Source organism: Brachybacterium phenoliresistens (assembly GCF_000576425.1).
Lineage (GTDB): Bacteria > Actinomycetota > Actinomycetes > Actinomycetales > Dermabacteraceae > Brachybacterium > Brachybacterium phenoliresistens.
Map to the genome: position 1 here is coordinate 279687 of NZ_KK069989.1, position 115343 is coordinate 395029.

94 protein-coding genes (1 of these 94 only partly in view) are annotated in these 115343 nt (G+C 71.9%); 58 read left to right on the forward strand and 36 right to left on the reverse strand.

Translation table 11 applies throughout. The features are described from left to right. Together BF93_RS04380 and BF93_RS04385 are read right to left on the reverse strand one after the other, a co-directional pair. Window positions 1-529 carry the beginning of a catalase gene (locus tag BF93_RS04380; RefSeq protein ID WP_051486507.1) on the reverse strand. 1703 nt of this gene lie to the left of the window's left edge, so the window shows 529 of its 2232 coding nt (coding positions 1-529); its start codon is at window positions 527-529; the stop codon falls past the left edge of the window. 79 nt (window positions 530-608) lie between these two features. Then, on the reverse strand, window positions 609-1520 hold the full coding sequence (locus tag BF93_RS04385; RefSeq protein ID WP_038370829.1) for an SDR family oxidoreductase: 912 nt from the start codon (window positions 1518-1520) through the stop codon (window positions 609-611). A gap of 517 nt (window positions 1521-2037) precedes the next feature. Between BF93_RS04385 and BF93_RS04390 the strand changes: the two genes are divergently transcribed. Beyond that, window positions 2038-2370: a GlsB/YeaQ/YmgE family stress response membrane protein gene (locus BF93_RS04390; protein ID WP_198025341.1), complete on the forward strand. Its 333-nt coding sequence runs from the start codon at window positions 2038-2040 to the stop codon at window positions 2368-2370. 47 nt (window positions 2371-2417) lie between these two features. Here the strand turns inward: BF93_RS04390 and BF93_RS04395 are convergent, their stop codons facing one another. Beyond that, on the reverse strand, window positions 2418-3545 hold the full coding sequence (locus BF93_RS04395) for a hypothetical protein (protein WP_051486508.1): 1128 nt from the start codon (window positions 3543-3545) through the stop codon (window positions 2418-2420). Between the two features lie 128 nt (window positions 3546-3673). Between BF93_RS04395 and BF93_RS04400 the strand changes: the two genes are divergently transcribed. The 3 genes from BF93_RS04400 to BF93_RS04410 are packed head-to-tail and all read left to right on the forward strand — an operon-like array spanning window position 3674 to window position 7724. Further along, complete coding sequence (locus BF93_RS04400) at window positions 3674-4864, forward strand: alcohol dehydrogenase catalytic domain-containing protein (RefSeq protein WP_038370830.1); 1191 nt, start codon at window positions 3674-3676, stop codon at window positions 4862-4864. Then, complete coding sequence (locus BF93_RS04405) at window positions 4861-6021, forward strand: TIGR03885 family FMN-dependent LLM class oxidoreductase (protein ID WP_156954034.1); 1161 nt, start codon at window positions 4861-4863, stop codon at window positions 6019-6021. The genes BF93_RS04400 and BF93_RS04405 overlap by 4 nt, the downstream gene beginning before the upstream one ends. Next, window positions 6018-7724 carry an alpha-amylase family glycosyl hydrolase gene (locus BF93_RS04410; RefSeq protein WP_084148251.1) on the forward strand — a complete coding sequence of 569 codons (1707 nt, stop codon included), beginning with the start codon at window positions 6018-6020 and terminating at the stop codon, window positions 7722-7724. Before BF93_RS04405 ends, BF93_RS04410 begins: the two co-directional genes overlap by 4 nt. Before the next feature lie 6 nt (window positions 7725-7730). Here BF93_RS04410 and BF93_RS04415 read toward each other — a convergent pair whose 3' ends face one another. The 4 genes from BF93_RS04415 to recQ all read right to left on the reverse strand — a co-directional run bounded on the left by BF93_RS04415 (window position 7731) and on the right by recQ (window position 12126). Beyond that, the gene (locus BF93_RS04415; RefSeq protein ID WP_051486509.1) at window positions 7731-8690 is read right to left on the reverse strand and encodes a diacylglycerol/lipid kinase family protein; all 960 of its coding nucleotides are present in this window, start codon (window positions 8688-8690) and stop codon (window positions 7731-7733) included. A gap of 41 nt (window positions 8691-8731) precedes the next feature. Beyond that, the gene (locus BF93_RS04420; RefSeq protein WP_038370833.1) at window positions 8732-9007 is read right to left on the reverse strand and encodes a GlsB/YeaQ/YmgE family stress response membrane protein; all 276 of its coding nucleotides are present in this window, start codon (window positions 9005-9007) and stop codon (window positions 8732-8734) included. 238 nt (window positions 9008-9245) lie between these two features. Then, window positions 9246-10193: a diacylglycerol/lipid kinase family protein gene (locus BF93_RS04425; RefSeq protein ID WP_038370834.1), complete on the reverse strand. Its 948-nt coding sequence runs from the start codon at window positions 10191-10193 to the stop codon at window positions 9246-9248. Between the two features lie 4 nt (window positions 10194-10197). Next, window positions 10198-12126, reverse strand: a complete 1929-nt coding sequence (recQ, locus tag BF93_RS04430) for a DNA helicase RecQ (RefSeq protein WP_084148252.1) — start codon at window positions 12124-12126, stop codon at window positions 10198-10200. A 161-nt stretch (window positions 12127-12287) separates the two neighbouring features. On the opposite strand from recQ, the gene BF93_RS04435 reads away from it, so the two are divergent. The 4 genes from BF93_RS04435 to BF93_RS04450 all read left to right on the forward strand — a co-directional run bounded on the left by BF93_RS04435 (window position 12288) and on the right by BF93_RS04450 (window position 17146). Next, window positions 12288-13223, forward strand: coding sequence for a hypothetical protein (locus BF93_RS04435; RefSeq protein ID WP_156954035.1), 936 nt, complete (start codon window positions 12288-12290; stop codon window positions 13221-13223). 385 nt (window positions 13224-13608) lie between these two features. Next, on the forward strand, window positions 13609-14583 hold the full coding sequence (locus BF93_RS04440) for an ABC transporter permease (RefSeq protein WP_038370838.1): 975 nt from the start codon (window positions 13609-13611) through the stop codon (window positions 14581-14583). Next, on the forward strand, window positions 14583-15557 hold the full coding sequence (locus BF93_RS04445) for a carbohydrate ABC transporter permease (protein WP_051486510.1): 975 nt from the start codon (window positions 14583-14585) through the stop codon (window positions 15555-15557). Before BF93_RS04440 ends, BF93_RS04445 begins: the two co-directional genes overlap by 1 nt. A 74-nt stretch (window positions 15558-15631) precedes the next feature. Next, a complete protein-coding gene (locus tag BF93_RS04450; RefSeq protein ID WP_198025342.1) occupies window positions 15632-17146 on the forward strand; it encodes an ABC transporter substrate-binding protein in 1515 nt (504 codons plus the stop codon). A 120-nt stretch (window positions 17147-17266) separates the two neighbouring features. Here the strand turns inward: BF93_RS04450 and BF93_RS04455 are convergent, their stop codons facing one another. From BF93_RS04455 to BF93_RS04500, 10 genes are all read right to left on the reverse strand, one after another. Next, a complete protein-coding gene (locus BF93_RS04455) occupies window positions 17267-18307 on the reverse strand; it encodes a LacI family DNA-binding transcriptional regulator (RefSeq protein ID WP_038370842.1) in 1041 nt (346 codons plus the stop codon). A gap of 26 nt (window positions 18308-18333) precedes the next feature. Continuing rightward, entirely contained in the window at window positions 18334-19422 is a 1089-nt protein-coding gene (locus BF93_RS04460; RefSeq protein ID WP_084148253.1) for a hydroxyacid dehydrogenase, read from the reverse strand. 320 nt (window positions 19423-19742) lie between these two features. Further along, on the reverse strand, window positions 19743-20306 hold the full coding sequence (locus tag BF93_RS04465; RefSeq protein ID WP_038370843.1) for a hypothetical protein: 564 nt from the start codon (window positions 20304-20306) through the stop codon (window positions 19743-19745). Window positions 20307-20630: 324 nt separating this feature from the next. Further along, window positions 20631-22061, reverse strand: coding sequence for an ABC transporter substrate-binding protein (locus tag BF93_RS04470; RefSeq protein ID WP_038370844.1), 1431 nt, complete (start codon window positions 22059-22061; stop codon window positions 20631-20633). A 179-nt stretch (window positions 22062-22240) separates the two neighbouring features. Continuing rightward, window positions 22241-23122 (reverse strand): carbohydrate ABC transporter permease, encoded by an 882-nt coding sequence (locus BF93_RS04475; protein WP_051486511.1) that lies wholly within the window; start codon window positions 23120-23122, stop codon window positions 22241-22243. Next, complete coding sequence (locus BF93_RS04480) at window positions 23119-24108, reverse strand: carbohydrate ABC transporter permease (RefSeq protein WP_084148254.1); 990 nt, start codon at window positions 24106-24108, stop codon at window positions 23119-23121. Before BF93_RS04480 ends, BF93_RS04475 begins: the two co-directional genes overlap by 4 nt. A gap of 50 nt (window positions 24109-24158) precedes the next feature. After that, entirely contained in the window at window positions 24159-25016 is an 858-nt protein-coding gene (locus BF93_RS04485; RefSeq protein WP_084148255.1) for an aldo/keto reductase, read from the reverse strand. After that, on the reverse strand, window positions 25013-26743 hold the full coding sequence (locus BF93_RS04490; protein WP_051486512.1) for a GH39 family glycosyl hydrolase: 1731 nt from the start codon (window positions 26741-26743) through the stop codon (window positions 25013-25015). Before BF93_RS04490 ends, BF93_RS04485 begins: the two co-directional genes overlap by 4 nt. A 529-nt stretch (window positions 26744-27272) precedes the next feature. Further along, complete coding sequence (locus BF93_RS04495) at window positions 27273-28007, reverse strand: GntR family transcriptional regulator (RefSeq protein ID WP_051486513.1); 735 nt, start codon at window positions 28005-28007, stop codon at window positions 27273-27275. Between the two features lie 308 nt (window positions 28008-28315). Continuing rightward, on the reverse strand, window positions 28316-29563 hold the full coding sequence (locus BF93_RS04500) for an MFS transporter (protein WP_038370847.1): 1248 nt from the start codon (window positions 29561-29563) through the stop codon (window positions 28316-28318). Between the two features lie 233 nt (window positions 29564-29796). Between BF93_RS04500 and BF93_RS04505 the strand changes: the two genes are divergently transcribed. Both BF93_RS04505 and BF93_RS04510 read left to right on the forward strand, forming a co-directional pair. Continuing rightward, window positions 29797-30117 (forward strand): hypothetical protein, encoded by a 321-nt coding sequence (locus BF93_RS04505; RefSeq protein ID WP_038370848.1) that lies wholly within the window; start codon window positions 29797-29799, stop codon window positions 30115-30117. Window positions 30118-30163: 46 nt separating this feature from the next. Continuing rightward, window positions 30164-30610, forward strand: a complete 447-nt coding sequence (locus BF93_RS04510) for a hypothetical protein (protein ID WP_038370849.1) — start codon at window positions 30164-30166, stop codon at window positions 30608-30610. 43 nt (window positions 30611-30653) lie between these two features. On the opposite strand, the gene BF93_RS04515 is transcribed toward BF93_RS04510, so the two are convergent. Continuing rightward, window positions 30654-31592, reverse strand: a complete 939-nt coding sequence (locus BF93_RS04515) for an AraC family transcriptional regulator (RefSeq protein WP_232226189.1) — start codon at window positions 31590-31592, stop codon at window positions 30654-30656. 118 nt (window positions 31593-31710) lie between these two features. Between BF93_RS04515 and BF93_RS04520 the strand changes: the two genes are divergently transcribed. The 6 genes from BF93_RS04520 to BF93_RS04545 all read left to right on the forward strand — a co-directional run bounded on the left by BF93_RS04520 (window position 31711) and on the right by BF93_RS04545 (window position 42587). Then, window positions 31711-35106 carry a DUF5107 domain-containing protein gene (locus tag BF93_RS04520; protein WP_084148286.1) on the forward strand — a complete coding sequence of 1132 codons (3396 nt, stop codon included), beginning with the start codon at window positions 31711-31713 and terminating at the stop codon, window positions 35104-35106. Window positions 35107-35262: 156 nt separating this feature from the next. Then, a complete protein-coding gene (locus BF93_RS04525; protein ID WP_232226190.1) occupies window positions 35263-36546 on the forward strand; it encodes an ABC transporter substrate-binding protein in 1284 nt (427 codons plus the stop codon). After that, window positions 36546-37436 (forward strand): carbohydrate ABC transporter permease, encoded by an 891-nt coding sequence (locus tag BF93_RS04530; protein ID WP_038370852.1) that lies wholly within the window; start codon window positions 36546-36548, stop codon window positions 37434-37436. Before BF93_RS04525 ends, BF93_RS04530 begins: the two co-directional genes overlap by 1 nt. After that, window positions 37433-38302, forward strand: coding sequence for a carbohydrate ABC transporter permease (locus BF93_RS04535; RefSeq protein WP_038370854.1), 870 nt, complete (start codon window positions 37433-37435; stop codon window positions 38300-38302). Before BF93_RS04530 ends, BF93_RS04535 begins: the two co-directional genes overlap by 4 nt. A gap of 14 nt (window positions 38303-38316) precedes the next feature. Then, window positions 38317-41160, forward strand: a complete 2844-nt coding sequence (locus tag BF93_RS04540; protein ID WP_038370856.1) for a glycoside hydrolase family 2 protein — start codon at window positions 38317-38319, stop codon at window positions 41158-41160. Between the two features lie 26 nt (window positions 41161-41186). Further along, window positions 41187-42587: a hypothetical protein gene (locus BF93_RS04545; RefSeq protein ID WP_156954036.1), complete on the forward strand. Its 1401-nt coding sequence runs from the start codon at window positions 41187-41189 to the stop codon at window positions 42585-42587. 257 nt (window positions 42588-42844) lie between these two features. Here BF93_RS04545 and BF93_RS19255 read toward each other — a convergent pair whose 3' ends face one another. Further along, window positions 42845-44605, reverse strand: coding sequence for a GmrSD restriction endonuclease domain-containing protein (locus BF93_RS19255; protein WP_084148257.1), 1761 nt, complete (start codon window positions 44603-44605; stop codon window positions 42845-42847). A gap of 218 nt (window positions 44606-44823) precedes the next feature. After that, window positions 44824-46194 carry a DNA cytosine methyltransferase gene (locus BF93_RS04555; protein WP_198025343.1) on the reverse strand — a complete coding sequence of 457 codons (1371 nt, stop codon included), beginning with the start codon at window positions 46192-46194 and terminating at the stop codon, window positions 44824-44826. 232 nt (window positions 46195-46426) lie between these two features. Between BF93_RS04555 and BF93_RS04560 the strand changes: the two genes are divergently transcribed. The 7 genes from BF93_RS04560 (at window position 46427) to BF93_RS19260 (ending at window position 56194) form a co-directional block, all read left to right on the forward strand. Then, window positions 46427-46846: a very short patch repair endonuclease gene (locus BF93_RS04560; RefSeq protein ID WP_038370860.1), complete on the forward strand. Its 420-nt coding sequence runs from the start codon at window positions 46427-46429 to the stop codon at window positions 46844-46846. An 81-nt stretch (window positions 46847-46927) separates the two neighbouring features. Beyond that, entirely contained in the window at window positions 46928-49660 is a 2733-nt protein-coding gene (locus tag BF93_RS18825; protein ID WP_051486516.1) for a Z1 domain-containing protein, read from the forward strand. Window positions 49661-49797: 137 nt separating this feature from the next. Beyond that, window positions 49798-50634, forward strand: a complete 837-nt coding sequence (locus BF93_RS18830) for a PD-(D/E)XK motif protein (RefSeq protein WP_232226204.1) — start codon at window positions 49798-49800, stop codon at window positions 50632-50634. 131 nt (window positions 50635-50765) lie between these two features. Continuing rightward, a complete protein-coding gene (locus BF93_RS04575) occupies window positions 50766-52562 on the forward strand; it encodes a hypothetical protein (RefSeq protein WP_198025344.1) in 1797 nt (598 codons plus the stop codon). Continuing rightward, a complete protein-coding gene (locus tag BF93_RS04580; protein ID WP_038370863.1) occupies window positions 52549-53454 on the forward strand; it encodes a hypothetical protein in 906 nt (301 codons plus the stop codon). Before BF93_RS04575 ends, BF93_RS04580 begins: the two co-directional genes overlap by 14 nt. Continuing rightward, the gene (locus BF93_RS04585) at window positions 53451-54200 is read left to right on the forward strand and encodes a DUF6339 family protein (protein WP_038370864.1); all 750 of its coding nucleotides are present in this window, start codon (window positions 53451-53453) and stop codon (window positions 54198-54200) included. Before BF93_RS04580 ends, BF93_RS04585 begins: the two co-directional genes overlap by 4 nt. 176 nt (window positions 54201-54376) lie before the next feature. Next, complete coding sequence (locus tag BF93_RS19260; RefSeq protein ID WP_084148260.1) at window positions 54377-56194, forward strand: GmrSD restriction endonuclease domain-containing protein; 1818 nt, start codon at window positions 54377-54379, stop codon at window positions 56192-56194. 40 nt (window positions 56195-56234) lie between these two features. On the opposite strand, the gene BF93_RS04595 is transcribed toward BF93_RS19260, so the two are convergent. After that, a complete protein-coding gene (locus BF93_RS04595) occupies window positions 56235-57284 on the reverse strand; it encodes a restriction endonuclease (protein ID WP_038370868.1) in 1050 nt (349 codons plus the stop codon). A gap of 162 nt (window positions 57285-57446) precedes the next feature. On the opposite strand from BF93_RS04595, the gene BF93_RS04600 reads away from it, so the two are divergent. Together BF93_RS04600 and BF93_RS04605 are read left to right on the forward strand one after the other, a co-directional pair. Beyond that, window positions 57447-59198 carry an HSP90 family protein gene (locus BF93_RS04600; RefSeq protein ID WP_038370869.1) on the forward strand — a complete coding sequence of 584 codons (1752 nt, stop codon included), beginning with the start codon at window positions 57447-57449 and terminating at the stop codon, window positions 59196-59198. 40 nt (window positions 59199-59238) lie between these two features. Then, a complete protein-coding gene (locus tag BF93_RS04605; RefSeq protein WP_156954038.1) occupies window positions 59239-61464 on the forward strand; it encodes a hypothetical protein in 2226 nt (741 codons plus the stop codon). A gap of 202 nt (window positions 61465-61666) precedes the next feature. Here the strand turns inward: BF93_RS04605 and BF93_RS04610 are convergent, their stop codons facing one another. Further along, a complete protein-coding gene (locus BF93_RS04610) occupies window positions 61667-62341 on the reverse strand; it encodes a GntR family transcriptional regulator (RefSeq protein WP_038370871.1) in 675 nt (224 codons plus the stop codon). Window positions 62342-62464: 123 nt separating this feature from the next. On the opposite strand from BF93_RS04610, the gene BF93_RS04615 reads away from it, so the two are divergent. The 13 genes from BF93_RS04615 (at window position 62465) to BF93_RS04675 (ending at window position 79191) form a co-directional block, all read left to right on the forward strand. Next, the gene (locus tag BF93_RS04615; protein ID WP_038370872.1) at window positions 62465-63067 is read left to right on the forward strand and encodes a TRAP transporter small permease; all 603 of its coding nucleotides are present in this window, start codon (window positions 62465-62467) and stop codon (window positions 63065-63067) included. A 14-nt stretch (window positions 63068-63081) separates the two neighbouring features. Beyond that, a complete protein-coding gene (locus BF93_RS04620; protein ID WP_038370873.1) occupies window positions 63082-64395 on the forward strand; it encodes a TRAP transporter large permease in 1314 nt (437 codons plus the stop codon). 54 nt (window positions 64396-64449) lie between these two features. Then, entirely contained in the window at window positions 64450-65472 is a 1023-nt protein-coding gene (locus BF93_RS04625; protein ID WP_038370875.1) for a TRAP transporter substrate-binding protein, read from the forward strand. Between the two features lie 98 nt (window positions 65473-65570). Then, window positions 65571-66947, forward strand: coding sequence for an NAD(P)H-dependent oxidoreductase (locus BF93_RS04630; RefSeq protein ID WP_038370876.1), 1377 nt, complete (start codon window positions 65571-65573; stop codon window positions 66945-66947). Between the two features lie 2 nt (window positions 66948-66949). Next, window positions 66950-67924 (forward strand): NAD(P)-dependent oxidoreductase, encoded by a 975-nt coding sequence (locus BF93_RS04635; RefSeq protein ID WP_051486518.1) that lies wholly within the window; start codon window positions 66950-66952, stop codon window positions 67922-67924. 614 nt (window positions 67925-68538) lie between these two features. Beyond that, window positions 68539-69771 carry an ROK family transcriptional regulator gene (locus tag BF93_RS04640; protein WP_051486519.1) on the forward strand — a complete coding sequence of 411 codons (1233 nt, stop codon included), beginning with the start codon at window positions 68539-68541 and terminating at the stop codon, window positions 69769-69771. Continuing rightward, window positions 69768-71255: a sulfatase family protein gene (locus BF93_RS04645; RefSeq protein ID WP_232226191.1), complete on the forward strand. Its 1488-nt coding sequence runs from the start codon at window positions 69768-69770 to the stop codon at window positions 71253-71255. The genes BF93_RS04640 and BF93_RS04645 overlap by 4 nt, the downstream gene beginning before the upstream one ends. Continuing rightward, complete coding sequence (locus BF93_RS04650; protein ID WP_051486520.1) at window positions 71252-72643, forward strand: extracellular solute-binding protein; 1392 nt, start codon at window positions 71252-71254, stop codon at window positions 72641-72643. The genes BF93_RS04645 and BF93_RS04650 overlap by 4 nt, the downstream gene beginning before the upstream one ends. 58 nt (window positions 72644-72701) lie before the next feature. Further along, on the forward strand, window positions 72702-73664 hold the full coding sequence (locus BF93_RS04655; RefSeq protein ID WP_084148264.1) for a carbohydrate ABC transporter permease: 963 nt from the start codon (window positions 72702-72704) through the stop codon (window positions 73662-73664). Between the two features lie 3 nt (window positions 73665-73667). After that, a complete protein-coding gene (locus tag BF93_RS04660; RefSeq protein ID WP_051486521.1) occupies window positions 73668-74519 on the forward strand; it encodes a carbohydrate ABC transporter permease in 852 nt (283 codons plus the stop codon). Window positions 74520-74600: 81 nt separating this feature from the next. Beyond that, on the forward strand, window positions 74601-76268 hold the full coding sequence (locus BF93_RS04665; RefSeq protein ID WP_051486522.1) for an alpha-L-arabinofuranosidase C-terminal domain-containing protein: 1668 nt from the start codon (window positions 74601-74603) through the stop codon (window positions 76266-76268). Window positions 76269-76316: 48 nt separating this feature from the next. Further along, window positions 76317-77783, forward strand: coding sequence for a sulfatase-like hydrolase/transferase (locus tag BF93_RS04670; RefSeq protein ID WP_038370877.1), 1467 nt, complete (start codon window positions 76317-76319; stop codon window positions 77781-77783). A gap of 61 nt (window positions 77784-77844) precedes the next feature. Continuing rightward, window positions 77845-79191 (forward strand): ABC transporter substrate-binding protein, encoded by a 1347-nt coding sequence (locus BF93_RS04675; RefSeq protein WP_198025345.1) that lies wholly within the window; start codon window positions 77845-77847, stop codon window positions 79189-79191. Window positions 79192-79267: 76 nt separating this feature from the next. Here the strand turns inward: BF93_RS04675 and BF93_RS04680 are convergent, their stop codons facing one another. Further along, complete coding sequence (locus tag BF93_RS04680; protein WP_038371135.1) at window positions 79268-80098, reverse strand: GNAT family N-acetyltransferase; 831 nt, start codon at window positions 80096-80098, stop codon at window positions 79268-79270. A 237-nt stretch (window positions 80099-80335) separates the two neighbouring features. Between BF93_RS04680 and BF93_RS04685 the strand changes: the two genes are divergently transcribed. The 6 genes from BF93_RS04685 (at window position 80336) to BF93_RS04710 (ending at window position 85238) form a co-directional block, all read left to right on the forward strand. Further along, a complete protein-coding gene (locus tag BF93_RS04685) occupies window positions 80336-80830 on the forward strand; it encodes a flavodoxin domain-containing protein (protein ID WP_038370879.1) in 495 nt (164 codons plus the stop codon). 313 nt (window positions 80831-81143) lie between these two features. Beyond that, window positions 81144-82472 (forward strand): MFS transporter, encoded by a 1329-nt coding sequence (locus BF93_RS04690; RefSeq protein WP_038370880.1) that lies wholly within the window; start codon window positions 81144-81146, stop codon window positions 82470-82472. Window positions 82473-82516: 44 nt separating this feature from the next. Then, window positions 82517-83281 (forward strand): SDR family NAD(P)-dependent oxidoreductase, encoded by a 765-nt coding sequence (locus BF93_RS04695; RefSeq protein WP_198025346.1) that lies wholly within the window; start codon window positions 82517-82519, stop codon window positions 83279-83281. Next, a complete protein-coding gene (locus BF93_RS04700; RefSeq protein WP_051486523.1) occupies window positions 83278-83715 on the forward strand; it encodes an RbsD/FucU domain-containing protein in 438 nt (145 codons plus the stop codon). Before BF93_RS04695 ends, BF93_RS04700 begins: the two co-directional genes overlap by 4 nt. Window positions 83716-83756: 41 nt before the next feature. Next, the gene (locus BF93_RS04705) at window positions 83757-84542 is read left to right on the forward strand and encodes an IclR family transcriptional regulator (RefSeq protein WP_038370881.1); all 786 of its coding nucleotides are present in this window, start codon (window positions 83757-83759) and stop codon (window positions 84540-84542) included. A 15-nt stretch (window positions 84543-84557) separates the two neighbouring features. Continuing rightward, a complete protein-coding gene (locus BF93_RS04710) occupies window positions 84558-85238 on the forward strand; it encodes a hypothetical protein (RefSeq protein WP_038370883.1) in 681 nt (226 codons plus the stop codon). 254 nt (window positions 85239-85492) lie between these two features. Here BF93_RS04710 and BF93_RS04715 read toward each other — a convergent pair whose 3' ends face one another. After that, window positions 85493-87376, reverse strand: coding sequence for a carbohydrate-binding module family 20 domain-containing protein (locus tag BF93_RS04715; protein WP_232226192.1), 1884 nt, complete (start codon window positions 87374-87376; stop codon window positions 85493-85495). Between the two features lie 248 nt (window positions 87377-87624). Then, window positions 87625-88545 (reverse strand): NAD(P)-dependent oxidoreductase, encoded by a 921-nt coding sequence (locus BF93_RS04720; protein ID WP_038371139.1) that lies wholly within the window; start codon window positions 88543-88545, stop codon window positions 87625-87627. 85 nt (window positions 88546-88630) lie between these two features. Between BF93_RS04720 and BF93_RS04725 the strand changes: the two genes are divergently transcribed. Beyond that, window positions 88631-89011 (forward strand): winged helix-turn-helix transcriptional regulator, encoded by a 381-nt coding sequence (locus tag BF93_RS04725; protein ID WP_038370884.1) that lies wholly within the window; start codon window positions 88631-88633, stop codon window positions 89009-89011. Window positions 89012-89126: 115 nt separating this feature from the next. Here BF93_RS04725 and BF93_RS04730 read toward each other — a convergent pair whose 3' ends face one another. Further along, complete coding sequence (locus tag BF93_RS04730; protein ID WP_038370885.1) at window positions 89127-89927, reverse strand: alpha/beta hydrolase; 801 nt, start codon at window positions 89925-89927, stop codon at window positions 89127-89129. Window positions 89928-89931: 4 nt separating this feature from the next. Next, entirely contained in the window at window positions 89932-90870 is a 939-nt protein-coding gene (locus tag BF93_RS04735) for a sigma-70 family RNA polymerase sigma factor (protein WP_051486524.1), read from the reverse strand. Between the two features lie 80 nt (window positions 90871-90950). On the opposite strand from BF93_RS04735, the gene BF93_RS04740 reads away from it, so the two are divergent. Both BF93_RS04740 and BF93_RS04745 read left to right on the forward strand, forming a co-directional pair. Then, window positions 90951-91259, forward strand: a complete 309-nt coding sequence (locus BF93_RS04740) for a hypothetical protein (protein WP_038370887.1) — start codon at window positions 90951-90953, stop codon at window positions 91257-91259. Further along, the gene (locus tag BF93_RS04745; RefSeq protein ID WP_038370889.1) at window positions 91256-91603 is read left to right on the forward strand and encodes a DoxX family protein; all 348 of its coding nucleotides are present in this window, start codon (window positions 91256-91258) and stop codon (window positions 91601-91603) included. Before BF93_RS04740 ends, BF93_RS04745 begins: the two co-directional genes overlap by 4 nt. 113 nt (window positions 91604-91716) lie before the next feature. Here the strand turns inward: BF93_RS04745 and BF93_RS04750 are convergent, their stop codons facing one another. From BF93_RS04750 to BF93_RS04760, 3 genes are all read right to left on the reverse strand, one after another. Next, on the reverse strand, window positions 91717-93177 hold the full coding sequence (locus tag BF93_RS04750) for a DHA2 family efflux MFS transporter permease subunit (RefSeq protein ID WP_232226206.1): 1461 nt from the start codon (window positions 93175-93177) through the stop codon (window positions 91717-91719). Window positions 93178-93504: 327 nt separating this feature from the next. Continuing rightward, a complete protein-coding gene (locus BF93_RS04755; protein ID WP_038370890.1) occupies window positions 93505-94206 on the reverse strand; it encodes a hypothetical protein in 702 nt (233 codons plus the stop codon). Beyond that, entirely contained in the window at window positions 94203-96680 is a 2478-nt protein-coding gene (locus BF93_RS04760; RefSeq protein WP_038370892.1) for a glycoside hydrolase family 3 protein, read from the reverse strand. Before BF93_RS04760 ends, BF93_RS04755 begins: the two co-directional genes overlap by 4 nt. Before the next feature lie 69 nt (window positions 96681-96749). On the opposite strand from BF93_RS04760, the gene BF93_RS04765 reads away from it, so the two are divergent. After that, window positions 96750-98030, forward strand: a complete 1281-nt coding sequence (locus BF93_RS04765; protein ID WP_038370893.1) for a hypothetical protein — start codon at window positions 96750-96752, stop codon at window positions 98028-98030. 27 nt (window positions 98031-98057) lie between these two features. Here BF93_RS04765 and BF93_RS04770 read toward each other — a convergent pair whose 3' ends face one another. Further along, a complete protein-coding gene (locus BF93_RS04770) occupies window positions 98058-99233 on the reverse strand; it encodes a mandelate racemase/muconate lactonizing enzyme family protein (protein ID WP_038370895.1) in 1176 nt (391 codons plus the stop codon). A gap of 255 nt (window positions 99234-99488) precedes the next feature. Here BF93_RS04770 and BF93_RS04775 point away from each other — a divergent pair, with 255 nt between their 5' ends. The 4 genes from BF93_RS04775 (at window position 99489) to BF93_RS04790 (ending at window position 105115) form a co-directional block, all read left to right on the forward strand. Further along, complete coding sequence (locus BF93_RS04775; protein ID WP_038370898.1) at window positions 99489-101126, forward strand: ABC transporter substrate-binding protein; 1638 nt, start codon at window positions 99489-99491, stop codon at window positions 101124-101126. Between the two features lie 116 nt (window positions 101127-101242). Beyond that, window positions 101243-102256, forward strand: coding sequence for an ABC transporter permease (locus BF93_RS04780; RefSeq protein ID WP_232226207.1), 1014 nt, complete (start codon window positions 101243-101245; stop codon window positions 102254-102256). A gap of 1 nt (window position 102257) precedes the next feature. Further along, window positions 102258-103325: an ABC transporter permease gene (locus tag BF93_RS04785; RefSeq protein ID WP_084148267.1), complete on the forward strand. Its 1068-nt coding sequence runs from the start codon at window positions 102258-102260 to the stop codon at window positions 103323-103325. Further along, on the forward strand, window positions 103322-105115 hold the full coding sequence (locus BF93_RS04790; protein ID WP_084148268.1) for an ABC transporter ATP-binding protein: 1794 nt from the start codon (window positions 103322-103324) through the stop codon (window positions 105113-105115). The genes BF93_RS04785 and BF93_RS04790 overlap by 4 nt, the downstream gene beginning before the upstream one ends. Window positions 105116-105125: 10 nt before the next feature. Here BF93_RS04790 and BF93_RS19515 read toward each other — a convergent pair whose 3' ends face one another. Then, on the reverse strand, window positions 105126-105647 hold the full coding sequence (locus BF93_RS19515) for a hypothetical protein (protein ID WP_038370902.1): 522 nt from the start codon (window positions 105645-105647) through the stop codon (window positions 105126-105128). A gap of 115 nt (window positions 105648-105762) precedes the next feature. After that, a complete protein-coding gene (locus BF93_RS04800; protein ID WP_038370903.1) occupies window positions 105763-106827 on the reverse strand; it encodes a CobW family GTP-binding protein in 1065 nt (354 codons plus the stop codon). A gap of 273 nt (window positions 106828-107100) precedes the next feature. Here BF93_RS04800 and BF93_RS04805 point away from each other — a divergent pair, with 273 nt between their 5' ends. Together BF93_RS04805 and BF93_RS04810 are read left to right on the forward strand one after the other, a co-directional pair. Further along, the gene (locus BF93_RS04805; RefSeq protein WP_038370904.1) at window positions 107101-107472 is read left to right on the forward strand and encodes a YciI family protein; all 372 of its coding nucleotides are present in this window, start codon (window positions 107101-107103) and stop codon (window positions 107470-107472) included. After that, window positions 107469-108824, forward strand: a complete 1356-nt coding sequence (locus tag BF93_RS04810) for an RNA polymerase sigma factor (protein WP_051486525.1) — start codon at window positions 107469-107471, stop codon at window positions 108822-108824. The genes BF93_RS04805 and BF93_RS04810 overlap by 4 nt, the downstream gene beginning before the upstream one ends. A gap of 14 nt (window positions 108825-108838) precedes the next feature. Here BF93_RS04810 and mraY read toward each other — a convergent pair whose 3' ends face one another. Further along, on the reverse strand, window positions 108839-109939 hold the full coding sequence (gene mraY / locus BF93_RS04815) for a phospho-N-acetylmuramoyl-pentapeptide-transferase (protein WP_038370907.1): 1101 nt from the start codon (window positions 109937-109939) through the stop codon (window positions 108839-108841). A 205-nt stretch (window positions 109940-110144) separates the two neighbouring features. Here mraY and BF93_RS04820 point away from each other — a divergent pair, with 205 nt between their 5' ends. Further along, window positions 110145-110993: an endo alpha-1,4 polygalactosaminidase gene (locus BF93_RS04820; protein ID WP_051486561.1), complete on the forward strand. Its 849-nt coding sequence runs from the start codon at window positions 110145-110147 to the stop codon at window positions 110991-110993. A gap of 7 nt (window positions 110994-111000) precedes the next feature. On the opposite strand, the gene BF93_RS04825 is transcribed toward BF93_RS04820, so the two are convergent. Next, complete coding sequence (locus BF93_RS04825; RefSeq protein WP_038370909.1) at window positions 111001-111651, reverse strand: response regulator; 651 nt, start codon at window positions 111649-111651, stop codon at window positions 111001-111003. Beyond that, complete coding sequence (locus BF93_RS04830; protein WP_198025347.1) at window positions 111648-112214, reverse strand: hypothetical protein; 567 nt, start codon at window positions 112212-112214, stop codon at window positions 111648-111650. Before BF93_RS04830 ends, BF93_RS04825 begins: the two co-directional genes overlap by 4 nt. A 132-nt stretch (window positions 112215-112346) precedes the next feature. Here BF93_RS04830 and BF93_RS04835 point away from each other — a divergent pair, with 132 nt between their 5' ends. The 3 genes from BF93_RS04835 to BF93_RS04845 all read left to right on the forward strand — a co-directional run bounded on the left by BF93_RS04835 (window position 112347) and on the right by BF93_RS04845 (window position 114386). Then, entirely contained in the window at window positions 112347-113501 is a 1155-nt protein-coding gene (locus tag BF93_RS04835; RefSeq protein WP_038370910.1) for a sensor histidine kinase, read from the forward strand. 182 nt (window positions 113502-113683) lie between these two features. Beyond that, on the forward strand, window positions 113684-113956 hold the full coding sequence (locus BF93_RS04840) for an SHOCT domain-containing protein (protein ID WP_051486526.1): 273 nt from the start codon (window positions 113684-113686) through the stop codon (window positions 113954-113956). A gap of 226 nt (window positions 113957-114182) precedes the next feature. After that, window positions 114183-114386 carry a hypothetical protein gene (locus tag BF93_RS04845; protein WP_156954039.1) on the forward strand — a complete coding sequence of 68 codons (204 nt, stop codon included), beginning with the start codon at window positions 114183-114185 and terminating at the stop codon, window positions 114384-114386. Window positions 114387-115343: the final 957 nt, after the last annotated feature.

The window sequence follows — 115343 nt, forward strand, 5'->3', positions numbered from 1 at the left end:
ACTTGATGCCGTCCTGGATGAAGAACACGGGGATGTTGTTCGCGACCAGGTCGTAGTTGCCCTCGCGGGTGTAGAAGCGGGTCGCGAAGCCTCGGGTGTCGCGGACGGTGTCCGCCGAGCCGCGCGAGCCGACCACCGTCGAGAAGCGCGTGAAGACCTCGGTCACCCGCCCCGGGGCGAGGAAGTCCGCCACCGTCCGCGAGGCGGCGGTGCCGTAGCTCTCGAAATGGCCGTGGGCCGCGGCGCCGCGCGCATGCACCACCCGCTCCGGGATCCGCTCGTGGTCGAAGTGGGTGATCTTCTCGCGCAGGTGATGGTCCTGCAGCAGGGAGGGGCCGCGGGCGCCGGCGCGCAGGCTGTGGTCGGTGTCGCGCAGGCGCAGGCCCTGCGAGGTGGTGAGGGTCCGTCCCTCCTGGGAAAGGGGCGGGACGCGGTAGCCCGCAGGCTGCGCCTGGTCGGGCTGCGCCGCGGCGGGCGGCGCGGCGTCACGAGGGGTCGGGGAGGAGGAGTCGTGGGCGTCGTCGGCCATGGGGTGTCCTTCCGGAGGCACGGAGGCCGCCGCGCAGTGCGCGCGACGGCCGCCGTGGAGGGGTGATCGGGACGGTCGATCAGGGGGTGGGGTTGCCGCCGGTCACGGCGAGGGTCTCGCCGAGGACGTAGCTGGACTCCGGCGAGGTGAGGAACACGAACGCCGGGGCGAGCTCGGTGGGCTGCCCGGCGCGCCCCAGGGGCGTGGACTTCCCGAACTCGGGCAGGGCGTCCTTGGGCTGGCCGTCGGAGACCTGCAGCGGCGTCCAGATCGGCCCGGGGGCGACGGCGTTCACGCGGATCCCGCGGGGCGCGAGCTGCTGGGCCAGGCCCTTGCTGAAGTTGTTGATCGCCGCCTTCGTGGACGCGTAGTCGACCAGGTGCGGGGAGGGCGAGTACGCCTGGATCGAGGTGGTGTTCACGATGGTCGAGCCCGCCGGCAGGTGCGGCAGCGCCTCGCGGACGATGCGGGCCATCGCCGTGATGTTCACGGTGTAGGTCTGCGTCCACTGCTCGTCGGTGAGGTCCTCGAACTTCTCGACCGCGATCTGCTTGCCGGCGTTGTTGACCAGGGCGTCCAGGCCGCCGAGCCCCTCGACGGCGCGGGAGACGACCTCGCGGCAGGCCTCGGCGTCGATGAGGTCCGCCGGGATGAGCACGGCGGTGCGGCCCGCCTCGCGGATCACGCCGGCCACGTGCTGGGCGTCCTCCTCCTCGGCGGGGAGGTAGTTCAGCGCGACATCGGCGCCCTCGCGGGCGAAGGCGATCGCGACGGCCGCCCCGATGCCGGAGTCGGCGCCCGTGATCAGGGCCCGGCGGCCCTCGAGACGGCCGGTGCCGCGGTAGCTGTCCTCGCCGCGGTCGGTGCCGGGGATCAGCTCGGCGTCCAGGCCGGGCTCGGGCTGATCCTGCTTCGGCGGGGTGATCTCCGGGAATCGGGTGACGGGGTCGCAGAAGGTGAGCTGGTCGGTGGACTGTGCGGAGGTGTTCATCCTTCTCGCTCCTTCGATGGTTCTCGGCGCGGGGGTCCCGGCCGATGGTTCTCGACGCTGCCGCCGCGGCGATCGTGCCGCCGGCGGGCGTCCTGAACGGTGCTTCCGCACGGCCGGCCCGGGGGCCCGGACGGCGGTGCGTCGCGGGGCTCCGGCGGTCGGTCCCGGTGTCTCCGCCGACCCTGCGATGACCTCACCGTAAGCACACATCGGCGCCCTGGGGAAGGGTCGGGCTCGACCGATCGGTCGAGGGGCGCGAACCTCGACCGAGCGGTCGGAAGATCGTGCGCCGTCGGCCGCGCGTGGCTGCGACCTGCAGGTCCTCTGCGCCGATGGAGGTCGCGGGCTCGGGCCGCGGACCCTCGCGGAACGGGGCGGCGCATGCTAGGAAGGAGGGGATCGCCCGAGGAGCCGATGCGGCTCGGGGCATCCGCGGCCCACCGGCCGCCGCCCCCTCCGCGCCGAGCACCGCGCCGTCCACAGGGCCGCCCGCCCTGTGCAGAACAGGAGGCAGCACATGGTCATCGTCGCGTGGATCATCACCGGCATCTTCATCGGAGCCATCGCCAAGAACATCCTGCCCCGCCGCTCCCGCGGCGGCTGGGTGAGCACCATCGGCCTGGGGGTGCTCGGCGCCGTGGCGGGCGGGCTCATCTTCCGCCTGGCCACCGGCGGCACCCTCGGCTCCCTCGTCACGGACCCGTGGTCGTGGGCCTCCCTGCCCGTCGCCATCCTCGCCGCCGCGGTCCTCGCCTTCGGGTGGCGCTTCCTGCGCATCGGCCCCGAGCGCGAGCGTCGGGACCCGGCGACCGAGGCCGAGGCGCGCGTGCAGGGGCAGGAGCGCCCATGAGCGGCGCCGGCCGCGGGGCCCCCGTGACCGGCGACCCCCGCGCGGGCTCAGCCCGCGGCATCCTCCCGCTCGTCCCGATCCTCCCGCTCGGCCCGATCGTCCGGGCCGTCCTCCGAGCGCTCCCGCTGCCGCTCCCGGCTGGCATGCGTGAGCTGGCGCAGGTCGGTCTCGGAGTCGAAGCTCGCCCCCAGCCCGCCGGCGACGACGCCGAGGGCCGCGCTGAGCCAGGCCACGCCCATGTAGTGCGAGAAGGTGGCCGGCTCGCCGAGGACCTGCGCCATGAACGAGGGGGCGATCACCACCAGCCCCGCCAGGAGGATCAGCACCACCAGGGCCACGTACAGCGCGAGGACGCACAGGAACAGCGTCAGCAGCGTGGAGACGTTGTACAGGGCCGCCGGCCCGCCGCCGTCCTCGTGGACCGGTCGGTCCCAGAGGCGGTTGCCCACCACCAGCCAGCCGACCATCAGCGTCATGGCCAGCAGCCCGATCAGCAGCAGCCGCGGCGTGGACAGCGCCGCCGACATCTGCCAGATCGAGCTGTAGAAGATGCCGAAGGCGCCCGCGGCCGAGGCCGCCGCCAGCGCGCTGGAGAGCTTGCGGACCGTCGCCCACGGCGCGTTGGTCACCACCATCCCCAGCACCGTGCGCACCTGGCCGATGACGGGACGGGCCCGCAGTGCGATCACCCCGCGCGCGGCGTCCCGTTCCCAGACCGGCGCTCCCGGGGAGGTCGACCGGCGGGTCGGCATCCGACCCCGCGCGGGGATCAGGCCCTCGCCCAGGTGCTCGACGCTCTCGACCATGATGTCCAGGATCCGACGCCGAGGGGACAGGCTCCACAGGGTCGGCCAGAACAGCGCCGCGAGCCGATGCTCGGGGAACGCCTCGGCCACCAGCAGTCGCCCCTGCGCGTGCCGCGGCATCTCCGTGAGCACCAGGGTGATCTCAGCCCCGTCGTGCTCGCGGCGCAGCCGCGCCGCGGAGGCCAGGCGCAGCGAGCCGTCGGTGCGGGTCTCGATCAGCTCGGAGCGCACGTGCACCGTCGCCGGGCCGTCGACCCGCTCCGCCAGACGCCGCTCCAGGTCCTCGCGGATCGCGAGCATGCGGCGCAGCGGAAGGCCGGGATCGGTGACCACGAGGATCGTGATGCCGCCGGAGGTCTCGTCGGACATGTTCTCGCTCCCTGGGGATGGTTCGCACGCGGCTGCTGCCCTCCGCGCATGCTAGGCCCCCGTCGCGGGGCCGGAGGGAATCCCTGACCGTTCGGAAGGAACCCCGTCGACACCGAAGGAGGACCACCATGAGAGCACTGACCTGGCAGGGGACCCGCCGCGTCCGCGTCGAGGACGTCCCCGACCCCCGCATCGAGCGTCCCGACGACGCGATCATCCGCATCACCTCGACCGCCATCTGCGGATCCGACCTGCACCTGTACGAGGTGCTGGGCCCGTTCCTGGACGCCGGCGACGTGCTGGGGCACGAGGCCATGGGGGTGGTCGAGGAGGTCGGCAGCGCCATCACGCACGTCGCCCCCGGCGACCGGGTCGTCGTCCCCTTCACCATCTCCTGCGGCCGATGCTTCTTCTGCCGCCGCGGACTGGACTCCCAGTGCGAGACCACCCAGGTCACCGAGCACGGCACCGGCGCCGCGCTGCTGGGCTACTCGCGCCTGTACGGGCAGGTGCCCGGCGCCCAGGCCGAGCTGCTGCGGGTGCCGCACGCCGACCACGGCCTGATGCCCGTCGGCGAGGAGCTGCCCGACCACCGCTACCTCTTCCTCAGCGACATCCTGCCCACCGCCTGGCAGGGCGTGCGCTACGCCGACGTCCCCGAGGGCGGCACCCTCGCCGTGCTCGGCCTGGGGCCCGTCGGCCAGCTCGCCGCCCGCATCGGCGCCCTGCAGGGGGCGCGCGTGATGGCGATCGACCCCGTGCCCGCCCGCCGCGAGATGGCCGCCCGCCACGGCATCGAGACCTTCGCCCCGGGGGAGGACTCCGTCGCGGCGATCCGGGAGGAAACCGCCGGCCGCGGCCCCGACGCCGTCGTCGACGCCGTGGGCATGGAGGCCCACGGCAGCCCGGCCGCGCACGCGGCCCATCGGGCGGTGGGCCTGCTGCCCGACGCCCTGGGCCGGGCCGCCCTGGAGAAGGCCGGCGTGGACCGCCTGGCCGCCCTGCACACCGCCCTGGACCTGGTGCGCCGCGGCGGGACCGTGTCCCTCAGCGGGGTCTACGGCGGGGCCGCCAGCCCGATGCCGCTGCTGCGGATGTTCGACAAGCAGATCCAGCTGCGCATGGGGCAGGCCAACGTGCGCGCCTGGACCGACACGCTGATGCCGCTGGTGGAGGACCCCGCCGACCCGCTCGGCCTGGACGACCTGGTGACCCATCGGCTGCCGCTCGAGGAGGCCCCCGCCGCCTACGACATGTTCCAGCGCAAGCACGACGGCTGCGTGAAGATCGTGCTGGATCCCGCCGGGAGCGCGGCATGAACGGCGCCCCGGCCCGCGGCCGCGACTGCTGGCACGTGCCCAAGGGCGGCGTGCCCGCCAAGCTCGAGGAGCCCGGCACCCGCACGGGCACGATCCCCGTGACCGGCGCCGTCCCCCACGGGGCGAGCCCCCGCCCCGGCGGCAGGCCTCGCCGGAGGATCGGCTACCACGCCTCCCACGAGCAGACCCCGCCGGAGGAGCTGCTGCGTCTGGTGCAGCGCGCCGAGGCCGCCGGCTTCGACGCCGTCCTGAGCTCGGACCACCTGGCCCCGTGGGGCGTGGCGCAGGGCCATGCCGGCCACGCCTGGAGCTGGCTGGGCGCCGCGCTCGCCGCGACCACCCTCCCGTTCGGGGTCGTCACCGCCCCCGGCCAGCGCTACCATCCCGTCGTCACGGCGCAGGCCGTCGCCACCCTCTCGCGCATGTTCCCCGGCCGCTTCTGGGCGGCCTACGGCAGCGGCGAGGCCCTCAACGAGCACGTCACCGGCGATGCCTGGCCCAGCCACGAGGAGCGTCGCCAGCGCCTGCGCTCCAGCGTGCAGATCATCCGCGCCCTGCTCGCGGGAGAGACGGTCAGCGCCGATGAGCCCGTGCGCGTGCACGAGGCCCGGATCTGGAGCCGTCCCGCGCAGCCGCCGCCGGTGATCGCCGCCGCGGTGAGCGAGCAGACCGCCGCCTGGGCGGCCGGCTGGGCCGAGGGCCTGATCACCGTCGGCAGCGACCCGCAGCAGACGGCGGCCGTGCTCGAGGCGTACCGCGGCCGGGGCGGCCGCGGCGAGGCGATGCTCCAGATCCACGTGAGCCTCGCCCGCACCGACGACGAGGCCCTGCGCATCGCGCAGGAGCAGTGGCGCCAGGCCACCGTCTCCGCCGAGCAGATGTGGGACCTCGAGCACCCCGAGCACTTCGACGCCCGCTCCGATCCCCGGCCCGAGGCGATGCGCGGCGCCGTCGCCATCTCCTCCTCGCCCCGGCTGCTGGCCGACCGGATCGCCGAGGCGGCGCGCGGCTTCGACCAGGTGCACATCCACCACGTCGGCCTCGACCAGGACCCCTTCCTCGACCAGGCGCCGGAGCTGCTGGGCGCGCTGCGCGAACGGCTGCACGCCGCCGCGGCGCCGCCGGAGCCCGGCCGGCCTCCGCAGGAGCACGGATGAGCCCGGGCAGGAGCCGCGGCACCGGCGGAACCGGGGAGCGGCGCTCCACCCGACCGGCCGACCGCAGCGACCTGTGGTGGCGCACCGCCGTCATCTACTGCCTGGACATCGAGACCTTCCAGGACTCCGACGGCGACGGGGTGGGCGACATCGACGGCCTCGCCGACCGCATCGAGTACCTCGCATCCCTCGGGGTGACGTGCCTGTGGCTGATGCCGTTCCAGCGCACCGAGGACCTCGACGACGGCTACGACGTCACCGATCACCTCGGGGTGGACGAGCGGCTGGGGGACCTGGGACGGTTCGTCGAGCTACTGCGCGTCGCCCACGACCGCGGGCTGCGCGTCATCATCGACCTGGTCATCAACCACACCTCCGACCAGCACCCGTGGTTCCTCTCCGCCCGCAGCAGCCGCGAGAGCCCCTTCCGCGACTACTACGTGTGGCGCGACGAGGTTCCCGAGGACCCGGGCAACAGCGTGTTCCCCGGCCAGGAGGACGGGATCTGGGAGTACGACCGCGCCACCGAGCAGTACTACCTGCACAACTTCTACCGCCACCAGCCCGACCTCAACCTGGCCGAACCGCGGGTGCGCGAGGAGATCGCCCGGATCCTCGGGTTCTGGCTGCAGCTGGGCGTGGACGGCTTCCGCATCGACGCGGTGCCCTTCCTCGTCGAGGAGCCCGGCGCCCCGGACGGACAGGACCCCCACGCCTTCCTGCGCGAGATGCACCGCTTCGTGCGGCGGCGCTGCGGGGAGGCGGCGCTGCTGGGCGAGGTGGGGCTGCCCCACCAGGAGCAGCTGGAGTACTTCGGGGACGGCGGGGTCGAGCTGGACCTCCAGCTCGACTTCCTCACCGCCCAGATGGTGTTCCTGGCGATGGCTCGCGAGGACGCCGCCCCGCTGGCCCGCGTCCTGGCCGAGCGCCCCGTGGTGGACGCCGCCCAGGGCTGGGCGATGTTCCTGCGCAACCACGACGAGCTGACGCTCGAGCTGCTCGGGGAGGGGCCGATGCAGGAGGTCTTCGAGGCGTTCGCCCCGGATCCGCGCCGGCGCGTCTTCGACCGCGGCATCGTGCGGCGCCTGGCGCCGATGCTCGAGAACGACCCCCGCCGCCTGCGCCTGGCCTACAGCCTCCTGTTCTCCCTGCCCGGAGCCCCGGTGCTCTACTTCGGCGAGGAGATCGGGATGGGCGAGCCGGAGGACACCGACGACCGCGGCGGCATGCGCACCCCCATGCAGTGGGAGGCCGGCCCCACCGGCGGCTTCTCCGGGGCGCCGCGCGAGGAGCTGCCCACGCCCCCGACCGGCGGGGAGCTGGGCCCCGACCGGGTCAACGTGCGCGACCAGCTGCGGGACCCCGAGTCCCTGCTGTCGTACATCCGCCGGCTCATCGCGCAGTACCGCTCCACCCCGGAGATCGCCTGGGGCGAGCTGAGGGTGCTGGACGTCTCGCCCGCCTCCGTGCTCGCCCACGCCTCCGTCTCCGCGGGCGCCGCCTTCCTCGCCGTGCACAACCTCTCCGCGCAGCCGTGCACGGTGCGGGTTCCCGTCGGGGAGATCGTCGGCGAGGACGCCTGCTTCGAGGACCTGCTGGCCCCCACGGAGGGCCTCAGCGCCGACGGCGGGCAGATCACCCTCGCGCTGGAGGCCTACGGCCATCGCTGGCTGCGGGCCGCGGACCTCGACCCCGCGCCGTGACCCGCCTTAGAGGCGGATCCTGAGCGCGGCGGGCTGGACCTCGATGCGCAGGGAGGTCGTCTCGCCGAGGGCCTCCCCGTCGATCTGCGCCATACGCGGCGCGGACAGGTCCAGGGCGAGGGTGCTGAGCGCGAGGCGGGTGGCGGTCTCGCTGTCGACGGCGCCCTCGCCGTCGTCGCCGCGGCCCGGCAGCAGCTTCGCGATGCCGTTGTCCCAGACGACGTTGCGGACGGTGTCCGCCCAGCCGGCGACGCCGTCCTCGCCGAGGATCAGCAGGTCCATCCGGCCGTCATCGGGCGCGGCATCGGGCAGCAGGTCGATCCCGCCCTGCACGGTGCCGACGTTGCCGACCAGGACCGTGTGCACGGTCTCGTGGATGCGGGTCTCGCCGTCGACGACGAGATCGGCCTCGACGGCGGAGCTCGCCGTCACCGCCCGTCCCATCGCCTCGACGTAGGCGATCCAGCCCGCCGTCTTCTTGAGGTCGTCATCGGTCTCGTCGATCATGCGGGCGTCCACGCCGACCCCGGCCATCACCAGGAAGGCGCTGCGCCGCGGGCCGTCCTCGAGCTCGGCCAGGCACCAGCCGACGTCGACGGGGCGGGCCGTCCCGTCCAGCGCCCGGGCCAGGGCGGCGTCGACGTCGCCCAGCGGGATGCCGAGGTTGCGGGCCAGCAGGTTCCCGGTGCCCAGGGGGACGATGCCCAGCTCCACGCGGGAGCGGCGCTGGGCGAGGACCTCGGCGACCGCGCGGACGGTGCCGTCGCCCCCGGCGGTGATGATCAGGTCGACGCCGGCGGCGAGGGCCTGCGCGGCCGCCGCGCCTCCCGGATCCTCCGGGGTGGTCTCGAAGATCGAGAGCTGGGGCCGGGACCGCATCTCGGAGGCGGCGTCGAGGGCGTCCTCGAGCACCTCCGCCTCGACCTTCGAGGGGTTCAGGACGATGCCGATGTGCTGCTCGGACATGGGGTCTCCTTCCGGGAGGGGCGGGCGCCGGATCCGGCGGATCAGACGGCGCGGTCCTTGGTGATCAGCCCCCACACGAAGGAGAACACCAGAGCACCGATCACCGCGATGGCGAGCGAGCCCCAGGACCACGGATCCGCGAAGACGGCGCCGACGCCCTTGCCGCCGATGAGCCCGAACAGCAGGCCGCCGACGAATGCGCCGATGACGCCGAGCAGCAGGGTGGCGATCCAGCCGCCGCCCTGGCGGCCGGGGAGGATGAGCCGGGCGAGCGCGCCGGCGACGAGGCCGACGATGATCCAGCCGATGACGACCATGAGGAGCTCCTTGTCCGGCCCGGGCACGTGCCGGGGCCGATGGGGGACGGGGAAGGTCGAGGGCGGCAGCCCTCGGTGTCGTGCAGGGGACGCGACCGGGCGCCGGTTCCTCACGGCCGGGCGCCTGGTTCGTGACGCAGGTCATATCGGTGTGGGGTGCGGGGCGGCCACCGCAGGGGCCGGCCGGGGCGCGAAGCGGCCGCCGCGGGGGCCGCGCGGGGTGCGGGCCCGGCCGGTCTCAGCAGCGCAGGCGGAGCGCGGCGGGCTGGACCTCGAAGTCCAGGCAGCGGGTGCGGCCGATCGGCTCGCCGTCCAGCTCGAACATGCGCGCCTCGGACAGCCGCACCTCCAGCGTGGTGATCGGCCGCCGGGTGGCGGTCCGGCTGTCGACCGACTCCTCGCGACCGGTGAGGATCCGGGTGACGCCGTTGTCCCAGACCAGGTTGCGCACGGTGTCGACCCAGCCGGTCACCCCGTTCTCGCCGAGGATCAGCAGGTCCAGGCGGCCGTCCTCGGCGGAGGCGTCGGGCAGCAGGTTCAGCCCGCCCTGGACGATGCCGACGTTGCCGACCATCACCGTGTGCGCCCGCTCGCGCAGCGCGGTGCGGCCGTCGATGAGCAGGTCCACGTCCACCGGGGCGCTCGCCGAGATCGCGGGCCCCATCGCGGCGATGTACGCCAGCCAGCCGATGCGCTTCTTGAGGGACTCGTCGGTCTGCTCGATCATGTGGGCGTCCACGCCGATCCCCGTCATGCTCGCGAAGGCGTACCGCCGTGGACCGTCCTCGAGGGCGACCTCGACCCAGCCGATGTCGATCGGCCGCGCCGATCCGTCCAGGGCCAGCGCGAACGCCGCGGCAGGATCGTGCAGCGGGATGCCCAGGTTGCGGGCCAGCAGGTTGCCGGTGCCCATCGGCACCACGCCCATGTCCGCGGGGGCGCCGCGGCGTGCGAGGGTCTCCACCACTGCGCGCACGGTGCCGTCGCCGCCGGCGGCGACCACGAGGTCCGCGCCCGCCGCGAGGGCCCGCTGCGTCGCGCCGACGCCCGGGTCCTCCCGGGAGGTCTCGAAGGTGGTGATCCGCGGGGGCTCCCGGTCGATGGTCGCCGCACGCACCGCCGCGTCGAGGATCTCCGCCTCCACCTTCGCGGGGTTGCGGATGATGCCGACGTGCCGCGCGGACACCGGCTCAGCCCGTCGATCCGGTGAGCACGTCCAGCACGTCCTGACCGTACTCGGCGAGCTTCTTCGCGCCCACCCCGCTGACCCCGCCCAGCGCGCCCACGCTGCCGGGGCGGGCCTCGACGATCCCCACCAGGGTCGCGTCGGAGAACACCATGTACGGCGGGATCGCCTTCTCCGTGGCGACCGATGTGCGCCAGGCGCGCAGGGCCTCGAACACCTCGCGCTGGGCGGGCTCGAGCCCATCGGCCGCCCGCGACCCGGCCGAGCCGCCGCCGGACCCCGCGCCGCGCGAGCGGGAGGCCTTCCCCGGGGCACGGTCCACGGCGAGCTCGAGCACGGTCTCGCCGGAGAGCACCGGGCCGGCCTGCGGGCCGGGGACCAGGACGCCGTAGTCGCCCTCCGCCTCGACGATCCCGCGGGCCAGGAGTTGGCGCAGGGCCGTGCGCCACTCGCGCTCGGACAGCTCGGTGCCGATGCCCCACACGCTCAGCTCATGGTGGCGGCCCTGGCGGGAGCGGTCGTTCTCCCGGCCCAGCAGCACCTCGATGATCTGCCCGGACCCGAACTTCTGGCCGCGCTCGCGGTCCAGACGGATCAGCGCGGAGAGCATCTTCTGCGCCGCGACCGTCGCATCCCACGTCTTCGGCGGGGACAGGCAGGTGTCGCAGTTGCCGCAGGGCTCGGAGTCCTGCCCGAAGTAGCGCAGCAGCTGCACACGGCGGCAGGTGACCGTCTCGCACAGGGCCAGCATCGCGTCCAGGTGGGAGCGGGCGTTGCGCTTGAACTGCTCGCTGCCGTCGCCGCCGTCGATGAACTTCCGCTGGCTGACGACGTCGCCCAGGCCGTAGGCCATCCATGCCGTCGACGGCTGCCCGTCGCGGCCCGCACGGCCCGTCTCCTGGTAGTAGCCCTCGATGGACTTGGGCAGGTCCAGGTGCGCCACGAAGCGGACGTCGGGCTTGTCGATGCCCATGCCGAAGGCGATGGTCGCGACGATGACCAGGCCGTCCTCGCGCAGGAACCGCTCCTGGTGGTGCTGGCGCACGCGCGCGTCGAGGCCCGCGTGGTACGGCAGGGCCGGCACGTCCCGCTCGCTGAGCCAGGCGGCGACCTCCTCGACGCTGCGCCGCGAGAGGCAGTACACGATGCCCGCCTCTCCGGGATGCTCGGCGCGGATCAGCCGCAGCAGCTGCTCGCGGGCCCGGTCCTTCGGCTCGATGCGGTACTGGATGTTGGGGCGGTCGAAGCTGGAGACGTAGTGCTGCGCCTGCTCCATGCGCAGGTTGCGGGTGATCTCCTCATGGGTCTGCCGGGTGGCCGTGGCCGTCAGCGCGATCCGCGGCACCCCGGGGAAGGCCTCCGCCAGGACGCTCAGGCCCAGATAGTCGGGCCGGAAGTCGTGGCCCCACTGGGCCACGCAGTGCGCCTCGTCGATCGCGAACAGGGCGATCCGGGCGCGCTGCAGCAGGCCCAGGGTGCGCTGCAGGACCAGCCGCTCCGGCGCCATGTACAGCAGGTCCAGCTCCCCGGCCAGCAGCTGCTGCTCGACGGCCTGCGCCTCGTGCGGATCCAGGGTCGAGTTCAGGAACGCCGCCCGGATGCCCACCGCCTCCAGCGCCGCCACCTGGTCGGCCATCAGGGCGATCAGCGGGGAGATCACCACGCCCGTGCCCTCCCGCAGCAGCGAGGGGATCTGATAGCACAGGGACTTGCCGCCGCCGGTGGGCATGAGCACCACCGCGTCCCCGCCGCCGGCGACGTGCTCGATGATCGCCGCCTGGTCGCCGCGGAAGGCGTCGTACCCGAACACCCGCGAGAGCACCTCGAGAGCGCGCGCCCCCGCCCCGCCCGGCGCCCCGGCGGCGGCATCGGCGATACCGGGCAGGGACTCGAGGGACTCGGGCAGGGCCGGCTCGGCGGGATGGGTCTCCATGGGGGCCAGACTATGCGTCCGGGCTGGGGTGGAGGAGGGGGAGCGCCGACGCTGTGGACGAAGCGCGGAACACCTCGGGCGGTGCGCGGAAGACGGGCCTGCGAGCGTCGCTACAGTGGATCGGTGCGCCGCCCCAGACCCTCCGTCCCACGGATCCCGGAATGACCGTCTCTCCGCGATGCGCGATGGCGCTGCTGTCGGTGCCCCCGGTCCGCGGCGCGCTGTCCGTGCTCTTCCTGGTCATGTTCGTGGCGGTCACGCTGGTGCCCGGCGAGCACGGCGCGGCGATGCGCATCGGCGGCGGCCTGGCGGTGCTGCTGCTGGGCGTCCCCCTCTGGTCCGCGACCCTCGCCGGCTTCGTGCGCGATGTGCGCCGCCCGCACCGGAGGGGCCGGACCGTCGTGGTGGCGAGCCGCCCGCGGCCGTTCGCCGTCACGGTGTCCTGGATCGCGCTGGGCGCCGTGGTCGGCGGCCTGATCGGATTCGGCCTGGTCACGGGTCTGGGCGGCCCGGACCCGGCGGCGGCGCTCTGCCTGCTCGCGACCGTGCTGGGCCTTCCGACCGCGGCGGTGCTGCCGCGGCTGAGCCGATGGCACGCCGACGGCTCCGGGGTCGTCGCCGTCTGCGAGCGCGGTCTGCACGTCACGGCCCGTCCCGGGGAGGAGGTCGCGGCGATCCCGTGGGATCGGCTCGGCCCCATCGGCGACCTGCCGCCGGACGTCGGCGGCGCGCTGGGGCGCCGGGTGCGCTGGCACCCCGGCGCCCGCGAGGCCGTCGGCCGCTGGGCGCAGGAGGGCTTCTCGCCGACGGCGGCGGAGGTGCGGGCGCTGCGGCTGGACCCGGCATGGTCCGCCGACCCCGCCGCGCACGAGCCCACCTCCGCCTCCCGCAGGAGGCGCGCCGCCGAGCTGGCCTGGGCGCTGACGCTGTGCACCGGCCTGCTCGCCGGCCTGATCGGCCTGGTGGTCACCGGCACCTCGCCGTGGTGGGCCCTTCCCGCGTTCGGCTGGGCGCCGCTGCTCGCGATCTGGTTCCTGGTGCCGCATCGGGGCCGGCGAGGCGCGGGATCGTCGGAGCGGGGTATCGCCCCGCGGTGATCGGCGTGCTCCGGGGCGTCGGCGCTCGTCGCGGAGCCCCGCGTTCCCTGTCCGGAGCGGGGAGGCGGCCGAGGCCGCAGGGAAGGCTCCCGCCTCCGCGATCGCCGACGAGCTCGAGATGCCGGCCGCGTCGTCGACGCCCCCCGCAGGGATCTGACGTCCTCGCCGGGGGCGCGGACGCCCCGCCCTCGGCGGCGAGGTGTGCATCGCTCCCGGTGCCGCAGCGGAGGGGGATCCCGGGGAATCGTGGGAGATCGCTCTCCCGCGACGGCGGACGCGTTCTCCGAGCATGGACCTTGACAAGGGTTCCTGCCGGATCGAAGATGGGAACACGCATTCCGCCGATGAGGGCGGGGTGCCCGCGGACGGAACCCGAGGAGCGACGATGTCCAGTTCCCCCACAGCGCCGGCGACCACCGCCGCGCCCCCGACGGCCCGCGCCAGGCGCCGCCCCGCGGCGCGCTGGTCGCTCGGCCTGATCCTGCTGGCCGTCCCGGGGATCCTGTACTTCCTGGTGATGAACTACGCGCCCATGGCGGGCCTGGTCGTCGCCTTCAAGGAGTTCGACGTCTCCCAGGGCATCTTCGGCTCGCCGTGGAACGGCCTGCGGAACTTCGAGTACTTCATCGCCACCGGCAGCGCCCCGCGGATCCTGTGGAACACGGTGTTCCTGAACACCCTCTTCCTGGCCTCCACGCTGGTGGTCGGGATCGTGCTGGCGATCATGCTCAACGAGATCCGGCTGAGCATCTACAAGCGGACCATGCAGTCGGCGATCTTCTTCCCCTACTTCGTCTCCCCGGTCGTCATCAGCGTCATCCTGCAGGTGCTCCTGGCGGGGGTCGGCGGGCAGTCCGGCGCGGTCAACGACATGCTCAGCGTCTTCTCCCTGCCGCAGGTGTCCTGGTACTCGGAGCCGGGGCCCTGGCCGGTCATCCTCACCATCGTCAAGGTGTGGCAGCTGGGCGGATACCAGTCCGTCATCTTCCTCGCCGCGATCACCTCGATCTCGGAGGAGACCTATGAGGCCGCGGCGATCGACGGCGCGACTCGCGCGCAGATGGCCTGGCACATCACGGTGCCGATGCTCCGCCCGACCATCGCGATCCTGGTGATCCTCGGTGTGGGCCGCATCTTCTACGGGGACTTCGGGACCATCTACGCCATCGTCGGTGACAACGGTCTGCTCTTCCCGACCACCGACGTGATCGACACCTACGTCTTCCGGGCGCTGCGCACTCTGGGCGACTTCGGGACCACCGCCGCCGTGGGCCTGTTCCAGTCCGTGGTCGGCCTGCTGTTCGTGCTCGGGGCGCTGCAGCTGCAGAGGCGCTTCGCCAAGGACACGAGCGTCCTGTGATGACCGCCGCCACCGCACCGAGCCGGGAGGGCTCCTCGATGTCCACCACAGTCACCGCCCCCGGGCGTTCCCCCGTCGGCACCTCGGGGCCGCGTCCCGCCGCACGTCGCGGCCGGCGCCGGCCCGAGGGGTTCACCGTCGCCAGCTACATCGTCGTCGGCCTCGCAGGTCTGGCGAGCCTGGTCCCGTTCTGGATGATCGTCGCCGGATCGTTCACCGACGAGTCGGTCCTGGCACGCCAGGGATACAGCCTGTGGCCGACGCAGTTCTCGACCGCCGCCTACGAGGGGATCTTCTCCGGCAGCGCGATCTACAACGCCTACTTCGCCTCCGGGTACATCACGATCGTCGGCACGATCTGCTCGGTCCTCAGCAGCGTGGGCATCGCGTGGGTGATCGCGCGGCGCAGCTCCGGGATCTCCCGGCCGCTCGCGATCTTCGCGTACATCCCGATGCTCTTCTCGGGCGGGCTGGTGCCCACCTATCTGCTGGTCACCCAGGTCCTGCACCTGCAGAACACCTGGTGGGCCGTGATCCTGCCGCACATGATCACGCCGTTCCTGGTGTTCGTGACCGTCGCCTTCTTCCAGGGCATCCCCGAGGAGATCCTCGACGCCGCGCGCGTCGACGGGGCCGGCGAGCTGCGGATCTTCTTCCGGATCGTCCTGCCCCTGTCCAAGCCGATCCTCGCCGTCCTCGCGCTGTTCTACGCCGTCGCGTACTGGAACGAGTGGTTCAACGCGCTGCTGTACATCTCGAACCCGGACTTCTACCCGCTCCAGCTGCTGCTGCAGAACCTCATCACCAACGTCTCCAACGCGAGCCAGCTGCCGGCCTCGGCCTCCGGAGTCGCACCCGTCTACCAGCTCCGCCTGGCCCTGACGATCGTCACCATCGGCCCGATCCTCCTGGCCTACCCCTTCGCCCAGCGCTACTTCGTCAAGGGCCTCACCCTCGGCGCCAGCAAGGGCTGACCCGACGCGCCGCAGCGTCCCCGCAGACCGCAGTGCCCAAGCCCACCATCGCCATGTCCGTCAAGGAGGACACCATGTCGTTCACCCCCTCGCGCCGCGCGCTGCTGTCCGGAGCCGCCGCCGGAATGCTCGGCCTCGCCGCCTGCCAACCCAGCGCTCCCCTCGGCAGCGGCTCCGGGGGCGAAGGGGTCGGCGAGCACCCGAGCCTCGCCTACCTCCCCTCCACCCAGCCGGCGAACTGGAGCGCCGTCATCGGCGCGGTCAACGAGAAGATGAAGGCCGACATCGGCACCACGCTGGACGCCCAGTTCCTCAACTGGAGCCAGTATGCCCAGCAGGTGCTGCTCAAGTTCACGGCCGCCGAGACCTTCGACTCCGCCCTCAACGCCCGCTGGATGAACATGGTCCAGCTGGTCTCCTCGAACTCCCTCGCCGACCTCACCGACGAGATCGGGAAGCACGAGAACCTCTCGAAGGCGCTCGCGCCCGAGCTGATCGAGGCCAACAAGTGGTCGGGCAGGCTGTGGGGCATCCCGCAGGTCAACGGGGCCGCCCGCATCCATCACTTCGGATACCGCGACGACCTCGCCGCGGGCGAGCTCACCGACTTCGACTCGTTCCTCAAGTACCTCAGCGACGTCAAGCAGAAGAACCCGGACATCACGCCCTTCGAGCTGCACAACAACGTGGGCCTCAACCAGGCCATCACGTTCTCCCCCCTCACCTGGGAGGACCCGCAGCCGGTGAGCCAGGCGTTCTCCGGCGGGTCGATCGGCGTCGCGATCAACCCCGACGACCCGACGGACATCCGCCCCGTCTACGAGTCCGAGCACATCATCGAAGGGATCCGCGTGCTGCGCGACCTCTACGAGAAGGGCCTGGTCAACAAGGACGCGCTGACGCTCGACTCCGCGACCGCGAACAGCCAGTTCGCCGCCGGCCGGTTCGCCGCGCACGGCGTCATCACCGACGGCCTCGGCTCCCAGAGCCTGAAGACGCTCCAAGCCGCCGTGCCGGGCGCGAGCCTCGCCAACCTGCTGCCGTATCGCGACGGTCTGGCCGCCAAGCCCTTCCAGACGTTCCAGTCCGACAACTTCGCCGTGATCAACCCGGCCGGGGACGTCGACCGGGCCCTGCAGATCCAGGACTGGCTGTCCATCCAGGAGAACCACGACATGCTCGCCTACGGCATCGAGGGCACCGACTGGACCGCATCGGGGGAGGACAAGTACGAGGCGCTGTCCGACTACGTCTTCCCCGGCTTCGCGCTGCTGTGGCGCATCGACCTCGAGCGCATGCCCTCGACCATCTCCGCCTCCGAGGAGGAGATCTTCGCCTGGTCCAAGAAGTTCGAGAACTTCACCCTGGACCCGCTGGCCACGTTCTACCCCGATGTCACGCCGGTGAAGAAGGAGGACGCGGAGCTGACCAACGTCGCCACCGAGCATCTCAAGCCCCTGTGCTCGGGCGCGGTCGACGTCGACGCGGGCCTGGACGCGCTGCGCAGGGCTGCGGAGGCGGCCGGCATCGAGAAGGTGATGGAGGAGATGCGCACGCAGATCTCCGCCCACCTCGCAGAGCAGGGCTGATCCGGGGGCGCGCCCCGCGAGGGACGCGGGTTCCGGGGCCGTGCGACACCGGCCTCGGATCCCCTCCCCGCCGACGCCGGGGCGCGCCGACCGCGCCGGTCGACGACCTGGGCGCCCGGCTCAGGCCGGCGGCGTGGACTCGCGGGTGATCACGTGCCCGTGCATAACGATCTCGCGCGGCGCATCGGCGCCCTCGTCCAGGCCCAGCTCGAACGCCTTCGCACCGACCTCCACCCACGGGAGCTTCACGGTGGTCAGCGCCGGCGTGACATCGCGCAGCGCGACCAGATCGTCGACGCCGGAGATCGCGACATCGGTCCCCAGCGCGATCCCGGACTCGCGCAGGCGCGCCATCGCCCCCAGGGCGACCGAGTCGGCGACGCAGAGGACGGCCCGGGTGGGGCGGCCCCGCCGGATGAACTCGCCGGCGGCGATGTACCCGCCGTCGCGGGTGAACGGGGAATGGATGATCCGATCCGATCCCAGCTCCACCCCGGCCTCGCGCAGCGCCGCGACGGCGCCGGCCGTGCGCCGCGAGCCGGGAGTGCCCTGGGCCTGCTCGCCCGCGAAGATCGTCAGGTCCCGATAGCCGAGCTCGAGGTAGCGCTGCACCATCAGGCGACCCACCTCGTGGTCGTCGACGCGGACGCAGTCGTAGGGAAGGTCGTGGGCGCCGATGAGGACCACGCGGCCGCCCTCGGCGCTGAAGGCCGCGAGCCCCTCCGCGACGGGGTCGGCGCCCCGGACCTCGCCGTCGCTGCGGCGGCTGCCCGAGAGGATGAGCAGCTTCGCCCGCTGCGCGCGGAATCCGGCGATGATCTCCGCGGCCTGGGAATGGTCGTCGCCCGAGACCGCCATCGTCACCATCACCTGACGGCGCTGCGCGGCGTTGAGGACGCCGACGGCGATCGGATTGAAGTAGTCGTCGGGGATCGCGCCGACCAGCAGGCCGATGCTTCCGGAGCGGCCTCGCACGATCGCCTGCGCTGCGGTGTTCGCGACGTACCCGAGCTCCCCCGCCGCGGCGAGGACGCGGCCGCGCAGTTCCTCGGCGACGACGCGCGTGGACCCGTTGAGCACCCGGGAGGCGGTCGCACGGGACACCCCGGCGCGGGCGGCGACGTCCGCGAGGGTCGCGACGCGCGAATGTCCACTGGTCATCGGGGTCTCCTCGGAGAAGGGGGCTGTCACATCGTAGAGGCCGCGGCCGGACCCTCCTGCCAGCGCAGCGGCTCCCCGCGGACGAAACGCTCGACCTCGGCCAGGATCATCTCCCCCAGCCTGCTGAGCTCTCGCCCGAGGGAACCCGAGACGTGCGGGGTGAGGAAGGCGCCCGGCAGCGTGTAGAGCGGATGGCCGGCCGGCAGCGGGTCGGGTTCGGTGACGTCGAGGACCGCGAGCAGCCGGCCGCTGGCGACCTCCTCGGTCAGCGCGTCCTGGTCGACCAGGGACCCGCGGGCGGTGTTCACGAGGGTCGCGCCGTCCGGCAGCAGGGCGAGCATCTCGCGGCTGATCATGCCGCGGGTGGACGGCAGCTCGGGGGCATGGATGCTGACGATCTCGCTGTCGCGCATGAGCTCGGGAAGGGAGGCGGGCAGGCAGCCGAGCGCGCGGATCGCCGCCGGGTCGAGCGTCGGGTCGTGCAGAAGGATCCGCAGGTCATGGCGCTGTAGCAGGCTGATGACCTGCCGGCCGATGCGGGAGGCGCCGACGATCCCGACCGTGCGCCCGTGGTTGCCCAGGGTCGGCATCCGCGCCTCGCGGTCCAGGAAGGCCTGTTCGCGCGCGTAGGTGCGCTGGGCCCAGAACGCCCCGGTGCCCGCGAGGAGGACCGCGGCGAGCGTGAACTCGGCGACGGGCCGGGAGTTCGCCTCCCCGGCGTTCGTGCGCAGGATGCCTGCGGCATCGGCCGCGACAGGGTCGATCGCCTTGGCGGCCTCGCCGCCGGCGAAGGCCACCAGGCCGAGCCGGGGAAAGCGGGCGAGAGCCGTGGCGTCCAGGGCAGGGGAGCCCCACCCCAGCAGCAGGATCTCGGCCTCCGCGGTGCGTGCGTCGGGATGAAGGAGCCCGGCGGGATCGGTGTGCTGCTCGAGCGCGACCGTCTCCTCCAGGCGCCGGCGCAGCTCCGCCGGGAACAGGAGGTCGATGAGCGGACCGTCCGCGGCGGAGAGGACGGCGCGTGGCCGGGGAGCGCGCTCGCGCGCGGCGGACGGGACGGAGGATGACGATGCGCCCGGTGGCGGCTCCGCCGTGATCGTCGGGTCGTTCCCGTCCATCGAGTACTCCTGATCCTGGCATCCGTGCCGCGTGGGATATCGCTCTCCCATCATTTCCCGACGCACGAGGAGTGTCAAGTGCCTGGTGGACTGGGGTGAGGCGCGGATAAGTCCGGATTCGATGGATGGGGCCACCGAGCCGGGGCAATCGCTCTCCGTGAGTCGGTCCTGCGCGCGGAGCGCGGGGGAGCCGCCGGGTCCCGGCAGCGGGTCGGCCATCGGTCGCTGGGCGGGATCCGGTTCCTCGTGCCGCATCGGGCCCGGCGAGGCGCGGGACCGTCGGAGCGGGGTATCGCCCCGCGGTGATCTGCGTGCTCCGGTCAGGCGCGCAGCAGGAGGACGGCAGTCTGGCCGTTCCAGACGCGGTCCTGCTCCGGGTGGTCTTCGCCGGAGTAGTAGTCGGGAAGGGTCAGCTCCGTCCCGGCCGGGCAGAAGCTGCCGAACGGCGCATCCACGGCGCTGAGGACCAGGCACTCGCCCTCCTCGCCGACATGCTCGACCTCGAGCACGTCCCCCGTCTCCTCGATCGTGACCTGCGGATACGCGACCTCGACGCATCCCCACCCGGGCTCGCTGTCCGGGGCAGGGCACCAGCGGCCGTCCGCATCCGCCGGGCTCGGAGCAGCTGAGGGCGCGGCCTCGGGCTCGGAGCCCTCGGCCGATGCGGCATCGGACGGCCCGCCCGATGGCTCCGCGGGATCCTCCGACCCGCCGGCGGTGGGCTCCGTCGTCGGCTCCGCCTCTGCCTCGGCGGTGGCCTGCGCGGTCGGCTCATCGGCCTGCGGCCCCTGCGCGGTGCCGCAGCCGGCGAGGGCGAGGGCCAGGCCCGCGGCCAGGATCAGGGCGCGGGAGCGGAGCCGGGGCGGGGTGCAGGTGCGGGACATCGGCAGGAGCTCCTCGGGGTCGTCGCGGATGCGACCACTGTGCCATGACCGGCGTCGATGCCGATGCCGACTCCGGGGTCCGTCCCGGGGCCGGCGCCGCCCGGCGCGTGCACGAACGGCGGTCTGAGGTCCGCGTGCCAGGCAATCGCCTGGCTCGAGGCTCTCAGACCGCCGTCTGTGTCCGGGTCCCGCGGCGCGCGCCCGAGGCGAATCCGCGCGGGGCCGGCCCGCGTCGGGAGGATTGCTCTGGTGGCCAGCCCGCGTCGGGAGGATTCCTCTGGTGGCCAGCCCGCGTCGGGAGGAACCCGTGCGGGGTCTGCGGGGTCAGTACGTGTAGTCCTGCCCGGCCACCCAGTCCGGGAACTCCCAGTCGGTGCGGTCGACCTGGGCGCCCTCCGCCTTCGCGGCCTCGATCGCGGCATCCAGGGCGGCGGAGTTCGCGTCGCTGAGCTCGACCAGGGCGGCCTTCAGGTCGGTGATCTCCCCGCCCAGGTAGCCCTGGATGACGTTGCCGAGCTCCGGGGTGACGGGGGTGCGCTTCGCCTCGGCCCGGGCGACCTCGACGTTGCGGACGATGGCCTGCGGGGCGCGGAAGATCCGTGCCGAGAAGTCCTCGACCAGCCAGGCGTAGGGCTCGATGACATCGGCCCGGGCGACGACGTCCAGCAGGATCGGCGGCTGGTCCATGCCGGTGGCGAGCTGGGTCTGGTAGTCCTCCTGGGTGAAGGACTCGATGAGGAGGGAGGCCTGCTCGGCCATCTGCGTGGTCCCGCCCATCACCCAGTCGGCGGCGCGGGCGCCGCGGGCGGCGACGACCTCCTCGCCGTTCGGGGTGGGCATCCCGGCGACGGCCATCTTCGGCAGCATGTCGGGGTTCAGGGAGCGCACCGCGCCGGGGGAGTAGGGGCCGTCCATGTGGAAGCCGATGCCCCCGGCGGCCCATCGGCCGCGGGCGTCGGGGATCTGGAGGCCGGCGGTGCCCGGCAGCAGGTAGCCCTTGTCGAAGATCTCCTTGTACAGCTCGATCGCGGCGAGGTAGGCGTCGTGGTGGTACTCGTAGGCGCCGGTGTCGTAGCGCAGCCCCTGGTAGCCGGGGAACCCGCCGGCCTGGGCGAGGTCGTCGGCCTGCTCGCGCATGCGACCGGGGACGCCGAGCGCCATGGTCATCGGCGTGAACTCCCCGTGCGCGGCGATCTTCGCGAGCGCGCCCAGCAGGTCGTCGTAGCTGGTGGGAGGCTCGAAGCCGACCGCCTCGGCGATCTCCGCGTTGTACCAGGCGCAGGCCACGTACTGCTTCTCGGAGAAGGCCGGCAGGCCGTAGATCCTCCCGTCCAGCTGGGTGAGGCCCTCGACGAAGGAGCCCTCGGGCAGGCGGGCCCGCGCCTCCTCGCTCAGGGTGATCTCGTGGACCCAGCCGGCCTCGACCAGCGCCGGCAGCGGCAGCCCGACCAGGGCCGTGTACACGTCCGGCAGCTGACCGGCCTGGTTGGCCAGCTGCAGCGCCTCGGTCGCGGCGGAGGGCTCGTTGTAGGTGTGCTCGATGGTCGCGCCGATGCTCTCGGAGAGATCCGCGGCCCACTGGTCGTGGAGGTCCTGGAGGCCGCCGAAGTGGTCCCACCAGCGCAGGGCGCCGGCTGCCGCGCCGCCCCCTCCGGCCGATGGGGGTGCGCTGGGGCCGCCGCAGGCCGCGGCGAGGGAGGCGAGGCCGGCGGCGCCGAGGCCGGCGAGGGCGTGGCGGCGGGTGGGACGGTGCATGGTGACTCCTCGATGAGCTCATGATGCGAGTGGACAGGGCAGGAGCGCGCGCGGACCGGACCCGATGACGGCAGGTCCGGGCACGGCGGCCAGGCAGAGGGGACGGGTCCGGCGGTCCGGCAGGTCGGGCGGTCCGGCAGGTCGGGCGGATCAGGCGGGGCGGTGCGGGCCGGGCCGGGTCAGGACTTCACGGACCCGGCGATGCCCTCGACGAAGTAGCGCTGCATGAACGCGAACAGGGCGACGATCGGGATCAAGGAGATGACGCCCGCGGCGGCCATCCCGGACCAGTCCGTGGAGTTCTCGCCGACGAAGGCCTGCATGCCCACGCTGACGGTGCGCAGCTTGGGGTTGGAGAAGGAGAACACCAGCGGCAGGAAGAACGCGTTCCAGGTGAACAGGAACGTCAGCACGGACACCGTCGCCGTGACCGGCATCGACAGCGGCAGCATGATGCGGGTGAAGGTGCCCAGGAACCCGGCGCCGTCCACGACGGCGGCCTCCTCGAGCTCGGCGGGCAGGCGGCGGAAGTAGCCGGCGTAGATGAGGATCGCCGCGACGTTCGCGCCGCCGGACAGCGCCAGGATCATGCCGGAGAGCTGGTCCAGCAGCCCCAGCTGCATCGACAGCTTCACGATGGGGATGATCGTGTAGCCGGTGGGCACGAACAGCGTGGCCACCAGGATCCCCAGGATCAGGCGGGAGCCGGGGAAGCGGTAGCGTCCCAGCACGTAGCCGGCCAGGGCGCAGCGCACCACCACGATCACCACGGTGCCGACGGTGACGATCGCCGTGTTCAGCAGGTAGCGGCGGAAGTTCCCGTCCGTCCAGGCGCGGGCGTAGTTCTCCCAGCGCAGCTGCTCGGGCACCAGGTCCAGGCCGCCGGCGAAGATCTCCGCCGGCGACTTCAGCGACGCCGAGACCATCCACACGAAGGGGAACACCCACAGCGCGGCGATCACGCCGAGCACGGCGACGAGCGTCCACCAGGGCAGGCGGCGGCGCCAGCGGCGGGCGCGGGGGAGGGCGGCCGATGCCGCGGGGCGGGCGGGGGCGGTCATGCGCGCGCTCCTGAGCGTCGGGCGAGCATCGTGACCCACAGCTGCGCTCCGACGACCACGAGCACGAGCAGCCCGAACAGGACGGCGGCCGCGGAGGCGAAGCCGAGCTGGGGGATGGTCGCCGCGAAGGCGTAGCGGTAGACGTAGATCTCGATGATCTCGGTGCTGTAGAAGGGGCCGCCGGCCGTCATCGTCTGCATGAGGTCGAAGGCGTGGAAGCAGTCCTCGACGGTGAGGACGGTGATGATCGCCAGGAACGGGATCAGCAGCGGCAGGGTGATGTGGCGGAAGGTCGCCACGGCGCCGGCGCCGTCGATGCGCGCCGCCTCGTACAGGTCCTTCGGGACGGTCTGCAGCGCGGCCAGCCAGTAGATGAGGGTGATCCCGAAGAACTTCCACACGTAGATCAGCGCGGCCGTCGGCAGGGCCGTGGCCGAGGACCCCAGCAGGTCGATCGGTCCGAGCCCCAGCAGTCCCGCCAGCACCGAGACCGGGCCGCTGGCCGGGTCCAGCACGAACCGCATCACCACGCCGACGATGGCGGTGGTGGTGACCACGGGCAGGAAGTACAGGGTGCGGAAGAACGAGGACAGCGGCAGCTTCGGCGAGTTCAGCAGGATCGCCAGGAAGAACGCGCCGAACACCCGCAGCGGCGTCACGATCAGCATGAACACCACGGTGATGCGCACCGCGGACCAGAACATCGGGTCCGCCAGGACGGCGCGGTAGTTGTCGATGCCCACGAAGCGCTGGTCGGCGGTGAAGCCGTTCCACTCGACCAGCGAGTACCAGTAGCTGGCGATCATCGGGTACAGGGTGTACATCCCGTACAGCACGACGGTGGGCAGCAGGAACGCATAGATCCACAGCGTGCGGCGGCGGGCGCGCGCCCGCTGGCCGGGCCGCCGCGGCCGCTGCGGGGGAGCGAGGCGGGGAGCGGCCGAGGGGGCCTCACGGGGTCGTGCGAGGGCCGGGGTGCCGGTCACGGGGTGCCTCCTTCCGGGGCGTCGTCGCTGATCAGCGGGAACATGGCTGGTCAGCGGATCTGGCTGATGGCGAAGGTCGCCGGGTCGTTGCCGATGCGGTGGCCGCGCTCGAGGGCATCGATGCGGGCCATCTGCTGCGGGGCCAGGGACAGGCCGCCCACGTCGAGGTTCTCGACCAGCCGGTCCCGGGAGGTGGTCTTGGGGATGACCACGTAGCCGTGCTGGATGTGCCAGCGCAGCACCACCTGGGCGGGCGTCGCCCCGAGCTCGGCGGCGATCGCGGCGATCACCGGGTCCTCGAGGTCCCCGCCCTGGCCCAGCGGCGAGTAGCTCTCCACCGCCACTCCCAGCTCGCGCTGGAGGGCGACGAGATCGGCGCGGGCATGGCTGGGGTGCAGCTCGATCTGGTTGACGGCGGGCATCACCTGGGCGAGGGCGGCGAGCTCGCGCAGGTGCTCGGGCAGGAAGTTGGAGACGCCGACGGCGCGCACGACGCCCTCGGCGTGGAGGCGCTCGAAGGCCCGCCAGGTCTCCTGCCACAGCCCCGCGGCCGGGTTCGGCCAGTGGATGAGGTACAGGTCCAGCTGTTCCAGCCCGAGCCGGTCCAGGGTGTCGGCGGCGGCGCGCAGGGCGGCGTCGTAGCCCTGCTCGCCGTTGCGCAGCTTCGAGGTCACGAACACCTCCTCGCGGGGCAGGCCCGCGGCGCGCAGGGCCGCGCCGACGCCGGCCTCGTTGTTGTAGGCGGCGGCGGTGTCGACGTGGCGGTAGCCGACCTCGAGGGCGGTCTCCACCACGGGCTGCACCTGGTCGGGGTCGATCTGGAAGACGCCCAGGCCCAGCTGCGGCACCTCCACGCCCGGGGCGATGAGGGCGGATGCGGTCATCGGGGCGGCGGGGGCCGGGCTCATCGGACGGGCTCCAGCACCAGCAGGGACACGGCCGGCAGCGGCAGCTCGACCGTGAGCTCGAGCATGCCCTCGGCGCCGGCCCGCACCTCGACGGGCTCGGCGAGCTGCTCGAGGCCCTCGCGGGCATGGATCTGCGCGAGCTGCTCGGGCGAGGGCACCTGCGGGGCGCCGAGCCGCTGCCACACGGTGTGGCTGTTGGAATGCTCCGCGTCGATGCGGTGATGGGTCAGCCGGTAGGCCCCGGCCTCCAGGCCGCGCACCGTGAGGGAGACCGGGGTGGGGGCATCGGCCGTGCGGTACTGGTCGTCGGTGTGGCGCCACACCGCGGCAGCGATGCGGCCGTCCTCGTGCCGGGAGGCGAGCACGTCGACCTCCTCCGGCATGGAGCGGCCCTCCGCCGCATCCAGCAGCTCGACCCCGTGGGCGGCGTCGCTGGTGGCGGCCAGGCGTCGCGGGCCCAGGTGGGCGAGCAGGCGGTAGGCGTTCAGCAGCGGCTTCTCGATGCGATCCGCGGTGAGGAAGGCGCGGGTGCCCTCGAAGAACCGCTCGCCCTCGAAGTAGAAGCTCCAGCTGGTGGCCTGCTGGACGTTCGCGCCCTCGGCCTCGGACAGGTCCAGCAGCTTCTTCATGAGCTTCACCTGGAACACCGGGAAGTACTCGGTGTTCTGGAAGCGGAAGTTGGCGTTGTCGTAGAACGAGAAATGGGCGGGGACGCCCGCATCGCACTCGTCGATGATCGCCGGCAGGGTGCGGTAGGCGGGGAACTGCGCCATCACCCGCAGCATCGAGCGCACCTCGTGGAGCATCTTGTGCGCCGAGGGGCTCTGCTGCTCCGGGGCGTCGCCGCCGGTGGGCCCGTACACGCGCCACGGCGTGAAGCTCGAGCCCTTGGTGTGGAAGGAGACGAAGTCCAGCGGCAGGTCGTGCTCGTCGGTGTAGGCGAGGAATCCGTGCAGGAACTCGGTGCCGCCGCCGGTGACCGCCGGCCCGCCGACCTTCGCCTGCGGCAGCACGCTGCGCACGCCCTCGACGGTCGCCGCGTACAGCTCGTGGAACTGCTGCGGGGTGCCGCGCCAGTAGAAGATGTCCGGCTCGTTCCACAGCTCCCACAGCCAGGTGTCGACCTCCTGCGCGCCGTAGCGCTCCAGGCAGTGCGCGGCGACGGCGGCGACGAGATCCCGCCAGCGGTCGTAGTCCCGCGGCGGGTAGGCCCACTGGCCGGCCTCGTAGGCGGAGTACACGGTGGGGCTGGAGGTGACGGTGAGCTCCTCCGCCTCCGGCGGGAGCAGGTCCTTCGGGGTGAAGCCGATCTCGACCAGCACATGGTGGCCGCCCTCGACGATCGCGTCGTAGGCCTGGTCGAGGATGGTGAAGTCGTAGGACGGGGTGCCCTCCGCGTCCTCGTGGTAGACGTTCCCGCTGCCCCAGTGCGGCAGCCCGAAGCCGGATCCCGAGCACAGCGCGTAGTGCGGGCGGATGTGGAATCCGGTCTGGGTGAGCTCGCCGAAGGTGTTCAGCAGGTGCCGCCCGGTGGGCGTGTACGTCCAGTTGATCTCGTCGAAGCCGACGCTCTCCCACAGCCGGGTCAGGTTCCCGGTCTCGCGGGCGGCGTCGATCTCCACCCGGGCGGCGGTGACGTGCGGGGCGCTCGGATCGCTGGGGGCGTGGGGCGGGAAGGCCTGGCTGCTGGTGAGGTTCACGTGGGTGGGCTGGGCGGTCGTGGACACGCGCGGTCACTGCCTTTCGGGAGGGGCTGTCGGGCGTTCTCGGGGGCTGTCGGGGTGGAGCGGCGGTGCTCGGGGAGCGGTCCGGGCGTCGGTGCCGGGGGCGAGGAGCCCGGGTGCCCTGGAGCTCGGGTGCTCCGGAGCTCGGAGCCGCCGGGTGCGGAGGAGTCGGAGACGGAGGACGCGGCATGCACGAGGACGTGGTGCCGGGAACTGCGGTGGTGCCGGAAACCTGGGGTGCTGCGGTCGTGGCGGCTGCTTCGCCGCCGGACGTGCAGGGCCGATGGGCCCGTCGGAGGGGAGGGGCCCGGTGGGGCCCGTCGACCTGCCGCTCAGCCTAGGGACACGGATTGCAGATTGTCAACAATCTACGAGAACGGGGTGGTTCGGTCGCTGCGACGGCGGGGCGAGGGCCGGGACGACGGCCGGGACGACGGCCGAGCCGACGGCCGGGACGACGGCCGAGCCGACGGCCGGGACGACGGCCGAGCCGACGGCCGGGACGACGGCGTGGGCGCCGAGCCGGCCGGGCTCAGAGACCGGTCTTGCCCTCCGGTCCCGGGCCCGATAGCGGCCCCGTCTCGTCCGGCCCGTGCTCGAGGGCGCGCATCTTGCGGATCTGCCGCAGCGTCCAGCCGATGTGCTTCTCGATCGCGGCGACGGATGCCTGCGGGTCGCCGGTGGCCAGGATGTCCCGCATCTCCTGGTGCTCCTGGTGCAGCTTCGCGCGGAAGTCCGTGCGGTCGGTGCGGGCGTTGAGGAACATCGAGACCTGGCTGCGCAGCATCCCCCAGGTCCGCTCGAGGCGCGCATGATCGGCCGCCGCGTAGACGAGGTCGTGGAACTCGAGGTCCAGGCGCACGTGCTCGTCGCCCGGCGCATCCGAGGCGATGGTGCGCATCTGCTCGATGACCTCGTCCAGCTGGGCGAGGACGCGGGCGTCGGCGCGCTCGGCGCAGCGCTCCATGGCCAGGCGCTCGATCGCCAGGCGCAGCGAGTAGATCTCCTCGATGTCCTCGTAGGACAGGGTGATCACCCGCGCCCCGCGGTGCCGCTGCACCTCGACCAGCCCCTCGCGGCTGAGCAGCGTGATCGCCTCCCGCACCGGTCCGCGGCTGACGGTCATCGACTCCGCGAGCTCGGCCTCCTTGAGGCGCTCGCCGGGGGCCAGATGGCCGCTCGTGATCATCTCCCGCAGCCGGTCCGCCACCAGCGTGGACAGCGCAGGAGGCGTCGTCATCCCCGCGAGGAGCTTCGACGTCGCCATGCGCGCATCCTTCTGCCGGTGGGAAGGGGTGGGGGGTGGGCCTGCGGACGAGTGTAGTGGCGGGGTCGAGGGGCCCGGTCGAGAGGAGGCGCGGCGGCGTCGCCTCGGGCCGGCCCCGCCCTGCGCGAGCACGAACGGCGGCCTGAGGTCCGCGAACCAGGCAATCGCCTGGCTCGAGGACCTCGGACCGCCGTCTGTGTCCGGTCGCTGCGGGAAGGGGCCCCTGGCCCGGCGGGCGCTGCCGGATCGGCCGGCCGCGCGCCGCACGTTGGCCGAATCGGCCGCCCAGCGTTCCGCCCGTCGGCTGATCAGCCCACCGGCACCTCGGCCGCGACCGGCGCCGCCGCCACGGCCTGCGCCCGCTGCCGCCGGTGCACCAGCAGCGACCAGCTCGCCACGCCGAGGCCCAGGATCGCCAGCACCACGCCGGTCCAGGCGGGGGCGAGCAGGCCCCAGCCGGCGGCGAGGACGGCCGCGCCCAGCGCCGCGCCCAGGGAGTTGCCGATGTTCAGCGCCGAGTGGTGCAGGGCCGCCGCGAGCGAGGGGGCGTCCGGCGAGGCGTCCAGCAGGAACAGCTGCAGGGACGGGCCCATCAGCTGCGAGGTCACCGCGATCGCGAACAGCAGGATCATGCCGGCGACGGCCTGGTGGGCGACCAGGGCGAACACCGCGAGACTGCCGGCCATGCCGAGCAGCCCCAGGAAGATGGTCCCGTAGATGCTGCGGTCCGCCAGGCGCCCGGCGACGAGGTTGCCGATGGTCATGCCGACGCCGAACACGAACAGCGCCAGCGGCACGGCGCCCATGCCCAGGCCCAGCACGCCGGGCACGATCTCGCCGATGTAGCTGTACACCGCGAACATGCCGCCGAAGCCGATGGCGCCCATGCCCAGGCCCAGCCACACCTGCGCGCGCTGCAGGGCCCGCAGCTCCCCGCGGATCGAGCCGGTGGCGCCGGCACCCTCGGGCTCGGGCACCAGGCGCCAGATGGCCAGGGTGCTGGCCGCGGCGATCACCACGACGATCAGGTAGGCGGAGCGCCAGCCGACGGCCTGGCCGAGCGCGGTGGAGGCGGGCACGCCGAGCATCGTCGCGATGGTCAGGCCCAGCATCACCAGGGACACGGAGCGGGCGCGCTGGTTGGCGGGGGACAGCCGCGCCGCGACCAGGGAGGCGACGCCGAAGAAGGCGCCGTGCGGCAGGCCCGCGACGAAGCGGGCCGCAGCCAGCACCGTGAAGTCCAGGGCGATCGCCGAGAGCAGGTTCCCCAGGCCGATCAGCGCGATGAGCAGCACCAGCAGCTGGGAGCGGGGCATCCGCACCGCGGCGATGGTCACCAGCGGTGCGCCGATGACCACGCCGAGCGCGTACAGGGTGATGAGCATGCCGGCCTGCGGGATCGACACATCCAGGGAGGAGGCGATCTGCGGCAGCAGCCCCATGCTCGCGAATTCGGTGGTGCCGATCGCGAAGGCGCCCAGCGACATCGCGAGGATGACCAGGCGCAGGCGGCCGGGGGACAGCGGGGCGGGCGGGGCGACGGAAGGCGAGGTCACGGGGGCTCCAGCGCGGGACGGGGTGTGTGCACGCTGCCGACGCTGGAAGCGGTGAGGACCCTCCCGATCCTATAGACCGTGGCCGATGGGGTGAAGGGATGCGTGACCCGGTCGAGACGGCGCGGGCCGCCCAGGGCGATCCCGGTACTGTGCAGGGGAGCCGCTCGCAGACGCCCGGCTCCCGCGAGGACCACCATCGCGCGCCCGCCCGTTCGATCTGATGGGACGCCACCATGGAGCACATCACCGTCGCCGGCCACCCCGAGCCCGTGGCCATGTCCGCCACCGCCGCCCGGCTCCTGCGGGAGCGGCTGGAGCAGGCCCGAGACCGGCGCGGGGATGCCGACGCCGAGGCCTACGAGACGCGCATCGGCCAGCGGATCGGCGTGCTGCTCGAGGGCGGCATGGCCAGCATCGACATGGCGACGATGCGCGCGGTCGCGGACTTCGTGGAGACGCCCGAGGAGCCCGAGGACGCGGAGCCGACGGGCCTGGGCAAGGTGTTCAAGGGCATCAACGAGAGGCTGGAGCGGCGGGGGTATCGCGGACCGTGAACCCGCCGTGCCATAGCCTGGTCGGACCCTGCGGACGGAGGAGACCATGGCGAAGACGAGCAGGTTCAGCGCGGTCCTGAAGGCTGTCGCCTGGATCGGACCGCTCGCGGTCCAGGCCGTCCGGTCGATCTCGAAGAACCCCGAGCTGCTGGACACCATCAAGGAGCAGGCCACCTGGCTGTCCGGGCTGCGCGGCGGCACCGGCGACGACCAGCTCGAGACGATCCAGGTGCTGCGCGACCAGGTCGCCTACCTCGCCGATTCCGCCGATGACGACGACGAGGCGCGCAAGGCCAAGGAGTGGTCCCAGCGTCTGGACCGCTGCGAGCGCGCCGCCCAGATCCTCAAGGCCCCCGGTGCCTCGAAGGCGGACCGGACGGCGCTGACGAAGAAGGTCAACGCTCTGCGCTCGGAGATCTTCAGCGCGTTCATCACGGAGCAGGCGGAGGACGCCGAGAAGGGCGCCGTCGCCGAGCGCGACCCCGGCGCCTGAGGGGCGCCGGCTCGCTGCTGAGGGTCCCCGCGGTCCTCCGGGCTCAGCCGGCCGCATGCCCCGAGGGCCAGGCGTCGCGGGGGATCTGCTCGGGGGGATCGTGGGCGTGGGCCTCCCGGAACAGCCGCGGGCTGATCCCCTGGACGGCGCGGAACCGCCGGGAGAAGTACAGGGGGTCCTCGTATCCGACGATCCGTCCCACCTCGGCCACCGGCAGGGTGGTCGTCGCCAGGAGCTCGCTCGCGCGGGCGATGCGCAGGCGCGTCACGTACGCGACGACTCCTCCGCCGGTCGCGGCGCGGAACAGCGCGGCGAAATGGGAGGGGGAGAGCCCCGCGAGCTCGGCGAGCTCGGAGACGACGACCGGATGGTCGAGGTGGTCGCGCAGGTGCGCGAACACGCGTCGCAGCGGCGCCTGGCGCATCGGCGGCCCGGCGGCGGCATCGGCGGCGAGGTGGGCCAGCACGTTCCCTGCCGCCCCGCTGGTGCGCATCAGGCTCGGCAGGGTGTCGTCGACCTCCATCGTCGTCAGCACCTCCTCCATGAGCTGCTGGATCCGGGCGCGGTCGTGCAGGTCGATCACGACCGGCCGCCGCCCGCCGTCGGGCAGCGACGCCTCGAAGGCCCGGGCCTGGGGCCCCGCGGCGTGCATCCAGATGATCGTCCATGGATCATCGGCCATGGATCCGTACCGATGCCCGAGCTGCGCCGGCAGGACGAGGGCCTGGCCGGCGCGGACGTGCAGGGTCGTGGCGCTGTCGTCCTGCGTGGCCCGGCACCAGCCGCGCCCGGCGGTGCAGACGATGACGACGCTCGCCCCGGCGCCGAGCAGCCGCTGCCTGCCGTGGTGGAGGGCATGCGGGAACCAGCCGGCATCGGTGACGAGCAGCTCGCGCGTGATCGGGGACGCGCCCGCCGCACGGGCGACGGCGGGCGGCAGGATGCGCAGCCGTTCGCCGGGGAACCCCTCGCCGATGCTCACGGGGTCACCGTAGCGCAGCCGGCCGGTCCGTACGGACGATCGCAGGATCGTCGGATCGTCCATGCAGGGCGAGAGGATCGTCCTTCCCTCGACCGTCGCCCCTGCCTACGGTCGAGGCATGCTCACCGCCGAGTCCCTGCTCCCGCTCGCCGCGCGCCCCGCGGAGCTCGCCGACCGCGCCGCCGCCGTCTGGTCGGCCCCGACCACGATCCCGACCTATCGCCCCCTGCCGCCGGAGCGCTTCCCCGCGTACCTCGACCGGCGCGTCTACCAGGGGTCCTCGGGCGCCGTCTACCCGCTGCCGTTCCACCACCAGATCGCGGCCGAGCCGGAGGACCAGGTGTGGCAGGCCGTCCACCTGCAGAACGCGTGGCTGCACGTGGTGGTGCTGCCGGAGCTGGGCGGGCGCATCCACATCGCCCGGGACCGTGTGAGCGGGGAGGACCTGTTCTACGCGAACCCGGTGATCAAGCCGGCGCTGGTGGGCCTGGCGGGCCCGTGGATCGCCGGCGGCGTCGAGCTGAACTGGCCGCAGCATCATCGGCCGGCGACCTTCCTGCCCAGCGACTGGAGCATCGAGGAGGAGGCCGACGGCTCCGTCGTCGTCTGGTGCGGGGACCACGACCCCTTCGACCGGCTCCAGGGCCTCCACGGGGTGCGCCTGCGCCCCGACTCCTCCGCCCTCGAGCTGGCGGTGCGGCTGTTCAACCGCACCGAGCTCGAGCAGACGTTCTTGTGGTGGGCGAACGCCGCCGCCCGCGTCCACGACGACTACCAGGTGTTCTTCCCCCACGACGTCCGCTACGTCGCCGACCACGCCAAGCGCGCCGTCACCGCCTTCCCCGCCGCGGACCGTCCCTACTACGGCGTGGACTACCCCGCGCTCGCCGGCACGGAGTTCACCGCGGCCGATGGCACCTCCGGCACGGGAGACCGCCTGGACTGGTACCGCAGCGTGCCCGTGCCCACCTCGTACATGGCGCTGCACAGCGACGAGGACTTCTTCGGGGGCTACGACCACGCCAGCGGCGTCGGCTTCGTGCACGTCGCCGACCGCCGGCTCGCCGTCGGCAAGAAGAACTGGACCTGGGGGAACTCGCCCTTCGGGCACGCCTGGGAGCGGAACCTCTCCGAGGACGGCGCCCACTACATCGAGCTGATGGCCGGCGTGTTCACCGACAACCAGCCCGATTTCGCCCAGCTCGCCCCCGGGGAGACGAAGACCTTCACCCAGCGCTGGTATCCGATCCGCGGCACCGGCGCGATCGACCGGGCGGGGGAGGACGCCGCCGTCTCCTTGCGCCTCGGTGCCGGCCGGGCCGTCGCCCGCATCGCCGCGGCCCGCGTCGTCCCGGGCGCCCGCGTCACGCTGCGCCAGGACGGCATCGTCCTCGCCGAGCAGGCGGGCGACCTCGACCCGTCCCGCACCCTCGAGCTGCGCGCCGACGCCGCGGCCGACGCCCCTGTGAGCGTGGAGGTGGCCGATGCCGAGGGCCGCGTGCTGGTGGCCTGGAGCACCGCCGAGCTGGCGGCCGGCGCGGACCAGCCGGAGCCGCAGGCCGCGCAGGAGCCGCCCGCCCCGGGCGAGGTCGCCACCGCGGAGGAGCTCGCCCTGATCGCCGAGCACCTGGTCGTCTACCGTCACGCCACCCGCGCCCCGGAGCCCTACTGGGAGGAGGCCCTGCGCCGGGATCCCGGGCATGTGGCGAGCCTCGTCGGCCGTGCCGTTCGCGCCTACCGCCGCGACGATCTCGAGGCCGCCCGCGGACTGCTCGCACGGGCCGTCGCCCGCCTCACCCGGTGGCACCCCACCGCGCAGGACATGCGCCCCCAGTACCTGCTGGGCCTGGTCCATGAAGCCCTGGGCGAGGACGAGATCGCCTACGACCTGCACGCGCGGGCCTCGTGGGCTCGGGCGTGGCGCGGACCGGCCGGCTACCGGATGGCCCGTCTGGACGCCCGCGCCGGGCGTGAGCGGATGGCGCTTCACCGGCTCGAGGACGTCCTCGCCGTCGAAGGGGACCATCTGCAGGCCCTCGCTCTGCGCGCCGTGTGCCTGCGGCGGCTCGGGCAGGAGCAGGAGGCGCGGTCCGCGCTCGCCGCCGCCCTCGCCCGGAACCCGCTGGACGCGCTCGCCCGCGCCCTCGCCGGGCAGGTGCCCTCCGCCGATGTGCAGGTCTGCCTGGACGTCGCGATCGACCTGGCGGGATTCGGGGAGGGGCAGGCCGCGCTGGCCGTGCTCGACCGGGCCGCGGAGGCCGACCGATCCCGTCCCCTGGGGCAGACGGCCGGCGGGCCTCTGATCGACTACCACCGGGCCGTGATCCAGGAGGAGCTGGGGCAGCCTGGGGCCGCGGCGCAGAGCCGGGCCCGGGCCCGGAGCGCGGACCCGACCTGGGCCTGCCCCTCCCGCCTGGCCGATGTCGCCGCCCTGCGCGCGGCCGGCGACCAGGACCCGCAGGCCGCGGCACTGCACGGGCACTGGCTGTACGCGGCCGGACGCCCCGCGGATGCCGCCGCGGCCTGGGAACGCAGCCTCGACCTCGGCGGTGACGATCCCGCCGTGCACCGCAACCTGGGACTCGACGCCGTGAACCGGCTGCAGGACCCGGAGGCCGCCTCCGGGCGCTACGCGGCCGCGGTCCGGGCGGCGCCGCAGGAGGCCCAGCTCCGGCTCGAGATCGACCAGCTCCATGCCCTGCAGGGGCGTGGCACCGAGGAGCGCCTCGCCCGCCTGCGGGAGAACGCCGCGCTGCTGGCGGAGCGGGACGACGCCCAGGTCGCGCTCGCGCACCTGCTGGTCAGCGCCGGCGAGGCGGCGGAGGCCGGCGCGGTGCTCACGCAGCGGCGGCTCCACCCCTGGGAGGGCGGGGAGGGGGAGGCGCTGTCGGCCTGGGAGCGGGCGTGCGTCCGTCTCGCCGTCGATGCCGTCGCCGACGGGGATCCGGACGCAGCGCTCGCGCAGCTGCAGGCCGCTCTCGCCCCGCCCGCCCAGCTCGGCGAGGCGCGCCACCACCTCGCCTCGACCGCGCAGCTCGACCTGCTGCTCGGGGACGTCCATGCCCGAACGGGGCAGGCGGAGGCGGCCTCGGAGGCCTGGCGCCGCGCCGCCGAGCAGAAGGGCGACTTCCTGGGCATGCAGACCCAGGAGCATTCCGAGACCACCGCCTGGAGCGTTCTCGCCCTGCGCCGCCTGGGCCGGGACGCGGAGGCGGCGGCGCTGCGGCAGGACCTCGAGGGCTTCGTCGACGACCTGGCCGGGACGCCGCCGACCGTGGACTACTTCGCGACCTCGCTGCCCGACCTCCTGCTGTTCGTGGAGGACCCGGTCCTCGTGCGGGACCGGCGGGTCGCCGTGCTCCGCGCCCAGCTGCAGGCCCTGGACGGGGAGCTCGACGCCGCGGCCGTCGCGCTCGCCGCCCCCGAGCTCGCGGCCTCACGGCATGCCGCCGACCTCGGCATGCTCCTGCGCGACGGCGCGGCGGGCCTCGCCTTCCGCGCACGCCACCCCTGACCGATCAGGAACCACCCCCGACCGACCAGGAACCCCCGACCCCACAGGACCTCCCGGACCCACCAGGACCTTCCCCGAACGCCGCGGATCGCCGCGGACCGCACCACCTCACCCCACCCGACACGCACACCGGAGCGGACGATGAAGACCACTCGCATGTCACGACGGACCATCCTCACCAGCGCAGGGATCGGCATGACCGCCGCAGGGCTCGCCGCCTGCGTGGACACCAGCGGAACCGGCGGCGGCGGAGGCACGGGAGGCGGCGGAGGGACCGGGGACGGCATCGTCCTCCAGAACTCCATCCAGGACACCGCACCCAAGGCCGCCCTCGAGCAGCTGGTCGCGGACTACGACGGCCCGGTGACGATGAACTCCGTGGCCACCGAGCAGTACCGCGCCCAGCTCACCAACTACCTGCGCTCCTCCAACCCACCGGACGTCTACAGCTGGTACGCCGGCTCCGTCTCCCGCGCGTACGCCTCGCAGGGCCTGCTGCTGGACGTGGCCCCGCTGTGGAACGAGGGCGGCGCCTGCGCCGACTTCTCGCCCGCGCTGCGGAGCCTGGCCGACAACGGCGACGGCACCTTCAGCTTCGTGCCGACCAACTACTACTGGTGGTCGATCTTCTACAAGAAGTCCGCCTTCGCGACCTGGGGCATCACCCCGCCGGAGACCTGGGACGACTTCATCGCCCTGTGCGAGTCCCTCCTCGCCCAGGGGATCATCCCCCTCGCCAACGGCATCGGGTCCACCCCGTGGATGGCCTCGGGATGGTTCGACTACCTGGATCTGCGTCTGAACGGAGCCCAGTACCACCGCGAGCTGCTGGCCGGCGAGCACGCCTTCACCGACCCCGAGGTGAGGACCGTGATGGCCGAGTACGCCCGCCTCATCCCGTTCTTCGACCCCGACATGGCCTCCTACTCGAACCAGGAGGCCACGACCCCTCTCGTGCAGGACCGGGCCGCGATGTACCTGGTCGGCGCCTTCGTGACCAACAACGTCCCCGCCGACATGGTCGAGGACCTCGACTTCTTCTCCGTCCCCGTGATCGACTCGTCGATCCCCACGGCGGAGGAGGCCCCCACCGACGGCTTCTTCGCGGCGTCCGGCAGCTCCGACCCGGAGGCGACCCTCGACTTCCTCAGCTACCTCGCCGCCCCCGAGCAGCAGCAGAGGTTCATCGAGCTCTCCGGCTCGGCGAACCTGCCCACGTCCCCGCAGGTCGACACCTCCGCCTTCAGCGCGCTCACCCAGAAGGGCATCGAGCTGCTGAACTCCACCGAGGAGATCACCCAGTTCTTCAACCGTGACTCCTCCGATGCCCTGCAGACCACCGCGGACGCCGCCCTGACCCGGTTCCTGGCGCAGCCCGAGGACGTCGACGCCGTCCTCACGGAATGGCAGGCCGCGGCCGAGCAGGTGTGGAGCTCCTGATGGCGGCCCTGGGAGCCCGACTGCGGCGGGTGCCGCCGCTGATCTGGCTCATGCTGCTGATCCCGCTGGTCGTCGAGGCGTTCTGGGTGTTCTGGCCGGCGGTCAACTCGTTCTCCCTGGCGACCCTGCGCTGGGACGGCATCACCCCGGCCGAGGGCGTGGGCCTGCAGAACTTCGTCGACCTCACCGCCGACCCGATCTTCCGCACCGCCGCCGCCAACACCGTCTACTGGCTGATCGCCTTCGGCCTGCTCTCGGTCGCGGGCGGGCTCGCGCTCGCCGTTGCCCTGAACCGGCCGGGCCGCGGGGTCGGCATCTACCGGGCGGCGATCTACCTGCCGATGGTCGTGTCGATGGCGGTCACCGGCCTGTTCTGGCGGGTCATGTACCAGCCCGACGGGCCGATCAACAGCGCTCTGGGACTGCTGGGGCTGGAGGGCCTGGAGCGGCAGTGGCTCGCCGACCCGGACCTGGCGCTGTCGGCGATCCTCGTCGCGGCGGTCTGGCGCCAGTGCGGCTACATCATGGTCCTGTACCTGGCCGGGCTCAAGGGCGCCGACGCCTCGCTCGAGGAGGCCGCCGCCGTCGACGGCGCGAACGCCTGGCAGCGCTTCTGGCGGATCGTGATGCCGCAGCTCAGCGGCGTCCACACCGTCGTCCTCGCGGTGACGGTGATCGATTCGCTGCGCACCTTCGACATCGTCTGGACCATGACGCGCGGCGGCCCGTACAACAGCACGCAGCTGCTGAGCACCTACATGTTCCAACAGGCGTTCACGAACGGGAACCTCGGATACGCCTCCGCGATCGCCGTGGTCATCTTCCTGCTCGCGATCGGATTCATCATCACCTACCTGGCGCGCCAGGCCCGCACGGAGGAGGCGTCATGAGGACCGCGATCCCATCGGGCGTGGCATCGACGCCGCGCCGCCGTCGACGCACGGGGCGCTCGCCCTGGCTCCACGTCGTCATGATCCCGCTGACCCTGCTGTGGATGAGCCCCATCGTGTTCGTCGCGATGATCTCGGTGCGCACCTTCGACGACATCGCCGCCCGCGGGCTGTCCGCCCTGCCCACCTCGATATCGCTCGAGGGGTTCGCCACCGCGCTCAGCGGCGGGGGACTGCTGCGGGCCCTCGGCGTGAGCACCCTCGTGACGGCCCTCGCCGTGCTGGCCTCGCTGGCGCTGTCGTCCTGGGCGGCGTATGCGCTCAGCCGGTTCCGGATCCCCGGGCGCCGCGCGATCCTGCTGCTCATGCTCGCCGGGAACCTCCTGCCCGCGCAGATCCTCCTCGTCCCCGTGGCGCGGATCAGCGAGGGCATCGGCCTGCAGGACACGCTCGCCGCCCTGATCCTGGTCCAGGTCGGGTTCGGCATCGGGTTCTACACCTTCGTGCTGCACGGCTTCATGCAGGGCCTGCCCGAGGAGGTGTTCGAGGCCGCGCGGCTCGACGGCGCCGGCCCCGGGCTGATCTACCGGCGGATCGTGCTGCCGCTGAGCAGGCCCTCGTTCGCGGCGCTCGCGGCGCTGGCGACCACCTGGGTCTTCAACGACCTCATCTGGGCGCTGACGATCCTGCGCACCGAGGCGAAGTTCCCGATCAGCGCGGCCCTGCTGAACCTCATGGGCGGCTACGGCAGCAGCTGGAACGTCATCGCCGCCGCCTCCCTCATCGCAGCGGTCATCCCCGCACTCGTGTTCTTCGCCTTCCAGAAGCAGTTCGTCTCCGGCCTCCTCGTGGGCTCCTCCAAGTGAAGGAATCATCACCGATGTCCCCGCACCCCCCGCTCGACCTCACCGGAACCTGGACCTACCGCCTCGACCCCGACGGCATCGGGGAGGCGGAGCACTGGGCATCCGCGCCCCTGGCGGATCCGGGCACCCTGACCCTGCCCAGCTCACTGGGCGCGCAGGGCATCGGCGATCCCGTCACCGTCGACACCCCGTGGACCGGCGGCATCGTCGACCAGTCCTTCTTCACCGACGAGCGCTACGCCCCCTACCGGCAGGGCGAGGACGTCTCCATCCCCTTCTGGCTGCAGCCGCAGGTGTACTACCGCGGCGCCGCCTGGTACCAGCGGCGCCTCGAGATCCCCGAGGGATGGGACGGCAGCGGCATCGACCTGATGCTCGAGCGCGTGCACTGGGAGTCGACCGTGTGGATCGACGGGCATCGCCGGGGCAGCCAGGACAGCCTCACCACCGCGCACCGCCACGACCTGGGCCGCCTGGCCCCGGGGATGCATCTGCTGACGATCCGTGTCGACAACCGCACCGTCATCGACGTGGGACCGAACTCCCATGCGATCTCCGACCACACCCAGGGCAACTGGAACGGCATCATCGGCGAGATCGCCCTGCACGAGCGCCCCGAGATCCGGCTGGGCCAGGTGCGCGTCCTCCCGGACGTCGCCGCCCGCCGGGCCCGGGTGCGCATCGACATCGCCTCCGGCACCGCGGTGGCCCGCGAGGGCCGGCTGCGGCTGACGGCCCGCCGGGCCGACTCCCTGCCCGATGCGGCCGGTGCCCCCGTCATCGGCCCGATCGAGGCGGCGTTCGAGGTCGACCACGGCGAGGACCTGGGCTCCCGCGGCTTGCTGGGCGGCGGCACCCACCTCGACATCGACCTGGACCTCGGGGCCGATGCGGCGCTGTGGGACGAGTTCACCCCGGCGCTGTACGCGCTGGAGGTCCAGCTGAGCGCCCGCACCGGGGACCGCGAGCACACCGATACCGCCCGCGTGCTGTTCGGGCTGCGGGAGGTGCGCACCAAGGGCACCCGGATCCTCCTGAACGACCGGCCGATCTTCGTGCGCGGCAGCCTCGAATGCTGCGTGTTCCCCCTGACCGGGTACCCGCCCACCGAGCTGGAGCCGTGGCGGCGCATCATGCGCATCGCCAGGGCCCACGGCCTGAACCTGCTGCGCATGCACTCGTGGTGCCCGCCGGAGGCCGCCTTCGTCGCCGCCGACGAGGCCGGCATGTACCTCCAGGTCGAAGGGCCGATCTGGGCGAACCAGGGGGCCGCGGTGGGGGAGGGCCGCCCCGTGGACGCGTACCTCCACGAGGAGACGCGGCGGATCCTGCGCGCCTACGGCAACCATCCCTCGTTCCTCATGATGGCGCACGGCAACGAGCCCGGCGGGCGGGATGCGGAGTTCCTCGCCGCCTGGGTGCGGCTGTGGCAGACCCAGGACCCGCGGCGGCTGTACACGACGGGCGCGGGCTGGCCGGGGGTGCCCGAGAACGACTTCGACAACATCCCGCAGCCGCGCGCGCACCGCTGGGGCGAGGGCCTCGCGTCGCGGATGAACGCGCAGCCGCCGCACACCCTGGCGACCTACGACGAGGACGTCGCCTCCCGGGACCGGCCGATCGTCTCCCACGAGATCGGCCAGTGGTGCGTCCACCCCGACCTCGAGGAGGTCGCGCAGTACACCGGCCTGATGCGGCCGCGGAACTTCGGCGTGTTCGCGGACCTCCTGCGGGAATCGGGGATGCTCGACCAGGCCGCGGACTTCCTGCACGCCTCCGGCCGCCTGCAGACCCTCGCCTACAAGGAGGACATCGAGGCGGCGCTGCGCACCGAGGGCTTCGGCGGGTTCCATCTGCTGGGGCTGACGGACTTCCCCGGGCAGGGCACCGCCCTGGTCGGCGTGCTCAACCCGTTCTGGGAGGAGAAGGGGTACGTGAGCCCCGAGGAGTTCTCCCGCTTCTGCGCCCCGACCGTGCCGCTGGCCCTGCTGCCGCGGCGGATCTGGGCGGCCGAGACGGAGCAGGAGTTCTCGGTGCGGATCGCCCACTACGGCTGGGCCGCGCTCGAGCAGGGCGAGGTGCGCTGGAGCCTTCGCGGCGACGACGACGCCGTGCTCGCACAGGGCGCCTTCCACGACGCTTCCCAGGTCCCCCTCGGCAACTCCACCGTGCTGGGGCCGGCCACGATCCCCGCGGGCCTGGTGGGCGAGGCGACGCACCTGCGGCTGGTCGTCACCGTCCTCGAGGCGGGGGAGCGGATCGGCGAGAACGACTGGGACGTGTGGATCCACCCCGACGCCCCGGCCGATGAGACACCCGGCGTGCGCACCGCGACCGATCCCGCCGAGGCGGCGCAGGCCGCCGCCCGCGGCGAGAGCGTGCTGCTGGAGATCCCGGCGGAGGCGATCGGCAACGACATCTCCCTCGGCTTCACGCCCGTCTTCTGGAACACGGCGTGGACCCGCGGGCAGGCCCCGCACACCCTCGGCCTGCTGCACGACCCCGCGCACCCCCTGTTCGCGCAGTTCCCGACGGCGGGCGCCACCGACTGGCAGTGGTGGGCGCCGCTGCGCGGGGCCCGGCCGATGCTGCTGGACGGACTGCCCCGAGAGATCCGACCGACGGTGCAGGTGATCGACACGTGGTTCGAGGCCCGCCGGCTCGGCGTGCTGTTCGAGGCCCGCATCGGGAAGGGCAGGATCCTCGTGACCTCGTTGAACCTGGACGGCGGGGACGGGGCGGACGAGCGCCTGGCCGCCCGTCAGCTGCGGCGCAGCGTCCTCGCCTACATGGCCTCCCCCGACTTCGCCCCGCAGGTGGAGGTGAGCGTCGAGGAGCTCGCGAGCGTCCTGCGGTGACCTGAGGCGCCGCGTACGCTCGAGCAATGGCAGCAGGAAGCACAGCGTCCACCCCCTCATGGCCGGCCCGGCTGGGCACGGCGCTGCTGGTGCCGATCATGGTCGGGGCCTTCTTCGTGTTCCGCGCCGCCACCGGGCCGTCGGCCGAGGGGACCGTGCTGCTGCACCAGGAGCATCCCGTCCAGCTCGGCCCGGACGGCTGGGTCGCCGTCGAGCAGGACGCCGGCGGCTGGTTCTGGGACCGGGACACCGAGGTGGTGATGCGGAGCCTCGTCACCGGGGCGGAGACGAACCTCGGAAGGGATCCGCAGGTGGCGTACATCCTGCCCTCGGGCGGGTACCTCAGCGGCCTGGGCGGGACCACCATCCGTACCCCCTCGGGCGAGGAGGTCGCGTCCATCGACCCCGAGACGATCGGCGAGGGCGTGGAGGGGCTCGAGGAGCTGCAGGCCGGATTCCCCGAGCTCGCCGCGGTCTCCGACGAGGTGGTCGCGGTCCTGGTCTGCTACGCCCCCGAGGCGGAGCTGCTGACCTCGGATGCCGCTGGCGGGCATGCGGTGATGGCCGGCTTCCGCCTGAGCGACGGCAGGCGGGTCTGGGCCCGGGACACCGGTGCCGGCTGCACGGGCCGGGAGATGTACTGCCCGCCGGTCTCGGAGCTGGGCGCCGTCGAGCACGTGGTGACCTACGCCGACGATCAGGCCACCGTCACCCGCGTCGACGACGGGACGGTCGCGGCCACCTGGGAGGACACCCCGAAGGACTCCGTGGTCGTGCAGGACGGCCTCGCCCTGCACCGCATCGGCAACTCCGTCGTGGAGGCGGTGGACCTCGCGACCGGCGAGGTCCTCGCCGCGACCGAATGCCCCGACGTGGGCCTCATGAGCCCGGGCCCGGTCCCGAACCTCTCCCCGGAGGCGATGCTCGCCATCGAATGCGGGGAGCAGGAGGTGCGGCTGTACGACCGGGACGCGCGGGAGTTCACGCCGGTGCCGGCGCCGCCGCTCGGCGAGGACCGCACCATCCCCGACGGGGAGTCGCGGGCCCACGACCGGTACATCCTGCAGCGCACGGGAGAGACGGTCACCATCACCGACGCGCTCAGCGGGAGCGAGATTGGCAGCTTCGCCGCGCCCGAGGAGATGGCGGTCCAGACCAACGCCCCGCGCGGACGCGTGATGCTGATGTACCTGGTCACCGACGAGGACGACGTGCAGTACCGGATGATCGCCGCGGACCTGCGCACGGCGCAGCCGCTCCTCACCGACTCGCGGAAGATGGGCCTCACCTGGCAGGTCGACCCGACGGGGTTCGCCATGGTCTCCAGCGGGGACTTCTACCGGACCGGGGGCCGGTACAGCAGCGAGGAGGAGTATCGGGTGGAGTCGTGGGTGGTGGGGGTCGAGGCGGCGACGGGCGCGGGGTGAGACTCGCGCAGCAGTAGTCGATGTTCGACTCTGCGCCTAAGCAAATAACCCGACGCAGATTGACGCGGCGCCATCATATCTATCAAGAACGAACTCAACCCGGCCTCCAGTCATTCCCTGAGAGATTCTTTAACGTTTAGCATATTTGTGTGCGTTCGCCTGGTGTTGCGAGGCGGCTCGTGATAGCAGACCGTCCTTCAGTATCGAACTATCTAGAAGCCTTCACCTCGAGTGTCAAGGTTTCTGGAGGTTATGCCTCACAAGGTGCGCGGCCAAACCTTCAAGGCGATCTCCAGCAACTCTTCCATTCGTTCGTTGGCCGCAACGTTGTCCCAAGTGCGTGTACGCAACTGCCTCTGTAGGATTGCGTCCTGACGGTTCGTCCAATTTAGAAGCTCTGGTGCCTTGTCGTAGAAATTGGGCGGAAGCGCGCTGTTGGTCTTCCCGGGCAGTAGCATCAGGTTCCCGAGCTTTCCGAGCCAGAAATTCTGCCGGCTATTCACCGAACGGCCGCCTTGAGGTTCTATATGCTCCAGGGTCATGTCTTGATTTCGAGGTAGCTTGGAATGTCCCCAGAATTCCTCGATCTTCTCGAGGGTACGGCGAACCCTGTGGACGTCGGCCGGCTTCTGGGCGAAATACGTCAGCCCTCGAAGGCCGTCTTTGAACTGAACGTCAGTTGGCATTAGGCGCACGGCGTCAGCCTTGAATGCCTCCAGTGCCCTTGTATATTCGGACGCGGACGACGCCGCATCCACCGCGTAGGCGGCGCGTCGATACGCGCGTCGGATGGTAGATGTGGAAGGGCGCTTCGAGATTGACCACCGGAACTGGAGCGCTTCTATTGATCGCAAGAAGTCTAGAAGAATCTTCTTGGCGATGGACTTATGTCGCGGATGGATGTAGGATCTCAATAATGCGAATAGGATGTTCAAGGGAAGGTTTGATCCAGGCACAAGACAGCCGTATAGCGCGGAGTCAATTTCCTCGAACACGTCCTTTCTCCAACGATCGGGCGGGACAATGCGCTCCCAGTGCTTACCATTCGGCGATGCCAAGCAGTCGTCGAACTCATTGAAGATTTCGGCGGTCTGGTGGAACCTCCTAAGGAATTCCCGTGCTGCTCCTTCCTCGTCGTCGAATGATTGCAGATGGTGGTCGACTGAGCGGCGGATGCGAGTTACGGCAATAATTTCGTCATCTGGTTGCTGAGAGGTTGAGTTCCAGAAGTATCCGAGAAAGTCTTCCGTGCTAACCTTGGACCATCCCGTCGATTCAACCAAATTGACGCAAGTTGTCCAGACTAGCTCTTCGTCCCGGCCCGGTGTAGCCTCGATCGCTGATATGACCTGATTCTTTACTAAGTCGATCTGGCGAAGGCTTCGACCCCGGTCATTCAGTGTCTCGAAAATCCTAAAAGCGCTGTTCTTGTCGCCACCTCGTACATAGACCACGTTGGCTTGAAGGAATCGGTCACGAATGTAATCAATGGTCTGTGCGGGACTGTGCGGACTGTCTCGCATTTCGGCGTTCACCAGGTCAGACAGCAATGTGAAGGCCGAAAACTGTGCCCTCTCAGCATTGCTTTCCGGCTTCTTCTTGACGACTTGTTCATCGGGCGAAGACAGGATGCGGAGTTGAAGAAAGCCTGCTTCATTACGATATCTCAGACGAAAAGTGGTCTCGCCGGAGAGATCGCGTTGCTGGATGTACTCGTTAAGGCCCTGCGATCGACCATGTTCGCCTATCGACTCGTAGGCGTTCTTTATGGCTACGATTGCAATCAGGATGGTTGTTAGTCGCTGCTGTCCGTCGACAAGATCCCATTGCTGCGGACCCGACGAGTGTACTACCATATTTCCGAGAAAGTGGCCACCAGCTGGGGCGGCTTTTAGGTCGTTCCACAAGTCCTGGATATTCTCCTCTTCCCAAGCATAGTCGCGCTGGTACCTGGGTATGATGTGGTCCCCGGTGCGAATGACTTCGGCAATGCTTCTTTGAGTTGCATCGAAATCCATTTTCCCCCCAATTGTTCTGGATGTACTGACGTCATAATGCGCGAACTCGGCATCAGTCTAGCGGTGCACGCCGTGGTACGGGCGCCTTTTACCATGTCTGTCCGTCCGATCCTGGAGTTTTTATACATTGGTCTGAGGGGCCGTGGGGCCGGTGGTGTGCGGGCCCAACGTGCAGTGTTGGCTGAGGGGATCGCGCCCTACCACTCCCGCATAGGAGGTCAGCCCGAGCGCGACCCGGTCAGTGAATTCGGTTCATCGAGCGTCGCGTGCACGGCCTGCCGTCCGCGGATGATCGAACCTCCGGGGCCGGCACGCACGCGGGTGCGGTCGGGACCCTGCTGCTCCAGCGGGATCTCGAGCTGATCGTCCGCGCGTGACGCGAGCATGCCGTCGGCCTCCTCCGCCTCGTACGCACGGATCAGTCTGCCGACGTCGATGCTGGGTCTCGTCTCGGCCTCGTAGGTCTCCCCGTCCATCGTCTTCAGGATCGCGTCGATCACGACCTGGGCGCCTTCGGGAGGAACGGCCATGCCCACCTGGCGTCGGACGCTCGGCTGCGAACCGTAGAAGCGGAAGGAGTCGGGGAACGTCTGCAGGCGAGCTCGCTCCCGGTTCGTGAGGGCGCGAGGCTCATTCCAGTGGTACATGTGCGTACCTCCGCCTCCGGAGCCGGTCACGGTGTACGAGGGTTCGTCGGGGTCGAGCTTCCGGTAGATGTTGCTGAGGGTGGCCCCCTTGACGTTGAGCACGAGCGAGTCGTCGTCGAAGGTCGTGTTGAAGGCGTTCTTGCCGGGCTGGATCGCCTTGAGCCGCTCGACCACGGACCTCCTGTGCTTGATCGGCACGTTGTTGTAGGCAGAGGGGTCGATGGGCTCGTTCTCGAGGACGTCGCGCGCGGTCCGCTGCTGCCACTTCGCAGGCGTGGTCGGGAGCGGAACACGGAAGCCTCGGGGGAGAGATTCCCGGACGTCGCGCCGGATGCCGACGATGAGAATGCGGTGCCGACGCTGCGGCACCCCGTACTTCTCGAACTTGTAGAGGTGGGCGACGAGCTCGTACTCGAGGTCCTCATCGACCTCCTCGGCGTCCGGGCCGTAGTACGAGGTGAAGGACGGATCGGTGAGCGCGGCGGCGCCGGGTCGGCGCAAGGCGGAGAGGATCTTGCCGAATGCCCGCCCGCCGTTGGCTCGGGAGAGTCCTGAGACGTTCTCGGCCAGGAACCACTCCGGTCGGCGGAGCGCGAGCGCATGGACGCCATAGGTGTACAGCGCTCCGTAGTCGCCCTCGAGTCCGCGATGCTCCCCCACCGTGCTGAAGTCGTTGCATGGGAAGCCGAAGGCGAAAGCATCGAAAGCTGGGACCTTCCGCAGGTCGAAGCCGCGGACGTCGGCGGTGAAGACGGTCTCGTCCGTAGCGCCGTGGATGTTCTTCCGATAGGTCTCCGCGGTGTCGGGATGGTACTCGACTGCCCAGCCATGGCGGACCGTCGAGCACCGCCCCTCCTTGATCGCATCCCGGCTCGCGAGCTCAGCACCGAGCGCGATCCCGCCTGGACCGCTGAACATCTCGCCGAGGACGTAATGCGGCACCGTTCCACCCCTACCGATCATCGAGCTCCGTCACTGCGCAGCCTACGCGGTCGTCCGCGTGGCGCGTGGGGCGATCCAGAGATCGCCTGTTGCAGCAGCTTACTCCGGGGCACCCCCTTCGCGGCGGATGCGCAGCGCCTAGTGGACGGAGATCTGTATCTCCGCCTGCGGTGATGCCGCCTACCGGGAAGTCGAGGACCTCAGGGAGTAAGGTCTCGCCTACGCTCTTCACATGGCCCTGCGACCCCCTCCGCCCAGCAGCGAGAACGCGCGCAGGACGATGCTCGCCAACCGCCGGCGGGACACCTCGATCGAGCTCGAGGTCCGACGGCGCCTCCACGCCGCCGGACTCCGGTATCGCGTGGACTTCCCCGCCGACGCATCCGACCGGCGCCGACGCGCGGACATCGTCTTCACGCGCGCGAGGGTCGCGATCTTCATCGACGGGTGCTTCTGGCACGGTTGCCCCGCGCACTACGTCGAACCGAAGAGCAACACCGACTACTGGCGGTCGAAGATCGCGCGGAACATGGAGCGCGACCTGGAGTCCACAGCCCGCCTCGAGCGTGCGGGATGGCGGGTCCTGCGGTTCTGGGAGCACGAGGACCCGGCGGAGGTGGCGGCGACGATCCTCGCGGTCATCCGTCCATGATCTCGGGTCGTTCATCGGTTGTCCGCGCGGCCCGATAACCTGCTCCTGACAGCGATGTTCACAGCGATCAGGGGTACTGGCATGGCAGGTCAGCAGCTGGACAGCGCGCTCTTCGAGCAGGCGCTCGGGGCGTACGAGGGGATGATGCAGGCTCGCTCGGGGGAGACGAACCAGAGCGCGGCGCACCGCGACTGCGTCGCGCTCGTGGATCGGATGTTCCCCGGTTTCCGCACGACGTACGAGGCGCGCGAGGAGGAGCGGAAGAAGTCCGTCGAACAGATCATCATCGACCGGCGGATCCTCACCGACGATGGAGCGTTCACGCCCTGGTACGGCGGTTCCAAGGTCATGCTGGGGGAGTGGCCCGACTACAGGCGCCGGCTGGAGAGCGGTGGTCTGCCGGCATCGGCCATCGAGTCGATCGACCAGTCGACGGAGATGATCCTCTCGCGCTGCGCGAACCCGAAGCAGCCGGGCGATCGGCGCAAGGGCCTGGTGATCGGCTACGTCCAGTCGGGGAAGACCGCGAACTTCACCGGCCTGATCGCGAAGGCGGTCGACGAGGGGTACAGGATCATCATCGTCCTCGCCGGCATGTACACCAATCTCCGCGTGCAGACCCAGCTGCGTCTGCAGAAGGATCTCGGCATCGACACCGTCCGGGAGCGCGCAGGCATCGGCTGGACGCTCCTGACCAACGCCACGGCCGACGTCGGCAAGAGCATCCCGCCGGGGTTCCTGTCCAACACGGCGAACGTCGCCGTGCTCGTCGTCAAGAAGCACGAGATGCGACTGGCGAACGTCGCGCGCTTCCTGCGCTCGATCCCCGAGGACATCCGCAACCGCCGCGGCGTCCTGATCATCGACGACGAGTCGGACCAGGCGACGCCCAACACTCTGGCTGCCAAGGACCTCGTGTCCACCATCAACCAGAGGATCCGCGACATCTGGGCCGCCGTCCCGACCGGGAGCTACGTGGCCTACACCGCGACGCCCTTCGCCAACGTCTTCATCGATCCGGCCGACGCGGGAGACCTGTACCCGGACGACTTCATCACGGTCCTCCCGAAGCCGGACTCCTACATGGGCTCGGAGCTCTTCTTCGACGTCCGGCAGGATGCGGACGCTGACGAGGACGAGGTCATCCATCAGCTCGCCCACGAGGTGCCCGAGCATGAGGCCGAGCTCTTCACTCCTCGCCCGAAGGACATCGACTCCTTCGATCCGCAGGTCACGCCGTCGCTGGAGGCGGCCGTGCGCTGGTTCGTCCTCGCGACGGCCATCCGCGAGCTGCGCACCGGCTCGGTGAAGCACTCCTCCATGCTGGTGCACACCTCCCAGCTCATCCGCGCCCACCAGCGGACGAAGGAGGTCGTGGCCGACCTCATCGGGGCCCTCAATTTCAACCTCGAGAATGAAGAGGACGAGTTCCGCAGCCTGTACGAGGCCGAGATCGACCGCGCGGCCTCGCTGCGGGACGGAGAGCGGGTCCCGAGCTGGACGGAGACGTGGGAGAGGGTGCACAGCGTCCTCCCGCGGGTCGTGGTCAAGATCGACAACGGGCAGTCCGACGACCGACTCGTCTACACCGATGAGCAGCCCCAGACCGTGATCGCCATCGGCGGCGGCACGCTGTCCCGAGGGCTCACCCTCGAGGGCCTCGTCGTCTCGTACTTCCTGCGCTCGAGCAACGCCTACGACACCCTCCTGCAGATGGGGCGCTGGTTCGGGTTCCGTCCCCGCTATCGCGATCTGGTCCGGGTCTGGATGGGCCCGGGCCTGCTGGAGGACTACGCCCATCTCGCACGCGTCGAGAAGCAGCTGCGCGACGAGGTCGCCGTGATGGAGGGGGAGAACCGCACGCCGCGCGATTTCGCCGTCAAGGTACAGAGCCATCCCGGTCGCCTCGAGATCACGAGCAGCAACAAGATGACGGCGGCCCAGCTGGTCCGCGCAGGGCTGGGCGGGACCCGGCGTCAGACGATCTACCTGGACCGCTCGCCCGGCGGCATCGCCGACGGCCAGCGCGCCGCACGCCGGCTCGTCGAGCGCGCTCTCGCGCATGGCGGTCCCGTCCTCCAGCGCAGCGAGCGCAGCGCCAAGCCGTTCCCGTCGCTCCTCATCCCGGGGCTTCCAAACGAGGACCTCGTCGCGTTTCTCCGCGACTACTGGGTGGCGCCGTCCGACAAGTGGCTCCAGCCGGACGGCATGGCCGACTGGCTGCAGCGCCACGGCACCGACGCGAGCTGGAACCTCGTCCTGCTCTCCGGGCCCGGCGGCGGGAGATCCGGATTCGAGCTCGCCGATGGCATCCGGATCGGCACCTCGAGCCGTGCGCCTCTCAAGCCCGAATACTGGTCGTCGTCGCGGCTCGGCCAGGGGGTCCCGCAGGGCGCGGACATCGTCAACATCCGAGCCCTCATGTCGAGCGCGGACCAGATGCTCGACCTGCGGATCCTCGCCGACCAGGATCTCCTCTCGCAGGAGGACGTCGCGATCGTCGACGGCGTGGACGTGGACGATGTGCCGAGCGTGAAGACGGCGCGCTCCCTAGTGCGGCCCGAGGAGGGGATGATCCTGCTCTATGCGGTGGATCGGGATTCTCGGCCGCGAGGCGAGACCTCCACGAGGACCCGCGAGCCCATGAACGCGAGCGGAGAGCTGATCGGGCTCGGCGTCGTCTTCCCGCACGTCGAGGCGGAGGACTACGGCGAGTACTGGGCCGTCCAGCTCGCGAACCAGGTCGTGGACGATGCCACGGCGACCCAGGCTCCCGACAACGAGGGCGACTACGTCTTGGAGGACGCACGATGACGCACGGCCATTCTCGGGCCGAGGAGGCGTACGAGCTCCTGCGCGGACGTCACGCAGAGCCCGGCGGGGGAGTCCGGGCCCTCATCGGACCTCCCGGCCGGCTCGAGGACGCGATCCTCGTGAAGGACCACGTGGGCATGATCCACCTGCTCGCCGCCCTCCCCGCGGGCAGGGAGATCTTCGATGTGCCGCTCGGTCATACCCTGCGTGCGACGTGGGTCGGGACGCGCAGCGCCGACGGGCACACGACGAGCCTCGACGTCGCGTGCACGGATCCGCGCCTGCGCCTCACGTTCCTCTCGCTCATCGGAGAGATGCTCGACCGCGCCGATGAGACCGGCAGGCCATGCATCGACGAGCTGACCGGCGTGCTCGACTCCTGGCGGTCCGCGCTCGCCCGCGCGAAGCGCGAGCTGGACCGGAGCCGCGCTGTCGGACTCTTCGGCGAGCTGACGATCCTCGAGCAGCTCGCCCGGAAGGACCAGGTGCGCGCCCTTGCAGCATGGCGAGGGCGCGAAGGGCACCGCCACGACTTCGCTCGCACGAACGCCCTGGAGGTCAAGACGTTCTCCTCGACCGGGTCCCCGTCTGTGCAGATCCATGGGCTCCTCCAACTCGACCCGCCGCCCGCAGGCGTGCTTCATCTGGTGGCGTTCCGCGTCGTGGAGACCGACTCCGGATCCTCCCTCGCGGAGCTCGTCGAGCGGATCGTCGAACAGGGAGTCTCCCGGGCCGATATCGCCGACTGCCTCGGTGAGGACGCCCCTGCCCTCGAGGGCGGGCGTGATCGGCGGTTCACGATCGAGGAGACCCGTCTGCATGAGGTAGGCGAGGATTTCCCGGGGCTGCGCGCCTCGCGGCTCGACGAGACGGCGCTGCGCGGCGTCGACGACCTGACCTATTCGCTGAACCTCGATGCCTGCCCCGGCGGCATCGATCCCCGGCAGCTCGACCGGATCCTCGAGGAGCTCTGACATCGCACGTGCCCATCACCTCACTCCAGTGGTTCCCCAAGCGGTTCTCCCCCGGAGACATGGATGCCTCCGGCGGGGACAGGCTGCTCGGGAAGACGGAGCTCTCCCGCCTCGCGGTGCTCATCCGGGAGATGGCGCAGAACAGCTGGGACGCCCGCTTGCCGGAACGCCAGCCCGTCTTCGGCGTCTCCCTGCGCCGCACGAACTTCCGGTACCGCGACAGCCTCGCCGAGCTCATCAGGGAGGGTCGGCTCGGAGATCTCGGAGGCCTGGTGCGCAATGCAGGGTTCCGCGTGCTCGAGATCTACGACCGCGGCACCGCCGGCCTCGACGGCCCGGCTGACCTCTCGCCCGTCGGGAAGGGCGCCTCCGCTCGGTTCCAGGACCTCATCCTGAAGTTCGGAGTCCCGCACAACAACGGGTCGACGGGCGGCACCTACGGTTTCGGGAAGACGGCGGCCTTCGCGTACAGCGGCATCGGCACGGTCGTCTACTGGACCCGATGCAGGAACTCGGAGGGCCACCTCGAGGACCGCTTCATCGTCTCCGCCTTCAGCGACTCGTACGAGGACGCCGGCGTGCAGTACACCGGCCGTCACTGGTGGGGCAGGCTCACCGAAGAGGGCGACTCGATCCTGCCCATCGTGGGCGAGGAAGCGACGGAGCTCGGCGAACGATTCTTCGAGACCGGGTTCGCGCCAGGGGAGACCGGGACGTCGATGCTGATCCTCGACCCCCTCGTCACCGACCCCGATGACATGGAGGACGCCGAGCGGGAGCCGCTGGATCGCCACCGCAGCGATGCCGGCGAGGTGGAGCGGGACTTCGCGCGCCGCGCGCGGCACGTCATCAGGGCCAATCTGTGGCCGAAGATGATCGCCGAGACACCCGCCTCCGGCGTCCCCATGGAGATACGCCTGCACGTGAATGGCGAGCCCATCGATCTGGGATCGCCGGAGGCAGCGGTGCTCGCCCACTGGGGAGCCGGGCTGAATGCGATCCGCCGCTTCCGCGCCGGCGGCCGGAATGAGTCAGCGTCCCCGACGAACGTGCCGATCACCGTTCTGGAGATCAAGCGCTACGACAAGGTCATCGGGCACCTCGCCCTGGTCCGACGCATACCCAACCTCGAGATCATCCAGGGGCATGTCGAGGACGACGACCTGGATCCGTCCCGGACGGACGCCCGGCTGCAGCGGATCGCGCTGATGCGCGGCCAGGCGGAGCTCGTCGTCACCACTGTGGACTGGGTGGGGCGGGAGCCGTTCGAGGGGATGGACTGGCTGGCGGTCTACAAATCCGCCGACGAGTTCGACCAGATGTACGCCGACGCCGAGCCTCCGGCTCACGACAGCTGGGTCACCGACGGCAGCAGCAGCGAAGCGGCGAAGATCGTGCGACACACCAGGACCCGCGTGAAGCAGCTGATCACGAGGGAGCTCTACCCCGAGACGACGAACGAGGAGGCTTCTGCCCCGCGGATCGCCATGGCGACAGGGGCGCTCTCCCGTCGGCTCGGCGCGATCCTCCCCGCTGCGGCGCCGACGATGCCTGCCGTCCGAGAAGGGGGCGGCGCCGGCAGGAGACGAGCGACGACGTGCGCACGTTGGGTCGTCGAGGCCGAGCCCCCTCGTCTGATCAGCACAGACGCCGCCGGGCGCCAGAGGCAGGAGGTCGAGTTCCAACTCAGCGGCGGGACCGAGCCGGTCGGGACGGTTCGACTGAGCGTCAGTCTGCTCGGTGACGAGGGGCTCCACGAGCTGGTGCCGCCGGAGGAGCTCGACATCGAATGGGGCGAGGGCCTCGCAGGCAACGGCGCCTACGCCCACGTGCCGGCCGGTTCGACCGGCGTCGTCCGCTTCTCCGGTGCGCCTCGCCGTGCGATGCGCGTCGAGCTCACCGCAGGAGGCATCGATGGCCGTTCTTGAGTCGCGGCCCTTCCTCGCACCCGCGAGCCGTGCTGTCCACGCGACCATCGAGATCATCGAGCCCGCCGGGACCTCGTTCGAGGACATCGGCGACACGTGGGAGCCGGGGCAGCGCATCGTCCTGCGCTGCCGAGCAGAGCTCGCACCAGACTTCTGGGAGCAGACTCGGATCGATCCGAGCGAACCCGTGCTCCTGGTCGGCATTGCCACCTGCCTGCCAGCCCGGGCACGTTGGCGCTCCTCGGCCCGATTCGAGCAGATCGACGGAGCATGGCGCGCCGACACCCTGGTCGAGGTGGACGGATCCGTCGTCGCGGTCGAGGTCCTGGCCGACGCATGGGTCGTCGGTCCGGGCCGGACGGGGAGCGAGGATCCGTCGCTCGCCATCCATGAAGGGGCGAAGCTCTGGCAGTTGACCAAGCCGAGCAAGCTGGAGCTGGAGAGCGACGGGGCCGCCTTCCCCACCACGGCGATATCGTTCGCTCAGACGGGGCGGCGCGATGTCCCCTGGACCGTGGAGCTGGCTCCAGAGGCGGAGCCGTTCTGGAAGATCAGCTCCTCAGTCCGGCTCTACATCAACACGGACTCGGATCTCGCACCTGCCATCCTCGACGGCAGCGCCTCCGAGGACCTGTTCGCGCTGATGCAGTGCGACATCCACCTCGCCGTGATGCACAGCCTGGCGAAGTGGCGAGATTCCATCCCCCCGGCGCAGATGATGGCTCTCGCCGAGGAGGATGTCGAATCGCTCGCATCGTTCGGAGCCAATCTGGCCCAGAGCCTCGGTCTTCCTCTCAGCGAGTGCCTCCGCCTCGCACGGGAGGAGCCCCTGGCCCTCTCGGCCCGGTCTCGGGAGGCCCTCTCGTTCGGAAGGAGCTCGTCGGCATCGTGACTCGCATCTATCCCCAGTTCGACCGGGACGTCGCGTTCGAGGAGCTGGCTGCCCTCGAGAACCTGCTGCGGGCAGGCATGGCACCGCGGCCGCTCGCGGACGGCATGCTCCATCCCGCTACGAAGTTCAACGGTTTCGGCGGAGTTCCGGTCGACGTGCCGCGACTGCGCGCGCTGCGCTCCGCTCTCGAGTCGGCTCTGAGCGGCGCCGGTGCACAAGGACGCGACGCCGATCGACGCTTCGATGTCGCCGTCGGCCAGGTGCTCGCGCACTGGTTCGAGGAGGATGGGCGCGGGCAGGCGTCCAATCCGGAGATCTGGCCGTATCTGACGATCTACGTGCTGCCGGACCTCGCTATCAGGCGATTCGGCCCGGACAAGTCCGGCAGGCTGCCGCGCGACAGGTACCTCTCGGGGCGCCGCAACGTCTTCTACCGGGCCTACCTGCGATCGTGGATCCTCGGTGATCTGCTCGATGACCCGGACCTGCCGCTTTACGAAGACGATCTAGTCGGACTGGTGGACCGCAATTTGTCGGCGGACCACAGGATCGCTCGGATGATCGGGGAGCAGATCCGGTCAATTCAATCCGGCGAGGCACGTCGAGAGGGAGTGAGAGGAGGTCTTAAATCGGTGCAGTACGAGTTGCGAGTCAGTGACCTGGCCTCACTTACGGACGAATCCGCCAAACGGGTCATAGCGGAATGTTTCGACGGAGGAGTGAAAAGACAGGGCGCAACTTTCTAATCCGGCAAGTGAAACTGTTGTTGCGGACTTCCGGGACTAGGTCTAGGTCAAATGGTTCTGGCGGCCTCCCGGACCGAGCGAGACAGACGCGGGCGTCTAACGGGAATAAATAACCGCAAACCCGCGGCGCCAGCAAGGGCCCCCAGGGCTCTCGCAGCAATCAAGGAGTCAAGAGTATGGCAGAGAAGGCAAACCAGCTCGGTGTCAAATCTAAGACAATCGAATCTGTGTACCGTGAGTTCACCGCAAGTGCCTACGGGGTCAATCGGCGGTACCAGCGCAAGCTGGTCTGGACGGTAGAAGAAAAGGAGCGACTGATTGATTCGATTATAAATCAGTACCCTTTGCCTCAGTTCCTTGTGGCGGAGGATGTGACATCCCGCGACTATCAGTTCGAGATAATTGATGGCATGCAACGAATGAACGCAATCGTTGCGTTCATCGAAAACGAATACCCGCTGCGCGGGGAGTACTTCGACCTCGAATCGCTAGCGATAACCAAGGAGAAGAAGGATGAAGGCACGCTTGTGCAACGCAAGCCCATCCTTTCGCGGGCGGAGAGTGTCAAGATCGCAACTTACGAAATCGCACAGTCCGTATACCGAACCGACCACTCTTCGAGCATCGAAGAAGTCTTTAGGCGAATAAACTCGTCGGGGCAAAAGCTGTCTAGCCAGGATCTTAGGCAGGCCGGATCGACTTCTCCGATTGCGGATATTGTACGAGAAATCGCCAGTCGAATTCGTGGGGACCACTCGACGTCCGACGTAGTCGATCTCGCAGGCATGAAGGCCCTTTCAATCGCGAGCAACAACAACGAATACGGAATCAAGCCGGAGGAAATCTTTTGGGTTAGGCAAGCTGTCCTCAATCGTGCAAACGTGCGAACCTCTGGAGATGAACAGCTGATACTTGACATTGTCGCGGACATGCTATTTGATCCAGTTCCGAGCACCGGAACTTCCACCCGAAATGCCCTATTTGGAGTCGAGTCCTTTGATGGCAGGAGTGCGGATGCCCGCTTCTCCGCTCTCCTGAAAGACCCTGCCTGGCACTCTGGCAAGAAACGGACCCTTGTCGACGACTTCATGCAGACTTTCGATAAGGTCCTTGAAATTGTTGCCGAGTTCGGCGAGGATTCAAGGTTCCCAAAGGTAATCGGGCAAAAGGGCAACAACCCGGTGCCTAGATACTTTGAAGTCTTCTTCGTGGCAGTTTGGCGATTGTATTCCGTTGAACGGCTCGAGCTGACGAATCCTGCGGCTGCGGCAGATCAGCTTAGGCTCCACCCCGCATTCAAATCTATGCCGGGCGGGGGAGGCGAGTGGCCGTCTGCCGACAAGGAAGCGATCATTAAGAAGCTTTGCAGAAGCCTTAAGGTGGCTTTTGATGCACCACGACTTGCTGAAAACGCACGGCCTCGAACGAGCGTTATGTCCAATAGCGAGTTTGCATCGACAGTTTCGGAAGTGCTGCTGGAAAGTTCGGCGTACGAGATGAAGCAAGGTCTATTGAGGCTCGAGTCCGGGGCTTCGGTGATCACCTCGACGCTGTTCGACCGAATCCTTCGCACGGTTACTGCGATTTCTAATTCGTTCCCGAAGCAGGGCGGTCATGTGTTAATTGGTGTCGCTGACAGCGATTCGGATGCCGACCGTGTTTACGAGATTTACGGCGTCAGTCCGATAATCTACCGCACGCTCCGCATCGTCGGGGTTGAAAGGGAAGCGGACGCAATGGGGGTTAGCTTCGACGAGTACTGGGATGCCGTCATTCGCAAGATCTCAATGAGCTCTAAGCTTGACTCGTCCTATGCAAAGCGCGTCGCTAAGAGCGCTCGGGTCGCTGTTCATGAGGGTAGGAAGATGCTTGTAATTGACGCTCCGACCACGCGTGATCCGGTTGCTTTTGACGGGAAATACTTCGAGCGCATTGGTACGTCGACTGAGGAAGTCAAAGACCTCATCGCTTTCGGAAGGGGATTCGACTTGTGAGATCGTTGCCACTCGTGTCGAAGGATTCGCAGAACGTTGATCAGTCCTTCAACATCCACACCCGCCGCAGCGGCAGCCGCTCGGTGATGTCCTCCGGCAGCTTCTCGTAGTTGCGCAGCACGGCGTCGACGACGTCGGTCGAGTCCCAGACCTTCACACGGAAGCGTTGGTGCTTGACCGCGTCGCGCGCCGGCTTCGACAGGCCCGCCCACGTGGCGAGCAGTCCGTAGTCGGCGCCATGGGTGCTCACCAGACCGTTCAGCTGCGCGACGACCTCGGAGGCGACCTGGCCGGTCTTCACCTGGACGATGAGCTTCGGCGACTCGACCCCCAGCAGCCCCCGACCGGCGGTGATGTCGATGCCGCCGTCCGCGCCCGGCGGCGCCTCGTCCACATCGAATCCCTCCGCCTCCAGCAGCGCCGCCACGAGGTGGGCGAAGCCGTGACCGGAGAACTCCTCGGCGATCTTCGAGGAGATCTGGTCCTGGGCGATGTCGGCTATGTCCGGCTGGGACTCGGGCTCGTCCACCACATCGGTCGGGGAGTCCGCGGTGTGGGCTGTCGGTGCGGGCTGTCGGGCGGAGGGCATCGTCGCTGACCCGACGTCCTCGCCGGTGGCGAGCACGTGCTCGAGGCGGGCCACCGCGTTGTTCCTGCTGGGCGAGAAGATCGTCAAGGCGCTGCCCAGGGTGTAGAGCAGGTCCTGCTTGATCGCCGATCGCGGCACCTGGCGCAGCCATTCGACCTCCACCACGTGGCGCTGGTCGCGGTCCTCGCTGTCCAGGTAGCGGTAGCCGGAGGTGACGCGCCCCAGCGCGATCTCTCGGTTCGTCTTCATGGGCATCACGAGCAGGTCACCCGGTGAGATGCGGCCGCGCAGCGCCCACAGCTGCGCGACGGCGTTCGTGCGCGCACCCGCCGAATCGGCAGGGTACGCCTCCGCTACGATCCTCTCGACGTCCTCCCGGCTGCGCGCCTCGGTGAGGTCTGCGACGTCGCGCCATCCCCCGCCCGAGTACCCGTTCTCGATCGCCCATTCATCGCGCTTGCCGTAGCGGCCCGAGCGCACCACCCATGCACTGTTGCTCACGGGATCGACAGTACTGCTTCTGCAGGTCACGCGGGCCCGATGGCCGGCGAACTCCCGAATCTCCCGCCACGTCCTCCTGGGATCGCTCGAGCAGGCAACGCGCTCGGAGCCGTCTTCACGCCATCGGGCACAACCGCGCCGGGCTCCACATACCCTTCCCCCATGCCCACCACCCCCGAGAACTTCCAGGTCGACCTGCGCGGGATCGTCGAGATCCTGTCGCACCACCTGTACTCGAGCCCGCGCGTGTACGTGCGCGAGCTGATCCAGAACGCGCGGGATGCCGTGGTCGCGCGCGGCGAGGACGTGCCGCCCATCGAGCTGGTCGTCGATCCGGCCGCGGGCTCGCTCACCGTGCGCGACCACGGCATCGGCCTCACCGAGGCGGATGCCCGCAGCCTGCTGTCCACCATCGGCGCCTCCAGCAAGCGCGAGGAGCTCGCGGCGGCACGGCGGGAGTTCCTGGGCCAGTTCGGGATCGGCCTGCTGTCCTGCTTCCTGGTGGTGGACCAGATCGAGGTGGTCTCCCGCAGCGCCCGCGACCCGCAGGCGCCGACGATGCGCTGGATCGGCTACGGCGACGGCACCTTCACCGTCTCGCCCGCGGAGCAGCCGCTCGAGGAGCCGGGCACCCTGGTGCGGGTGCATGCGCGGCCGGACGAGGCCGAATGGGTGGGGACCGACCGCGTGTTCCGCCTCGCCCGCGAGTTCGCGAGCCTGCTGGCCGTGCCGATCACCTTCGCCGTCGCCGGCGATCCCCGCCCCGCGGTGCGGGTGAGCGGAGATCCCGCCCCGTGGGACCTGCCCGGTAAGGCGGCGGCCGCCTGGTGCGAGGACGCCTTCGGCTTCGCGCCGCTGGCGAGCATCCCGCTGGACCTGCCGATGCTCGGCATCCGCGGCGTCACGTTCGTGACCGGCGAGGCGACGCCCGGCCGGGGCCGCGCGGGGGACCGGGTGTTCTCCCACGGCATGTCCGTCGCCTCCGACAACACCCAGCTGGTGCCGGAGTGGGTCAGCTTCGCGCGCGTCGCGATCGAGGCGGGGTCGCTCAGCCTCACCGCCTCCCGCGAGAGCCTGCACGAGTCCGCGGCCCTCGCCACGGCGCGCGAGGAGCTCGGCCACCAGGTCCGGGCGGGCATCGAGCGCCTCGCCGCCGGGGACCCGGAGGTCTTCGCACGCTTCGTCGACGTGCACGGGCAGAGCCTGCTCGCCCTCGCCGTCGCGCACCCGGAGATGCTGGAGTTCGTCGCCCGCCACCTGACGTGGGAGACCAGCTCCGGGCCGCTGCGTCTGGTGGAGATGCCGGCCAGGATCACGTTCACCACGCAGGACCGGGACTTCAGCAGCTACGCCCCGATCGTCCAGGCGCAGGGCGACCTGCTGGTCAACGGGGCCTACACCCACGGCGCCGCCATGCTGCGCGCGTACGACCAGGCGCAGTCGCGGCTCACCGCGCGCGAGTTCGAGCTGACGCGCCTGCTGGAGAACCTCCCGGAGCCGCGCGGCGAGGACGCGGCCCTCGCCGAGCGGATCGGCACCGTGGCGCGGGGCGTGCTCGACGCGCACGGCGTCGCGGTGGACGTGCGCGCCTTCCGCCCGGTGTCCCAGCTGGTGCTGCACGTGCCCGGGCGCGCCGCGGGCTTCGTGTTCGAGGAGGTCGAGGACGATCCGTGGGCCGACATGCTCGGCGGCGGGGCCCCGCGCGAGCAGGAGGACCCCCGGCCCACCCTCGTGCTCAACCTCCGCGCCGAGGCCGTGCGGGCCCTCGGCGGGACGCTCGCCCCCGCCACCCGCGACGACGCGATCCGCGCGCTGCACCTGCTGAGCCTGCTGCAGGCCGGCATCCGCCTGCAGGCCGAGGAGCAGGCGCTCCTCGCGGGCGCGTTGCAGACGCTGCTCCTCGCGGCATCCTGACCCGACACCGACCACCAACCACCGACAGCAGGGGATGACGATGATCCGATACGACGAGGTCCGGGGCCTCACCGGCGAGAAGGCGCAGCGCGTGCGGGCGCTCATCGACCGCAGCAGCGAGATCTGGGACATGCCGGAGGACATGGGGACGATCGACGCCTGGGAGGAGCAGATCGCCGCCTGCGAGGCGGAGGGCGTGCCGCATCTCGCGGCGAGCGGGCGCTTCGGTCAGTACTCGATCCTCAGCCTCGGCGGCATGCCGCAGGAGGCCCTCGAGGCGTATGCGCGGCTCATGCAGATCGTCGGCCGCTACGGCGACCACATCCACCCCGACAACGTGAGGACGTTCCTCGGGACGATCTCGAACCTGGTCTCGACCGTGGGGGAGGACCCGTCGCTGTCGCGGCCGCAGCTCGAGCGGATCGTCGACCTCGTCGAGAAGCAGACGATCGCCCACGGCTTCGACCTCTCCAACGTCACGCTGGCGCGGGCGAGCCTCGCCGCCGAGTTCGGCGAGCAGGATCGCGCCTACGCGCTGCTGGACCGCTGGCAGGGCATCGGCAGCCCCGAATGGCCGCCCTTCGACGCGAACACCGTCACCCGCGAGGTCGCGATCCTCGAGCCCTTCGAGCCGGAGCTCGCCGCGGAGACGCTCATGCGACGGTTCACGGCGATGGGCGTGCCGCCGGGCCCGATCGACACCGACCGCGAGGACCTCACCCAGCTCGTGCTGCTGCGGGCGCTGCTGGGCTCCCTGTGGGCGCGCGCCGGGCGGAAGGACCTCGCGGCCCGGATCGGCGACGAGCTGGTCGACCAGTTCGGCATCGAGGACCTCGTGCAGACGGCGGTGGTCGAGGACCTGCTGCTCGTGCTCGAGCATCGGCCCGATGACGCCCGGGTCGCGGCCGATGTCGGGCTCGCCAACAGCGCGCTCGACACCGTCGACTGCCGGCTGATCGCCGCTCTCGCCCGCAGCCGGACGCTCGAGGACCCGGCAGGGGAGGAGGCGGTGCTGCTGCGCGCCGTGGCGACGCAGGCCGCGGCGGCGCACGATGAGCGCGGCGGGACGGACATCCACACCCGGGAGCTGCGGGAGATCTGGCTCGCGGACCTCCCGCCCGCCGACCCCGAGCCGGCCGCGGGCGATGACCCGGTGGAGCGGGCCGAGCGGATCCTGCGCGCCGGCTGGATCCCGCGGCGCACCGCGCCGGTGACCATCGACGAGGTGCCCTTCGCGATCAAGGACCGCTACCTCGAGCTCCACGGGCTGTCGATGGCCGTCCTCGAAGCCGGCTCCGAGGAGGAGTCCGAGGCGCTCGTGGAGAGCATCGTCGCCCGCAGCCGCGAGCTGAGGATGCCGATGGCGGAGTTCGTCGCGCAGCTCATGCGGACGATGCGCGCCTACCAGTCCGACGACCATGTGGCGCTCGTCCTGCGCTACGCGGAGGCCCAGCGCGCGCAGGCGCTCGCGCCGGACGGCATCTACCCGCCCCTCGAGAAGGCCGCCGCGGGGCTCTTCCTCCCGGTGATCCTCACGGCCCTGGACCAGCCCGCGATCCCGCTGGGCCGCATCGACGCGATCATCGCCGGGGAGGTCGACCTGCGGGCGCTGACCGGGAAGCCGACCACTCCGATCGCCATGGCCCGGCTCGCCCGTGCCGCCCACCTCGGGGAGGTCTCGGAGGTCGGGCCGCTTCTCGCCGATGTCCGGGCCCACCTCGCGGCGGAGGCCGGGGACGTCGACCCCTTCGACGTGCAGATCGACCTGGCCCGGATCCTCGCCCCCCTGGATGCCCGGTCCGTCCCGGGGCTCGTGGCCGACGTGCTGGAGAGCTCGAACGACCCGTCCCAGCAGCGCGCGGCGCAGGCGTGGACGGCCTGGGCCGCACTGCGGGCGGGCCGGCCCGTGGACCGGGACGCGGCCGAGGTCGTCGCGCAGCTCGAGCAGGTCGATCGGGACTTCGAGGATTTCGGGGACCTGCCGCGATCGGTGGTCCTCGAGCTCGCGGCCCAGGTCCCGGGCACCCTCGGATGGGCGGTCGACGCGGCGCTCGCGGACACGACCCCGGGGGACCCGTACCACCTCGACACCTTCGCCGGCGCCGCGCGGGTCCTGCTCGACCATGCCCCGAGCGACGCTCGCGGGCCGCGGCTGCGCGAGGACGCGCTCGCGATCGCCGCGGCGCTCGATGAGCGCAACGGCAGCGAGGTGCAGTCCCGGCAGCTGCGCGAGAGGTTCTTCCAGGAGGCTCGCGAGCGCAGCTGAGCAGAGCGAGGCGAGGACCTGCTGCAGGAGGACACGTACGTCATGTACATGTCCTGCTGCAGCAGGTCCTCCGAACCCTCCGGGATGCCCCTCTGCGGTGGGGGCGGAGCGCCCGGACACGGCGCACGCATCGCGAACCGATGCTCGGCGGCGCGCTCGGCAGCGGGAGCGAGCGGGCCGCCGGCCAGCGGGACGGGCGGCCCTACCCCTCCACCCCGAAGTCCCCCAGCACCGCCAGGATGTGGGCGGTGATGCGGGACTCCAGGTCCGCCGGGCCCTCGGCGATGACGTCGATGACCTCCTGGTGCTTGTCCGCGGAGGTGTTGAGCTTCGCGCGCTGGGCGCCGGCGTGCATGATCGACATGCGCAGCACGCCGGCCAGCTGCTCCCAGGTCTGCAGCAGCACCTCGTTGTCGCTGACGCGGCACAGGGTGCGGTGGAACTCGACGTCTGCCTCGAGGCGCTCGAGCATGGGGAGGTCGTCCTCCTCGGCGTCGCGCATGGTGCGCAGGGCGCGGTCCAGCTGACGCAGCGCCTTCGCGCGCTCGGCCTCGGGCATGTCGGCGACGGTGCGGGCGGCGAGGGCCTCGAGGGCGGCGCGCACGCGGAAGGTCCCGGCGATGGTGCGGGCGTCGAGGCTGCGCACGTGCAGGCGGCCGCGGCCGTCGGTGACGGCGAGGCCCTCCTGCTGCAGCTGGCGCAGGGCCTCGCGCAGCGTGCCGCGGGAGATGCCGAGCTCCGAGGCCAGGCGCACCTCCGCGAGGTGGGTGCCCGGGGCGATGCCGCCCATGACGATGGCCTCGCGCAGCGCCTGCAGGGCCTGTTCGCGCAGGTTGCTCACCTGCAGGGACGGGAGGACTGAGGTCTGTGGGCTCACGCCGTCATCCAACACTGGTCCGACCTTGTTGGCAAGTGTTGACAGTAGGACAGTCCAACACGTAGCGTCCTCGCCGTACCGACCCCCGGTCCCCGGACAGAGCTGTCCCGAAGGAGCCCGCTGATGTCGCACGACCCCGCACCGCCCGCCCGTCCCCCGCACGGCACGCCCCGGCACGACCCGACCCCGTCGGGCCGCGCCGACGCCCTGCACGCCCGCCTCGCCCCCGCCCGCCGCCTGCTCGACGGGGTCGAGAAGGTCGTCACCGTGCTCGCCGTCGCGGCGCTCGCGCTGATCGTCCTCACCGTCGTGTGGCAGGTCGTGGCCCGGTACGTGACCTCGCAGTCCACCGCCTGGGCGCCCGAGCTGTCGCAGACCGCCTTCGTGTGGACGGCGCTGCTGGCCATCCCGCTGGGCGTGCGCAGCGGTCGACACATGGTGGTGGACCTCTGGCGCGGCCGCAGCGAGCTCGTGCAGAAGGTCGTCTTCGTGCTCGCGTCCCTCGTCATCCTCGTGACCTGCGCGGTGCTGGTGGCCTTCGGCATCGAGATGCTCGGCACGTCCTTCCAGCGCAGCCTGCCCAGCCTCGGCATCTCCTCCGGATGGCAGATGCTCGCCGTCCCCATCGGCTTCGGCCTCAGCTTCATCTTCCAGCTCGAGGTGCTCGTGCGCCGCTTCACCGACCCGGCGAGCGTCGAGGTCGACCCCGCCGAACAGACCGTCTGAGAGGAGACCCCGACATGGGTGGATCACTGCTGGGCACCTTCGGCCTCGGGATGCTCTCCCGCGTCCCCATCGGCTTCGCCCTGGCCGCCGCATCCCTGGTCACGCTGTACTTCCTGACCACCGACAACCTCGCCATCGGCGCGCAGCGCATCGTCGCCGGCGTCACGCCGTACCCGCTGCTGGCGGTGCCGCTGTTCATCCTCGCCGGCGGGCTCATGAACGCCGGCGGCATCTCCCGCCGCCTGCTGGACCTGGCCGATGCCATCGTCGGCCGCATGACCGGCGGCCTCGCCCACACCAACATCCTGGCCTCGCTGTTCTTCGGCGGGCTCTCCGGATCCTCCGTCGCGGACGTCTCCTCGCTGGGCCGGATCCTCATCCCCGCCATGCGGGAGCGGAAGTACACCGCCGCCTACGCCGCCGCGGTCACCGCCTCCTCCGCGATCATCGCGCCGATCCTCCCGCCCTCGATCACGCTGATCCTGTTCGGCGTGGTCACCGGCACCAGCATCGGCCAGCTGTTCTTCGCCGGCGTCATCCCCGCCATGCTGTACATGGCGGTGCTCATGGTGACCGTGCTGGTCACCGTCAAGCGTTCCGGCTTCGAGCCGGAGGCCGTGAAGACCATGGACGAGAAGGACATCGGCCGCACCCCCCGCGACCAGATCGCCCCGTTCTGGCCGGCGCTGGCCAAGGCGATCCCCGCGCTGCTGCTGCCGGTGCTGATCCTCGTGGGGATCCGCGGCGGGATCTTCACCCCCACCGAGGCCGCCGGCATGGCCGTCGCCTACGCCGTGCTGGTCGGCGCCTTCGTCTACCGCGAGCTGACCTTGCCGAAGATCTTCACCGCCATGAAGGACTCCGTCGCGCTCATCGGCCTGATCCTGCTGGTGATGGCCGCCGCCCAGCTGTACTCGTGGGTGCTCACCTCCGGCGGGGTGCCGCAGTCCGTGGCCGCCGCGCTGCTGGCCGTCTCCGCCAGCCCCATCGTGATCCTGCTGCTGATCAACGTGCTGCTGCTGGTGGTGGGCATGTTCATCGAGGCCAACGCCGCGATCATCATCCTCGTCCCGATCATCTTCCCCGTCGCCGTGGAGCTCGGCATCGACCCGCTGCACCTGGGCGTGGTGATCGTCGTGAACATGGGCCTGGGCCTGGTGACCCCGCCGGTGGGCCTGAACCTCATGCTCGCCTCCGAGATCGCGGAGATCGACCTGCTCGCCGGCGCCCGCGCCATGCTCCCCTTCCTCGCCGGCGGCCTCGCCTTCCTGCTGCTGCTCACCTTCGTCCCCGCGCTGACCACCTGGCTGCCCGGGGTCCTGTACTGACCCGCACGACCGGACCGACCACCCGCTCGACCCACCCACCCCCAGGAGAAACCGATGATGCTCTCTCGCCGCCACGCCCTCGCCGGAGCCACCGCCCTCGGCGCCGCCGCCCTCACCGCCACCGGATGCGCACGCCGCGACGCCACCGCCGGCGGCGGATCCGACGGCGGGGGAGGAGCCCAGAAGCTCGTCCTCGGCCACGCCGGATCCGACACCGACCCCCGCCAGGCCGGCTCCGAGCAGCTCAAGAAGCTCATCGAGGAGCGCACCGAGGGCCGTCTCACCGTCGAGATCCACGGCAACTCCACCCTCGGCTCCTGGGAGCAGATGATCGAGGGCCTGCAGCTGGGCACCACCCACCTGGTCATCGAGTCGATCCTCTCGCTCGAGGCCTACTCCGAGCTGGCCGCCGTGGAGACCGCCCCCTTCCTCTACGAGACCGACGAGCAGTTCTTCGGCGTCTGGGACGGGGAGCTGGGCGCCGAGATCAAGGCCGCGCTGACCGAGGCGACCGGCTTCGAGCTGCTGGGCAACATGTTCCGAGGCGCCCGCAACCTCACCGCCAACCAGGAGGTCGCGACGCTGGACGCGCTCCAGGGGCTGACCGTCCGCACCCCCTCCACGCAGACGATGGTCGAGACCTGGCAGACTCTCGGCGCCCGCGCCGAGGCCATGGCCTGGGACGAGGTCTACTCCGCCCTCGAGCAGGGCGTGATCGACGGCCAGGAGAACCCGCTGGACGTCGCCGCGTTCAACGCCCTCTACGAGGTGCAGTCCCACGTGATGATGACCCAGCACATGTACGCCAACTACCACTTCCTCATGTGGGGCGACACCCTCGCCGGGTTCTCCGAGGAGGACCAGACCATCATCCGCGAGGCGGCTGACGAGGTCGGGAGGACGTACACGGAGACCACCGTGACGAAGCTCGAGGAGTACCGCACCACCCTCGAGGGCGAGGGCATGACCTTCGTCGAGCTGCAGGACCGCGAGGCCTGGGTCGAGAAGGTCCAGCCGATCATCGACGGCCTGCCCGAGCAGGTCGCCGCCTGGGTCGACCAGATCAAGGGCGGCTGAGCCGCCGCCCGGTGCCGGCGATCGTCGGCACCGGCGCCACCTCTCTGCCCCCCGCCCATCGCCCCCGAACCACCCACCCCACCCGGGAAAGGACCCCCATGAATCTCCACGAGCTGCTGCGCGCCCGCCAGGACGCCGGCACCCCCATCCGCATCGGCCTGATCGGCGCCGGGCGCTACGGCACCATGTTCCTCGCGCAGGTGCGCAACACCCCCGGCATGCACGTCGTCGCCATCGCCGACATCAACACCCAGCGCGCCCAGGGCGCCCTCGAGCTGGTGGACTGGCCGGCCGAGGCGGTCGCCGGCTCCATCGACGAGGCGCTCGCAGGCGGGGGCACCGCGGTGATCCCCGACGCCGCCGCCCTGCTGGACGCCGACGTCGACGTGGTCGTCGAGGCCACCGGCAATCCGATCGTCGGCACCAGGCATGCGCTGCACGCGATCCGCACCGGCAAGCACATCATCATGGTCACCGTCGAGGCCGACGCCCTGTGCGGCCCGGCCCTCGCGGCGGAGGCCGAGAAGGCGGGCGTGGTCTACTCCCTCGCCTACGGCGACCAGCCGGCGCTGATCTGGGAGCTCGTGGACTGGGCCCGCACCAGCGGCTTCACCGTGACCTGCGCCGGCAAGGGCGCGAAGTACCTCGAGCACTACCACCAGATGAACCCCGACAACGTCTGGGAGAACTGGGAGTTCTCGAAGGAGCTCACCGACTCCGGGCAGCTGAACCCGTACATGCACACCTCCTTCCGCGACGGCACGAAGGCCGCGATCGAGATGGCGGCCGTCGCCAACGCCGCCGCGCTGCAGCCCTCCGACGAGGGCCTCAGCTTCACCCCCGGGGACGTGGAGCAGATCGCCACGATCTGCAGGCCCGCGGCCGATGGCGGCGTCCTCGCCCACAACGGCTCGGTCGACGTCATGAGCTCGGTGACCCGCGACGGCGACTGGATCGAGCACAACACGCAGGAGGGCGTGTTCGTCGTCGTCGAGGCGACCAACGACTACGTCTCCGGCTGCTTCACCGAGTACCCGTGGCACCCGGACCCCAGCGGCCGCTACGCCGCCCTGTACCGCCCGTATCACTACGTGGGCCTCGAGCTGGGCGTCTCCATCGCCAACGCCGCCCTGCGGGGGGTGGCGACCGGGCGGCCCGTCGGCTTCTACGCCGACGTCGTCGCGACCGCGAAGAAGGACCTCGAGCCGGGGGAGACCCTGGACGGCGAGGGCGGCTTCTGCGTGTGGGGCAAGCTCATGTCCGCACCCACGTCCGTGGCCCGCAACGCCCTGCCCGTCGCCTTCGCGCACGGCATCGTGCTGAAGCGCGCCGTGCCGGCCGGCGAGGTCGTCACCTGGGACGACGTCGAGGAGCCCGTGGGCATGGACGAGGCCGTGGCGATGCGCCGCGCGACCGTCGCCCTGCTGCCGGCGGCCGATGGGGCGGCATCGGCCGCCGCCTCCGCTACCGTCTGACCATGGAGACATCGCGCGAGCGGGAGCCGCAGACCGGACCGGTGCCGCAGGACGGGCAGGACACGCCGAACGGGCGGGTATCGCTGATCGGTCGGGTATCGCTGATCGGGCTGGGGGCGATGGGCGGGCCGATGGCCCACGCCCTCGTGGACGCCGGGCTCGAGCCCGCCGTCTGGAACCGGACGGCCGCGAAGGCGGCCCCGCTCGCGCAGGCCGGGGCGCAGGTCGCCGCGACCCCGGCCGATGCGGCCCGCGCGGTGACCCTCACGGTGCTCGCGGGCATCGAGGACCTCGTGGACGTGATCGACCGGCCCGACGGGCTGCTCGCCGGCTGGCGCGCCCGCGGGATCGCATCCCCGATCCTCGTGGTCATGGGCACGGTCCCGCCGGCCGATGTCCAGGCCCTGGGGCAGCGGCTCGCCGCCCACGGGGTGCGCACGGTCGACGCCCCGGTCTCGGGCGGGGTCGCCGGCGCGGTCGGGCGGCGCCTGGCGATCATGGTCGGCGCCGAGCCGGAGGAGTTCGCGCAGCTCGCTCCCGTCCTGCGGACGATGGGCACCACCGTCGAGCACGTCGGCGCCCTCGGCGCCGGGCAGGCCGCGAAGACCTGCAACCAGGTCGTCGTCGCCGCGACCGTCGCAGCGCTCGCCGAGTCGTTCCGCCTGGCGCGTGCCGCCGGCGTGGATCCTGCGGCCCTGCAGCGCCTGCTCGGCGGCGGCCTCGCCGCCTCCGAGGTCCTCGCGCAGAAGGGCGACAACTTCGTCGCGGAGTCCTTCGAGCCCGGGGGCCTGGCCCGCTACCATCTCAAGGACTTCGCCTCCGCCCGCGCCCTGTGCTCGGCCGCGGGCATCACCCTGCCCGTCACCGAGGCCGTCGCCTCCCAGTTCTCGCACATGGTCGACCTGGGTCTCGGCGACCTCGACAACTCCGGGGTGTACCGGATCCTCGACGCCCGCGACCCGGAGGGCCTGGCCTGACGCGGTGGCTCCGCCCGGCGGGGCGGTCCGGTCGGACGGGGTGACGCCGCGCAGCCCGACGGGGCGGCGCAACCAGGCGGCCTCGCGCGGACGGACGGGATGGCCCGGTCGGACGGGGCGACGCCGCGCAGCCCGACGGAGCGGCGCAACCTGACTGCCTCGCGCGGACGGACGGGATGGCCCCGGATGACGGCGTCGCGCGGTCGGACAGGATGGCCGCGACGGACGGGGCAGCGCGGTCGGACAGGATGGCCGCGACGGACGGGGCAGCGCGGTCGGACGGAGCGAGCAGGCTGACTGCTGCAGCAGGACACGTACATGATGTACATGTCCTGCTGCAGCGGTTCCCCCGGTCGCCGCCTCCGCGGGGGACCGTGCCGCGAGCCGGTGTCGAGCCTCTGGTCCTCGATCGCGGCAGCAGGGGACGAGGGTCGTGCAGACCGGCGCCGTGCCTTGTCCCATCGCGGGCGCGGTGCCCTGTCCAGCCGCGGGCGCCGTGCCCTGTCCTGTCTCAGCGGACGATCCCTGCGGGGTTCGGACGCATTTCGTCGGCGAGTCGACAGAAAGAACCGCATGTCGTTGCGGCTCCGATCGTCCCCCCGCATGCTGGCGGGATGACGACCGGGACGACGAGGCCCCTGCGCGGGGCCGAGCACGAGATCCTGCGGGCGCTGCGCCTGCAGGGACCATCCACGCGCGCCGAGCTGGTGCGCCGCACCGGGCTCTCCCGCGCCACCATCTCCGCGGTGACCGCACGGCTGCAGGCCGCCGGCCGGGTGGAGAGCGCCGGGACGGCACCGTCCCGCCGCGGCATCGGCCGCACCCCGGAGCGCCTCGCCCTCAGCGTGAGCGGCGCCGTGATCCTCGGCGTCGAGTTCGGGCACCGGCGCGTCACCGTCACCGCGATGGACGAGGCGCACCACATCGAGGGCACCGCATCGGCCGTTCACGACCAGGACGAGCCCTGGACGCGGCGGATCCGAGCGGCGCTGCGGCTGCTGAGGGATCTGGGGCTCGCCGGGCGCACGATCCTTGCCGTCGGCCTGGGCGTCCCCGGCCGCATCCCCGACCGCGAGGCCGTGGCCCGCATGCTCGAGCAGACCTTCGCCGATCAGGTCGCGCCCCAGGTCAGGACAGACAACAACGCGCGCCTGGCAGGGCTCGCGGAGGCCGTGTGGGGCGCCGGGCGGGAGCTGCAGAGCTTCGTCTACCTGCGCCTGATGGACGGGGTCGGCGGGGCGCTGATCTCTCAGGGCGCGATCTACGACGGGCTGCACGGCACGGCCGGCGAGTTCGGGCACATGACCGTGGACCCGACCGGCCCCGCCTGCCGCTGCGGGAAGCGCGGATGCCTGGAGGCGTACGTGTCCCGGGAACGGATCCTCGCCGCCACCGCCCACCGGGACCTCGAGGCGCTGCGCGCGGCGCTCGACGCCGGGGACGCGCGTCGCCGCGACATCGTCGCCGGCGCCGGCCACCGGATCGGGGTGGTCCTCGCCAACGCCTGCACGGCGCTCGACGTGCAGGGCGTGGTGCTCGGCGGCGACCTGCTGGACCTCGGCGACCACCTCACCGACCCGCTCGAGGCGGCCTTCGCCGCGAACCTCATGCCCGAGCGGGCCGCGCGGATCGCCCTGCGCACCGGGCGGATCCGCCAGGTCGACGGGGCGCTCGGCGCCATCGCCCTCGTGCTTCGGGATCCCTCCATCACCCTGTCCGATGCGGGCTCCGCACCGGCCGCCGCCGAGGCCGGCTCCCCGGCCCGCCCGACCGATGCCCGTCCGACGGACATCGGCCGGAAGGAAGCTCCCGTGCTCCGCGACCAGAAGGGACGACTCTCCTCGTGACCAGCCCGAACATGTTCTTCTTCCTCACCGATCAGCACCGGGTCGACACCCTGCCCTGCTACGGGAACGACATCGTGCAGACCCCGTGGCTGGACTCGCTGGCCTCCGAGGGCACCGTCTTCGACCGCTTCTACACCCCGACCGCCATCTGCACCCCCGCCCGCGCGAGCCTGCTCACCGGCGAATCCCCGTTCCGCCACCAGCTGCTGGCGAACTACGAGCGCAACGTCGGCTACATCGAGGACCTCGCGCCGGAGCACCGGAGCTTCAGCCGCGACCTGCGCGATCGCGGCTACCGGGTGGGCCTGGCCGGCAAGTGGCACGTGGGACTGCATCGCACCGCCGAGGACTTCGGCTTCGACGCCCTGCACATGCACGGCTGGCACAACCCCGTGGACCTGCCCGCCTACCAGGAGTGGCTGGCCGCGAAGGGCCTGCCCGCGTACCGGCTGCGCGACGAGATCCGCGGGACGTTCCCCAACGGCAGCCCCGGCAACCTGCTCGCCGCCCGGCTCGACCAGGGCGTCGAGGCGACCTTCGAACGGTTCCTCGGGGACCTCGCGATCGCCCGGCTGCGGGAGTACGCGGAGACCTTCCATCGCGACGGCACCCCGTTCTTCCTGGCCACCCACTTCTTCGGTCCGCACCTGCCGTACAACCTGCCCGACGAGTACTTCGACCTGTACGACCCGGACGACGTCGAGCTGCCCGCCTCGATCGCCGAGACGTTCCTCGGCAAGCCGCCCGTGCAGGCGAACTACTCCGCCCACTGGACCTTCGACACCCTCGACGAGGCGACCAGCCGGAAGCTCATCGCCGCCTACTGGGGGTACGTGACGATGATCGACCACGAGATCGGGCGGATCGTCGAGGTGGCTCGTGAGCTCGGCGTCTACGACGATGCGGCGGTGTTCTTCAGCGCCGACCACGGCGAGTTCACCGGCGCGCACCGGCTGCACGACAAGGGCCCGGCGATGTACGAGGACATCTACCGGATCCCCGGGGTGGTGCGCCCGCCCGGCGGCGGCCCCGCCCAGCACCGGGCCGAGTTCGCCGACCTCCTCGACCTCACCGCGACCATCGGCGAGATCGCCGGCATCGACCCCGAGCGCACCCCGGACGGCACCAGCCTGCTGCCGATCCTGCACGGCCGGACGCCGCCGTGGCGCACCGACTACGTCGCCGAGTTCCACGGCCACCACTTCCCCTACCCGCAGCGGATGCTCGTCACCGACCGGTACAAGCTCATCGTCAACCCCGAGTCCGTGAACGAGTTCTACGACCTCGTCGCCGACCCGCACGAGCTCACCAACCGCTACGGCTTCCCCGAGTGCCGCGTCGAGCGCGACGCCCACCTGGCCCTGCTGTACCGCCGCCTGCGCGAGCGCGGAGACAACTTCTACCACTGGATGACATCGATGTATCCGGTGGGCGGGAAGGACTACGACACCTCGCTGGGCTCCTTCGAGAGGAACACACCATGACGCAGTCCCCGCACCCCGCACCGGCCGGACCCGTCGGCGCAGGTCCCGCCGCGCGGAGCACCGCGCGCCGCGGGATCGGCCGTCGGCACCTCCTGGCCGGAGCAGGAATCGCCGGCACGGCCCTGACCGCGGCCGCCTGCTCCGGCGGGCAGTCCATCGGCGGGGCCGAGGCCCCGCCCGCTGCGGCAGAGCCCTTCTCCGGCACCTACGACGGCCCCGATGTCACCATCACCTTCTGGAACGGCTTCACCGGCGGCGACGGGCCCTACATGAAGCAGCTGGTCGCAGAGTTCACCGAGGCGAACCCGGCGATCACCGTCGAGCAGTCCTCCCTGGAATGGCCGGACCTCTACTCCAAGGTCGTCACCGCCACCGACGCCGGCAGCGGCCCCGACGTCGCGGCCATGCACCTGGACCAGCTGGCCAGCTTCGCCGCCCGCGGCACGATCGTCCCGCTGGACGACCTCACCGAGTCCCTCGGCCTCACCGCATCCGACTTCACCCCGGCGGTGTGGCAGGGAGGCGTCTTCCAGGACCGGCGCTACGGCATCCCCCTGGACATGTTCACCATCGCCCAGTACTGGAGCACGCCGATGCTCGCCTCCGCCGGCCTCGAGAGCGGCCCCGCGACGGCGGAGGAGTTCGCCGCCGCGACCACAGCGCTGCAGGGCGCCGGGGTGGCCGCCCCGTTCTGGATCTCCCCGGACAACTGGCAGATCTTCGTGAGCCTGCTGGGCCAGTTCGGCGGGTCCCTGTACTCCGAGGACCTCACCACCGTGACGTTCGGCGACGAGGCCGGGGTCAAGGCCCTGACCTGGATGCGCGACCTGGTCGAGAGCGGGGTCAGCCCCTCGGACGCCACGGACCTCGCGACCGCCTTCAAGAACGGCTCCTCGGCGATCATCCACGAGCTGCTGTGGCTCATCAACGACATCGAGGACACCGCCGACGGCATGGAGTACGGGATCGGTCCCTTCCCGATGATCGGCGACGCCCCCGGGGTGTTCGCGAACTCGCATCACTTCGCCCTGACCAAGCAGGCCGATGCGGATGAGGACCGCGGCCAGGCCGCCCGCATGTTCATCTCCTGGATGAGCGAGAACTCCGCGACCTGGGCCGGCTCCGGGAACATCCCGGCCCGCGCCTCCGCCCGGCAGGACGTCGTGTTCACCGAGGGCCGGCAGGCCCCGCTGGCCGCCGATGACGTGCTGGAGAGCTTCCTGTTCCTCCAGCAGGTCCCCGGATCCCGGGAGATCGCGGCCGACAGCTATCAGCGCGCCGTCAGCCGGGCGGTGCTCGGCGAGGAGGAGCCGGAGGCCGCGCTCGCCGCCGCCGTCACCACCGCCCAGGAGATGCTCGACCGCAACCGCGAGCTGTACGGCATCTGACCCGGAGCCCCGAGCGGGCTCCCGAACCAGGCGGAAGACCGCCGAGAGGAGAGGATCGATGAGCACCGCCGCTCCGAGCCTCAGCCCGTCCCGCAGTCCCGTTCCTGTCGCGCCCGTCGACGCACCTCGTCGGATCCGCCGGGGCAGCCCGGTGACGCCGTACCTGTTCATCGGCCCCTTCCTGATCCTGTTCGCGGTGTTCGTGCTCGCACCGATCCTCGTGCTCGCCTGGTCGAGCACCCGCCAGTGGATCCTCGGCTTCGACAGCGGCGGATTCGTGGGCGGGGAGAACTACGCGACCCTGCTCAGCGGCCAGGGGGTGCTGTCCGAGGAGTTCTGGCGCGGCATGCGGGTCACCGCCGTGTTCACCGTCCTGTCCGTGCCGCTCCTGGTGACGGTCCCCTTCGCGCTCGCATTGCTGCTGAACCTCCGCTTCCGCGGGCGGACCCTGTTCCGGGCCGTGTACTTCGCCCCGTACGTGCTCGGGGTCGCCGTCGTCGGAGTGCTCTGGCACTTCCTGCTGGATGCCCGCGTCGGCCCGGTCAACCACCTGCTGGGAGCGATCGGCCTGCCCGATGCGACCGCGTGGACCACTTCGCTGCCGGCCGGCTGGGTGTCGCTGGTCGGGGTGACCGTGTGGTGGACCGTCGGCTTCAACGCCGTGATCTACCTGGCCGCCCTCCAGGACGTGCCCGCCGAGCTGCACGAGGCCGCCCGCATCGACGGCGCCGGCGCCTGGCGGCGGCTGTGGGCGGTGACCATCCCGCACATGCGGCGGGTGCTGCAGTTCGTCGTCGTCATCACCATCATCGCCTCGGCCAACATGTACGGGCAGTCGGCGCTGATCACCCAGGAGCAGCCCGGCGGCGCCACCCGCACCGCCATCGGCTACATCGCCCAGACCGGCATGCGCTCCTACGACATCGGCATGGCGAGCGCCATGAGCATGATCCTCGCCGTGTGCCTGATCGCCGCGAGCCTTCTGGTGAACCAGCTCTTCCGACTCGTGGGAAAGGTGTAGACGATGACCGCCGTCCTTCCGCCCCGTCGCCGCCCGCGCCTGCGGCGCATCGGCCTGTGGGTCCTCCTGATCGGGCTGACCTGCGTGTTCGCCCTTCCGCTGCTGTACATGCTCGCCACCGCGTTCAAGACGCCCGCCGAATCGGTCTCGGCGGACTTCCGCCTGTGGCCGCAGGACCCCACCCTCGGGGCGTTCCGGCAGATCCTCGGCGACGACTCCGTGCCCGTCCTGCGCTGGGTGGGCAACAGCCTGCTGGTCGCCGTCGCGCACTGCGCCCTCACCGTCGTCCTCGCCGTCCTGGCCGCCTACGCGCTGGCCCGCATGGAGTTCCGGGGCCGTCGTCTGATGATGGGCGTCATCCTCGCCACCATGTTCGTGCCGGCCGTGGTCATGCTCATCCCGCACTTCCTCATCGTGAACTCCCTGGGCTGGCTGAACTCCTATGCGGCGCTGATCATCCCGGGTGCCGCCGGGGCGTTCGGCGTGTTCTTCCTGCGGCAGTTCTTCGCGGCGATCCCGCGCGAGCTCGAGGAGGCCGCGATCGTCGACGGCTGCACCCAGTGGTCCACCTTCGCGCGGATCATGCTGCCGCTGGCCCGCCCGGCCGTCGCCACCTTGGTGGTGCTGTCCTTCCTGGCCAGCTGGAACGACTACCTGTGGCCTGTGTTCGTCCTGTTCAGCAGCGACATGCAGACCCTGCCCTCGGGCCTGCGGCTGCTGCAGGCGGAGAACTCCACCCGGTACGACGTGATGATGGCCGGCGCCGTCATCGCCAGCGCCCCCGTGCTCGCCCTCTACGTCATCGCCCAGCGCTGGATCATCGAGGGAGTCTCGACCAGCGGCATCAAGGGCTGACCCCCGGCGACGCGCCACCACCGCATCGCCCCACCGTCGGCAACCCCCCCCGCCCTTCGTACCATCCCGAACAGGAGTCCCATGGCCCCCGCATCGTCCACCGCATCCGCCCTTCTGACCGCGCAGATCGACCTCGCACCGGCCCCGGCCGATGACCGCATCGACCCCATGATCTACGGCCACTTCCTCGAGTCCGCGTTCTTCCACAACATCGAGGGCGGCGTCTTCGACGAGGGATCCCCGCTGTCGGTCACCGGCGACGGCCCGCTCGCCGGCTGCCGGCAGGACGTCATCGACGCCTGCCGCGCACTGGGGATGCCGGTGGTGCGCTGGCCCGGCGGCAACTTCACCTCCGCCTACTGGTGGGAGGACGGCACCGGCCCGCGCGATGAGCGGCCGCGCCGCCTCGAGCTCGCCTGGGGCAGCGAGGAGTCCAACCGCTTCGGCACCCCCGAGTTCCTCGCCTGGTGCGAGGCCACCGGCGCCACGCCCTACCTCGCGCACAGCTGCCGCAGCGTCGAGGACGCCGTGCGCTGGGTCGAGTACTGCAACTACGAGGGCGACACCGCCATGACCCGCCGCCGCGCGGCGGACGGGATCGACCCCGCCCGCCCGGTGCCGATCTGGGGCATCGGCAACGAGGTGTACGGGCCCTGGCAGATGGGCCATCGCAGCCCCGAGCGCTATGCGGCCGATGCTCTCGAGCACGCCCGCTTCATGCGGGCCGTCGACCCCTCGATCGAGTTCGTCGCCGTGGGCCTGGACGAGGACCGCTGGACCGACGCGGTGGTGCGCGAGCTCGGCGAGACGGCCCGATGGTTCTCCGTCCACGCCTACGGGGCGGGCTTCCACCTCGTGGATCCCTCGCGCGAGGAGTTCGATGCGATCGTCTCCCAGGCCCTGCATTTCGAGCAGGTGCTGCAGGGCTTCTCCCGGAAGACCGCCGCCGCGGCGGCCCGGCACGGCATCACCCGCCCGCTCGAGATCGCCCTGGACGAGTGGAACATGCGCCACTACGAGCCGCGCACCTGGGAGGATCCGCAGCCCGGCGCCGACGGCGGCATCGCCCCGCGGGACACCTCCGGCCCGGCCGACGCCCCGGGCACCGCGGGGGAGAACGGGTGGCGGGTCAGCCGGTACTCGCCCCGCACCCTCGCCGATGCGCTGTTCTACGCCGGCGTGTTCCACGCGATCCATCGGACCGCCGGGAACGATGTGCCCGTGACCATGGCGAACACCGTCAACCTGGTCAACGCCAACGGACTGCTCGCGGTGCGGGAAGAGGGCCTGGTCCGCTCCGCGACGTACCACGTGTGGGATCTCTACCTCAACCATTTCGGCACCCGAGCGCTGCCGGTGCGGCTCGCGGGCCCCTCGGTCACGCTGCCGGTGCGGCACGAGCAGGGCTGGGGCGGCGAGGCGCAGTGCCGGCAGGCGCTCGCCGCCGTGCCGCTGCTGGACGTGAGCGCCTCCGCCTCGGCCGATGGCACGCGCCGATTCGTCGCGATCATCAACCGCTCGGCCGACCAGGACGTGCGGACGGCGCTCGTGGTGGACGGCGCCCCGGTCTCGGGGCCCGTCACGGTGCGGACCCTGGGGGCCGACGCCCCGGAGCTCTTCGCCGCCAACACCCTGGATGCGCCCGACGTGCTGGGAGTGCGCGAGAGCTCGACGACCCTCGAGGGCGGCGAGGTCACCGTCCCCGCCCACTCGATCACCGTGCTCTCCTGGCAGGCCCCGGCGGGCTGATCCGTGCCCGCCGCCGGCGACCCCTCCGACAGGAAAGGACCGAGGTCCATGTCGAACGACCCTCCGAACATCCTGGTGCTGATGACGGATCAGCAGCGCATCGGCTGCACCGCCGCACAGGGCGGGCCCGACACGATGCCCAGCACCGACGCGCTGCTGCGCCGCGGCACGCAGTTCCCGCAGGCCTACACGAGCGCGCCGGCCTGCGTGCCGGCACGCACGAGCCTTCTCACCGGCCGCTTCCCCTCCGCCCATCGCGTGCGACAGAACTCCACGCCGCAGCACGCCCACTACTCCCAGGACCTCCTGGACGTGCTGCGAGGGGCCGGCTACTCCCTGCATTTCGCCGGCAAGCCCCACATGCACCCCGGCCCGGAGGACTTCGACACCTTCCACGGGCCGTACATGCATGACGGAGGCCCGCAGGATTCGGCCGAGCACGCCGCCTTCGACGCATGGCTGCACGAGCTCGACCATGCCGTCGCCCCCGAGCCGACGCCCTTCCCCGTCACGGCCCAGCTGCCCCACCGCATCATCGACGGGGCGATCGACGCCGTCGACCGCGCCGATCCGTCGCGGCCGTTCCTCCTCTGGGTCTCCTTCCCCGAGCCGCACAACCCCTACCAGGTGCCCGAGCCGTACTTCTCGATGTTCGACCCGGCATCCGTCCCGGACCGTGCGGCCGGGCCGGAATCCCTCGAGCGGCTCGGCTGGCGCTTCCGCTGGCTGCACCGGCTGATCGAGGAGAAGCGGCCCGGCTTCGACGCCGAGTGGCGCCGTCTGCGCGCGAACTACCTGGGGATGCTCCGTCTGATCGACGACCAGATCGCCCGGCTCCTCGACCGCCTCGCGGACGACCTCGAGAACACGATCGTGATCGTCCTCAGCGACCACGGGGATCTCATCGGCGACTACGGGCTGCAGCGCAAGGGCGCGGGACTGCCCGAGGCACTGGTGCGGATCCCCTTCGGGCTCAGCGGCCCCGGCATCGATCGCCAGGAGCGCGAGGAGCTGGTCTCGATCGTGGACGTGCTGCCCACCGTCGCCGAGCTCGTCGGCGCGGAGGTCCCGCCGGGGGTGCAGGGGCGCTCCCTCGCCCCGCTGCTGGCGGGGGAGCCCGCGCCCGCGGCGGAGTTCAGGTCGATGTACGCGGAGCACGGCTTCGGGGGAGCCTCCTACCGCGAGGAGGACCGGCCCGCGCTGCACTTCCCCTACCCGGGGCGCCGCTTCGACGAGCTCAACAGCGTCACCCAGAGCGGGGAGATGCGGATGGTCGTCGAGGACGGCATGAAGCTGGTCGTGGACGACACCGGCGAGAGCTTCCTCTACGACCTGCGCGAGGACCCGGCGGAGCTCACGAACCTGTTCGACGCGCCGCAGGCCGCCGCGGCACGCGATGCCCTGCACCGTCGGCTCGTGCAGTGGATGCTGCGCGTCGCCGACGACCTCCCCGTCGGGGCCTACGACCCCTGCACCCGGGAGCACAACTGGCTCTGGGCCGAGACCCGGCGCTGAGCCACGGCAGCACCTCGGACGCCCGGACCAGGCCCGGGCGACACCTCATCTGGAGGCCACCATGTCCGCACATCGACCCCCCGCCCATCGACCACGCCCCGTCGCCCCGCACGGGACGGCCTCCCGGCGATCCGTGCTCGGCGCGGGCGCCACGGCGCTCCTGGCCTCTCCGCTCGTCGCCGGGTGCGGGCCCGGTGCAGACCGCGGCGGGCGCGGCGGCTCCGACGGCCTCCGGGTCTCGTGGTACGGCGGGGTCCCGGTGCACGAGGGCGTCGACGGCGCCCTCGCGGCGTTCGGGACCGCCCACCCCGACATCCCCGTCACCTCGGAGAAGGCCGAGTTCTCCGCCTATTGGGACAAGCTCGCCACCCAGACCGCGGGAGGGCAGAGCCCCGACGTGTTCCGCATGTCGATGTCGTACTTCCAGGAGTACGCCGATCGCGGGGCGCTGCTGGATCTCTCCGACCTCATCGGCGACCCCCTCGACATCTCGTCGCTGGACGCGGATGTCGCCGCCTCCGGCGACGTCGGCGGCGGGACCTTCGGGATCGGCCAGTCCTCGATCACCCACGCGACCTTCCGCAACACCCGGCTCGCGGAGGAGCACGGGATCACGCTGCCGGCCGCGTGGAGCTGGGACGACTTCGCGGAGTTCTGCCGGTCCCTGGCGGGAGCCGCGGGGGAGGGCGTCTACGGCTCCACCGACGCGAGCGGCAGCTTCCAGATCTTCGAGGTGTGGGCGCGGCAGCACGGCATCGACCAGTTCACCGAGGAGGGCTACGCGGGAACGGCGGAGCTCGTGGAGGAATGGTTCGCCCTCTGGCAGGGTCTGCGCGCGGCGAAGGCGGTCCCGCCGGCCGACATCACGGCGGAGGCCGGAGGCTTCGAGAACTCCCCGCTGTCGCTCGGCAGCGCCGCCGTCGAGTTCGGCTGGGTCCAGCAGATCACCTTCTACCAGCCCTTCCTCCCCGAGGCGCCGCTCGAGGTCGCGCCCGTGCCCGGCATGACCGCCGGCGACCTCTCAGGGCAGTTCGTCAAGGCGCTGGATCTGTGGTGCGTCGCCGCCACCAGCGCGAACCCGGAGAACGCGGCGCAGCTCATCGACTTCCTCGTGCACGACGAGGAGGCTGTCCGGTCCATCGGCCTCACGCTGGGCGTCCCGCCGTCGGAGAGCTCGCGCGAGCTGCTGGCGGCGGCGCCGGACACGCCCGAGGGTCGGGCGATCGCGTACGTCGAGTCGGTCACCGGATCGACGGGCGAGGCGCCCGGGCCCTGGCCCGTCGGCTACAGCACGCTGCTGGACGCGTTCTCCCGTGTGAGCCAGGACGTCGCCTTCGGGGATGCGGATCCTTCCGCGGCGGCCGACGATTTCGTGGCCCAGGCACAGGAGGCGATCGCCGCAGGATGAGCCGTCGCGCGCTGCGGCGCGCGGACCCCCGGGAGGCATCCGGGGCGACGCCGTCCGGAACGGCTCCGGCGGGCTGCTACCGCCGCCATTGCCACGGCGTCGTCTCGGTGACCTTCACGAAGCCGTAGCGCTCCAGGATCGGCCGGGAGTACGGGGTGGAGTCGCTGTGGATCAGGGTCTTCCCGCCGCGCAGGGCGGACCGTGCGCGGGCCGCGGTGAGCGCACGGTAGATGCCGCGGCCGCGCCACGCCGGACGGGTCGCGCCGCCCCAGATCCCGGCGACGTCGGTACCCGGCACCGGATGCAGACGCCCGGCGCTGACGATCTCGCGGCGCGCCGCGCCCGCCGTCCCGGGCGCCGATGCGGAGCCCTCGCCGCCGGCCTCGGCGACCCAGCACTCGATCGACGGGTCCTCGGCCAGGCTGGACAGCAGCTCCTCGACGTGGGCGGGGGCGCCGAACACCTCCTCCTGCATGGCGCACATGCGGCGCACGTCCGCCTCCTCGGCGATGCGCCGCAGCGTGACACCGTCGGGGAGGGGGACGTCGACGGCGAGCAGCGCGGCCTCGCCGATCATCACCGACTCCGGCTCCCCGGGCACGTAGCCGTGGGCGCTCAGCGCCTCGACCAGCCCAGGAGCATCGTCGTGCGCGCGGGACTTCCACTCGGCCTCGAGGATCTCCGGGCGCTGCGCGAGGTGCGCGACTGCCGCGGCGACGAGGGCCGGCACATCGGCCCCGATCAGGTCGCGGTAGGAGACGAAGCCGCGCCCGCCGGGGAACTCGCCCAGCCACAGCGGGCCGATGCGGGTCACCGCGAGGGCGCCGTGCATCTCCGCCTCCGTGCGCAGCGTGTCGTCGTAGGCGGCGCGCAGCGCGGCGACCTCCGCTCTCGGTGTCCCGCTCATCGGCATCCCGCCCTTCCCCTTCGCGCTGTTCGCAGGGCTCTCCTCCGTGCTGGCCGCAGGCCCCGGTTCGGTGCCGGCCGCACGGCATGTCTATCAGGCAGGACGCCGGGGAGGGGGACTGCTCTCGCAGGACACGTACATCATGTACGCGTCCGGGAGCGCCGGTTCCCCTCCTCAGCGGTCGGCGCGGCGCATCGCGCGCCGACGGACGAGCCCGGCAGGTGGCACGCTGGGCCCATGAGCGTCCTCATCGCCTACGCCACCCACTCCGGCGCGACCCGCACCCTCGCCGAGCAGATCGCCGAGACCCTCGCCGACCTGGGCCGGGATCCGCACGTCGTCGACGTCCTCGAGGATCCGGACCCCACCGGGCACGAGGCCGCCGTGATCGGCTCGGCGGTGCGCGCGGAGTCCTACGAGACGCCCTTCGTCCGGTGGACCCGCCGCCGCGCCGAGGCGCTCGGGCAGCGGCCCGTCGCCCTGTTCTCCTGCTCGGGCTCCGCGTCGGACCCGGCGAAGCAGGGCAGGCAGAAGGCCACCGATGCCTTCCTCGCCGAGGCGCTCTTCGAGCCGGTCGCCGTGCGCAACCTCGCCGGCTGGGTGCTCATGGACCGCATCCCGCTCCACGAGCGGTTGCTGCTGCGGTCGATGCGCACCCCCGAGGGCGACTTCCGCGACCTGCCCGCCGTCGCCGCCTGGGCCCGGGAGATCGCCCCGCTGCTGCGCGGCTGATCGGCACGGCACCCGCCTGGTCCCTGGGGACTTCTCCCGGTAGGCACCAGGGCCGATGCGCCCCGGCATCGCCCGCAGGGGAACTGCTGGGCGGCCTCGAGTCGAAGGCCGGCTGACCGAAGGGATCACTACCGCGGTCGATCCTGATGACGAGCTGGCGACCGTCCTCGACCGATCGTCCCCTGCCCCATTGCGGTGCGTCCCTTCCTGCCCGCGCCCGCTCCTTGACGACCTTTCGTGGATGCCGTAGCGTCCTCTGGCGTGCACATATTGCACACCGCGCGCAATGAATGCATCAGCCGAAGGAGTCTTGATGATGATCCCCACCACACCCCGTGCCGAGCTCGATCTGGAGCGCAGCACGCTGAGAGCGATCCGGCGGCGCCTGCTCCCGGTCATCGCGGTCATGTACTTCATCGCCTTCCTCGACCGCAACAACGTCGGGTTCGCGAAGCTCTCGATGAGCGCGGACATCGGCCTCACCGAAGCGGCCTTCGGCTTCGGGGCCGGAGTCTTCTTCCTGGGGTACGCATTGTTCGAGGTGCCGAGCAACGGCGGCATGGTGCGCTTCGGCGCGCGGAAATGGATCGCGCGGATCATGATCTCGTGGGGAGTCCTCGCCACGGCCATGGCCCTCACCACCGGCCCGGTGTCCTTCTCGATCCTGCGCTTCCTCCTCGGGGCGGCAGAAGCCGGGTTCTTTCCCGCGATCATCTTCTACCTGACCCTCTGGTTCCCCCAGAAGGTGCGTGTGACGGTGCTCGGGACGTTCATCCTCGCCCAGCCCGTCTCCAACGCCATCGGCGCGCCGCTGTCCGGGGCGATCCTCATGATGCCGCCGGTGCTGGGATTGGCCGACTGGCAGTGGCTGTTCATCATCGAAGGCATCCCGGCGATCATCCTCGGGCTGCTCGCGCCGAAGCTCCTCACCGACCGTCCCCAGGACGCGGCCTGGTTGAGCGATTCTCAGCGCACCTGGCTCATCGGCACCATCGAGAAGGAGAACGCCCTGGTCGCCCGGAGCGGACACGGACGCTTCATCGACGGCCTCACGGACAGGCGGGTCTGGGCCTACGCGGGGCTGAACTTCGGGATGGTCTGCGGGATCTACGGTTTCGGGCTCTGGCTCCCCACCGTGATCCAGTCGCTCGGAGACTTCTCCGTCGGCCAGGTCGGCCTGATCTCGGTTCTCCCCTATGGTGCGGCGGCGGCCTTCCTCTTCTTCTGGGCCCGGCGCTCCGATCGCACCGGCCGCCGCGCCCTGCACGCGGCGGGAGCGATGACGATCGCGGCCGTCGGCCTTCTGGGAGCAGGGCTGACGACGGGTGTCTCCCCCTTGGTGGGTCTGATGTTCCTGGTCGTCGCCGCCATGGGCGTGTACGCCGCGACCGCGCCGCTCCTGTCCATGCCGTCCTCGGTCTTCGTCGGTGCAGCCGCTGCCGCCGGCATCGGACTGGTCAACGCCGTCGGAAACGTCGGGGGATTCGTCGCCCCTTTCGCCGTCGGCCTCATCAACGACGCGACCGGGAGCACCCACGCGAGCCTCGCGTTCCTCGCGGCGTGCCTCATCCTCACCGCGGTCGCCACCGCCCTGTACGCCGGTCGCCGACCGGAGGGACGCGTGGCGGTCCAGGACCGCTGAACCGACGCCCCGCCATCTGGCCCCCTCACAACTAGGAGACGACCTTGACCACCTCGCACCCGAACAGCACGACCGCCCTGATCACCGGAGGCGGAGTCGGCATCGGCCTGGGCATCGCGCGCCGGCTCGCCGAGCAGGGCGTCCGGATCGCCCTGACCTATCGGACCCATCGCCCCGACGAGCAGGTGCTGGACGCGCTGCGCGCTGCGACCGGGCAGGCACCCCTCGTCCTGCCGGTCGATGCCACGGACCCGGAGCAGGTCGAGACGATGGCCGGCGAGGTCCGGAGGGCCTTCGGGAGCCTGGACATCCTCGTCAACAACATCGGCGGCCTCATCCGTCGTTCGCCCATCGCCGAGATGGACCTCGAGCTGTGGCGCACGGTGATGGCCACCAACCTCGACTCCACATTCCTCGTGACCCGCTCCGTCCTGCCCTTCCTGAGCCGCCCGGGCGGGAGGATCATCAGCATCTCCTCCCTCGCCGGTCGGAACGGCGGGCACCCGGGGGCCACCGCCTACGCAGCCTCGAAGGCGGCGATCTTCGGGTTCACCCGAGGCCTGGCGAAGGAACTGGCGCCGGACGGCATCACCGTCAACGCCATCGCGCCGGGCTTCATCGAGGACACGCCCTTCCACAGCACCTTCACCACGGAGGACTCCAAGCGGCGCACGATCACCACCATCCCCGTCGGACGTGCCGGTACGCCGGAGGACGTGGCACAGGCCGTGGCGTGGCTTGCCTCTCCGGGCGCGAGCTTCACGACCGGGACCATCGTGGACGTCAACGGCGGGCAGCACTTCGCATGACGCTCATCCGCGGTGAGGCGGGGATCATCCATCCGGATGTCCTCGAGGCGCTGGCACGGGTGGGGCACAAGGGCAGGATCCTGGTGGCCGACGCGCTCTACTCGACGGCCACGATCGTCGGCCCGAGATGCCGCGTGGTCCACATCGGGCTCTGTGCCGGGTACCCGACGGTGCCCGAGGCGGTGCGTACTCTCCACCGTGCCATCGCACTGGAGGAGGTGTGCAGGATGCTGCCCGAGTCCGGCCGCACGGATCACGACGTCCATCGGGAGGTCGATGCGCTCCTTCCCGGCGCTGCGACGGCGCATTCCTGGATCCCCCGCGGGGAGTTCTACGCGGCGGCCCGATCCGAGGACGTGGCCCTCTGCCTGGCCACGGGAGACGTGCGCCGGTTCGCGAACGTCCTGCTCACCGTCGGAGGGGTGCGGGCATGACGTGAGATGATCGCGGCTGGAGAAGGGAGGCCGAGCGGATCATGTCGCAGACCGTCAAGCGCGCCATCACCATCCTCGAGCGGTGCAGCGAGCGCCCCAGCACCGTGCAGGAGCTCGCAGACACCCTCGGGACGCATCGGACCACGGCCCTGCGGCTCGTGCAGACCCTCGAGGCGTCCGGATTCCTCCGCTCCGTGGGGAACGCCCGATATGGCGTCGGGTTCCGCCTGGCAGGCCTCGCCTCGCGCGCCGTCGAGCAGTTCGATCTCCGCGAGCTGGTCCATCCGCACCTCCAGGAGCTGAGCGACGCCGTCGGCTTCACCGTGCAGCTCGCGGTCCCGCAGGGAGATCGGCTCATCTACGTCGACAAGATCGAGCCGCCCTCGTCCATCACCTTGAACACGCGTATCGGCGGCGAGGTGGTCATCCATACCGCCGGCGTCTCCAAGGCGATCCTGGCGCATCTCGACCCTGCGCAGCGGGACAGGATCATCGCCCACGCGACCTTCGAGAAGCACACCGACAGCACGATCACCGATCCCGACCGGCTGCGCGCGGTGCTCGAGCTGGTGGCCGCTCGCGGCTGGTCCACCGATGACGGGGAGTTCGAGACGTTCTCGAACTGCATCGCCGCGCCCGTGTTCGACGGACGCGGCGCCTGCGTGGGCGCCCTGTCCATCACGGCATTCACACATCACGCCACCATCGAGCAGCTCCAGGAGCATCTTCCGCTGCTGCTCGAGACCACCCGGCGGATCTCCCGCGAGCTCGGAGCGCCCGAGGGCGCCCAGGAGACCGCGGCGGCGGCGGGCTCCGGCACGCTCTGACGACGGAGGCCGTGGATGATCCCGCTGCTGCGCCGCGACCTCGACGGCCGCTACCCCGACTGGCGCCGCACCGTGCTGATCTGCGCGATCGCCGGCGTGCTGCTGGGCTCCTCGATCGGGGCGCTCGCCCGGGTGGTCCTCGTCGAGACCGGCGTCGGCGCGGGGGAGAAGCGCATCGGCACCGTCATGCTCGCCGCGATGCTCGTCGCCCTCGCGCACGTGCTGGTCGTGGCCGTGGACGCCGTGCGCCCGGTCCCCGGCCTGCTGCGCCTGCTGGACACCGGCGGGCGCGTGGCCGTCTGGGCGGCGACCCTCGCCTGCGGCGTGACGCTCCTGCTGCAGGCCACCGACTCCAGCTTCCTCGGCAGCGCCGTGCTTCTCGTCGCCCTCGGAGGCCTGTGGTGGACCCGCGGCATCGGCCGCGCCGCCCGTGCCCGTGCCCAGGACGAGGTCCTGCGCGCGCGGATCGAGCAGCATCTCCTGGAATCCGCGCATCTGCACGGCCTCGAGGCCTCCGTCGAGGCGCTCAGCGTCCGCCTCGGCGAATGGGAGGTGCGGCGCCGCCGCAGGCCCGAGCACGAACGGCATCCCTGGGAGGACACCGGCGTCACCCGGGCCCTCGGGCACCTGGGCCCGCCCGGCCGCGGCGTGCGCCGCGCCCTGGACTGGCTGGGCGGACGCGGCCGCCGCAGCTGACCGCGCCCGCCGCAGCTGACCGCGCCCGCCGAGACTCCGAGGTGCCGGGGTGCCGAGGTGTCGGTGTCGGACGCTCGAGCGATTGCAGCCTGCCGTACCAGTGACGCGCCGAAATTGGTACGTACGCCTGCAATTCCTCCAAGCGCCGCCGCGCGATCCCGGAGGGCACTGCAGTCCCGCGGGGCACTGCGGTCGCGCGGGGCGCCGCGGTCCTGCGGGCCCCGGGGCGGCCCCGCCCCGGGGCGCCCGGCCGACTACCTCCAGGTGTCCTGGCCGGTGCCGTCGTCGGAGCTGGTGGCCGTCGCGGTGCGGTTCGCCCCGGACTCCCAGGTCACGGCGCCGCTGGCGTCCTTCTTGATGTACTTGTACTCGAAGGTCGTCCCCGCCGGCACATCCACCGCGCCGGTCCACGTCGGGTAGGTCGCGGCGGAGAGCTTCACCGCCGCACCGGTGCTCCACGCGCCGAGCTGCGGGATGCTGCCCACCACGTAGACGTCCTGCCCCCACACGGTGCTGGCGGTGACGGCGAAGTCGACCGCGACCGTGGTCGGGTCGCCCTCCTGCGGGGCGTCCCCGCCGGACAGGGCGCCGACATGCAGGGCGAGCGCCCCGTAGGCCGGCAGCGTCGCGGTGAACGTGCCGTCGGCGGCGACGGTGATCGTCTGCGAGCAGTCATCGGCCGCGATCACGTCGCAGTACGTCCCGGACGGGAGCGAGGTCTGATAGGTGCGGGTCACGGAGGCGCCGGTGTTGTTGATGCTCACGTAGCCCTTCGCGCCGCGGCCGTAGGCGATATGGTTCCCGCCGTCGTCCCACCAGTTCGTCACCTCGGTGCCGGCGACCTGGTTGTGGAAGCCGACCATGCCCTGGATCTCCGTCCAGCGCTGGGTGCAGGTCCAGGTCGCGCTCGCGCAGTCCGCATCGGGCACGGTCGTCTCGGTCGACCCGGGGACGCCCGCGTCCTTGTCGGTGAAGCGGTAGCCGGAGTACACCGACGGCGAGCCGTACGGCCAGGACAGCATGAACGTGTTGGCCAGCACATACTTCGCGCCCCACGTCTCGTTCATGGTCTCGGCGTTGCGCTCGGTGTCGTGGTTGTCCACGAACACGCCCGCGCTCGCCGAGAGGAGCTTCCCGTCGCCGATGGTCCGCAGGTCCTTGATCCGGCCGTCGAAGCGGGTCTTCAGCTCGCGGGAGTACGCGAACTCGTGCGAGTCGCCCGAGCCCAGGTACTCCGAGGGCTGGATCGGCTCGCCGGGGGCGCCGATGACCTCCTGCACCCAGTACACGTCCGGGTCCGACAGCTCGGCCTTGATGGCCACGAGGTCCTCGGCGGGGATGTGCTTGGCCGCATCGATGCGGAACCCGGCCACCCCCAGGTCCAGGAGGTCGTTCATGTAGGCGGCGATGGTGGTGCGCACATCATCGGACTCGGTGCGCAGGTCCTGCAGGCCGACCAGCCGGCAGTTCTGCACCTGCCAGCGGTTCGTGTAGTCGGAGATGTCGGTGCGGCAGTCGTGGAAGTCCTCCGCGCCGTACAGGCCGGGGAAGTCGTCGACGCCGTAGGGGGTGCCGGCCACGCCGGTGCCGCTGCCGTTGCCCACCCCGGTGGTGTGGTTGATGACGGCGTCCGCGATCACCTCGACGCCGGCGGAGTTGCAGGAATCGACCATGGCCGCGAACTCGGCGCGGGTGCCCAGCTTCCCTTCGATCCGGTAGCTGACGGGCTGGTACGAGGTCCACCACTCGGTGCCGCGGATGGTCTCCTGCGGCGGCGAGACCTGCACGTAGCCGAAGCCGGCGGGGCCGATGGTGCTCGTGCACTCCGCGGCCACCGCGTCCCAGGTCCACTGGAACAGGTTCAGGATGACGTCGCCGCGGCCCTGGGGCGACTCCGCCCCCGTGGTGGGGACCGGCGGTGCGGCATCGGCCGCCCGCGGAGGCGTGCTGAGGCCGCTGCACGCGACCAGGAACGCCAGCGCCAGCGCGGCGGCGACGCGGGCCAGGGCCCGCGCGCCGGGCCGGGCCGGGGCCGGCATGCCGGGACGGGGCAGCGCGGCGCCGGGACGGTGCAGGGGCGGCCTGCCGGGACGGCGCGGGGCCGCCCCGCCGGGGCCGCTCTCGGACGTGAACTGCATGGAACTCTCCTCTTCGTGGGTGCAGCCCGCCATCGGACTGCCGTCCCGGCCGCGTCGCCGGGAAACCTGACTGCAAAAACTTGCACAAACCTGCAGGGAGTGTGTCGGAGAGTACACGGGTCCGGCGGGCTCGTCGAGAGGGGATCCGGTGGCCAGGGGTCAGGCCTGGTCTGACGTGCCATCGGCGCCGGGTCCCGAGGCGGGAGCTGACGGATTCTCGACTTGCGTATTCTTGCAGCCAGGTCTTCTCAGGCTGTCGGCCGCGGGGCGCGGATGCCGGAGATGATCCGGGTCCATCCCTCCGCGCCGCCGCCGTCGGCGATCGCCCGCCGGTAGTGGCCCTGCACCGCGCCCGACAGGGTGGTGTCGATCCCGACGACGGTGCTGGCCGCGTGGACGTGGTCGGCGGTCGCGCCCATCATGGTGACGCTGCTGCCCTCGCCGGGGTGCTCCTCGGCGTCGATCCGCGCGCCGAGGGCCTCGATGCCGTCCGGCGCGATCATCTCCGGGATCGCACGGAACAGCTGCATCACCTCGGGGAGGAACTCCTGCGCCGTGATCCCGGCGGATCCGGCCAGGGCGGTGGCATGGGCGAACCCGGCCAGGGTCGTGAGGAAGACGTCCAGATGCGCCTGGTACATGAGCTGGGCGCGGTCCGGATCAGCCCCCAGGAACCGCGGCGCGGCGATGCGGGCGAGGGTCGCCCGATGGGCGGCGAAGGCCTCCTCGTCCCCGCTGTAGAACGCGTAGGCGCGCTCGGTCCCGAGCATCGGCGCGGGCACCATCAGCCCTCCGGTGAGGAAGGAGGCGCCGTGGGATGCGGCCCACGCGGCCGCGTCCCGGGTCGCCGCCGGGGTGTCGGAGCTGAGGTTGACCAGTGTCCTTCCGGCCAGCACGGACGTCGTGCCGTCGAGGATGTCGTGCATCGCGCGGTAGTCGGTGAGGCTGAGAAGGGTCAGGTCGGTGGTCTCCACCGCCTCGCGCGGGGAGTCCGCCCGGCGCGCTCCGGCCTCGACGAGGGCGTCGGCGCGCCGGGGCGTACGGTTCCACACCGTGACCGGGTGGCCGGCCTCCAGCAGGGCGCGGGACATCGCCTGGCCCATCGGGCCGAGGCCGATCACGGTGACGGGCGCGGCGGACGTCGGGGGAGTTGAGGGGGTGTTCGTCATGCGGCCATACTGGCCGGGCACCGGCGGGTCGGGAAGTACGCACTTCTTCCTGCGGTGCTCACCGGCGAGTAAGCGAAGAGGCGGCATGGCGAAAGCACCGAGGACCGGCCCGTACATCTGCGGGATCGACGCCGCGCTCGACGTCGTGAGCGGGAAGTGGAAGGGGCTCGTGCTGTGGGAGCTGCATGCCCACGGCGTGCGCCGGTTCTCCGAGCTGCGCCGGGCGCTCCCCGGGGTGAGCGAGAAGATGCTCGCCCAGCATCTGCGGGAGATGGAGGCCGACGGCATCGTCCTGCGCACCGTGTATGCCGAGGTCCCGCCGAAGGTCGAGTACTCGCTCACGGAATCCGGTGCGGCGCTGAACGAGGCGCTGCTGCCCCTGGGGGCCTGGGGCCGCGAGCGGGTGCGCCGCGAGGGGCTCGAGGTCGCACCGGTCCCCGAGGCGCCCGCATCGGCCGCGGGCTGAGCTGCGTTCCGGCCACCGTCCGACCCCTAAGCCCGCGGACTGGGCGCATGCGGGCGGTGGCGGCACCGAGGCTCTCTGGACCTGGAAGAGCATCGGCTCGGAGCACTCCTCCGGCTCAGGTCAGGGCGAGATCCGTCATGAGGCCGGAGATCTGCTGCGTGACCTCGGCGGTCATGGCGCCGTCGTCGATCGTGGGGGTGCCGTCGCCCGACTGCGGTCCGTAGTCGCCGAAGCTGGCGTGGCTCGCGCCGGGGATCTCGACGAGCTCGGCGTCGGCGGGCAGCAGAGGGCGGGCGTCGGCGATCTTCTGCGGGGTCGACAGCCCGTCCTCGCTGCCGCCGAGGCTGAGGACCGGCAGATCGGTCCCGGAGAGGTCGGTCGCGCAGTACGAGCCGAACAGGATCAGGGCATCGGCCTCGGCCGCGACCTGGCAGGCCCGCACCCCGCCCATGGAATGCCCGCCGACCATCCAGGTGCCGGCCTCCGGCACCAGGTCGGTGAAGGTGCTGAGCCCGCGCCGGTCGAACAGGGCCAGATGCAGGGCGGGCCGGACGATCACGACGGCCACCTCGTGCTCGGTGACCAGGGAGGACAGCCGCGCGGCGTACGCCTCTGCCTCGACCTTCGCCCCGGGGTAGAAGACGAGGCCCATCGCCGGGGCCGTGGGCGCGCCGTTCCCCTCGGGGCTGCTCGCGGTCGCGTCGCCGGGCAGCAGCACGAGGGCCTCGCGGGACGAGCGGGCCACGATGCCGGGATCCTCCAGGACGGCCGCGTACGGGGCCTCCTCCGCATCCATCACGCCGACGTTCGCCCAGACGAGGAACCCGCCGGCGGCGACGAGCACGAGCACGCCCAGCGCGGCGACCAGGCCCAGCAGCAGGCGCAGGGCACGGGGCCGGCGAGAGGTGGAAGGCATGGGCTCAGCGTAGCGGCGCGGCCCGCAGCCGGCTGCGCGCCGGGAGCGGGCCGATGTCCACGCGCGCGATCCGCCCTCCGGCGATGCCGATGCGCACGAGCGCGACGGGGTGGCCGCCCGGGGCGATCACGGCGGCCGGCTCGCCGTCCACCAGCAGGATCGTGCTCGCACGGATCCGGTCCAGGAAGCCACGGGTCTCCTCGGCGACGGCACGGGCGCCGGTCACCCGGGGCCGTGCTCCGTCGCGCAGCAGCTCGGGGTGCGCGGTGCGGACCGCCTCCGGGGCCAGGAGGGCGAGCAGCGCCTCCATCCGGCCCTCGCGTGCGGCGGCGAGGAACGCCTCCAGGAGGCGCGCATGCTCCGCGACCGCGGCCTGCGAGAGCGGCGCCGCTCCCTCGGCGCCGTCTCCGGCGGCGCCACCACCGGCACTGCCGCCCCCGGCGGGACCGCCCCCGGCAGGGCCCACATCGTCCGGGGCGCCGTGCAGCCGCAGCCGCGCCCGGCTGGCCTGCTTCTTCGCGCTCGCGACCGAGGTTCCGAGCGCCGCCGCGACCTCGACGAACGGGACGCCGAACAGGTCATGCAGCACGAAGGCGACGCGCTGCGCGGGCGACAGCCGCGAGAGCAGGACCAGCAGCGCCCGGGAGACGTCCTCCCGATGCATCATCTCCTCGTCGGCGGCCACCTGGGCAGGCAGCAGGTGCTCGGGCGGGAGCGTGGACTCCTCGCGGCGGCGTCGGGCCCGCAGCTGGTCCAGGCACAGCCGGGCCGTCACGGTGGTGAGCCAGGCGGCGGGGTCGCGGATCTCGTCGGGGCGGGCGGACTGCGCGCGCAGCCACGCCTGCTGCACGGCGTCCTCCGCATCGTGCGTCGAGCCGAGGATCCGATGGGCGAGCGACAGCAGGCGCGGGCGCTCGGCGGAGTAGGCATCGAGAAGTGCCATCCGAGAGGTCACCTTTCCGGTGGGAGGGGCGTCAAGACGGGTGAACGACCCACAACAGACCCGCACCGAGGAGAACGCTCGTGAGTGTACAGATCGTCCGGTTCCGCACCGATGCCGCGCATGCCGCCGAGCTCGAGGAGAGCATCGGCCGCGTGCTCGCCGCCCTGGCCGATGCCGCCCCCGCCGGCGTCTCCTACACCGCCGTGCGGGCGCGGGAGAGCCCGGAGTTCCTTCTGATGCTGGCGCTGGAGGAGGGCATCGCCAACCCGCTGCCGGAGCTGCCCGAGGCCGCGGCGCTGCGCACGCTGATCGCCCAGCGCGCCGGAGGGCCCGTCCCGCCGGTCGCGATGCAGGTCATCGGCGAATACCGCGCGGGGGAGGCCCGATGAGCCTCGTGCTCACCGCGGCGGTCCTCGCCGGCATCCTCGCCAACGCGGTGATCGCCGTCGCGGACCTCGCCCGGGCCCGCTTCGTGCTGGCCAACTCCGCCGAGGTCGGACTGCCGCCGGGCAGCGTGCCCTGGATGGCGGCACCGAAGATCGCCGGGGTCCTGGGGCTGGTCGCCGGCCTCGCGGGCCTGGCCCCGGTCGGCCTCGTCGCCGGCATCGGCCTGGTCCTCTTCTACCTCGGGGCGGTCGCGGCGCACCTGCGGGCGGGGGTGCTGCACAACATCGCGTTCCCGCTCGCGTTCCTGGCGCTCGCCGTGGCCGCGGCGGCACGATTCCTCGTCTGATCGCTGCGGGCGTCGGCCGGCTCCGGTCAGCTCGGCGGGTCCGGCCGATCGGGCCGGCACCGGCCTGCGCCGCTGCTCGTGCCTCGCTACGGCTCCAGCCGGAGCCGGCCCGATCAGCCCTTCTCCCACACCCCGTGGTCCACCGGCCGGCCGATGGCCAGCGCGGCGAGGACTCCCACCAGGGACAGCGCCACCGGCAGCAGGAGGGCATCGGCCATGGCGTGGGCGAAGGGCTCGTGCAGCATCGCCGGCAGCTCCGCCGCGCGCGCCCCCTCCCCGCCGGCCCCTGCCGTGGGGGCCGCGCCGCCGAGGGCGTCCTGGAAGCGCACGGCGATGTGATCGTTCATGACGGTCGCGATGGCGGCCGATCCCAGCACCGAGCCGATCTGCCGGGTCTCGTTGTAGACCCCGGAGCCGGCGCCGGCCATCGACGGCGGAAGGTTGCGGGTCGCCGTCATCGACAGCGGTCCCCAGATCAGGGCGTTGCCGAGCCCCACCAGGAAGAACGGCAGCAGGAGGAGCACGATCGACGCCCCCGGGGCCATGATCCGCGAGAGCCAGAACAGGCCCGCCGCCAGGGACACGAACCCGCCCACGGCCAGCCAGCGCGGGTTGACGATGTTCATCCATCGGCCGACGAACGGGGCGAGGCCCCCGGAGACCAGCGCCATCGGCACGGTCATCAGGGCCGCCTGCGTGGGGGACATGCCCAGCACCCGCTGGAAGTACAGGGTGATCGGGAAGGACAGCGTCAGCACGGTCGCGCCCATCATCGCGATCGCGATGTTCGCGACGGAGAAGTTGCGGTCGCGGAACAGCGACAGCGGCACCAGCGGTTCGCGCCGGTTGATCGCCTGCCACCCGACGAACACCGCCATCACGACGATGCCGCCGATGATCATCCCCGGCACGCTCACCGGCAGCCCCGTCTCCCACGGGCCGATGCGCAGGGAGTTGGTGATCGTGCCCCAGTCATAGGTGTTGCCCTCCTGGATGCCGAAGACCAGCAGGAACAGCCCCACCGCGGACAGCACCACGCCCAGCCCGTCGAAGGAGTGCGCGCGCCGCTCGAAGCGGGGCACATGGCGGGCCGCGAGCACCAGGCCGATGGCCCCCACCGGCAGGTTCACGAAGAAGATCCATTCCCAGCCGGGGCCGTCCACCAGCAGCCCGCCGGCGACCGGGCCGACCAGGGTCGCGACCCCGGCCGTCGCGCCCCACAGCGCCATCGCCTCGCCCCGCCGCGCAGGCGGGAACAGGCGGGTGATCATCGACATCGTCTGCGGGGTCATCATCCCGGCGCCCAGCCCCTGCACCACCCGGGCGAGGATCAGCATGCCGACCCCTCCGGCCAGGCCGCACCACAGGCTGGCCAGCGTGAACACCGCGAGCCCTGCCATGTACATGGTCTTCAGGCCGATGCGGTCGCCGAGGCGTCCGGTGATCAGCAGCGGCACCGCATAGGCGAGCAGGTAGGCGCTGGTCACCCACAGCAGCGCCGTGAGATCCGCGCCGAGGTCCGCCTGCATCCGCGGCAGGGCGACGGTGACGATGGTGGTGTCCACCAGGATCATGAAGAATCCCAGCACGATCGACCACAGCGCCGGCCAGGGCCGGTCCAGTCGGGGGTCCCGCGCCGAGGCCGCGGGAGCGGCGCCGGACGGGTCGTGCCCGGATCCGGGAGACCCGGAGGCGTGGGACCCGGACCCGGGATGCGGGGAGCCGGACGGTCCGGTGGTGGACGGCATGGAGAACCCCCTGGTCTGTGCGCATGTCGGCGCGCCTCGAGCTCGGAGGGCGCCGGGGAGGAATCTACGCCTGCCCGCCGACGCCGCGCGATGCCGTGCGACGCCGGGCACGTTCGCGCGAGGGGGCATGCCCGCGGGCGGGCTCGGCCGGGATCAGGCCTCGGGGATCGTGATCTCCTGCCGGAAGGCGGGGATGGCCACCCCGTCGCGGCTGGCCTCCGGGCGCAGGTAGAGGCAGCGGTAGGTCTCCTCGCGCCGCGGTGCGACCAGGGCCAGCCATCCCTCGGCGGGAGTGCCGTCGTCGGTGGCGTCCAGCGGGGTGCGGCCGGAGGCGGTGATCTCGTCCCAGAGGGCGAGGTCTGCGCCGGCCTCGGTGCCATCGGCCAGGAGGGAGAAGAAGGTCGGGTAGAGGGCGATCACGCTGCGGGCCCCCGGGGCGCCCGCGACCTGCAGCAGGATGACCTCGCCGCCCGCGGCGACGACCTCGGCGCGCAGCGTGGTGAGTGCGTCCCGCAGGGCGGAGACGATGGTGAGGGCGTCGTCCGTCTCCGGGTCGGTGAAGGTCTGGCCGATGGCGACCTCCGCCGGCTCGCGGGGCTCGTGGTCCGGCGTCGCCGCCGCGGTGGATTCCGCAGGAGCGGCCTGCTCGGGCGCGGGGGACGTCGCGCTCGCGCTGGGCGAGGACGCATCGCCGGTCGAGGCGGCGGGCGGGCCGCCCTCCTCGCCGCGGGTGCAGGCGGCGAGGGAGGCGGCCAGCAGTCCGGCCGCGGCCGCGCGGCGGGTGATGCGCCCGGCGGGACCTGTCGCGCGGGGCTCGGACGCGCGGCCCTGCGGAGGCGCCGGCGGAGTGCTCATGCCGTCACCCGGATCCGCGGGGCATCGGCCGGCGGTGCGAGCTGGGGCTCGGCCCAGATCTCGATCTCGGCGGGCACGGCCCGCGGCCGGCCGGATGCCCAGGAGCCCAGCGCGTCCGCGCCGAGGTCGAAGGTCACCGCGCTGCGGCCGGGTTCGACCTCGACGCGCCGCACGGCCAGCACGGTGCGGGCGCGCGGCACGATCCCGAGCTCGTGGCGCCGCCCGTACAGCACCACGGGCACCGAGACGGTGTCCTCGCGGACGCTCTCGACCTGCACCGTGACCTGCGCCGGACGTCCGTCCTCGAGGGCAGGGACGGAGATGGGGACGACCCCGTCCCGGGCCTGATCGGCGCTCGTGACGCCTGCGGCCTCCGGGGCGCCTGCGGGGTCGGCGGCGCCCGGGGGCACAGCGATGCCCCCGGCTGCGACCTGGCAGGTGATCCCGCGCGGGAGGCCGGCGCCCAGCAGCGGGCCGCGCACCTCCCGCAGGTCCAGGTAGCCGCGGGCGGCCTCCAGGCGCTGGTCGTGGGACACCGGCGTGGCGCCGTCGCCGGCCGGGAGGGTCATCGGCAGCAGTCCGCGCGGCCCTCCCTCCCCGTACAGCGCATCGACGATCGCGCGCCCGGCCGCGGGTCCGGGGAACGGGGCGAGGATGGTCGCGTCGGCCAGCTCCCGCAGCGCTGTCAGCGCGCGCGGGCGGCCGTCGACGACGACGGCGATCACGGGCTTGCCGGCCTCGCGGGCGGCGCGGACGACGGCGAGCTGCGGCTCGGGCAGCGCGACGGAGGCGAGGTCCACGCCCTCGCCGTTGGTGGTGTCCGATGCGGGGCCTTCGACGGCGCCGTTGTCGGCGAACTCGTCCTCGTAGGAGCGGCGGCTGGTGCCGCCGAGCACCACGATCGCGGCATCGGCGTTCATGGTCAGCGAGGTCACCGCGGTCAGCGGCATCGCCGCGGCGACCTCGGCGATCGGATCCGCGGCGTCCTTCCACTGCGGGGAGAGCTCGACGGGCACGAGCTCGGAGCGCAGGGCGCTGCCCCGGGCGAAGGTGACGTTCTGGGCCCCCAGGCGCTCGATCAGCGCCGAGCGGATCGTGGACGCGGCCGGGTCCTGCGGCGGGCGCGGCGGGGTGTAGTCGCCCAGCTGCGCGTCGAGGTCGTCGGCGTTGGGGCCGACGACCGCGACTTTCCGCGCGCTCAGCGGCAGCAGGTCGCCGTCCTCGAGCACGACCACCGCCTGCCGGGCGGCCCGTTCGGCCAGGGCGATCGTCTCGCGGGCCGCTGGGGAGGGCCAGGCGCGCTCGTCGTCCCCGGCCGGCGCATCGGCCCCGGCCGGTGCCGCGGCACCGCTTGGCGCATCGGCCGAAATCGGCTGCTCACTCCCGTCCTCGTCGGGCAGTAGGCCCAGCCGCTGCTTGAGGGCGAGCACGCGCGAGACCGCGAGATCCAGGGCCGCCGCCTCGATCAGGCCCTTCTCGATCGCCGAGGCCACGTGCAGGTAGGCCTGGTCCCAGAGGCTGAGGTCCACGCCGGCGCCGAGGGCGAGGGCCGCCGCGCCCTCGAGCCCGCCGCCGGTGGCGAGGGTGAGGCGGTCGATCGCCCCGCCGTCGGACATGACGATCCCGTCCCAGCCCCAGTCCTCGCGCAGCGTCCCCGTGAGCAGCTCCCGGCTGCCCGTGCACGGCACGCCGTCGACGTCGTTGTAGGCGGACATGAACCCGGCGACCCCGGCGCGGGCGGCCGCGAAGGCGGGCCTCAGATGGATCTCGCCCAGCTCGCGGCGGCCGATGGGCGCCCCCGAGCCGTTGCGCCCGCCGATCCCGGCGCCCTGACCGGCCAGGTGCTTGGCGACCACGGCGACGTGGCGGGCATCGATCCGCTCCCCGGGGCCGGCGCCCTGCATGCCCTGCACCGTCGCCTCGACCAGCAGGGCCGCGATCGCCGGGTCCTCGCTGAAGCACTCCTCGGACCGGCCCCAGCGGGCATCGCGCAGCACGTCCAGCCCCGAGACCAGCAGCAGATGGGTGCCGCGCTCGCGAGCCTCCGCGGCGACCGCCGCGCCCAGCTCGCGGGCCAGGTCGGCGTCCATGCCGGCGCCGAGCGCCAGGTTCACCGGCAGCGTCGTCCCGCCGAGGGCCATCAGCCCGTGCGGCGCCTCCTCCACGAACAGCACCGGCATCCCGTCGCCGCGGGAGGTGACGCACTCCTGGACCGCGGCGTACGCCTCGGCGCTGCGCTCGGGCGGGATGCCCGTGCCCCAGCGGACGGCCGACCACGGATCCGCGCGCAGCACCCCGTACAGCGCCCCGATCCCGCCGAGCCGGTCGATCTCCGCGCGCAGCACATCGGTGACCTGCGGCCGGCCGTCGACCCAGCGCACCGCCTCCCACCCCTTCAGCCGCTGGTTGATCTGCCCGACCTTCGAGGTCACGGAGAGGTCGGAGGTCTTGGTGGGGGAGAGCGTCATCGCCATGGAGTCCACCGTATCGGGGCGCGACGGAAAAGGACGGCGGGCGGAGCCGGGGAACTCTACTGTGAGCGCATGCTCGTGCTCCTCCGCGCCGCCCAGGCCGATGCCCTGGCCGCCCTCCGCCCGATGGGCCGGGGCGACGCGGGCCCCACCTCGCCCGCCGGATGGACCGCGGTGCGGACCGAGGACGCCGATGCCCTCGCGGGACTCGGCGACGCGGTCCACATCGACGAGTCCCAGGGCCGGATCGTGCTGGAGGTGCGCACCGCCGAGGGCACGACCTCATGGTCCTGGTGCCCGGACTGGTGCGAGGACGAGGCCGAGCTCGGCGACGAGGAGCAGGACGCGGTGCGGCGGAGCGCGGTGGCGAACGCCGTGGCCCAGGCCTTCGGGCAGCCCGCGGAGCACGGCCGGGTCGAGGCGCTGCTGAGGGAGGTCCTGGATGAGGAGGAGCTGATCGAGGGGCTCGATCGGATCGTCGACCTTCCGGCATGGGATCGCAGGTGGGCCGCGCGCTCCGTGGTGCTGATCCGCGACGGTTCGGAGGAGCTGCGGATGGCCCTCCGGCTGCTCGCCCGCGGCGGGCACCCCCTTCGCGTCGCAGATCTCGACGGGACGCTGGCGATGCAGTGCGCGGAACTCGAGGGGAGAGCTCTCGCCGAGATGCTGGCCGAGAGCCGCTCCACCGGGAAGGCGCCCGTGGTCCATCTCTGGCGCGGGAGCGGCTCGGCCGCCGGGATCGATCTCCTGCGACGGGATCGCCGCCCCGGACCGGAGGGCTGGGCTCCCTGGGTTCGAGACGTCGAGACCACCGCGATCGACTGGGATACCGGGTGGCGGAGCGTCGAGGAGGACGATCCTCGGCACCGCGAGGATCTGGCGGGGACGATCGTCCGTACTCTCGCGCCCGCGACCGATTCCGACGCCCTCGGCCGTCCCGTGATCCGACCCGAGGGGGACCGTGACCCGATGGCGTCGATGGCGGCGATGGTCGGGATCCCTCCGCAGGCCATCGCGATCCTCGACGGCGACACGGATGCACCGGCGATGCAGGCGGTGAAGCCGGCGTCGCTCGTGCGTGAGCTGTGGCAATGCGTGCGTGAGGTGACCGGCGTGAGGGACAGGGCGGCGCTGCGCGTCCCCTTCGTCGTCCTGAGCGTGCTCGGAGCGGTCATCGTGGTGCTGCTCGGGCTGGTCTGCCTCGGGATGACCGCAGTGGGCATCGCTGTCGTCGCGACGGACGGAGCGTTCGTCGACGAGCCGTCAGCCACCGTCGAGGACTGGATCTCCGTGTTCCTCTTCGCACTCTTGACCATCGTCATGGCCTGGAACCTGGCCAGGCTCGTGCGATGAGAGGCCCCGCCTAGCGCGACCGTCCCCTCACCGGCTCGGCAGCAGATGCTCGTCCTCGGGCAGCGGGATGCCGAAGCCGGGGCGGTCGCTGAGGTGGAGCATGCCGTCGACGGGGCGCAGCAGGGCCGGGTCGATGCCGTCGACGGTGCCGGGGACGCCCTCGACGATCTCCACACCGCCGAGCCCTGCGGCGAGGTGGGCGGCGTAGACGGTCTTCAGCGGCTCGCCCCAGGCGTGCGGGGAGGCATGGGCGCCGGCGGCGATCACCTCGGGCATCAGCTGCCGCCAGGCGGTGATGCCGAAGGACAGCACGTCCATGAGCAGGACGTCGATGTGCCCGGCGGCGGCGATCGGCATCAGCGCGGGGACGTCGGGGGAGGACTCTCCCTCGGCGATGCGGGTGGCGGGGCAGTGTGCATCGAGCCAGGCGCGCAGGGCCGCGAGATCCCCGGCGTCGTCCAGGAACGGCTCCTCGACCCAGTACAGGTCGACGTCGGCGACGGCCTCCAGGTAGCGCAGGAAGCCGGCCAGGTCGTAGCCGTCGTTCGCGTCCACGAGGATCCGGGCGTCCGGGAAGGCCTCGCGCACCGCGCGGGTGACCTCCACGTCCCGGCGGTCCCCGGCCTCGCGGGGCATCCACCGGTGGCCGCGGCCGATCTTCAGCTTGAAGCCGGTGAACCCGGCGGCCGCATCGGCCCGGCACTGCGCGAGGATCACGTCGATGCCGCGGGGCGAGGCATCGGGGTCGAGGTCGTCGAAGTACATCGCGCCGTCGTAGACGGGGACCGCGGGGGACCCGGGGGAGGCGTGGGACCCCGGGGAGGCCGGCGCCCCCGAGCCGTCCGGGCCGGCGGGGACGAGCGGACCATGGCCGCCCAGCAGGGCGTGCACGGGAGCATCGGCCACGACGCCCAGCAGGTCGTGCAGGGCGACATCGGCCCAGCGCTCGGCAGGGTCCAGCACCCCGGAATCGGGGCTGATCTGCTCCGACAGGGACCTGCCCACCAGGCGGGACGCGTCCCCGGGGGCGCCCTCGACCAGGCCCCATCCGGTCCGGCCGTCGGCCGTGCGCAGCACGAGGATCTCGGAGGCGGGGGCGTCGCCGTGGCTGCCCAGACGGGCGTTGCGGCCGATGGTGCGCGGGTAGCGGGAGCGCAAGCGGAAGCGCTCGGCGGATCGGATGGACGGGTCGGCGGTGACCATGGATCTCCCGGGATAGAGGTCCGACGATTGTTCCCGTCGCGGCGGCCCGCAGGCAACGATGCGAGTGGGCTGGGTCACGCCCCGCGGGTAACGGTTCGGCAAAGTCGTCCGGGTTCCGGGCCCTCCGGCGACCGCATGGTGGGACGCGGTGCTAGTTTCCATGGCACCCCTGCGGCGATGCAGATCACATCGGACCTGCTTCCCCTGCCGCCTGCCCGCCACCCGTGGGCCGCCCGCCCCACCTGGAGGTTCCCCATGTTCGACGCCCTCACTCCTCGACGCCGGACCGTCCTGCTGTCCCTGGCCGGGATCCCGGTCCTGCTGACCGCCTGCGCGCAGACCTCGGACACCGGAGGCGGGGGCAGCGACGGCGGAGGCGGCGCCGCGCTGTCCGTCGGCACCACCGACAAGGTGACCGCCCTGGACCCCGCGGCCGCCTATGACAACGGCTCCTCGACGGTGTGGACCCAGGTCTACGGCTACCTGCTGAACACGAAGGTCGGCTCGACCGACGGCGTGCCCGAGCCCGACCTCGCGGCATCGGCCGAGTTCACCAGCCCCGACGTCTACACCGTGACCCTGCAGGAGGGCCTGACCTTCGCCAACGGTCACGCGCTGACCAGCGAGGACGTCAAGCACACCTTCGACCGCCAGCTCGCGATCGCCGATCCCAACGGCCCCTCCAGCCTGCTGGCCAACCTCGACTCCGTCACCGTCGTCGACGAGCTGACCGTCGAGTTCCACCTCAAGGAGCCCAACGACCAGACCTTCCCGTACATCCTGTCCAGCCCGGCCGGCCCCATCGTCGACTCCGAGGTGTTCCCCGCCGACGCCGTGCTGCCCGATGACGAGATCGTCGCCGCGGACGCCTTCAGCGGCCCCTACGCGATCGCCAGCTGGAAGCTCAACGAACTGGTCTCCTACCAGGCGTTCGAGGGGTACAAGGGACTGTTCGGCACCCCGGCCACGCCGAACGTGACCATGACCTACTACGCCGACCAGAACAACATGAAGCTGGACATCCAGCAGGGCAACATCGACTGCGTGTGGCGCTCGCTGTCCGCGACGGACATCGAGTCCCTGCAGGGCGAGGACTCCCTCACGGTGCACGAGGGCCCCGGCGGCGAAATCCGGTACATCGTCTTCAACTTCGACACCATGCCCCACGGCGCGAAGACCGAGGACCCGGATCCGAAGAAGGCGCAGGCCATCCGCCAGGCCGCGGCGGACCTCATCGACCGCGCCGCCATCGCCGCCGACGTCTACAAGGACACGTACACGCCGCTGTACTCGTACATCCCCGACGGGCTGCCGGGCTCCGGCACCCAGTTCCAGGACATGTACGGCGACGGCTCCGGCAAGCCGGACGCCGCCAAGGCCCGCGGCCGCCTCGAGGCGGCCGGGGTGACGATCCCCGTCGCCCTCAGCCTGCAGTACAACCCCGACCACTACGGCGCCTCCTCCGGCGACGAGTACGCCGCGGTCAAGGCGCAGCTCGAGGCCGACGGCCTGTTCACCGTGGACCTGCAGTCCACCGAATGGGTCCAGTACTCCGAGGACCGCACCGCCGACGTCTACCCCGCCTACCAGCTGGGCTGGTTCCCGGACTACTCCGACGCCGACAACTACCTCTCCCCGTTCTTCATCAAGGACAACTTCCTGGTCAACCACTACGACAACCCGGAGGTGCAGGCGCTGATCGCCCAGCAGCGCGGCACCGAGGACGCCGCCGAGCGCGAGGCCCTGTTCGTGCAGATCCAGGACCTCGTGGCCGCCGACGTCTCCACCCTGCCGCTGCTGCAGGGCGCGCAGATCGCCGTGTCCACGACGGAGGTCCAGGGCGTCACCCTCGACTCCTCGTTCAAGTTCCGCCTCGCCCCGCTGGCGAAGTGAGCGGCGCCGACCGGGCGACGACCACGCAGGCATCCGACGGGGCGGGCGCCCCGGCCGGATCCTCCGGCACGGCCCCTGCCCCCGCCGCGCGGCGCGCCCGCGGCGGGGGCGGCGGGCTGGGCCGCTACGTGCTCGTGCGCTTCCTGCTGATCATCCCGACCGTGCTGATCCTCATGACGGTCGTCTTCTTCCTCATGCGGATCACCGGCGACCCGATCACCGCCGCGCTCGGCGGGCGCCTGACCCCCGACCAGCTCGCGCAGCGCCGCGCCGAGGCCGGCTACGACCGGCCGCTGATCATCCAGTACCTCGACTACCTGGGCGGGGTGGTGCGCGGGGACTTCGGGACCACGTACACCGACCGCACCCCCGTCGCGCAGATCCTCACCGACTACGGCGGCGCCACCGCGGAGCTCGTGCTCTACGCCGTGATCGTCGCGCTGGCGATCGGCGTGCCGCTGGGGATGATCGCCGCCCGCACCCGCGACCGCGCCCCCGATGCGGCGCTGCGGATCCTCGCGATCCTCGGCTACGCGACCCCCGTGTTCTTCGTCGGCCTGCTGCTCAAGCTCGTCTTCTCGGTGGGCCTGGGCTGGCTGCCGGTGGCCGGGCGGATCTCCAGCCGCGGCGAGCTGACCATGGGCAGCATCCTCAACCCGACGCCGTTCTACCTGCTGGACGCCCTGCGCCTGGGCCGATGGGACCTGATCGTCGACGTGGCCAGCCACGCGGTGCTGCCGGCCGTGGCGCTCGGCATCCTCACCGGCGGGATCTTCCTGCGCCTGGTGCGCACCAACATGATCGGCACCCTGGAGATGCCGTACATCGACTCCGCCCGCTCCCGCGGCGTCGCCGAGTCGCGGCTGACCACCCGCCACGCCCTGCGCCCGGCGCTGATCCCCATCGTCACGGTGATGGGCATGCAGATCGCCATGATGCTCGGCGGCGCGGTGCTGACCGAGACCACCTTCGAATGGAAGGGCCTGGGCTACATGCTCGCCCAGTACATGACCGCCCGCGACTACGTCGCCGTGCAGGGCATCGTCATGATGCTCGCGGTGATCGTCGCCGTCTCCAACTTCCTGGTCGACGTGATCGCGGCCCTCATCGACCCGAGGGTGAGGTACTGACATGACCATCTCCACCCCTGAACCGCCCACCGGCCCCGGCGGGTCCGGCGACGCCGCGGGTCCCGCGGCCGATGCCGCCGTCGCCGCGGAGTCCGCGATCGTCGCCGCCCGCTCGCACGCCCCCTGGTACCTGCGCCTGCCCGTGATCAGCCACCTGCGGCGCAGCGTCGGCCTGCAGCGCGGCATGCTCGTGACCGGCCTCGTGCTGGTGCTGGGCCTGCTGCTGACCGCGCTGCTGGTGCCGCTCATCGCCCCCTACGGCTTCGCGCAGACCTCCGCGGACGGCGCCGCCTTCCCCACCCAGGGCGCCCCCTCGGCCGCGCACCCGCTGGGGACCACGGTCACCGGCTTCGACGTGCTCTCCCGCGTCCTGTGGGGCACGCGCACCGCCGTCGCCGTCATGGCCTGCGCCGTCGTCGCCAGCCTGTTCCTCGGCGTGGCGCTCGGCCTGGTGTCCGGGTACGTCGGCGGCTGGCTGGACCGCGTGCTGGTGATGCTGGCCGATGCCATCTACGCCTTCCCGTCCCTGCTGCTGGCCATCGTCATGGCGATCGTGATCTCCGGCGGGCAGTCAAACGCCTGGGGCGGCATCCTCGCCGCGGCGCTGTCGATCACCGTCGTGTTCGTGCCGCAGTACTTCCGGGTGATCCGCGCCGAGGTGGTGCGGCTGAAGGCCGAGCCCTTCGTCGAGGCCGCGAAGGTCGTCGGCACCGGGCACGGCCGCATCATGGGCACCCACCTGCTGCGCAACGCCACCCGCACCCTGCCGCTGATCTTCACGCTCAACAGCTCCGAGGCGATCCTCACCCTCGCCGCGCTCGGCTTCCTCGGCTTCGGCATCGAGCCGACCAGCGCCGCCGAATGGGGCTACGACCTCAACCGCGCCATGTCCGATGCCACCAGCGGCATCTGGTGGACGGGCCTGTTCCCGGGCCTGGCCATCGTGCTCGCCGTGCTCGGCGTGACGCTGGTCGGCGAATCCGTCAACGACCTCAACGACCCGCGGCTGCGCACCCGCCGCGCCCGCCGACCGCGCCCCGCCGCGGCGGCCCGGAAGGCGGCCTCATGACCCCGCAGAGCACCCCGACCCCCGAGGACCGGCCCGCCTCCTCGACCCCGCAGCCGGCGGACCCATCGGCCGCGCAGCCGGCGGGCCCATCGGCCGCCGATCCCACGGCCGATCCGCGCCTGGCGATCCGCGACCTCGACGTCCACTTCGCGACCGACGGCGGGGACGTCCACGCCGTCGCCGGGGTGAGCCTCGAGGTCGCCCCCGGCGAGATCCTCGCGATCGTCGGCGAGTCCGGATCCGGCAAGTCCGTCACCGCCCGCTCCATCCTGGGCCTGCTGCCGGAGACGGCCGATGCCTCCGGTGCGGTGCTCGTCTCCGGCACCGACGTGGTGGGCCTGTCCGGAGCGCGGCTGCGGGCGCTGCGCGGCGAGGACGTCTCCATGATCTTCCAGGAGCCCTCCAGCGCGATGAACCCCGTCTTCCCCATCTGGTGGCAGATCGGGGAGGGGCTGCGCGCCCACGAGAAGGGGCTCGGCCGCAAGGAGATCCGCCGGCGCAGCGTCGAGGCCCTCGAGGCCGTCGGCATCCCCGACGCCGCCGAGCGCATCGACCGCTTCCCCCACGAGTTCTCCGGCGGGCAGAAGCAGCGCATCATGATCGCGATGGCCCTGGCCCTCGGGGCGGAGCTGATCGTCGCCGACGAGCCGACGACCGCCCTGGACGTCACCGTGCAGGCCGAGATCCTGGACCTGCTGCGGGACGTCCGCGACCGCTTCGGCACCTCGATCATCGTCATCACCCACAACATGGGCGTCGTCGCCGACCTCGCCGACTCCGTCGCGGTGATGTACCGCGGGCGCGTCATCGAGCGCGCCGGGGTGCGCGAGCTGTTCGCCTCCCCGCGCGAGGAGTACACCCGCACGCTCCTGGCGGCCGTCCCGCACCTGGGCCGCCGCAGCGCCTGGACCGCCCTGGAGCCCGCCCAGCAGCAGGCAATCGAGGAGGCCGAGCCGGTGGTCGAGGCCCGCGGCCTCGTCGTCGAGTACCCCGGGCGGCTGGGCCGGGCGGCGTTCCGCGCGGTCAAGGGCGTGGACCTCACCATCCGCGCCGGCGAGGTGTACGGGCTGGTGGGGGAGTCGGGGTCCGGCAAGACCACCATCGGCCGGGCGATCGCCGGGCTCGAGCGGACCACCGACGGCAGCCTGCAGGTGCTGGGCCACGAGATGCGCGGGGTGCGGGAGCGGGACTTCAAGCCCGTGCGCCGGCGCATCGGCTTCGTGTTCCAGGACCCGGCGACGTCCTTCAACCCGCACCTGACCATCGAGGAGTGCATCGCCGAGCCGCTGATCGTGCACGAGCGCGGCATCGGCGCGGCCGAGAGGTCCCGTCGGGTGCGCGAGCTGCTGGACTCCGTCGAGCTGCCCGGCGCGTACGCCGGCCGCTACCCGCACGAGCTCTCCGGCGGGCAGCGCCAGCGGGTCTCCCTCGCGCGGGCCCTCGTGCTCGAGCCCGAGCTGCTGATCGCCGATGAGCCCACCAGCGCCCTGGACGTGTCCGTGCAGGCCACGGTCCTGGAGCTGTTCCGGGAGCTGCAGGCGCGCAAGGGCTTCGCCGCGCTGTTCATCAGCCACGACCTCGCGGTGGTGGACTCGCTCGCCCACCGCATCGGCGTGCTGCTGCGCGGCGAGCTCGTCGAGGACGGCCACGGGCCCGATGTGCTCCAGCGGCCCGCGCACGACTACACGCGCCGGCTCATCGCCTCGCTGCCCGTGCCCGACCCGATCGAGCAGGAGCAGCGGCGCCGCGCCTTCGCGGCCCGGTGGGGCGCCGGCGCAGGAGCGGCCTGAGGCGCGGCGGTCAGCTGTCGGCGCGGACCAGGGCGCCGTCCTCGACCCGGAACGAGGACTGCAGGGCGTGCGGCTCGCACTCCTCGCCGTTGGGGCTGTTGGTCACGGGCGCCCCGAGCTCCTCGGCCGCGACGGTCCGCTCCCCGGAGGGCCCGGTGAAGACGAGCTCGACGGAGGTCAGCGAGCGCATCCCCATGGGGGCGACGATGACGCTGGTGAACGCGGTGCCGTCCTCGCTCCAGGCCTGCTCCCCGAGCTGCTGGACGCGGACCACCTGCTGGGTGCCGTCGCTCACCCGCAGCGTCGCCGTGGTGGCATCGCCGGCGGCCTCCTCGGAGAAGCGGACGAAGACGCCGTCGTCCGCGCCGATGGCCGTGCAGGCGATGCCCGGCCCCCAGGGGCCCGCGTCCTTCCGCAGCCAGCCGGCGACCCCGGCGCCGCCCAGGGCCAGGCCGAGCACGAACGTGAGCGTGGCGGCGATGACCGTGCGGCGCAGCGAGGCGGGCCGGGCGGGGGCGGCATCGGAGTCCATACTTCAGGGTATGACCGGACATCACCCCTGACGATGGCGAGGGCATAACGATCCGGCCCCGACCCGGCCCGTCGTCGACCCGGCCCGTCGCTGTCGGGCGCGGGGCGCCGGGCCGTCACTCGCTCAGACGCCGGTACCGGTGGAGGCGTCGCACCCCGGGCGCGACCGAGCCCTCGGGCGCCGCGAGCGCCCGCTCCAGGCGTGCGCGGACATCGGCCGCATCCAGGTGCAGCCCGATCGCGACCAGCCCCGGCGTCGAGGCGTCGGCCGCGGCCGGGGCGGGGGCGACGTGCACGTGCCGGCCCACCAGGTTCAGCACGTGGCGGCGCGTGCGCGACCCGCTCGCCACCTCGATGACGCCCTTCATGCGGTAGACGCCTGCCGGCGGATCCTCGAACAGGTCCAGCACGCGACCCGGATCGACCGGCTCCGCGGCGGCGACGGTCACCGCCTCGGCGTGCTCGTGGTGATGCTCCGCCTCGTGCTCGGCCCGCTCCTGGCGGGTGATGGCCGCCAGCGGCAGCTGGCCCTCCGGGTCCTCGTCGCGGGCCACATCGGCCACGAGCGCCGCATCGATGCTGCCGTGCGGCGCCTCGACCACGCTGACCTGCGGGTTGCGGGCGCGGACGCGCTCGGTGATCGCGGCGAGGGTGCTCTCGCGCTCCGAGGCGGGGAGCAGGGCGGTCTTGGTGACGACCACCAGCGAGGCCGCCTCGAAGCGGACCGGGGGCCGGCCCGGGCGGCCGTCGGCCCCGCGCACGTCGACCGTCTCGAAGTAGTGGGTGGCGTCGACGACCTCGATGATCCCGCCCGGCCGGGTGCGCTCGGCGGAGGTGAAGCGGATCAGCCGCGCGACCGCCAGCGGCTCGGCCGCACCGCTGGCCTCGACGATGATCGCGTCCAGACCCAGCCGCGGGTCCGAGAGCTTCTCGAGCGCCTCGTCCAGGCCGCCGTGGTCGGGCAGGCAGCACACGCATCCGCCGGCGATCGAGGCCGCCTCGTCGACCTGGCCGGTGACCAGGGCCGCGTCGACGTTGATGGCGCCGAAGTCGTTGATCACCACGCCGAACCGGGCGCCCGGGGCGCGCAGCAGGGAATTGAGGATGGTCGTCTTGCCCGCCCCGAGGAACCCGGTCAGGGCGATCACGGGCACGGTGGGGACGTCGGATGCGGCGGGCATCGGATCCTCTCGGGTCGGGTCGGGTCGGGACGGGATGGGACGGGACGGGACGGGACGGGACCGGACGGGTCGGATCGGGCGGGTCGGTCGGATGGGCCGGCACCCACCTTAACGGGAATGGTTCGCAATCAGCGGGTGTCGTTCCCCGATCGGCCCCGACGGCCCCGCCCGGCCCGGGAGGATCGCCCCGAGGCGATGTGTCGATCCGCGCCGGCCCGTGCGACAGCATGATGAGGACGGCGAGAGACGCCGTCCCTCAGGAGGAGGAATCCCATGGCCCGCTACACCGTGTTCCTGTACAAGCCGTCCGATGCTCCCGAGGTCGATCCCGAGACCCTCGCGGCGCAGCTCGCCGAGCACGACGCCTACGCCCGCGAGATGCTCGAGGAGGGGGTGATGATCTTCGGAAGCCCGCTCGAGGACCACGACGCCACCACCTCGATCCGCGCCGACAGCCTCGTGGACGGGCCGTTCGTCGAGGTCAACGAGGTGATTGTCGGGTTCTACGTCCTCGAGGTCCCCGACCTCGACGCCGCCGTCGCGATCGCGCGCCGCAACCCCATCCTGCACCAGGGCGGCGGGGTCGAGATCCGGCCGATGCCCGGCGAGGACGGCCCCGGCACCGCCGAGGACGCCCCGGCGTGAGCGGTCCCGGCGCACGCCGACCCGGCACGCCGGGCAGCGGCGGCTCCCCTCGCGGTGCCGCCGCTGCGGCGCGCGACGCGGAGGTCGCCGCCGCGGTCGCCGCCGCGCACCGCGAGCACTGGGGCTCCGTGCTCGCCGCGACCGCGGGCCTGACCCGGGACCTCGACCTGGCCGAGGACTGCGTGCAGGAGGCATTCGTCCAGGCCCTCAGCGCCTGGCGGGAGGACGGCGTCCCCGGCAGCCCCGGCGGCTGGCTCGCCACGACGGCGCGGCGCCGCGCCCTGGACGCCCTGCGCCGCGGCGAGACCCTGCGCCGGAAGCTGCCCCTGCTGGTCTGGGACGAGACGGCCCCGTCGGCGGAGACGGAGGGGGACGCGGAGGCGCAGCGGGACGCGCCGGCGGAGGGGGATGCGGCCCGCCCTGCGCGGATCGCCGACGAGGAGCGCGCGGTGGTGCGCGACGAGCAGCTGCGGCTGATCTTCCTCGCCGCGCACCCGGCGCTCGCGCCCGAGGCCCGGGTCGCGCTCACCCTCCGCCTGGTCGGCGGCCTGACCACCGCGCAGATCGCCGCCGCGTTCCTCGTCGGCGAGACCGCCATGGCCGCCCGCCTGACCCGGGCCAAGAAGCGCATCGTGCTCAGCCGCATCCCCTGCCGGGTGCCGGGCGCGGGGGAGATCGACGCCCGACTGGTCGACGTCCTGGACGTGGTCTCCGTGCTCCTGGCCACGGGGGAGAGGGCCGGCGGCGAGGACGTGCTCGACGCCGCGGTGCGGATCCTCGAGGTCCTCGCCGCGCTGCGCCCCCGGCACCCCGAGGTGCAGGGCCTGCTCGCCCAGGCCCTGCTGTTGAAGGCTCGCGCCGCCACCCGCCACGACGCGCGCGGCCGCCCCGTCGCCCTGGCCCTGCAGGATCGCGGCGCCTGGGACCGCGGCCTCGTCCAGCGGGCCGACGCCCTCGTCATCGAGGCGCTCGCCGGCGGCGGGCGCGGTCCCTACCTGCTGCAGGGCGCGATCGCCGCCGCCGTCGCGGTCCCCGCGCGGCACGAGGACGTCGACTGGGAGGAGGTGGTCGCGCTGTACGACGCGCTGCTGGGGCACTGGCCGACGGCCATCGTGCGGCTGGGGCGGATCGTCGCCCTCGGCGAGGCGCGCGGCGCCGCGGCGGCCCTCGCCCAGCTCGAGACGCTGGGGGCGGAGCTCGACGAGCATCGGCCCTTCCATGTGATCCGGGCGGAGCTGCTGGGGCGCATCGGCGCGCACGAGCAGGCGGCCGAGGCGCTGCGCACCGCCCTGGAGCGGCGGGGCCCCGAGGGCGAGTCCGCCCTGCTGCGGGAGCTGGTGCGCGGGGTCTGAGCGCGGCCTCGGCCTCAGGTCGCGACCAGCACCCATTCCCCGTAGAACAGCCCCATCCCCGCGCCGACGCAGACGGCCGCGATGATCCAGAACCGGATGGAGACCGTCACCTGGTTCCAGCCGAGCTTCTCGAAGTGGTGGTGGATGGGCGTCATGAGGAACAGCCTCCGGCCCACGCCGCCGCCGGCGCGCTTGGTGAGCTTGAAGATGCCCACCTGCAGGATCACGGTGACGACCTCGAAGACGAACAGCCCGCCCAGCAGGATCAGCAGCAGCTCGGTGCGGCTGAGGATCGCCAGCCCCGCGAGCGCCCCGCCGAGCCCCAGCGAGCCGGTGTCGCCCATGAACAGGATCGCCGGCGGCGTGTTCCACCACAGGAAGCCGATGCACGCCCCGGCCATGCACGCCGCCACCAGGGCGAGGTCCAACGGGTCGCGCACCTCGTAGCATCCGGCCACCACGGCGGCGCGGCAGCTCTGCAGGGACTGCCATATCCCGATCATCGTGTAGGCGACCAGGGCCATGGCGCAGGCGCCGGCGGCCTGCCCGTCCAGGCCGTCGGCCAGGTTCACGCCGTTGCTGGCCGCGGTGATCATGAGGACCACCCAGGCCACCAGCAGGATCGTGCCCAGGATCGCGCCCGCGAAGGCGAGGTCGATCGCGGTGTCCCGCACCACCGAGATCCGGAAGCTCGCCGGGGTGGTGCCGTCGCGCGCGAAGCGGGTCGCCAGCAGCGCGAAGACGACCGCCACCAGCGCCTGGCCCAGCAGCTTCTGCCCGGAGCGCAGCCCCAGGGACCGCTCCCGGCGGATCTTCGTCCAGTCGTCGAGGAAGCCGATGAACCCGACGCCCACCATGAGGAACAGCACCAGCAGGCCGGAGATCGTCGGCGCGCTCCAGGTCGCCAGGTGGGCGATCGCGTAGGCGGCGAGGGTCGCGCCGATGATGGCGATGCCGCCCATCTGCGGGGTGCCGCGCTTGCTCTGGTGGCTCTCCGGCCCGTCGACGCGGATGAACTGCGCCCAGCCGCGGCGCTTGGCCAGCCCGGCGTAGTACCGGGTCCCCACGAGGCCGATGATCACGGCGGCGAGGGCGCCCAGGAGGATCAGGCCCACGGCAGCCCCGTCCCGCCGCGGAGCACGACGGGGCGGACGTCGTGGGGATCGCGTTCGCGACAGGGCACGGGCACCTCCTGGAGACCGGGTCAGGGCGTCAATCTACGCCGAGGGCCTGCGCCGACGGGCATGCGTCCTTCCGGCGCGGGGCCGCGGCGCCGGGCCGGGACCGCCGGTGGCGAGGGCCGCGGATATCGTGGGCCGGGTGATCCGAGCCCTGCGCCTCCTCGCCGCGGGCGCCGTCCTGGTGCTCGCCGCGTGCGGGACGGGCGACGCGCCCGCCCTCGACCCCGAGGGCGCTGGCCTGCGGGCCCTGCCCTCCCCGGGGGACTTCGACTATCAGCTGGGTGGTGCCTACGACCCGGGCCCGGGCGGCGGGCCGGAGCGGATCGACGTGGTGGTGCGCGATGCGGGCGAGCCGCCCCTGCCCGGCGCCTACAGCATCTGCTACGTCAACGGCTTCCAGACCCAGCCCGATCAGGCCGCGCTGTGGCAGGAGCGGCCCGAGACCCTGCTGCGCGATGACGCGGGCGCCCCGGTGCACGATCCCGACTGGCCCGACGAGATGATCCTGGACCCCTCGAGCGCCGGGCAGCGCGAGCGGATCCTCGAGGTCATCGGCTCCGAGATCCGCGGCTGCGCGGACGCCGGCTACGACGCCGTCGAGATCGACAACCTGGACACCGCCGCCCGCTTCCCGCAGATCGACCAGGACGGCGCGCTCGCGCTCGCTGCCTCGTACGTCGGGATCGCGCACGAGGAGGGCCTGGCCATCGGCCAGAAGAACGCGGCCGAGCTCTCCGGCCGCGCCCAGGGGGAGCTCGGGTTCGACCTCGCCGTGGTCGAGGAGTGCGGCGCCTACGAGGAATGCGCCGCGTACACCGACGTGTACGGCGACCAGGTGCTCCAGGTCGAGTACCCGGACAGCCTCGCCGCGGCGGGACTGACCTTCGCGCAGGTGTGCGCCCGGGCCGATCGGGCGCCGATGACGATCCTGCGCGACCGCGAGCTGGTCGCGCCCGCGGAGCCGGGATACCGGTACGAGGCCTGCTGAGCCGGTCTCAGGCCAGCCCGGACTGGTAGGCGAACACCACCAGCTGCGCGCGGTCGCGGGCGCCCAGCTTGATCATGGCCCGGCTGACGTGGGTGCGGGCGGTCGCCGGGCTCAGCACCAGGCGATCGGCGATCTCCTGGTTGGTCAGGCCCTGCGCGACCAGGCCCACCACCTCCGCCTCCCGGGCCGTGAGCTGGTCCAGCTGCGGGTGCGGGGAGACGGGGCGCCGCTGCTCGGCGACGAACTCGGCGATCAGGGTGCGGGTGACGCTGGGGGCCAGCAGCGCCCCGCCGTCGACGACGGTGCGGATCGCCTCGAGCAGCCGCGGCGGCGGGGTGTCCTTGAGCAGGAACCCGGAGGCTCCCGCGCGCAGCGCCTCGAAGACGTACTCGTCCCGCTCGAAGGTGGTCAGCACGATCACCCGCACCGCCGCCAGCTCCGGGCGGGCGACGATGCGGCGCGTCGCCTCGAGCCCGTCGATCCCGGGCATGCGGATGTCCATGAGGACCACATCGGGGCGGGCCCGCGCGGCCTCCTCGACCGCGGCCAGACCATCGGCCGCCTCCCCGACGACCTCGAAGCCGTCCTCGGTCTCCAGCAGGGTGCGCAGGCCGATCCGCACCAGGTCCTGGTCGTCGACCAGCAGCACGCGGATCATCGCCCGCCCCGCTCCCGGCCGCGGCGCCCCCAGGGCTTGATCACCGAGATCGCCGCCGCGAACAGCAGCGCCGCGGTGGAGACGACCGGCGGGTAGATCAGCTGCCGGTCGAACACGAAGCGCGCCGAACCGGCGCCGCCGGCCTCCTGCGACGCGGCAGCGGCCTCGGCGAGCTCCGCCACCGAGGGCACCAGCACCACGATCACGAGCACCGTGAGGACCACCGTCAGCACCAGCTTCACGCCCACCCACCAGTAGCGCAGCAGCCCGTACTTCGACCCCAGCCCCAGCACGATCCCGCTGACCAGCGTCGCGACCGCCGCCGCGACCAGCGGCAGGCCGACGAAGACGCCGATCGCCCGGGCCATCACGGCCGATGTCGGGCCATCGGCCCGCAGCGCCGCCGCCACCAGGATCCCCAGGACGACGTCCATGCCCAGCCACGTCCCCATCGCCGCGAGGTGCACGCTCAGCACCGCCTTGCGGGTGCGGGCGCCGAGGCGGGGGACGGCGCGGCGCGCGGCGGGCGTCGTCGGCATCGTCGGCGTGGTGGTCGGGGACATGACCGGCTCCTTCCGGGAACGGACCCTCAGTATCCGCGGGGCGGCATCGGCGGCGCATACGCTCGCGGACGTATCCCGACGTACGCTCCGAGGGCGGCGCACCGGCCGCCCCCGGCGAGGAGGATCGTGGTCATGACATCTTGCCCGCCCCTGCCGCGCCTGCGCGACGTGGCGCTGGCCCTGGTCATCGGCGTGCTGGTGATGGGATCGCTGCGCTGGAGCGGCCGATGGGGCCCGCCCGGGCCGTGGGACGGCGGGCCGATGCCGCCCGGCGGCTCGGACGGCGCCCCGATCGGGGCCGGGGCGTTCGTCCTGGCCGGGCTGGCGGTCCTCGCGGTCGCGATCCGCCGCTGGCCGCTGCCTGCGTTCGCGCTCGCCGTCCTGGCGACGTCCTCGTATCTCCTGGCGGGCTTCCCCTACGGGCCGATCCTGCTGCCGGTGGTCGTCACCTCGTACGGCCTGGGCCGGCACGTCCGGCTGCCGCAGGCGGCGATCGCCGCCGGGGCCGGGATCCTGCTGCTGCTCGCCCATGTGCTGGTGCGCTCCTCGCCGGTGGACGGGCTGGTCGCGGTGCTGCCTGGCTCGGCCTGGGTGGTGGTGCCCTTCAGCATCGGGCTCGCACGGCGCCTGGTGCGCGAGGCCTCCCGGCGCCAGCAGGCCGAGGCCGAGCGCCGCGCCCTGGACGCCGAGCGGCTGCGGCTGGCCTCCGAGGTCCACGACGTGGTCGGCCACGGGCTGGCGGCGATCCAGATGCATGCCGACATCGCCCTGCACGTGCGCGACCGCCGGCCCGAGCAGGCGCACGTGGCCCTCGAGGCCATCAGCCGGGCCAGCGCCGATGCCCTCGCCGAGCTGCGCGCCACCCTCGCCGCGATCGCGCCCGAGGGCGAGCCGGGGGACGACGCCGCCCACGCGCCCACCCCGGGCCTGGACCGGGTGGCGGACCTCTGCGCCCGCATGCGGGAGGCCGGCATCGCCGTGGACCTCGAGATCGCGGGGACCCGGCGGGCCGTGCCGCCGGCGGTCGACGTCGCCGCCTACCGGATCGTGCAGGAATCCCTGACCAACGTCGTCAAGCACGCCTCCGAGCGCCGCGCCGACGTGCGCGTGGCCTATGCCGACGGCGCCATCGAGCTCGAGGTGACCAACGCCCTGGACGGCGCGGGCGAGGTGCGCGAGGGCTTCGGGATCACCGGCATCCGCCGGCGGGTGCGCGACGTCGGCGGGCAGGTCGACATCGGCCCCGGGGCGGGCACGTTCCGCGTCCGGGCGAGCCTGCCCACCTGACCTGACCTGACTCGACCTGACCTGACCTGGGCTGCCGGCCGGCGACGCGGCGTCGGGTGCGCGCGCCGGGGCGGGCCGCCGGCACTGCGTCCGGGGACGTAGTGCAGGTGCCGCTCCTGGGCCGATGGGCGGCGGCGCTCTCGCGGCGAGAGTGGACGCACCATCGACCGAGAGGACACGTCATGCTCACCGACGCACTGACCCTGATCACCGCCTACGGCCCCCACTGGGGAGACGGATCCGGCCCCGGCCCCGTCTTCTTCCCGCTCATCCCCATCGTGTTCTGGCTGCTCGTGATCGCCGGCGTGATCACGGCGATCGTGCTGCGGGGCCGCCGGGCCCGCTCCGCCCCGCGCCGCGAGGCGGAGACCCGGCTCGCCACCCGTTTCGCCGCCGGCGAGATCGACGAGGACGAGTTCCGCACCCGCCGCGCCGTGCTGCGCGAGAAGGGCTGACCCGGCGACGCCCGGCTGCCCGCCCGCCCGTCGGCGCCCTACCGAAAGTCACCCTGGCTTCCCTCTGAGACCCCTGGATGGATGCCCGGGTGACTTTCTGGCTGCACGCGGCACGCCGCATGCGCCGGCCGGGCCGGTCGTCGGCGGGCGGTCGGGACGGCTTATCCACAATCCGTTCGAACGTGTGGCGGCGGTGCTCGCGGACGACCACCCTGGAGGTGGCCGAATGAGAGGAATCGCCATGGGACTGTTCGACCCCACCCCGGAGGACCACCGGGACTACGCCATCCGCGAGGCCCTGCGGGAGCATGCGATCCTCGACCGGCTCGACCCCGACGGCCCCGAGGACCGCCGCCCCTGGTGGATCGACCAGCAGGAATGGGAGGCGTGCGTGCGCCGGTTCCGCGAGGACTACGACCTGGAGGAATGATTCCGATGCGTACGCGGAGCAGTCCCGTACGGGCGGGATGGTCGCCTGCGTGCTGCAGTCCGCCGCCCGGTATGAACTTCGCCGGATCGGCGTCCGCACCAGAGGGTGCCTCGCCTCGTCCAGGGCCCGCGGGGTAAATCCTGGCCCGCATAGCACCTACTCCGACTGGTTGCTCGAACGGATCCACCGGCTGTACACCGGGTGCGCGTCCGTGCAGCCCATCGCCGAGCAGCTGACCACTGAGGGCATCTCCACCTCGAAGGGCGGCGCCTTGCACGCCTCGATCGTCAGGTCGATGCGCCAAGCCGAGCGGATGGGCGAGCGGATCGGCTGGCCCATGAGGCCGGGGACGTCGCGAATCGATGAGTGCCGGCGCTCGCCCGTCTGGCCACTGGCCTACTGTCATCGAAGGCTCGAATGTCGGTCTGCCCGTGCATCGTGGTCCACGGTGTGTGCGATCAACTGGATGGAGATGGTGATGCAGGTGTTGGAGTCGGTAGCGGCCGTGGTGACTGCGGGAGCCACGGTGCTTCTGGCCATATACGCGTACTCAACGGCGAAGGCGGCAAAGGACACGTTGATGGAGTCCCGTAAGGCTTCGAAGTTATCAGCGCGCCCCTACGTCTCGGTTGCCGTTCTACCCGGGCTGCAAGGAACCGGGAGGTGGGATCTTGTGCTGGAGAACACGGGGCGATCGTTGGCGCGCGATTTGAGAGTCAAGTTGCTGGACGGGGTGAAGCCACTCGAAGGCGGTGTGATCGGTGATGATCTAACGCGATGGCTTTCTCAGCCGCACACTCTCGCGCCGGGCGCGCGCATTCGAATCATGTGGAGATGGAACGAAGGCCGGGAAGGTTCAAGCGCCCAGGCCGATGGGATGCCCTCGCGATCTCGAGTCGCTCTCTCTTATCGCTCGACCGATGGTACGGAGGTCTACGGTGCGGGAGAAGTTTACGA

What these genes read in the sequence shown, in the direction of transcription:
- BF93_RS04730 (WP_038370885.1), bottom strand. Translation starts at nt 89,927, where the DNA reads ATGCCTTCCACCTCTCGCCGGCCCCGTGCCCTGCGCCTGCTGCTGGGC.
- BF93_RS04460 (WP_084148253.1), bottom strand. Translation starts at nt 19,422, where the DNA reads ATGGACGGGAACGACCCGACGATCACGGCGGAGCCGCCACCGGGCGCA.
- BF93_RS04450 (WP_198025342.1), top strand. Translation starts at nt 15,632, where the DNA reads ATGTCGTTCACCCCCTCGCGCCGCGCGCTGCTGTCCGGAGCCGCCGCC.
- BF93_RS04685 (WP_038370879.1), top strand. Translation starts at nt 80,336, where the DNA reads ATGAGCGTCCTCATCGCCTACGCCACCCACTCCGGCGCGACCCGCACC.
- BF93_RS04470 (WP_038370844.1), bottom strand. Translation starts at nt 22,061, where the DNA reads ATGCACCGTCCCACCCGCCGCCACGCCCTCGCCGGCCTCGGCGCCGCC.
- BF93_RS04735 (WP_051486524.1), bottom strand. Translation starts at nt 90,870, where the DNA reads ATGGCACTTCTCGATGCCTACTCCGCCGAGCGCCCGCGCCTGCTGTCG.
- BF93_RS04790 (WP_084148268.1), top strand. Translation starts at nt 103,322, where the DNA reads ATGACCCCGCAGAGCACCCCGACCCCCGAGGACCGGCCCGCCTCCTCG.
- BF93_RS04615 (WP_038370872.1), top strand. Translation starts at nt 62,465, where the DNA reads ATGTCGCACGACCCCGCACCGCCCGCCCGTCCCCCGCACGGCACGCCC.
- BF93_RS04465 (WP_038370843.1), bottom strand. Translation starts at nt 20,306, where the DNA reads ATGTCCCGCACCTGCACCCCGCCCCGGCTCCGCTCCCGCGCCCTGATC.
- BF93_RS04390 (WP_198025341.1), top strand. Translation starts at nt 2,038, where the DNA reads ATGGTCATCGTCGCGTGGATCATCACCGGCATCTTCATCGGAGCCATC.
- BF93_RS04440 (WP_038370838.1), top strand. Translation starts at nt 13,609, where the DNA reads ATGTCCAGTTCCCCCACAGCGCCGGCGACCACCGCCGCGCCCCCGACG.
- BF93_RS04650 (WP_051486520.1), top strand. Translation starts at nt 71,252, where the DNA reads ATGACGCAGTCCCCGCACCCCGCACCGGCCGGACCCGTCGGCGCAGGT.
- BF93_RS04605 (WP_156954038.1), top strand. Translation starts at nt 59,239, where the DNA reads ATGATCCGATACGACGAGGTCCGGGGCCTCACCGGCGAGAAGGCGCAG.
- BF93_RS04705 (WP_038370881.1), top strand. Translation starts at nt 83,757, where the DNA reads ATGTCGCAGACCGTCAAGCGCGCCATCACCATCCTCGAGCGGTGCAGC.
- BF93_RS19255 (WP_084148257.1), bottom strand. Translation starts at nt 44,605, where the DNA reads ATGGATTTCGATGCAACTCAAAGAAGCATTGCCGAAGTCATTCGCACC.
- BF93_RS04825 (WP_038370909.1), bottom strand. Translation starts at nt 111,651, where the DNA reads ATGATCCGCGTGCTGCTGGTCGACGACCAGGACCTGGTGCGGATCGGC.
- BF93_RS18830 (WP_232226204.1), top strand. Translation starts at nt 49,798, where the DNA reads ATGATCCACCTGCTCGCCGCCCTCCCCGCGGGCAGGGAGATCTTCGAT.
- BF93_RS04840 (WP_051486526.1), top strand. Translation starts at nt 113,684, where the DNA reads ATGCTCACCGACGCACTGACCCTGATCACCGCCTACGGCCCCCACTGG.
- BF93_RS04710 (WP_038370883.1), top strand. Translation starts at nt 84,558, where the DNA reads ATGATCCCGCTGCTGCGCCGCGACCTCGACGGCCGCTACCCCGACTGG.
- BF93_RS04720 (WP_038371139.1), bottom strand. Translation starts at nt 88,545, where the DNA reads ATGACGAACACCCCCTCAACTCCCCCGACGTCCGCCGCGCCCGTCACC.
- BF93_RS04560 (WP_038370860.1), top strand. Translation starts at nt 46,427, where the DNA reads ATGGCCCTGCGACCCCCTCCGCCCAGCAGCGAGAACGCGCGCAGGACG.
- BF93_RS04600 (WP_038370869.1), top strand. Translation starts at nt 57,447, where the DNA reads ATGCCCACCACCCCCGAGAACTTCCAGGTCGACCTGCGCGGGATCGTC.
- BF93_RS04540 (WP_038370856.1), top strand. Translation starts at nt 38,317, where the DNA reads ATGTCCCCGCACCCCCCGCTCGACCTCACCGGAACCTGGACCTACCGC.
- BF93_RS04715 (WP_232226192.1), bottom strand. Translation starts at nt 87,376, where the DNA reads ATGCAGTTCACGTCCGAGAGCGGCCCCGGCGGGGCGGCCCCGCGCCGT.
- BF93_RS04575 (WP_198025344.1), top strand. Translation starts at nt 50,766, where the DNA reads ATGGCGCAGAACAGCTGGGACGCCCGCTTGCCGGAACGCCAGCCCGTC.
- BF93_RS04690 (WP_038370880.1), top strand. Translation starts at nt 81,144, where the DNA reads ATGATGATCCCCACCACACCCCGTGCCGAGCTCGATCTGGAGCGCAGC.
- BF93_RS04760 (WP_038370892.1), bottom strand. Translation starts at nt 96,680, where the DNA reads ATGGCGATGACGCTCTCCCCCACCAAGACCTCCGACCTCTCCGTGACC.
- BF93_RS04395 (WP_051486508.1), bottom strand. Translation starts at nt 3,545, where the DNA reads ATGTCCGACGAGACCTCCGGCGGCATCACGATCCTCGTGGTCACCGAT.
- BF93_RS04445 (WP_051486510.1), top strand. Translation starts at nt 14,583, where the DNA reads ATGACCGCCGCCACCGCACCGAGCCGGGAGGGCTCCTCGATGTCCACC.
- BF93_RS04455 (WP_038370842.1), bottom strand. Translation starts at nt 18,307, where the DNA reads ATGACCAGTGGACATTCGCGCGTCGCGACCCTCGCGGACGTCGCCGCC.
- BF93_RS04525 (WP_232226190.1), top strand. Translation starts at nt 35,263, where the DNA reads ATGTCACGACGGACCATCCTCACCAGCGCAGGGATCGGCATGACCGCC.
- BF93_RS04415 (WP_051486509.1), bottom strand. Translation starts at nt 8,690, where the DNA reads ATGTCCGAGCAGCACATCGGCATCGTCCTGAACCCCTCGAAGGTCGAG.
- BF93_RS04630 (WP_038370876.1), top strand. Translation starts at nt 65,571, where the DNA reads ATGAATCTCCACGAGCTGCTGCGCGCCCGCCAGGACGCCGGCACCCCC.
- BF93_RS04530 (WP_038370852.1), top strand. Translation starts at nt 36,546, where the DNA reads ATGGCGGCCCTGGGAGCCCGACTGCGGCGGGTGCCGCCGCTGATCTGG.
- BF93_RS04750 (WP_232226206.1), bottom strand. Translation starts at nt 93,177, where the DNA reads ATGATCCTGGTGGACACCACCATCGTCACCGTCGCCCTGCCGCGGATG.
- BF93_RS04805 (WP_038370904.1), top strand. Translation starts at nt 107,101, where the DNA reads ATGGCCCGCTACACCGTGTTCCTGTACAAGCCGTCCGATGCTCCCGAG.
- BF93_RS04785 (WP_084148267.1), top strand. Translation starts at nt 102,258, where the DNA reads ATGACCATCTCCACCCCTGAACCGCCCACCGGCCCCGGCGGGTCCGGC.
- BF93_RS04400 (WP_038370830.1), top strand. Translation starts at nt 3,674, where the DNA reads ATGAGAGCACTGACCTGGCAGGGGACCCGCCGCGTCCGCGTCGAGGAC.
- BF93_RS04670 (WP_038370877.1), top strand. Translation starts at nt 76,317, where the DNA reads ATGTCGAACGACCCTCCGAACATCCTGGTGCTGATGACGGATCAGCAG.
- BF93_RS04755 (WP_038370890.1), bottom strand. Translation starts at nt 94,206, where the DNA reads ATGAGCACTCCGCCGGCGCCTCCGCAGGGCCGCGCGTCCGAGCCCCGC.
- BF93_RS04660 (WP_051486521.1), top strand. Translation starts at nt 73,668, where the DNA reads ATGACCGCCGTCCTTCCGCCCCGTCGCCGCCCGCGCCTGCGGCGCATC.
- BF93_RS04775 (WP_038370898.1), top strand. Translation starts at nt 99,489, where the DNA reads ATGTTCGACGCCCTCACTCCTCGACGCCGGACCGTCCTGCTGTCCCTG.
- BF93_RS04475 (WP_051486511.1), bottom strand. Translation starts at nt 23,122, where the DNA reads ATGACCGCCCCCGCCCGCCCCGCGGCATCGGCCGCCCTCCCCCGCGCC.
- BF93_RS04580 (WP_038370863.1), top strand. Translation starts at nt 52,549, where the DNA reads ATGGCCGTTCTTGAGTCGCGGCCCTTCCTCGCACCCGCGAGCCGTGCT.
- BF93_RS04675 (WP_198025345.1), top strand. Translation starts at nt 77,845, where the DNA reads ATGTCCGCACATCGACCCCCCGCCCATCGACCACGCCCCGTCGCCCCG.
- BF93_RS04845 (WP_156954039.1), top strand. Translation starts at nt 114,183, where the DNA reads ATGAGAGGAATCGCCATGGGACTGTTCGACCCCACCCCGGAGGACCAC.
- BF93_RS04835 (WP_038370910.1), top strand. Translation starts at nt 112,347, where the DNA reads ATGACATCTTGCCCGCCCCTGCCGCGCCTGCGCGACGTGGCGCTGGCC.
- BF93_RS19260 (WP_084148260.1), top strand. Translation starts at nt 54,377, where the DNA reads ATGGCAGAGAAGGCAAACCAGCTCGGTGTCAAATCTAAGACAATCGAA.
- BF93_RS04510 (WP_038370849.1), top strand. Translation starts at nt 30,164, where the DNA reads ATGGCGAAGACGAGCAGGTTCAGCGCGGTCCTGAAGGCTGTCGCCTGG.
- BF93_RS04485 (WP_084148255.1), bottom strand. Translation starts at nt 25,016, where the DNA reads ATGAGCCCGGCCCCCGCCGCCCCGATGACCGCATCCGCCCTCATCGCC.
- BF93_RS04545 (WP_156954036.1), top strand. Translation starts at nt 41,187, where the DNA reads ATGGCAGCAGGAAGCACAGCGTCCACCCCCTCATGGCCGGCCCGGCTG.
- BF93_RS04495 (WP_051486513.1), bottom strand. Translation starts at nt 28,007, where the DNA reads ATGGCGACGTCGAAGCTCCTCGCGGGGATGACGACGCCTCCTGCGCTG.
- BF93_RS04625 (WP_038370875.1), top strand. Translation starts at nt 64,450, where the DNA reads ATGATGCTCTCTCGCCGCCACGCCCTCGCCGGAGCCACCGCCCTCGGC.
- BF93_RS04435 (WP_156954035.1), top strand. Translation starts at nt 12,288, where the DNA reads ATGACCGTCTCTCCGCGATGCGCGATGGCGCTGCTGTCGGTGCCCCCG.
- BF93_RS04620 (WP_038370873.1), top strand. Translation starts at nt 63,082, where the DNA reads ATGGGTGGATCACTGCTGGGCACCTTCGGCCTCGGGATGCTCTCCCGC.
- recQ (WP_084148252.1), bottom strand. Translation starts at nt 12,126, where the DNA reads ATGGAGACCCATCCCGCCGAGCCGGCCCTGCCCGAGTCCCTCGAGTCC.
- BF93_RS04655 (WP_084148264.1), top strand. Translation starts at nt 72,702, where the DNA reads ATGAGCACCGCCGCTCCGAGCCTCAGCCCGTCCCGCAGTCCCGTTCCT.
- BF93_RS04830 (WP_198025347.1), bottom strand. Translation starts at nt 112,214, where the DNA reads ATGTCCCCGACCACCACGCCGACGATGCCGACGACGCCCGCCGCGCGC.
- BF93_RS04725 (WP_038370884.1), top strand. Translation starts at nt 88,631, where the DNA reads ATGGCGAAAGCACCGAGGACCGGCCCGTACATCTGCGGGATCGACGCC.
- BF93_RS04745 (WP_038370889.1), top strand. Translation starts at nt 91,256, where the DNA reads ATGAGCCTCGTGCTCACCGCGGCGGTCCTCGCCGGCATCCTCGCCAAC.
- BF93_RS04635 (WP_051486518.1), top strand. Translation starts at nt 66,950, where the DNA reads ATGGAGACATCGCGCGAGCGGGAGCCGCAGACCGGACCGGTGCCGCAG.
- BF93_RS04410 (WP_084148251.1), top strand. Translation starts at nt 6,018, where the DNA reads ATGAGCCCGGGCAGGAGCCGCGGCACCGGCGGAACCGGGGAGCGGCGC.
- BF93_RS18825 (WP_051486516.1), top strand. Translation starts at nt 46,928, where the DNA reads ATGGCAGGTCAGCAGCTGGACAGCGCGCTCTTCGAGCAGGCGCTCGGG.
- BF93_RS19515 (WP_038370902.1), bottom strand. Translation starts at nt 105,647, where the DNA reads ATGGACTCCGATGCCGCCCCCGCCCGGCCCGCCTCGCTGCGCCGCACG.
- BF93_RS04680 (WP_038371135.1), bottom strand. Translation starts at nt 80,098, where the DNA reads ATGAGCGGGACACCGAGAGCGGAGGTCGCCGCGCTGCGCGCCGCCTAC.
- BF93_RS04405 (WP_156954034.1), top strand. Translation starts at nt 4,861, where the DNA reads ATGAACGGCGCCCCGGCCCGCGGCCGCGACTGCTGGCACGTGCCCAAG.
- BF93_RS04520 (WP_084148286.1), top strand. Translation starts at nt 31,711, where the DNA reads ATGCTCACCGCCGAGTCCCTGCTCCCGCTCGCCGCGCGCCCCGCGGAG.
- BF93_RS04420 (WP_038370833.1), bottom strand. Translation starts at nt 9,007, where the DNA reads ATGGTCGTCATCGGCTGGATCATCGTCGGCCTCGTCGCCGGCGCGCTC.
- BF93_RS04385 (WP_038370829.1), bottom strand. Translation starts at nt 1,520, where the DNA reads ATGAACACCTCCGCACAGTCCACCGACCAGCTCACCTTCTGCGACCCC.
- BF93_RS04505 (WP_038370848.1), top strand. Translation starts at nt 29,797, where the DNA reads ATGGAGCACATCACCGTCGCCGGCCACCCCGAGCCCGTGGCCATGTCC.
- BF93_RS04700 (WP_051486523.1), top strand. Translation starts at nt 83,278, where the DNA reads ATGACGCTCATCCGCGGTGAGGCGGGGATCATCCATCCGGATGTCCTC.
- BF93_RS04665 (WP_051486522.1), top strand. Translation starts at nt 74,601, where the DNA reads ATGGCCCCCGCATCGTCCACCGCATCCGCCCTTCTGACCGCGCAGATC.
- BF93_RS04535 (WP_038370854.1), top strand. Translation starts at nt 37,433, where the DNA reads ATGAGGACCGCGATCCCATCGGGCGTGGCATCGACGCCGCGCCGCCGT.
- BF93_RS04800 (WP_038370903.1), bottom strand. Translation starts at nt 106,827, where the DNA reads ATGCCCGCCGCATCCGACGTCCCCACCGTGCCCGTGATCGCCCTGACC.
- BF93_RS04640 (WP_051486519.1), top strand. Translation starts at nt 68,539, where the DNA reads ATGACGACCGGGACGACGAGGCCCCTGCGCGGGGCCGAGCACGAGATC.
- BF93_RS04770 (WP_038370895.1), bottom strand. Translation starts at nt 99,233, where the DNA reads ATGGTCACCGCCGACCCGTCCATCCGATCCGCCGAGCGCTTCCGCTTG.
- BF93_RS04765 (WP_038370893.1), top strand. Translation starts at nt 96,750, where the DNA reads ATGCTCGTGCTCCTCCGCGCCGCCCAGGCCGATGCCCTGGCCGCCCTC.